This window comes from Deinococcus aquiradiocola, from assembly GCF_014646915.1.
Classification (GTDB): Bacteria; Deinococcota; Deinococci; order Deinococcales; family Deinococcaceae; genus Deinococcus; species Deinococcus aquiradiocola.
Window position 1 is genome coordinate 1 of sequence record NZ_BMOE01000004.1, and the last position, 113341, is coordinate 113341.

The following is a 113341-nucleotide window of genomic DNA, read 5'->3' on the forward strand; positions in this document are numbered from 1 at the left end:
GGCAGAGAGGTGGCCCGATAACCCGAGCGCCGGTGGCCCGATCAGCTCAGCACAGGTGGCCACGTCGACTGAGCGCGGGTGGCCCGAATGGGTGAGCATACGCAGACTCGGCAGGTCCGGGCCGACCTGAGTCGTCCCCTGAGCAACCTGACGCTGATCAGCCGTTCAGCCGCGTGACTTCCGCTGATTTCCCTGGGAGCCTGAAGCTCTCGATCGGCATGCGTGTCGAGTACCGCGAAAGAAGCTGGCAGGTCACGCACCTGGACGGTGTGGAGGTCAGGCTGACAGATGGGTCCGGCCAGGTGGAGACACTGCCATTCCATCGGTTCACCGAGCTTCCGTCGATCCGAAGGATGGTCGACCAGCATCGGATAGATCAGCCGAAAACCTTCAACGGACACCTAGATGCAATATTTGACTCGTTACCAGCAGAGCTGAAAGCCGAAGCCCTGGAACGCTTGGCGCAGTTACACGAGGCTCTGACAGGATTCCGTTCCGGGGACCCCACCCGTCCTGAGGCTAATGAGCCGCAGGCACAGTACGACCCGTCACGCCACACAGAAGCTGCACGTTTCAAAGCCAAAGCAGCAGAGTTAACTGCACAGAAGATGAAAGTGTCTGCCCGTACCCTCCGGTTCCAGCGCGACGAATACCAGCGCCGCGGCCTGCTCGCCCTGGTCGACGGCCGCAAACTCCGGAGCAGCCTGCCACTGGGTCGGCATCCCGTAGAGGTGATCCAGACTGCCAAGACTGTGATCAGCAATGCCACGAACGCCCCGACCGTTACCAGACAGAAGCACGTGGGCGACATTCAGCAGAAGCTGAAGGCCGACATGAAAGCAGGAAAAGTACAACTGCAGAAAGGGATTCCTTCATACTCGGGCATCGTCCGGCTGCTCGACCGGCTGAGCGTCAAACAGTACACCTACGGCTCAGCCAAACTTCGAATGTCCATGGCAGGTCGTCCACAGCGGATGTACCAGATGCTGATGCCGACGCGTGTCGGAGAGTACGTCGTCATCGACGCAAGCACATACGATGTCTGGGGGTTCGACAGCATCACCGGTAAGAAAGTCAGGCATCGACTGGTGGTTGCCATCGATGTCTTCAGCCGCTGCATCCTCTCAGCAAGATTCTTCGAGAATGACCCGAAGGGAATTGACGTCACGTTCATGCTGTACGACATCATTGCGCCGAAGGTCGCACCATCCGACTGGCCGGAACAGGCGATGCTGCCGTACATTGGCATCCCCGAATCTTTGAGCCTGGAACTGCACGGGCTCAAGCCGGGCACCCGCCTGAAGGGAATCCCCTTCGCCCGCCCGGACAACCTGACAATCGACAACGGCAAGATCTTCGTCAGCAAGGTCTTCGAGAGCGCCTGCGAGCGGCTCGGCATCAGCCTGATCATCGCGCGGCCCTATACCGGTAATGACAAGGCGCACGTCGAACGCTTCTTCGAGACGGCACGCGACGGCTTCTGTATCCACCTCCCCGGATACACCGGCAACAATCCCATGAACCGCGGCGCCAATCCTGAGGCGGACGCGTACTACTTTCGACATGAACTGGAGGCTGAATTTCACCTGTGGCTTTCGAGGGTGTACCACGTACGGCAGCATGCGGGGTTGCGGGAGCACGAAGTCCCGGCAGTGGAGCACACGCCAATCGAGAAGTTCCGTGCAGGGATCAACGCTTCCGGATACCTGCACGTCCCCAACGATCAGAACCTGTACCAGCAGCTGCTCGAGACGGAATGGCGCAAGATCCACGCCTACGGCGTCGAATGCTACGGCATCTATTACGACGCGCCAGAGCTGACGCCGTATCGGAACACCTCCTGCACTTACAGCATCGGGAAAGGTGGCAGATGGCCGTTCAAGGTCGACCCGAGGGATCTGCGTTACATCCATTTTCAGCTTCCCGACACCGGGGCCTGGATCCGACTCACCCGGCGTGACGCGAAATTCGCCGACATACCGTTCACGGCCTTCAATCTCCAGCTCGCCCGGGAGAAGGTGATTGCTGAAGGCGGGAAGGTTCGCAGCCACAACGACGTCTCAGACGCACTTGAAGAACTGCTTTCCAATCAGCGCACACAGGTGGCGCAGAACAGGGCGCAGCGTCGGCGGGAAGTGAAGGCGCTCCATCAGTTTGAACGTGCTCTGGCTGATCAGGGCCAGCTCAGTCAGCAGGAGGCTGCCAGCCGTGCCATGGACGTGGCTGAAAGACTCCAGAACCCGGAGACGCCCGAGGTCATGCTCAGACCGGGTAAGGGCTTCGGCAATGTCGACGAGCTTGAGCGCAATGTCGCCAACGTCTTCGCCAGGGGTGCCACGTCCTTCTGGAACAGCGATGAGGAAGAAGAATGACCAGACGCGCAAGCAGCCGGACAGTCAAGCTGACGGAACCTGTCAAGCTGACAGGCCTGACCACCAGAGAACTGATCACGAACGTTCGGGGCTGGCGTAACTTCGTGAACCGCCCTGTCCCAGCACGTCCAGTCCTGCCGAACAGGCGAACCCGGAATGCCTGGAGCATGTCTGAGCTCAAGGCCTTCAACCGCTCGCGGCACCTGTACCACGCGACCTGTCCGCCCATCGCCACGCCAGACCTGCAGGACTTTCACAGCCAGATGCTGCTGCAGATCGAGCGGAATCTGGACGGCGATGACGGTGCCTGCCCGGGCGGACTGCTGGACGGCCTGGGCACCCTGGGAAAAACGACCATTCTCAAGCACCTCGGAAAACGGTTCGAGCAGCAGTTCATCGAGAATTACCCGGCTGAGGATGCAGAACAGCAGGACCTGGTCATTCCCGTCGCCATCGTCACGATGACCTCCGGAGCGTCTCCCAAGGACCTGAGCCTGAGCCTTGCCCGCTACTACGATCTGGTACTGCCTGACAACACCAAAAGTATCACCAGAACGGACATCACGGCAGCCGTGATCAGGGCAGCCCATCTGCACCAGACCAAGCTGATCCTGGTCGACGAGGCGCACTTCATCGACATGCGCACCGACGCAGGCCAGCTGGCGAACAACCACTTCAAGCAGCTGATGAACGATACCGGTGCCACCTTCGTCTTCGCCGGGATCGACTGCAAGGGCTCCGGGCTGCTGACCGAAGGGCTGAACAATCCCCGGAAAAGCCAGATCGGTGGGCGGCTGATGTACCGTGCCATCACCCCGATGACCCTGGACAGCGAGGCATGGACCGGGGTTCTCACGGACATTGAGAAATTGCTGGTGCTCGGGAACCTGCCGGCCGGCACGCTGCACGTCGGGCTCCGGGATTACCTGTATGCGCGGACCGGTGGTTCGATCGGCTCCCTGATGAACCTGATCCGCAAGGCTGCACGCGTGGCAGTGGACAGTGAGACTGAAACCATCACCGAAACGATGCTCAGCAACATCGCGCTTGACCACAATGCGGAGATGGGGAGGGAGGCGCGGACACCCAATGTTTCCCGCAACAGGACGACTTCTGGCCGCAAGGCCACCAGTGAGGAAACGACAGGTGGGGCAAAGTCATGATTCAGGAACTCGTGCCGATCCTCAGCAGAACCCGGCCGATTCCCGGTGAGGCGTTGAGCAGTTACCTCGACCGGTTGTCCGCGCATATGCCACTGGCCGTTCCGCTGACGGCCCTGTACTACCGGCTCGGCCTGCAGGAGTCTGAGCGCGCAGCGGACGTGCCGTCCGCGATCGGCATCACGCTGACCCCCAGACAGCTGAAGGACGCGGCGCACGTGTTGCGGCTGCCTGAGGTGGACATCCGGCGCATGCTGCTCTCCCACTACGACGGAGTGGCAGTGAACTTGACCGGGCTGGATCCTGAAGACTCGCAGAGCCTGCGGCGCACTGGCATGCGCGAATGGGCGTACATGGTCGGGTCGCACTACTGCCCGGCCTGTCTTGCGGAAGATCAGGCGTGGCGGGTTGCCTGGAAGCTGCCGTTCTCGTTCGCCTGTGAGCGTCATCAGGCCCTGCTGAACGATACCTGCCCGCTGTGCGCCCGCCGGTCCGGCAATGTCCGCGAGGACCTCGGAGGGGCGTCCAGCTACGCAACAAAGAAGCGCACGCCGGGCTTCTGCATGAACCCGCCGGCCACCGGTGTAGCCGACCAGGGAAGGAATGCTGAGCCGTGCGGCCAGAACCTCGGCGCGGTGCCGCAGCTTGACCTGGCGGACAGCCTGCGGCTGCTGGGCACGCAGAGGCACCTCAACGGGGTGATGGAGGCCGGAGTGGACGCCAGGTCAGGTCTGCCTGCGCTGGCGTATTTCCAGGCCTTACGGAGCCTGTGCGCCCTGATGCTGTACGTCGCGGAACCGGCAGATCTGGGAGAGCTTCCGGAAACGGTGCTGAAGGTGTTTGCCGACCGGGCCGAGGAGCGCAACCTGCGGCTTGACCAGCGCCGGGAGAAGCGGGCTGAGGGCAAGGTCTTCGGCGGACCGGCCATCCACACCTACGGTGCCGTGCCGACCAGCGCGGGACTGATGGCGGCCATGCTGCCACAGGCGGTTGAGATTCTGACCCCGTCCGTGTCGGGAAGTCTGGACGCCCAGGAACTGTCCGAGAAGCTGTTCCCATTCATCCAGCGACTGCGGGACCGGGAACAGAACAAGCTGCGGCTGGTCTCGAAAAATTTCAAATTCACTGGAGCACTGCTGCAGGGCTTCAACCGGACGCTTGATGACCAGTCGGGATTCAACCACCGTTTGGGCCTGAGGTCCCGCCACGCTCACAGCAAGGCCGGGTACGCCTTTACCGCTCATCACGTGCCGCAGCTGCTGTGGGAGAACGAGTACCGGACGAACTTCGCGCCGCTGTTTCAGGAGACCGACATGATGGAGTCCACGCTCCGCCGGGTCTGCAGCGCGGCTCTGGTGCGGCTCGGCGGTCAGACGGACTGGCAGGGGGCGTGCAGCGCCCTGGAATTTCCTACGACTTTCGCGACGGGGGCCTGCAACAAGGCGATGGGCGTCCTGAATAATCTGCAGAACGGCGAAGCGTTCGCCAGGGCGCTGCATGATCTGGCCGCCCGCCTGGGGGCACTGCCGAGCAAAGCCAACTTTCATGCCCGGCGCTTTGAGCTCAGGGAGTTCGTCACGATGAGAAGCGCTGACTGGGATGATCTGGTGTTCGAAACTTCGGCCAGGCCGACAAAGAACACCGGAAAACGGCGACACGCTGCGGTGTTCATCTGGGAGCAGGTGACGGGCGGAGATTTCAGACTCGCACCGGCTCTTCGGGGCATGAGCCCCGGTCCTGCCAGGGACATGTACATCCGGTTCCTTAAACAGGACCTCGGGACGCTGGGACCGGCGCTGATGGACCGCGCCCACCAGCTGGCAGCGTTTCTCGATGCCGGACACCCCGAACTGATGCTCGACTTCCCGAAGTAAAATGACAGGGCGCCGCAGATCAGGAGCGGAAGTTCCTGGCCTGCAGGCCCGGTAATGGTAACGGTCTGAATAGAAGTCTGGATCACTGCCATAACCGCCACTGCCAGTCGTGCAACATGCCGCTCGTGGTCGATCTTCAGACGGCATACCTCTGCCAGCCAATGTCTGAATTTCGTGTGGCCCGGTGAGTCCCTGCAGCATATCGGGGCTGTTAACGTCTGAGACCAGCCAGACGCGGTGCAAGTTTTCGTGCGATGGTTTCGCCGAGGCGCGTTAACTCTGTCCAGGCGTGGGTCCTGCGGGCAGGGTCCCGGGCCAACTCGATCAGCCTGACGAACTCGGCGGCGTCTCTGACGGCGATCCGTCCACCGATATGCCACTCAAGTCCGGTGCTTGCCCGGGTGTAGGCGAGTACCTGATTTTTTGGCATGTGTTCGAGCAGCAGCGCTGAGAGCACTTTCTGCAGCGCCGGATCCTTCATGGCATTCGGATAGGGCGTGATGCCGCGCTGCACGGTGGAAGAGTTCTTCGACCTGCCCGCTGACTTAGAGGACGCAGAGGCGTCTGAACTGGTCGAGGTGATCAGATGCACCTTGCCGTCTGGGCTGACGGAGATAAGCGTACAGAGCGGGAATGGGGGATGGCCCGGGAAGGCGCGAACCTCTCCTTCAGGCCAGCTCCGAAACAGCATGCCCTCTTTCGTGCGACCGGCGATGAAGCCCAGTGTGGGCTGCTTCAGGGGGGGCCAATGATGCACTTCATTCTCGCTCGCTTTCAGAGCCGTGAAAATATCGCGGCGGGACAGGGTGGCCGGCAGTGAAGAGAAACAGCTGTGCCGTGTCAGCACGCGGTCCCAGCTCTGCTGAAACACACCTACCCGGTCGTCCAGAATTCGAATCAGGATGGCCTGCCGACACTTTCTGCAGCGCGACGGCACGTGGAGACCGGCCGGCAGCTTCAATCGATTGCTCAGGGCCTTCAGCAGCTGGATGGTCAGGAATCGCTGTTCGTACGCGTCTGCCAGAACTTCAGCCGGGATCTCGAGTGTAGTCACGTAGTGCAGATGCCGTTCAGGGTCGGACAGCTCGTCGACGAGTGCATGGAACCAGCTGAACTGCTCGACCGGTATGTGACTCAGGAACCGCGCCGGCTGCAGACTGCTGCTGTCGCCCAGCCAGGCCGGTGCCTGCAGGCACTGATGCTTCGGCCAGGGGCGCCCCAGGTCGTCGAAAAGCACCACGCTGCCGTGCCGGTTGGCATAGATGTAGATCGGCTGACCACAGTACCAGCAGTCGACCGGGATGAGGAAGGTCTTTCCGTGCATCACCGCAAGAGAACTCAGCTGATGGTGGTAGAACGAAGCGCCGTATCCGCCAGACGAACCTTCACCGCCCCAGCCACAGGTGCATCCCGGAGGATGATTGTTGGCGTTACACATGAAGTGGCTCCTTTTTCGGGAACGGCGAACGATCAAGCAGTCGGGTGAGAAGCGCTGGTACGATCCTACACAGGTCGCAGCCGTTCGTGGGCCACAGGTGACACCGGTCCAGTCACTTTCGGGAGTGAGGCTAGAATCTGTGCATGATCGTTGAACTTGCGCAGCGGATCGCAGGGAGAGCCTACGAACTCGATCCAGGTGGGCTGCAGAAGACCATGACCCGCCTGGGGCTCGAAGGGTGGCCCGAGGCCATCCAGCACCTGCAGTTTCAGGAGATCGGAACCGGAGGCGGCTGTAGCCTGCTCTCAGCCTTCCTTCAGGATCCTGAAGAGCATCAGGTCATCATCACGGATGGTGAGGCAGGCATTCCGTCCAGCCCAGATCGGTTCTGGCTGGCAATCGTGGATGCAGAGGACACGGAAATCTTCAGCGTCTCAACCCTCTCTCCGTCCTGAACTTCTGTCCCGCCGCAGGTACGGTGGTCACATCACCTCCAGTTCGGTCTGCTGGTGGCAGAATTGGATGGTGTTTTCATTCCGTGCCGCCATTCACACCTTCGAGATGCACCCCCTCTCGGACCCGCCCCTGATCAGACGACTGCAGGACACGCATCTGTCGGTGTCCTGCAGGAAAACCTGTGCAAGGATGGCAGCGTGAGTGCTCCAGTCCGTGATGTGCCCCTGCCTCCTGCCGAACGTGCATGGAATCCTCTTCCTCAGATGGGCGGCCGTGGACTGCATGACGGTTACCGGGGGCAGGTACTCAGTGCGGCCGACCGACGCTGGCGTCAGACCATCGAGCGGTTCATGATCTCTGAGGGCTTTTCGGCTCCGGAAGCCCGCGAACGCCGTCACCGGATCGAGCAGGACGTGACGACGCTGACCTCTGCCCTTGAAGCCCTGTACGGTACCCGCAGCCTCGGCAACTTTGCTGACCCGGTGGCCGAGGTGATCTTCATGATCCTCTCGAGGCGCGGCAAGATCACAGCTGCCCTCCGGGTCATGGATGAACTGCTGGGGATGCCAGGCGGCCTTCGGTCGATCCTCAACATGGATCTCGCTGACCTGGAAGAACAGTTCCGTCCGCTTGGCTTCCAGACCCTGAGGGCCCACCAGACCCGGGATGCCATTCAGCACCTGGAGCAGCGGCATGGGCTCGATCAGGTAGCCACCACCCTGGGAGCCATGACTGACCCCGTGCTGCTGCAGGAGCTTGAACTCATTCCCGGAATCAGCCGCAAGACTGCACTGTGCGTGATGCTCTACTCCTTCGGGCGTGATGCCTTTCCCGTGGACGCTCACACGGCCCGCATCCTGCAGCGAACTGGGGTGCTCGATGCAGCGGGACTGAAGCTCGGCGGGCTGGACCAGAAGCAGATTCAGCTGCTGGTCGAAGAGACGCTTCCCCCATCGACCCGTGGCAGCTTCCATGTCAACGCCGTCCACCATGGTCAGACACTCTGCCTGGAGCGCGACCCCCGCTGTGGCACCTGCCCCCTTCAGCTGCTGTGCCAGACCGGGCGAGAACGTGCACGCGTCATGGCCGAGGAGAGGGAACACCTGTCGCTGGTGGACATGTTCTGTGGCGCGGGCGGGCTCTCCGAAGGCTTCCGACAGGCCGGATACCGCACCGTCCTCGCGGTGGATGCCGACGAGCACGCCATGCGCACCTACCGGCTGAACCATCCCGAGGTGGACGAGGCAGCCATGCTCTGCAGGGACATCCGTGGGTTCCGGGATGAGGCCGAGGAGATCAGGGCCATCGTCGGGGACCGACAGATTGACGTGCTGGTGGGCGGACCACCCTGCCAGGGCTTCTCCCGAGCCGGGCTCCGCGCGAAGGCTGCACACGGGGCGCCACAGGCCACCGACGACGACCGCAACCACCTGTACCAGGAACTTGTCGATCTCCTCGAGGTGCTGGAACCGCGCGCCATCGTGATGGAAAACGTCCCGGGCATGGCTGAGGTCCGGTATGCCGACGGCACCACCTTCGTGCAGGCCGCACAGTCGGCCATGCACGCGGCCGGGTACGAAACCTGCACCTGGCTGCTGAACGCCGCTGCTTACGGTGTGGCCCAGGACCGCATCCGCAGGATCATTGTCGGTGTCCGGGGTGGTCCTGCGCCCACCGAGCCCCCACCGCCGGTTCGCCGTGCCATGTCCACAAGTCACAGAGAAGACACCCGCAGCGACGACATGAATCTGCCTGAAGCCGTAACCCTGCTCGAATGCATCGGGGATCTGCCGACCCTCGGGGCAGCTCAGGGCGTCAACATTGCAGGGTTCCGTGGCGGCCTGCTGACCGGGCATGTCTCCCGTTACAACAATGCCGAGGACCTAGAACGCTTCCGTGAACTCCGGCCGGGTGAATCGTACCGGAAACTGGTCGAACGGTGCCCTTGGCTCGAGATCTACAGCACCGAAAGCTTCCCGGACAAGTTCTACAAGCTGCCCGGGGACCGTCCTTCACGCACCATCGTGGCTCACCTGCAACGCGATGGGAACGGATTCGTGCACCCGGCCCAGCTGAGATCAATCACCCCACGCGAGGCGGCGCGGCTGCAGAGCTTTCCGGACAGCTACCTGTTCACCGGTCCATTCACGAAGGTATACCGGCAGATCGGCAACGCCGTGCCGCCACTGATGGCAGAGGCCATTGGCAGGCATCTGAAACAGCACCTTCTCCAGCTGGACCTCGCTGAGGAACAGTGAGTCTGATCGAGGTTCTCCCGCATCCGGCGGGAACTCTGGTGGCACTGTCCGGCGGTGGATACACCCCGCACGCAGCGGTGGCTGACCTGATCGATAACGCCATCAGCGCCGGGGCAAAGGTCATTTCCCTGCACCTGGACATCTCCGGTGAAGGAGTACTGTCTGTTGAAGATGACGGGCGCGGCATGGATCAGGAAACCCTGACCGAGGCGATGCGCGTCTCGACGGGCTGGGGAACGGTGAGAGCCGATGACGACCTCGGACGCTTCGGCACCGGCATGAAGGCCGCGGCACTGCACCTCTCAGAAGTCGGTCGTTTTACAGTGTCGAGTGCCGCAGCTGACGGTACCGGAACTGCCATCACGATGGATCTACGGCAGATCGAGAAAGAAGACCGCTGGGTGGTTCACCGGGAAGATCGTATGAGCCTGAAACGGGGAACCCGTGTCGACATCATCGGCCCGCTGTTTCCCAGGCGGCAGGAGGAGGCGTCAGCGGGCCTGATGGCCCTCTCCGGGCACCTGCGGGTGACCTTCGCAGCACAGCTGCAGGGTGGTCTGAAGATCATGCTGCAGGGCAAGTCCCTCGAACCCTGGGCGCTCTGCACCTCTGACCTTCCCGGCATGACCTCCATGAGTTCCCGGCCTCTGAAGGGCAGGGTTCGGGTGACGCCATTCATCCTGCCGACCGATACCGAAGACCCGATGGTTGAAGGACCCCTGGGCCGGCAGGCACACGCAGGCTTCCACGTCCACCGCAATGGTCGCGCGATCGTGTCCGGCGGCTGGCTTGGGATGAGTGCCGGGAAACGCGGCAGCGGAGAGCGAAACCGGATCCGGCTGCTGGTGGAGATCGGTCCGGAGCATGACGACCTCTGGAAGGTCACGCTGCCGAAGTCAGGCTGCACCCTGCCACAGATGTACCGCAAGCCGCTGAAACTGCTGCTCGACGAGGTGCTGAGCCGGGCCGGTCGGCAGCGGGCGGTGAGGACGGATGTCGGAACACGCCGGCGGAACCGGGAGGCCTGGACGAACGACGGATTGATCCGCCGTGAACATCCGCTGGTCAAAAAGGTCTTTGAACTGTCGTCAGATGTCGCGGCCGTGGAACAGCTGCTGGCAGTGCTTGAAGGGGGACATCAGGATGGCTGAAGGGCAGGAACTGAAACAGATCGATCAGGCCGTGGCGGTCACCGTGAGCATGCTGGAGGCATTCCATAAGGCCAGTGGCCTGACTCCGGGAGCACCACAGGTTCGACAGCAGGCCGCAGCGGCACTCCAGATGCTCGGCCTGACGGACAACCTCCTCGAGGAGGTTGTCCGTCAGGTGGAACTCAGCCAGGACACCGCACTGGACGGCCTGTTCGTCGTGCCGGCCGTGGTGAGCACCGAGGGCGACGATCCACCGGTCTGGGAGCCCGCGACAGACACGCCACTGGCCCGCCGGTACCTGAAGCTCCTCGAGAAGGAGGGCTGGCCGGTCGACGCCCGCGTCAGGCTGGGCCGCACCACCCGCTCCATCCTTGGCCGCTGTGGAAATCCGGCAGTGACAGCGCCATGGGATCGCCGCGGCATGGTGGTCGGTGACGTCCAGTCCGGTAAAACCACCAGCTACGTGTCACTGATCTGTGCGGCCATCGACGCCGGGTACCGGAACATCGTGGTGCTGGGTGGCCGGACCAATGATCTGCGGCACCAGACGCAGGAGCGCGTGGACCTCGGGGTTACCGGACGGGAAAGCAGCCGTTCGCCCGGCACGAAGCCGAAGATCGGTGTGGGACTGATCGAGGCCATCCCGGGCCTGACCACTGTTTCACTCACCACCCAGGATCACGTGGGTGGAAAGGCCGGTGGAGACTTCAGCACAAAGAAGGCGAATATCGATTCTGTCTCCGGGGACAACATCTGCATCATCGCGGTGGTCAAGAAACATGCCGACATCCTCAACAAACTGACGGGCTGGTTCACCGGTACCGGAAAGGGTGAGGCCGGGCCACTCCTGCTGATCGACGACGAGGCAGACGACGCCTCGATCGACACCAACGAGCCGGGTGAATCCCCGACCGCAATCAACGCAGCCATCCGTCTGCTGCTGGAGAGCGTGAAACAGAGCAGCTACGTGGCGTACACCGCGACGCCCTATGCCAACGTGATGATCGACCCGGAGGACGGAGACAAGACACACGGTGACAACCTCTTCCCCCGGAACTTCATCGCACTGCTGACCGCACCACCATCCTATTTCGGTGCCCGGAGATTCCTCTCCAGGGTCGATGGCACCGAGCAGCTGGTTGAAATCGAAGACACCGGAGACTGGATCGGGAAGGACAAACTCGGAAACGTTCCCGACTCGCTCTGCGAGGCCATCCGGGAGTTCGTGCTGGTCAGCGCCGCGCGCCGCGTTCGCCGGGCCAGGGAGCAGCGTCCCCGGCAGCATGAGACGATGCTGGTGCACGCCACCGTGAACAACTCCACGCAGGTGCAGGTCGAAGAACAGATTCAGACCGAGGTCGACCGCCTTCGGGCCGGCTGGGACTTCCCGGTCGGCACCGCCGACGTGCGTCAGGAGTTCGAAACGACCTGGAAGGCTATGGAGAAAAATCAGGTACCGGCTCTGGCCGTCAGCTGGGAGGAACTGCAGAACGACATCAGTGGCGTGCTCGAGAAACTGACCGTCGAGCTGATCAACGGCGTGACCAAGAAGAACCTGGACTACCGACGGGCAACCGGCGGCGCCCTGACGGTCATCGCGGTGGGCGGGCTGAAGCTGTCGCGCGGGCTGACCCTCGAGGGCCTCACGACCAGCTATCACACCCGGACGACGAAACAGCACGACACGTTGATGCAGATGTGCCGCTGGTTCGGCTACCGGACTGGTTACGAGGACCTGTGCCGTCTGTACAGCACCGGCGACCTGCTGCGGGCCTTCAGGGAGGTGATGGAGTCCGACGAGGAGCTGCGTGAGGAACTTGAAGACATGGCGTCGCTGGGTGCCAGCCCGATGGAATTCGGCCTGCGGGTGCGCACCTCGCCGGGCATGACCATCACCGGCCGGAACAAGCTCAAGCACGCCGTGACCGTCCGGGACGCACTCGCCGGGAAGACGCTGGAAGTCACCCGGACTTCCCGGGCAGACAGCAGTTTCAACGACGAGCTACTGCAGAAGCTGGTCTCTTCCCTCGGAGATGGCCACCGTACAGACAGCCTTACCTGGGATGGTGTGCCCTGGACTGTCATCGAGGAAACACTCGAACAGTTCCGGGAACTGCCCAGCACCGTCGGCCTGAACGGGAAAATCGCCCGGGCGTTGTCGTACATCCGCTCCGCCCAGAGTGCTTCGCCGCCCCGACTGCTGACTTGGACGGTCGCCCTGGCCGGGCTGAGGGAAGGGAAATTTGACCCTTACGGCGGGCAGCAGGTCATTCGCGTCAGCCGGACACCACGAAAAGACGAGGACACAGTACTGAACTTCGGGGCGATCAGTGATCCGGCCGACGAACATCTCGCGCGGGGCGCTTCAGCTGAAGGAAAAACCCGCAAGCAGATCAAGCAGGGGCGGCCGAAGGACGAAGGCCTGCTGATCATCTATCCCATTGCCACCTCCGGGTCTGGGGAAACCATCACCACGAGCGGTCTGGCAATATCATTCCCGGAAGATAAAGACATGAAGAAACGGACGTACGTGTTAAACCCAATTGCGCAGTTGCAGGAAGCGGGGCACCTGTGAGGCCCGGCGATATCTGGCCGCTGATGAATTCGGCAGGGGGGCTGGTGATGCGGGCCTCCCTGCACCTGGGCGAGCAGGCCAGCCTGATGTGCCTGCTCGGCGGCGATGCCGGAAACGGGGAGATCGCGCTGCGCGTTCCTGCAGAGGTGGATCTGCGCACCCTGATGGCCGACTGGGAGGGTCTGAAGGTCACCCTGCTGGCAGACGGAGGACAGCCCGGACAGCACCTCCTGCGGATTGCCCCGGCAGACGAGGGGTACCGCGACCTTTACATCCACCTGGCGGATGACCTTCACGATCACCTCGAGCAGGTGACACAGCCTCAGGAGGCAGCGAAGGTGCTGCTCTCGCGGCTGAGGCTGTGGGCCGGCTTCCTGCGGCGCGGTGGACGCCCGCTGGATGCCCGGACCATCCGGGGCCTGTTCGCGGAACTGATGGCCCTCGAACAGCTGCTGATACCGGCGATCGGCTGGGAGGCTGCCCTGAATGCCTGGTCTGGACCGTCTGGAACAGCCCAGGACGTGATCACCGACCGGCTCGCAATGGACGTCAAGGCCAGCCGCCAGGACGACGCCATCGTGACGATCAGCAGCATTGAACAGCTCGACCCGCCAGGCAGCAGGACAGTCCGCCTGCTGGAGGGGGTGGTCAGTGAGGGCCATGGCGAAACCCTGGCAACCCTCGTCAGCCGACTGAACACTTCGGCCGGTGCGGCAGGCTGCGCACCGATGTTTCTGGCCCGCCTGCGGCAGATGCAGATCACTCCATACGGCCTTCAGGATACTGATGGACAGCCGATGACCCTGAACCAGTGGAGGGTCCACCGCGTGGATGATCCCGGTTTCCCCCGCCTGATGCGTTCAGATGTTCCGGCCGGCCTGGTGAGCGCCAGCTACCGCATCGACCTTGCACGGTCTACCGCGCCGCCAGGCAGCCTGGAGGAGATAACCGAAATGCTCAGCCCGTCCATGTCTACCCCACTCGCCGGAGGTGTGCAGTGACCCTCCAGACAGGACCGTCTCCGCTGCGCAATTTCGCCATAGAGATTGAGAAGCAACTCGAAAGCGACGCGATCAGAGACGGAAATTCTACCGACGAAGCCTTGATGCAGATGTACGTCCTCCAGCTCCAAGAAGTGGGTCAGTGCCCCGACCTCACCTGGGTCGACCTGAACGTGACCGGCAGCAAAGGGCAGCCGGGCATGACCGTTCACGGATGGGGCATCGACACGGACAGGCGCCTGCACCTCGCCGGTATCCTCTCCCCGAAGCAGGCGGTACAGGACGAGAACCTTCCATACGTCTTCGGCCGTAAAGAGGTCAGTGACACCTTCGGAAAACTGGTCAACACGGTGTCATACCTGAAGGACGGGAAATTTCTGGCTGACGAGAAACACCATCGGATCGCCGAGATGGCCACGCAATGTCGCGATCTGCTCGCCGAGCTTGACCCTGAAGTGGTGTTGCATCTGTTCACCACCGGCCATGTGAAAGGAGGATTTGCCAGCCACAACCTCAGCGGGGTGCTGCTTTCCAGCTACGTTCACGACATCGAGTGGCTGCAGAAGCAGCAGCAGGACGACCCCACAGATCAGCTCGACCTCCGCGATCAGCCAGGTGGCGGTCTCCCCTGCCTAGTGGCAACGCGCTTCCCCGACGGAGACCCACAGGTGATCCTGACGGTGCTTCCAGGTGAACTGCTGGCAGACCTGTACGACCGCAGACGGGATGAACTTTTGCGCCGCAACGTCCGGATCTATCTGCGCAGCAAGATGAAAGTCAACCGGGACATGGCAGCGTCAGTACGCGCAACACCGGGACTGTTCATTGCGTTGAACAACGGAATCTCTGCTGTGGCAAACAGTGCGAGCTTCAGCAGCGACTTCTCGCACATGGAAACGCTCAATGACCTGCAGATCGTGAACGGGGGACAGACAACCGCCACGATTCACGAGGTGTGGAAAGACCGCAACAAGAAGGCAGATATCAGCCAGTTGCGTGTGCAGGCGAAGATCACCATCATCCGCGGCGAGAACGGCGCGGAGGACGAGTTGGCCGAGCAGCTGGCAATCAGCGCCAACAGCCAGAGCAAAGTCACGGCCAGCGACCTGCTCTCCAGCGATCCTTACGAACGAAGCCTAGAGAGCATCTCACGCGCCCGCCGGTATCCCACAGGCTCTGTAGAAACTGGCTGGTTTTATGAACGGGTCCGTGGACAGCATGCCGGGGCTCTGGCCTTCGATGCCCGACAGGAGAAGGTTTATCCGCGTGATCAGGTCATCGACAAGTCCAAAGCCGCTCAGCTGCTGCTCGCGTGGAGGGGACTGCCCCACCTCGCATCTCTCGGAGGTGAAAAGGCGCTGAAAGCCTTCAAAGATGATCTGAAGAAGGATACACAGATCGAGGAAGCTGGAGGAAAAGTCAGCGAGCAATATTTCGATACCCTGGTAGGGCTGGCCGTCATCCGGCGCGAAGCAGAGGGGCCGATCGCCGCGGAGATCAGCATGAAGCCGCCGCTCGGGCATTACCTGCTGGCCTGGCTGGCCGAACACCGTGCCAGCTCCATCAACCTGCAGCAGGTCGCCCGGACGGGAGTGCTCTCCAATGAGCTTCTGCACACCATCCAGAAGGTCACGCCGTTGATCTCGAAGGTCATGCGAGCTCACCCTGAGAGCGTGCCCCACGAATCCGAGCGTCCGAAAAGAGCCGGCTGCTGGGAAGAGGTAAAGAAGATCGTCCTGCCGGAAGTTCAGCCTGTCCTCCCCGGCGCAACCAGAAGCTGGACACGGGATTACAGCCGACAGGACTGGCAGGCCGCAAAGCGCTGGGTGCAGGGAACCCGCAACGCCCAGCTGCGCGACCGCATCATCAACGCCTGTCGAATTGTGGAGACCGGAAAAGGGAAGGCGAAGAAAGCGCTGCTTGACGCTGTCATGAAAGACGCCATTGCGAAGGGTTTCAAACCCGATCTCGGAGCGGTGCAGATTGGAGACCCGGTTTCGGAGGTTTCCTGAACACAGCCAAAAGTCGCTGCCGGATGGCAGTTTGCATCTGCACACGTCCATCGCAAAACTGACCGCGACAGATCCCAGGTGGCCTGTTCATTGAGAATCCAGTTCTGCATCGCTGACAATCATCACCTGCAGTATCCGGCCCGGTGCTCTGGTTTTAAGCTGGTGCAGGGTGGCGATGTGGAGGCTACAACTCCGCTGGCTGCAGTCTATGCCTCAGTTCAGCTCGTTGCCCCTGCCATTCCGCCTCGTCCAGCGGTCCTTTCGGCTCCGCCGCCGCTGTAGACCTGTCAATCGGGCACGCCTCACGGGGCAGGATAAGGTTCAGGTTGGTCGTCAGCCAAGCGAGCCGTTCAGCGGAGTCTCCAGAATGGGACGCGAGAGGCGCGATTGCATAAGCTGAAGGCAAGTTATGCACTACGCTGTAAGTGGCAAACTATCTTGATTTTCTCGGCCGTTATGCATCTTTGCCAGTGCTCTCTCGACGCCGTGTTCATCAGGGGCAGCTGGCAAACTAGATTGACGTCCTACAGAAGGCATAAGCCTTCCAGGTCGTACCAGTCCGTAGGGGGATGCCACGCGCATCCCCTTTCTCATCGCCCGGTACCGACCGGGTGGGGCCAGAGGATTTCTCTCCATCCTATTCGTATGCCGGGCCGTTCGTGTCTGCCGGGTCATACGGTTTTGATCCGATTCCAGGGATGCCGGAAGCAGCACCGACATCCCTTCCATCTCCTCCAAACCGTATTTATCTGCACTCGCTTCGCTCGGCTGAACTCTACAAGTTCAGCTCAAAACCGTATCAGTTGATGTCGGTGCGGGTGAGGGGTTTGCCTTCCTGTTCGGCGGTGAGGTCGCGCAGGATGTGGCGGGCGAGGGCGGTGAGGGCGTCTTCGGCGATGTCGTGGAGGGTGAAGGTGCCGTGCGGGCCGTACTGGCCTGTGAAGGTGCCGTCGCCTCGGCGGACGCGGATGTACAGTTCGAGGAGGCCGAGGCGGTACCACGCGGCGTGCCAGCCGCCGAGGGGTGGGGGGCGGAGGCGGTTGTCGGGGTCTTCGGTGTGTTCGAGGGAGACGTTGTTGACGGGGAGGCCCGGGCCGTTGGCGTTGCGGAACGCGTGGTACAGGGCGTTGAGGAGTGCTTCGCAGGCGCGCGCTTCGGCCTGCCGGGCGCTCAGGGTGGTTTTCAGGGCGCGTTGCAGGGCGTCGAAGTCGCTGGACACGGGTTGATTAGTACCACGCCGGGCGTGGTATGGCGGGGGGCGTCACGCGAAGTACCCGAGGACGTCGATGAGGGTACGGACGTACTCGTCGGGCTTCAGGCCGCGTTTGCTGACCTTGACGCTGGGCGGGAACGGCGTGACCTCGGTCTTCTGCGGGAAGCGGCGGAGGGCGGCGGCGTCGTAGTCGAGGCCCTTGTAGCTGAAGGTGATCTGGAGGTCCGTCATGGTCTCGCCGACGCTGATGGCGCGGCGGGCGAGGGCACTGAGGCGGAGTTTGGCGAGGTCGATGAAGTTCTGCACGTCGGGGGTGGGCGGGCCGAATTTCTTGCGGAGGTCGCGTTCGACGCGGCTGATGGCCTGCAGGGTGCGCGCTTCGGAGAGGCGGCCGTACGTGGCGATGCGTTCTTCTTCGCCGGTCTTGCCTGCGAGGTGGTTGCCGTGTTCGGTGGCGAAGTATTCGGGGGTGAGGCGGGCGTTGACGGGCAGGTCGATGCTGACGGTGGGGGGCGTGCCGAGCGTCTCGCCTTTGAGTTTCGCGACGGCTTCGGCGAGCAGTTCGGTGTACACCTCGATGCTGACGGCCTGCACGTGGCCGTGTTGTTCCTCGCCGAGGATGTTGCCGACGCCGCGGATTTCCATGTCTTTCTCGGCGAGGAGGTGGCCGCTGCCGAGGTCCTGCAGGTCCGCGATGGCCCAGAGGCGGCGGGCGGCGTTCTCGGTCATGCGGGGCGGGTAGAAGAGGTAGGCGTAGGCGTCGCGGCTGCGGCGGCCGACGCGTCCGCGCAGCTGGTACAGCTGGGCGAGGCCGAGGCGGTCGGCGCGTTCGATGAGGATGGTGTTCGCTTCGGGGATGTCGAGGCCCGTTTCGACGATGGTGGTGCTGATGAGGACGTCGAAGGCGCCTTCCTCGAAGCCGAGCATTATCTCTTCGAGTTCGTCCTCGTTCATGCGGCCGTGCGCGACGCCGATGCGCGCTTCGGGCACGAGGTTGCGCAGGTACAGGCTGCGCGCGCCGATGCTGGCGATGCGGTCGTGGATGTAGAAGACCTTGCCGCCGCGTTCGATCTCGGAGAGGATGGCGCTGCGGACGGTGAGGGGATCGAAGGGCGCGAGGATCGTCTGGATGGGGCGGCGGCCCCTGGGGGGCGTCTGGATGCTGCTCATGTCGCGCAGGCCGACCATGCTCATGTAGAGGGTGCGGGGGATGGGCGTGGCGGACAGGCTGAGGACGTCCACGGCGCGCACGGCCTCGGGGACGTCCATCTTGCCGTCCTTGAGGGCGGGGAGGCCGCTGAGCGCGCGGAGTTTTTCTTTCTGGCCGACGCCGAAGCGGTGTTCCTCGTCGACGATCATCAGGCCGAGGTTCCCGAAGCGGATGTCGTCGCTGAGGAGCCGGTGCGTGCCGATGATGATGTCGACCTTGCCTGCGGCGAGGTCCGCGAGGATGGTGCGGGCCTGCCGGTCGCTCGTGAAGCGGGAGAGGCCTTCGACGCGGACGGGGAGGTCCTTGAAGCGTTCCATGAAGGTGGTGGCGTGCTGTTCGGCGAGCAGGGTGGTGGGGACGAGCACGGCGACCTGTCTGCCGTGCCCGACGACGCGGTGCGCGGCGCGCAGGGCGACTTCGGTCTTGCCGAAGCCGACGTCGCCGGACACGAGGCGGTCCATGGGGTGCGGGTTCTCGAGGTCCCTGAAGGTGTCCTTGAGGGCGCGTTTCTGGTCGGCGGTGAGGTCGAAGGCGAAGTTCTTCTCGACCTGTTCGTCCCAGTCCTGCACGGGCGGGAAGGCGTTGCCGGGCGTGACCTGCCGCGCGGCGTACTGCACGAGGAGGCGTCCGGCGACCTCTTCGGCGTTCTTGCGGGCGCGTTCCTTGGCGCGCGCCCAGTCTTTCTTGTCGAGGCTGCTGAGGGCGGGGGGGTCGTCGGTGGTGCCGGGGTGGCGGCGCAGGACGGGCAGCTGTTCGATGGGGAGGTACAGGCGCGCGCCGCCGCGGTACAGGATGTTGAGGTAGTCGCGGGACACGCCGAGCACGGTGCGGGTTTCGAGGCCTTCGAACTCGCCGACGCCGTGTTCCGGGTGGATGAGGTAGTCGCCGACGGCGAGGCCGAGCGCGTCCGTGACGGGCCGCCCGGTGAGTTTCTTGCCGCGCAGGGCGCTGCCGCCCTGGAAGCCGTAGACGAGGTCCTCGGTGATGACGACGACGCGTTCCTGTTCGAGCGCGAAGCCGCCCTCGCCGCCCGCGCGCAGGAAGCCGAGCTGGCCCTGCGGGAGTTGCGGGACGGTGAGCCACGGGACGCTGGCGTCCTCCCCGAGGAGTTTCTGCGCGAGGTACGTGGCGGTGCGTTCGTGCCGCACGAGCAATAGCACGCGGTAGTCGGCGTCCTGCCATTCGCGGATGTCGCGCTCCAGGTCCGAGAGGCGGGCGCGGTAGAAGCCGAGCGTCTTGAGGTCGGTGCTGGCGTCCGGCAGGTCGAGGGGGGAGCGGCCGAAGCTGGTGACGTCTCCCCCACCGGCGAGGCGGGCGCGCAGCTGCGTCCAGAGGGTGTCGGTGAGGACGCCGAGGCTGGACGCGTAGAATTCGGGCGCGTCGAGGAACACGCGGCCCGGCAGGAGTTGCAGGCGCGTGGCGTCCCAGCGGGTGGCGCTGAGGTATCCGTCGGCGGGCGCGAGGGTGTAGTTGGTCAGTTTGCGGCTCGGTTCGCCGGGCACGAGGCTGCGCAGGGTGTCGAGTTCGTCACCGAAGAACTCGGCGCGCAGGTGGTCGCCGTTCTGGGCGTGCAGGTCGAGGGTGTCGCCGCGCAGGCGGTAGCCGGGGCCGTCCTCGCCGTCCTGCAGGGGGTCGTACCCGAGCGTTTCGAGGCGTTCTTCGAGGGCGGCGCGCTCGTGGCTGCCGCCGACGCGCAGGGTGAGGGCGTGGTCTTCCGGGGTGGCGGGGAACAGGTCGAGGGCGGTGTTCACGTCGAGGATGACGTGCTCCTGCCGGTTTCCCCAGTCGTGCAGGCCGGGATTGACGGTGACGGGCGCGCCGAGGGCGGCGGTGGTGGCGTACGTGTCCAGCCGGTCGGGCGTGGTCAGGAGGATGCAGGGGCCCTGGTACGCGGCGAAGAGCGCCATCCGGGCCACCTGCGGCAGCAGTGTCAGGGTGCCCTGGGGCGCCTGTGGCATGAGCCGGGCCAGCGTGGGTACGGATGAGGGTTTCAGGGCGGTCACAGCCCGGATTGTACAGGGTGGGCCGGGCCGGTCATTGCGCGGACCGTGACGGTTTTCTTGAGGCAGCCGGGCGGGGTGCACGGTGGGCGGCGCAGGCACCCTGCCGCGCCACACTTCGCCATGAGTGAAAAACTCCACACGCCCTTCACTGGCGCACAACATGAAGAATGTTAGAATGAACGCATTGTGCCGCCCACTCCAACCAAACTGGCCCCCAGCATCCTCGCCTCCGACTTCACCCGGCTGGGCCGCGAGATCGAAGCGGTCCGCACGGCGGAGTACCTGCACGTCGACGTGATGGACGGTCTGTTCGTGCCGAACATCAGCTTCGGGTTCCCCGTTCTGGAGGCCGCCCGCCGCACCCGCGACGCGCTCGGCTCGGCGCAGGTCCTCGACGTGCACCTGATGATCCAGTCGCCGGAACGCTACCTGCAGGCCTTCGCGGACGCGGGCGCCGACAGCATCACCGTGCACGTGGAATCCACCGCGCACGTGCACCGCTGCGTACAGACCATCCGCGAACTCGGAAAACGGGCGGGCGTCGTCCTGAACCCCGGCACGCCGCTCGAAGCGGTGCGTCCCGTGCTGGACAGCGTGGACCTCGTGCTCGTGATGAGCGTCAACCCCGGCTTCGGCGGGCAGTCGTTCCTGCCGCAGACGTACGGGCGCGTGCAGGCCCTGCGCGCCCTGCTGGACGAGCTGGGCAGCAGGGCCGAACTGCAGGTGGACGGCGGCGTGACGGCCAGCAACGCCCGCGCGCTCGCGGACGCGGGCGCGAGTGTCCTCGTGGCCGGGTCGAGCGTGTACGGCGCGGACGGCGCCGAGGCGGGCCTGGAGCGCCTGCGCGCGGCGCTCGCGGGCGGCACGCGGTGAAGTTACGGGTGGACCTGCTGCCGCACGGCGGGTACCTCGACACGGTGCTGGTGGTGGACATCCTGCGCGCCACCACGACCGCCGTCGCGTACCTGGAGCGCGGCGCGGCGGCCCTGCTGCTCACCAGCAGCCCGGAGGCCGCGCTGGCCCTGCGGGACGTGACCGGCCCGGACGGCGAGATGACGCGCAACGAACGCTACCTGCTGGGCGGCGAGCGCGGCGGCCTGCCCATGCCGGGCTTCGACTTCGGGAACAGTCCGGTGGAGGCGTCCGGGCAGAACTTCACGGGCCGCGAGGTCGTCATGAACACCACCAACGGGACAGGCGCGGCACACGTCGCGGCGCAGAGCGGCAAGCACGTGCTGCTCGCCTCACTGGTGAACGCACACGCGGCCGCGAGGCGCGCGCGGGCGATGGCGGTCGAGGAGATCGCCATCGTGTGCTCCGGCACGGACGAGCGCGTGAGCCTGGAGGACGTGTACGCGGCGGGCGTGCTGGCCGAGTACCTGCTCGCGATGGGTGAGTTCACGGTGGACGACGGGGCACGCATCGCGCTCACCATCCGCCGCAACCTCGGGAACCCGCTGGAGGCCCTGTCGAGCAGCGGGCACGGCGTGCACCTGGAGCGCCTGGGGCTGGGCGCGGACGTGCGCTGGGCGGCCCGCATCTCGGAGAGTACGGTGGTGCCGACGCTGGACCGTTCGGTGGACGTGCCGGGCGCGCTGCGCTTCACGGGCAGCTGACCCCACGACTCAGGCGCCCCGCCCCACCCATCATCGGGCACGGCGGGGCGCTGTTCGTTGCCTGCGGCCCGGCTGACGGGGGCCTCACCTTCCAGTTGCTCTGTCCCTGTCCGGCCTGGGTGCGAAACAAAAAGCGAGTGCGCGGCGGGGGGAGCCACGCACTCTGGAGGGAAGGTGAGGGCGGGGGGGGCCGCCTCTCGAACCACATTGTACGACGAAAACCCTACAGGTATCTGACACGCACATGAAGGGACGTGAGCGTCCGGCCTCCCCAGTCACACCCACCGGCCCACCTCCGCTCACACGGGGAGGCCGCCCGGATGCTCTAGGCTGCAGCCGTGCCCACCCAGCGCCGAACGCCCGCCCGCCCGGCCCCCGCCGGGGCAACCGCACCAGAAGCCGCCACCGCGCGACCAGCCGCAGCGAAGGCCGCCGCACCCGCCAGGAGTCAGGCGGGCAAGGCCGCTCCTGCGCGGCCCCCGCTGAAGCTGCGTCGCCGCGCGGCCGACATTCTCGCGGCGCTGGAGGACGCGTACCCGGACGCGCGCACCGAACTGGAGTTCAGCACGCCCTTCGAACTGCTCGTCGCGACGGTATTGAGCGCGCAGGCGACGGACGTGAGCGTGAACGCCGCGACGCCCGCCCTGTTCCGCGCGTACCCGGACGCGCTCGCCCTGAGCCGCGCCACCCCGGAGGACGTGGAAGGGTACATCCGCACCATCGGACTGTACCGCGGCAAGGCCCGGAACCTCGTGGCGCTCGCCGGACTGCTGATTGAGCGGCACGCGGGCGAAGTCCCGAACGATTTCGGCGCGGTGGTGGCGCTGCCCGGCGCGGGACGCAAGACAGCGAACGTCGTGCTGAGCAACGCGTACGGCTACCCGGCCATCGCGGTGGACACGCACGTCGGGCGGCTCGCGCGGCGAATGGGCCTGAGCGCCCACACCAACCCCGACCGGGTGGAAGTGGACCTGCAGGCGCTCTTCCCGCGCGAACGCTGGGTGTTCCTGCACCACGCCCTGATCCTGCACGGGCGGCGCGTGTGCAACGCCCGGAGGCCGCTGTGCAGCGCCTGCACGCTGTCGCACCTGTGCCCGAAACTGGAAGTGGTGAACAGCGCCTGAAGCGGGCGCGTGTCATTCCGGGTTAGAGTGGGGACGATGAATGAGAGCGGACAGCTGGAACGCCTGTATCAGGTGCAGCAGCTCGACCTGGAACTCGACCTCCTGACCACTCAGGAAGCCGACATCTCGGTGGAGCTGAAAGACGCGCGGGCGCAGCAGGAGCGCATCAACAACGACCTTGAGGATGCAGAGATCGCGCTGGAGGGCGTGGAGAAGCAGGCGCGGCGGCTGGAACTGGATCTGGCCACCACGCAGGAGCAGATCGGGCGGAACAAGGCCGAGCAGGACAAGAACGCCACGAACGCCAAGATGCAGTCCCAGTACGAGAACGTGATCCAGCAGCTCGGGGAGCGCGTCGCGGACTACGAGGAGAGCCTCGCGCCGCTATACGAGCGTCAGACGGCGCTCAGCGCGCGGTCCACCGAACTGCGGGCCGAGCACCGCACGCTGCGCCCCCAGCTGGCCGCGCTGGAGGACGCCGACGAGGCGCGCGTGCAGGCGCTCCGCGAGACGGGCCAGGAGCGCCGCGAGCGCCGCGCGGCGATGGTGTCGGAGATCGAGGGGCGACTCGTGAAGGAGTACGAACTGATCCGCCGCTCCAAGAAGGGTCTGGGCATCGTGCCGTTCGAGGGCGGGCGCTGCAAGGGCTGCAACGTGCAGCTCCCCACGAACGTGCAGCAGCGGGCCGCGCTGGGCAAACTCCCGGCCGTGAAGTGCCCGAGCTGCGGCCGGTTCCTGATCAAACTGAACTGACACGGATTCCGGGAGTGGGCAGACGTCCGTTCCGCGCGGAACGGGGCGTCAGAACAATGACGTGCGGCCGTCCTGAGGATGGACTTACGGCACCCGTGTGAGGCACGCCGCCCTGGGTCCATACGGTTTTGATCCGAGTTCAGGACGACGGAAACAGCGCCGTCATCCCTTCTTGGGCAGAGCCGCGCCCATGACTGGCACAGCTCCGCAGAAGAGTACGCTTGCCCGCTTCCATCTCCTCCAAACCGTACGTGATTGGTGCTCGCGGCCGGACGGCGGCTTCGCGTTCCGCTCAGCTGAACTCCAGGAGTTCAGCTCTATTTGGGATCAGACGTCATGAGCCGGGCAGCGAGATGGTGCTGCTCGGCTCTGCTCATGCCGAACGCTTCCAGGTAAGCAGGGAGGCCACCCCACCGGGCGTTCAGGTGGTCCAGCGCGGCCAGGATGTCTTCGGGGCGGCTGATCAGGAACTTCGCCAGTTCGGCCCTCTTTTCGGGGGTCGGCTGGCGTTGCAGTTGGGCCGTAAAGAACGCTTCCAGGTGGCGGTCGGTCTCGGCGTAGTCGGCGGCGATCTGCTCGCGGGGCTGTCCGCACAGGTCGTGGGCCATGGCGGCCACCAGTCCGGTGCGGTCCTTGCCCGCGTGGCAGTGAATGAGCAGCGGTCCGGGGGGTGCGTCGTGCATGGCGCCGAAGATGGCTGCCAGCTGGTTGCCTGCACGGTCAAGGTGGGCGCGGTAGTGGTCGGCGTTGCTGCGGGCGTCGGCGCTGGCCTGGTTCAGGGCGCGGTCGCGGAACGGCAGGAGGGGCAGGTTCAGGTATTCCGGCCGTCCCGCGAACGGGGCGGGGTCGGTGTGTCTCTCGGCGCGGGTTCGCAGGTCGATGATCCGCGAGATGCCTGCGGCGAGCAGCTCGGCCCGGCCATGAGCGGTCAGGAAGGACAGGTCGGCGCTGCGGATCAGGCTGGGCAGGGCGTGGCGGGCGTTAAGTGCGCCCTGCCAGGTGATAGGCCAGGAGGTGGGGTCGGGCATGGCCCAGTGTGGCGGGTGTGGGCGGGCGTGTCACGCTGGACGGTGCCAGTTTTTCGGCGTGGGGCGCGCTAAAATGGGAAGCGTGAGGGGGCTGGCTGCCGGATGGCCGAAGCGGTCCGGTCTATTACGCCCCTGACAGAATATGCTATACTCAGGCATTGCCCGCCGGGCTTCCCGGTTGGCCACATGAGTTGTGTTTTAGCTGGACCGCACCCCACAGCGGCCCCAACCGGGCCTGCCGCCGGACTGCACTGGAGTCATCGTGACCGGAATTCTGCCTGTAGACATCACCTCGGAAGTCAAGACCAATTTCATCAACTACGCCATGAACGTCATCGTGGACCGGGCGCTGCCCGACGTCCGCGACGGCCTGAAGCCCGTGCAGCGCCGCATCATGTACGCCATGCTGCAGGAAGGCCTCGCCAGCAACACCAAGCACGCCAAGAGCGCCTCGGTGGTCGGCGAGGTCATGAAGAAGTACCACCCGCACGGCGACTCCTCCATCTACGACGCGATGGTGCGCCTCGGGCAGTGGTGGAATATCCGCTACAGCATGGTCGACCCGCAGGGGAACTTCGGCAGCATCGACGGCGACCCGCCCGCCGCCATGCGCTACACCGAAGCCCGCATGACGAAACTCGCCGAGGAACTCGTCGCGGACCTCGAAAAGGAAACGGTCGACCTCAAACCCAACTACGACGAGACGACCACCGAACCGACCGTCATGCCGTCCGCCGTGCCGAACCTGCTCATCAACGGCGCGGTCGGCATCGCCGTCGGCATGGCGACCAACATCCCGCCGCACAACCTCACCGAGATCTGCAACGGCCTGCTCGCCATGATCGAGAACCCGGACCTGACGCTCGACGACCTGATGGTGCACGTGCAGGGCCCGGACTTCCCGACCGGCGGGCGCATCTCGCGCACCGGCATCCGCGACGCGTACGCGACCGGCCACGCCAGCCTCAAGGTGCGCGGCAAGGCCCGCATCGAGGAGAAGAACGGCCGGAACGTCATCATCATTTCCGAGATCCCGTACCAGGTCAACAAGACCAACCTCATCCAGACGATCAGCGCCATGTACAAGGCCGGGAAGATTCCCGACATCAGCGCCCTGCGTGACGAGTCCGACCGCAAGGACCCCGTCCGGATCGTGGTGGAACTCAAGCGCGGCGCCATCCCGACCCTCGTGCTGAACCAGCTGTACAAGTACACGCAGCTGCAGACGACCTTCACGGTCATCAACCTCAGCATCGTCAAGGGCGAACCGCGCGTGCTGCCGCTCAAAGACACCATGCAGTACTTCCTCGACCACCGCCGCGACGTGGTCACGCGCCGCACGAAGTACGAGCTGAAGAAAGCCACCGAACGCGCCCACATCCTCGAGGGCCTCATCATCGCGCTCGACCACGTAGACGAGGTCATCCGTCTCATCCGCGCGGCACAGACGGGCGCCGAGGCGCGCGAATCACTGCAGGTGCGTTTCGGGCTGAGCGAGATCCAGTCGCAGGCGATCCTCGACATGCGCCTGCAGCGCCTCACCGGCCTGGAAGTCGAGAAGCTCCGCAACGAGCACGCCGAAGTCATGGCCCTCATCGAGCGCCTCAAGGCGATCCTCGGGGACGAGAAACTGCTGTGGCGCGAGATCCGCCGCGAGATCCGCGACGTGCGCGACCGGTACGGCGACGACCGGCGCAGCACCATCACCATGCTCGAAGAGGACATCGGCAAGGAAGACCTGATCGCGGTGGAGGACATGGTCATCACCATGACGCGCGCCGGGTACCTGAAGCGCAGCAACCTCGACGCGTACCGCGAGCAGAAGCGCGGCGGGCGCGGCTCGTCGGGCGGCAAGCTGCGCGACGAGGACGTGAACACCCGCGTGTTCGTCGGCAGCACGCACGACTTCCTGCTGTTCTTCACGGACCAGGGCCGCGTGTTCCACGAGAAGATCTACGACCTGCCCGAAGCGGGCCGCGACGCCAAAGGCACGCACATCAAGAACCTGCTGCCGGGCCTGCGCGAGAAGGAGAACATCGCGTCGGTGCTCAGCATCAAGAGCTTCGAGGAGCAGGGGTACTTCGTGTTCGCCACGCGGCGCGGCATCATCAAGAAGACCCTCATCACCGACTACGGCAACATCACGTCCGCGGGCCTGATCGCCATCAACCTGCAGGAAGGCGACGAGCTGATCGGGGTGGGCATCGTGTGCGACGGGGACCACGTGGTGCTCGCCACGCAGGACGGTCAGGCGATGCGCTTCGACAACGCCGAGGTGCGCGACACGGGCCGCGCCACGCAGGGCGTGATCGGCATCCGCCTGCGTGAGAACGACCAGGTGGTCAGCATGGCGCTCGTGCCGGGCGGCGACGAGGGCAGCGAACTGCTCGCCATCAGCGAGTGCGGCCTCGGCAAGCGCACGCCCGTCGGCGACTACCCCAGCAAGGGGCGCGGCGGTCTGGGCGTCATCACGCTCGACGTGACCGACAAGACCGGGCCGCTCGTGACGCTCACCCGCGTGGGCGGCAACGAGGAACTCATGGTGCTGACCGAGAAGGGCACCGTGATCCGCACGCGCGTGGACGACATCCGCGTGACGGGCCGCAACGCGCAGGGCGTCAAGGTCATCAACATTCAGGAGAAGGACCGCGTGATCTCCGCGTTCCCCGTCCGCAAGGAAGACGAACTGTAACCGTCCGGGCCACCCGCCCGGAACGCCGCGCCGGTCCCCAGTGGGGGCCGGCGTTTCCCTTGTGCCGGGGTACGATGGGCACGACAGGCGGAGGTGAGGGATGTCCGGAACGGACCGGTCGGCTCACGCAGCGCAGGACGAAGCACCGGGCACGCCGGGCGGGCCGCGCGTGGCGGGGGTGAGCGTGCTCGTGACCGGCATGTCCGGCACCGGGAAGTCCACGGTCCTGCGCCTCCTCGCGCGGCGCGGTCACCGGGTGGTGGATACCGACGACGACGGCTGGTGCACGTGGGTGACGCACCCCGGCGGGGAACGTGAGGAGGTGTGGCGCGAGGACCGCGTGCGCGCCCTGCTGGACGGCCACACGGACGGCCTGCTGTTCGTGGGCGGGTGCCGCTCCAACCAGGGTCGCCTGCGGGACGCATTCGCGGCGGTGGTGCTGCTGAGCGCCCCGGAGGACGTGATGCTGGCCCGCGTCGCGGAACGGTCCGGGAATCCCTTCGGGAAGAGCGAGGAGGACCGGGCGCGGATCCGGGCGGACCTGCGTGACGTGCAGCCGCTGCTGCGGCGCGCCGCGACGCTGGAGGTCGTGACGACGTGCGGCGAGGAGGAGGTCGCGGACCGGGTGGAGGCGGCGGGCCTCGCGCGGCTCGTCCGGGCGGCCGGACCGGGCGGCCACCCGTGAATGGAGTGCGGGGCTGCCCGCGCGGCGTGCTTGGCGCTAGAGTGGGCGGCAATGACCCCCGAAGTGCCCCACTCCGACTCCATTCCGGCCGTGAACGCGGCCGATCGACTGCTGGCCCCGAACTTCATCACCGAGATCGCCGAACGTGACCTGAACAGCGGCCGGTACGCGCAGATCGTGACGCGCTTCCCGCCCGAACCGAACGGGTACCTGCACCTGGGGCACGTGTTCGCGTCGTTCCTGGACTTCCAGACGGCGCTCGACCTGGGCGGACGCTACCACCTGCGCCTGGACGACACGAACCCCGAAGGCGAGAGCATGGAGTTCGCGCAGGCCATCCAGGACGACCTGCACTGGCTGGGCTGGGACTGGGGCGAGCACCTGTACTTCGCGTCGGATCACTTCGAGCGGTACTACCTGTACGCCGAGCAGCTCATCCGGCAGGGGGACGCGTACGTGGACAGCGTGACGGGCGACGAGATGGCCCGCCTGCGCGGCAGTGCCACCGAGGTCGGCACACCGAGCAGGTACCGGGACCGCACGCCGGACGAGAACCTCGACCTGTTCCGGCGCATGCGGGCCGGGGAGTTCCCGGACGGCGCGCACGTCCTGCGGGCCCGCATCGACCTGAGCAGCCCGAACATGAAGCTGCGCGACCCGGTGCTGTACCGCATCCTGCGCGGCACGCACTACCGGACGGGCGACGCGTGGTGCATCTACCCGATGTACGACTTCCAGCACCCACTGCAGGACGCGCTGGAGGGCGTGACGCACAGCATGTGCAGCCTGGAGTTCGTGGACAACCGCGCCATCTACGACTGGCTGATGGAGGCGCTGAAGTTCGACCCGCGCCCGCACCAGTACGAGTTCGGCCGCCGGAACCTGGAGTACACGGTCGTCAGCAAACGCAAGCTGCGGCGGCTGGTGCAGGAGGGGCACGTGGCGGGCTGGGACGATCCGCGCATGCCGACCCTGCGCGCGCAGCGCCGTCTGGGCGTGACGCCGGAAGCGGTGCGGACCTTCGCGGCGGGCATCGGCGTGAACCGCACCAACCGCACGGTGGACATCGCCGTGTACGAGAACGCGGTCCGCAACGACCTGAACCACCGCGCGCCGCGCGTGATGGCGGTGCTGGAACCGCTGCGGCTGGTCCTGGAGGACCTGGAGGGCGCGCGTGACCTGCAGGTGCCGTACTGGCCGCACGACGTGGTGGACGCCTCCCCGGACGGCCTGGTGGCGTTGCCTGGCGGGGCGCGCGTCGCGCCGGACGCGGCGGTGCGGGCCGTGCCGCTCGGGCGTGAACTGTACATCGAGCGCAGCGATTTCGAGGTGACGCCCCCGAAGGGCTTCAAGCGCCTCACGCCGGGCGGCCGCGTGCGCCTGCGCGGGGCGGGCATCGTGGAGGCCACACGGTACGACGTGGACGCCGACGGGCAGGTGGTCGCCGTGTACGCCACGCTGCAGCCGGAAACGGCGAAGGCGAGCGGCGTGATCCACTGGGTGGACGCGGGCACGGCCGTCCCGGCGGAATTCCGGCTGTACGACCGGCTGTTCAGCGTCGCGAACCCCGAGGGGCAGGACAACGTGCCGGACTTCGACCCGGAAGAGCCCGGGCATGAGGACACCGGCACGCCCGTCAGCACGGACTTCCTGCGGTTCCTGAACCCGGACAGCCTGCGCGTCACGCACGGCTTCGTGGAGCGGAGCGTGGCGGCCGACCCGAAGGACACCCGGTACCAGTTCGAACGGCAGGGGTACTTCTGGCAGGACCCGGTGGACAGCCGGGAAGGCGCGCTGGTGTTCGGGCGGATCATCACGCTGCGCGACGCGTGGGCGGACCGGGGCCGCGAGAAGGCGCAGCCGCGCGTCCCGAAAGCGGAACGTCCCGCCCGCACGGCAGGCGCGGACGCCGCGCGCCCGGCGGCGGTCAGCGAGGTGACGTTCACGCCGGAGCAGGACGCGCAGCTCGCGCGGCTCGCGGCACTGGGCGTCGGCACGAACGAGGGGACGGTCATCGTGCAGGACGCCCGCCTGAGCGCGTACCTGACGGGCCTGGAGGGACCGCACGCGGCGACGGTGGCGGGCTGGGCCGTGAACGACCTGGGCGGCCTGATCCGCGAGGACCGCAACGCGCTCCCGCTGCCCGCCCTGACGGAACTGGCGGAACTGCTGGCGGGCGGCAGCATCAGCACCCGGATCGCGCGCGAGGCGCTCGCGGAGGCCGCGGCGGGCGGGCAGGAGACGCCCGTGCAGCTCATCGAACGGCGCGGCTTGAAGGTCGTGACGGACACGGCGGCACTCGAGGGCCTCATCCGGGACGTGATGACCGCCAACCCCGGCAAGGTCAGCGAGTACCGTGCGGGCAAGAAGGGCCTGAGCGGCTTCTTCACGGGGCAGGTCATGCGTGCCAGCGGCGGTCAGGCGGACCCGCAGCGGGTCGCGCAGCTGCTCACGGCGCTCCTCGACAGCGCCGAATAACCCGACCAGAGGGGGGCGGCCCGGCACGGTGGACGTGCGGGCCGCCCCTCCCCCGTTGGCGTGACGGACGCAGGACCGGTTCGCGGGGTCAGCGGGGTGGGGGGAGGGTGGTGTCGGTCAGCGGTCCTCTGGGGAGGGGGGTGGTGCTGAACAGTTCGTTGCGGCGCTCGAAGGCCTCCATGAAGCGGCCGAGCAGGGCGGTCTGCGTGCGGTACAGGTTCACGGCGCGGCCCTTGGCGAGCACCTCGTCCGGCGTGAGGTCCTGGCGCGTCCAGGCGAGGTTCGGGGCGCGGCTGGGCAGGGTGAGCGGTTCGGTGCGGTGCAGGCCTTTCGGGAGGGGCCATTCCAGGCCGCCGTGCACCACCCAGTAGCGCAGCCGGGAGGTCTGGCCGCGCGCGGCCATGAGGCGCAGGGCCATGAAGCCGGTGGTGCGGTGGTCGGGGTGGGCGTCCTGCGGGGCGGGCACGAGGACGAGGTCGGGGTGGACGCGGTCGAGCAGGGTGCCGAGGTCGCGTTCGAGGTTCTGGCCGGTGTAGGCGCTGCCGGGGCTCTGCGTGCCGGGGTACGTGACGGCGCTCAGGCCGGTGGTGGGAGAACGGTAGGGGGAGGCGTAGTTTTCGAGGAAGAGGTGCAGCAGGCTGCCGTCGGGGTACCCGAGGAAGCTGAGGTGCGTGGCGGGCACGCCGAGGGACGCGGTCGCGGCGCGCGCTTCGTCCATGCGGCGCAGCGCGAGGCGCTGGAAGGCGCGGGCGGTGGGGCGCAGCTGCCTTCCTTCCAGGGCCGCGTCGAACTCGAAGCCGTCGCCGCTCGTCATGAAGGCCACGTACACTTCGGCGTGCGCGGCGTGGGCCTTCTGGATCAGGCCGCCGCAGCAGAGGGTCTCGTCGTCCGGGTGCGGGGAGAGGATCAGGATCTTCTGCCCTTCGTAGAGGGGGGTGGTGGCGGGGAGGCGGGCGACGCGGGCGGCCGCGTTCGGCTGCGTGATGCGCGTGAAGGGCGTCACGTTGATCCACAGAGCGAGGATGGCGGCCACGAGGAGCAGCGGGGCCAGCCAGCGCCGCCGGGAGCGTGCGGCGGGACGCCGGGCGAAGCCCTTCAAACGCCCGTCTCCAGAGGGGCGGGCTGCAGGAGGGCACGCAGGGCCGCGTGCAGGACGTGCAGGGCCGGACCGATCTGCCACGCGGCGCGGTCGCGCGGGCCGACCATGTTGGACACGCCGCGCACCTCGGTGCAGGGCACGCCGCTCAGGTGGGCGGCATGCGCGACGCCCGCGCCCTCCATGCCTTCCATCAGCGCGCCCTGCACGCGGCCCTGCAGCTCGCTCGCCTGCGCCTCGCTGCCGGTCACGCCGCTCATGGTGACGAACGGTCCGCACGGCACGCCGAGCCGCGCGGCGAAGGCGGGTGCGCCCTCCCAGGCGGCGAAGCGTCCCGCCTGCACCGGCGTGCCGGGTGCTTCCAGGGCGGGCAGGACGCTGAGGCCCAGGTCGGAGAGCGGCAGGAACGCGCGGTCGTCCCAGGCGCCCAGGTCGCCGTACAGCATCTCGTTCGCGACGGCCACGCCGCCCACCGCGAGGCCCGTGCCGGGGAATGCGCCGCCGATCCCGGCGCTGATCACGAGGTCCGGGGTCGGCCCGGCCAGCAGGGCGGCCTGCGTGGCGAGGGCCGCCGCGACCGGGCCGACGCCGCTCACCACGGTCCTCGCGGGGAGGTCCGTCAGGCGTGCGGCTTCGGCGGGCGTGGCGACCACGATCAGGACGTTCATGCCGCCAGTATGCCCGGCGCGGCTGGGGCGCGTGCCCCGGCCTGCCGGACGCGTGCGGTCGGGGCGTCCGGGCCGCTGATCCCCTGTGCGGGCGGTCTGGCCGGTAGCATGGGCGGCATGCCTGCCGCCGCGAGTCACCGAGGGCGCGCGTGGCGGCCCGCGTGGACGCCGCTCACGGCGCTGCTGCTGCTGGCGTCGCTGCTGTGGAGCGTGGCTTGGCTGGCCGCGCCGTCCGGCAACGACCTGCTGGTGTACGGCGGGACGCCGCAGGGCGTGATGGCGGCCGTCGCGGCGGCGCAGCAGGGGCAGCGGGTGGTGCTGGCCGTGCCGGGCGACCAGGTGGGCGGGGTACTGACGCGCGCGTGGCTGACGACGCTCGACATGAGCAGCGGCCCGGACGGGCAGCCGCTGTCGCGCGGGATGGTGCTGGGCCTGTACCGGGCGCTGCATCACGACAATTCCTTCGATGTGGGCGAGGCGCAGCGGTACTTCAACGCGCTGCTGCGCTCCCCGCGCGTGCGGGTCCTGACGCGCGTGCCCGTGCGGGCGGCGGCGGTGACGGGCGGGCGGCTGGGGTGCCCGCTGCTGGGCGGGCCGGGCCACGAGCGGGTGGTGTGCGCCGCGCGGTACGTGGACGCCAGCGACGGCGCGGACCTCGCGGCGGCGGCGGGCCTGCCGTTCACGCTGGGCCGCGCCGACACCGGGCAGGACGACACGCAGATGGCGGCCGGACTGGTGTTCCGGGTGGCGGGCGTCGACTGGGCGGGCCTGCAGGCGCGCCTCGCGCGGCCCCCCGGGACGGGCGGGCCGGGGGCGCTGCTGCCCGCGCTGGAGACGCTCACGGGGCGCAGCCTGGTGGGGCTCGCGGACGTGACGCGCCACTACGTGCCGAGCAACCAGGCGCGCTTCGTGCTGCGCGGCCTGAACGGTGCCCGTCAGGACGACGGGACGCTGCTCGTGAACGCGCTGCTGATGCTGAACGTGGACGGCACGTCGCCCGCCTCGGTGCGGGACGCGCACGCCTCCGCCGAGGGAGAGGCGCGGCGCGTGGTGGCGTTCCTGCGCGCCAGCGTCCCGGAGGCCTTCGGGCACGCGCGGTACGCCGGGGCCGCACCGGAACTGTACCTGCGGGAGACGCGGCACCTGGTGGGCACGTCCCGCCTGCATGCGGACGACGTGTTCTACGGGCGGCACTTCCCGGACCGGGTCGCGGTGGGCGCGTACCCGCTCGACGGGCAGCAGTACCGTCCGGCCGAGACGCCCTTCCTGATCGGTCACCCCGCGCCGTACGAGGTGCCGTACCGGACGCTGCTGCCGCGCCGGGTCGGGAACCTGCTGGTGGTGTCGCAGGCGGCGTCGTTCGACAGCGTGGCGGCCTTCTCGGCCAGGGTCGCGCCGCTGCAGATGACGCTGGGCGAGGCGGCGGGCCTCGCGTCGGCCGTCGCGTCCGTCACGCACCGGGACTACGCGGCGCTCTCGTCGGGGCCGCTGCTGGCGGTGCTGCAGGGTGGGCTGGCGCGGCGCGGGAACCTGCTGCACGCACCGGAGTCGCCGCAGGCGCTCGCGTGCCGGGACCGGTCGGCGGCCGGGTACGCGCAGGCGGTGGCGCTGCTCCGGCGCGGCCTGATGACCGCCCCGTACTACTACTTCGGGTGCCTGAACCTGCAGGACCGCGAGACGGGCACGGTGTTCCTCGCGGACCTGCAGCACGGCCTGACACGCACGCAGCTGGCCGTGCCGGAACGGCAGGCGACGCTCGGGTGGCTGCGCGGGTACTACCAGGACCTGCCGGACACGCCGGTCCGGGAGGCGGACGTGGACGCGCTCCTGACGCTGCTGCGCCTCCCGCTGCCCGGTTCGCCCGGCGGGGCAGGGCCGCTCACGCGGGCGCAGGCCGCGCAGCTGCGCGCACGGGTGCTGAGCGTCTCCGCGCCGCGCCTGCCGGGCCTGTGCCTGCCGAACACCGGGCGCTGCAGCGAGGGCAGGTGAGCCGGGGCACGTGCGCGGCGTTCAGGGGCGGCGGACGCGGCGGACGCGGGCGCGGAACTCGCGGAGCTGGGCGGGCGTGACGGGCATGGGGCCGTAGCGGAGCTTCAGGTACGTCTGCGTGACGTCGTTCAGGTCGTCGGAGCGGTGCGGGTACTGGCGTTCGGCGCGGCGCTGGTACTCCAGGGGCGTCTCGGCCGGGTCGTGCGGGAGACGCAGGCGCGCGCCGAGGTCGCGGTACGCGAGCAGCAGGGGGTCGCCGTGGCGGCGGGACCGGACCCACAGGACCGGCAGGACGGCCAGCACGAGCAGCAGGACGAGCATCACGGCGTAGCGCGCGCCGCCGACCGCGCCCAGCCCGAGCCGCGTGAGGAGGCTCTGCTGGCGGGTGGCGTCGTACCCGATCACCCACTCGTTCCAGGCGTTCTGGAGGGCGTCGAGGCGCAGGCGCAGGCCGGGCAGCACACCGCGTCCGCTTTCCAGACCGCCCGCCGCGTCAGGCAGGGCCGCCGCGAGGCCCCCCTGCAGGCGGGCGGGCGACACGGCGGCGGTCGGGTCGACGCGCACCCAGCCCTGCCCGGCCAGCCAGACTTCCACCCAGGCGTGCGCGTCGGCCTGCCGCACGATCAGGTACGGCCTGCCGCCCGTGCCGGCGTTCTCGGTGCCGCCCAGGTAGCCGGTCACGAGGCGGGCGGGCACGCCGCTGACGCGCATCAGGAACGCGAAGCTGCTCGCGAAGTGCTCGCAGAAGCCCTGCCGGGTGCTGTACAGCAACTCGTCGACCGGGTCGGCGCTCGTGAGGAGCGGCGGGCTGAGCGTGTACTGCAGCCTGTCCTGCTGGAAGAAGCGGTACGCGGCCTGCACGCGCTGCGCGGGCGGCAGGTTCGCCCAGCTGCGCGCGAGGGTGCGGGCGCGCGGGTTGCCGATCTGCGGGACGACGAGGTTCAGGTCGAGCTGTTCGCGGCTGGCGTCCTGCCCGTACGTGAAGCGCGTGACGGCCTGCAGGTCGATCTGGCGGCGGGTGTTCACGCCGCCCGGCACGACGAGCTGCAGGTTGCCGGTGATGTTCAGGCCGGCGGGGACGTTGGCGGGCACGTCGAGCGCGAGTGCCCACGGCTGGTTGCTCGGTTCGAGCGTGAGGCGGTACGTGTACACGGGGCCGTCGCCCTGGGCGCGCGGGAAGCCGAAGCGGGCGGGCCGCAGGCTCCAGCGGCGTCCGTCGTAGCCTTCGAGGACCGGGCCGCGCCAGTAGCGGTCCTGGACGGGCGGTACGCGGCCCTGGAAGGTCGCGCGGAACGCGACGGAGTTGTCCTGCGCGAGTGAGCTGACGGTGCCCGGCTCGACCGAGTCGCCCAGGCCGGTCCTGCTGCCGCTCTTGCTGGTGACGGGCATCTGCCACAGTGGGCCGTCGGGTCTGGGGAACAGCACGAACAGCACGACCGTGAGCGGCGCGGCCTGCAGCAGCAGGAGTGCGGAGCGGCGCAGGGCGCGGCCGGGCCGGACGGTGGCGGGCGGCCCGCCGGGGCGCGCCCAGAGGGTGAGGCAGGCGGTGAGGGCGGCGGCGCACAGCAGGGTGTACACGGCGACGCTGACGTTCTGGTCGAAGAAGAACACGCAGGCGGTCGTGAAGTACCCGAGCAGCACGAGCAGCAGCGCGTCGCGGCGGCGGGACGTTTCGAGGGTCTTGAGCGCCACGAGGAGCAGCAGCATGGCGGTCCCGCCGTCCCGGCCCGCGAGGGTGGTGTACACGCCGACGAGGGCGCGGCCCACGAGGAGCGCCACCACGATCAGCGTCCAGGCGGGCGGGGCCTTGCCGCCGCGCACGGCGAGGGCGGCGCGCGCGCCGAGCAGCACGAGCAGCAGGGCGTTCAGCCAGAGCGGCTGGTGCGGCCAGTACGGCAGCATGGTGAGGGCCAGCGTGAGGAGCGTCGCGAGGAGTGGCGCGGTGGGGAGCGGGCCTTCGGGGGCGGGCGTCCGGGCGCGCAGGGACAGGAAGGGCCGGGTGGGCGCGGTGCGTGCGGTGGTGGGCGGGACGGTCACGGGCGCTCCCACGGCCAGCGGCTCCTGGGGGCGGGCGGGAGGGTGCGGCCGTGCCGGGCGAGCAGCGTGAGGGCCTGCCGGACCTGCGTTTCGCCGTGGTCGAGCGCGAGGCGCGTGCCGGGCAGGTCGAGGGTGAAGGGCGCGCCGAGCCGTTCGGCGTGCAGCACCCAGGCGCACAGGCGCGAGAGGCGCGCCTCGGTGTCCCCGGCCTCCCTCGTGCTGTCCCAGCCGAGGGCGAGGGCGGCGGTGGCGGGCGCGTCGTACGTGCGGGTGAGGAGCGTGCCGGTGCGGGCCGCCTGCTTCCACGCGATGCGGCGGGGCGCGTCGCCGGGCCGGTACTCGCGCAGGCCGTGCACTTCCTCCTCTCCGGCGCTGCGGCGCTCGCTGACGCCGCTGCCCTGGACGGGCGCGGCGGGCGGCGGGGGCGCGTCCACTTCCGGGGCGGGCAGGACGAGCACCTCACGCAGGAGCGGCTGGCCGCCCCGGTCACGGGCGGGGTACGTGCTGGAGCGCCACAGGCCGAGCGGATCGTGCGCCTCGCAGCGCACGGTGGGCAGGTGCTGCGGGCCGCGCGGCAGGGCGGGCAGCGTCAGGGTGGCGCGCCCTGGGCCGTCCAGCCACTGCAGGTCCGGTCCGGCACGCACGCCCACCACGCCCCCTGCGGGTGGGGCGTCCAGCGTGACGTGCAGCTGGCCGGGCCGTCCGGCGAAGGTGCGGTCCGGGAGGGCGGCGTCGAGCGTCACGCCGTTCAGGGCGCGGGAGGCGTGCACGGCGCACACCACCCACACGCTCAGCAGCAGGAACGTGAGGGCGTACCCGAGGCTCAGCAGGTAGTTGATGCAGCCGATCAGGGTGAGGAGTGCCACGAGCACGAAGCCACCCCCGAAACGGGTGGGCAGCACGTACACCGGCGGGGGCCGCCCCGCCTCCTCTGCCGGGCGGGTCGCCGGGGCGCCGCTGGCCGTGGGGCTGCTCATGGGAGCGGCACGCCCGCCATCAGGCGCGCGACCGCGTCCGGGTCGGGCAGTCCGCTCGCGCGGTTCGGCAGGCGGTGCGTGGCGAGCGCCGGGAACACGGCCTTCACGTCGTCCGGCCAGACGCTCGCGCGGCCGTCCAGCCACGCCCATGCGCGGCTCGCGGCGACAAGGCCCAGCGCGGCGCGCGGGCTGAGTCCGGCACTGAAGTGCGTGGAGTCGCGCGTGGCTTTCACGAGCAGCTGCACGTAGTCGATCAGGGCGCCCGAGACGTGCACGGCGTTCACCTCGCGGCGGGCGGCGTCCAGTTCGTCGGGCGTGACGGCCGCCTGCAGGGCCTGCGCGGCGGCGCGGCGACCGCCGGACAGCAGCAGTTCACGTTCCGCGCGCGGGTCGGGGTAGCCGAGCGTGACGGTCAGCAGGAAGCGGTCCAGCTGCGCTTCGGGCAGCGGGAAGGTCCCGTGGTGCGCGGCGGGGTTCTGCGTGGCGATCACGAAGAACGGGGCGGGCAGGGGGCGCGTCTCGCCGTCCACGCTGACCTGACGTTCCTCCATCGCTTCGAGCAGGGCGGACTGCGTGCGGGGCGTGGCGCGGTTCAGTTCGTCGGCCAGCAGCAGCTGCGTGAAGACCGGGCCGGGATGGAAGCGGAAGGTGCCCGCGTCGCGCTCGAAGATGCTCACGCCGATCAGGTCGGCAGGCAGCAGGTCGCTCGTGAACTGCACCCGTCCGAAGTGCAGGCCGAGCGTCGCGGCGAGCGCGTACGCGAGCGTCGTCTTGCCGACGCCCGGCATGTCCTCGATGAGCAGGTGCCCGCCCGCCAGCAGGCACGTGAGCGCCAGCCGGACGGGCGTGGATTTGCCCAGGATCACGCCGTCGAGCTGCTGCAGGGCGCGGGCGAAGGTGGGCGCGGCGGTCGTGACGGTCATGCCGTGCAGCGTAGCGGGGCGCGTCTGTCAGGACTCTCGCAGAGCACACGGTCCGGGCCGCGCCGCCCGCAGTGGCGTTCTTCATGTGCGCCCGGTAGCCTGAGCGGCATGATGCGCCGTTCGGGGTGTGGGTGCGGGGGTTGCCTGGGCAGCCTGCTGCTGGGAGTGCTGGTCGTGGCGGGGCTCGCGTACTTTCTGGTGTACCGGCCGGTGCAGGGCTTCCTGACGGGGTTCGGGACGCCCGCCCCGGCGCAGCAGACGCAGGCGCAGCAGGCGGAAACGCAGGCGGCGCTGACGCGCGCGGACGTGCAGCGGTTCGTACGGGTGCGCCGCAGCGTCCGCACGGCGATGGGCGACAGTTTCAGCGGCGTGGAGAAGGTCTTCCGGGACATTCAGCTGGGGCAGTCGCCGAACGCCCTGACGGTGCTGGGCGTCCTGCGGGACGCGACCGGCTCGGTCGGCGTGGCGCGCAGAGCGCAGGCGGGCGCGCTCGCCCGGGAAGGCATGACCCTGAACCGGTACGCGTACGTGCGCGCCGAGGTCAACAGGGCGCTCGGCGTGCCGGACATCGACTTCCAGAAGGTCGCCTCGGCCGTGCGGAGCGGGCAGGTGCCGGACCTGAACACGTCGGTCCGCCCGCCGGACGCGCGCTCCGCGCCGCTCGTGCAGCCGTTCCGTTCGGAGCTGGAGGTGACCGCGCCGCTCGGTCTGCTGGGCCTGTAGTTCCGGCCCTGTGGCGCGCCGGGCAGTTTCATTCCCGGACGCTCCAGCACGACGTTCGCGCGCGCCGCCCGGTCGCCGGGGCATACGGCGGTGCGGGAGCGGATGGTCTAGAATCTGCGCCGTGAAGTCGTCTCCCCTTCCGTTCCCGGTCACGCCGGACGTGGCGCTGCGGCAGCTGGTGGCGCGCGGCGTGCCGGGCGTCGCGCTGCTGGAGTCGCTGGGCGAGGTGACGTTCCAGTCTCGGTTCACGCTGCTCAGCGCGGCGCCCGTGTCGGTGCGGCACACGCTGCCGCAGCGTCCGGCGGGCGAAGCGCTGTTCCCGGCGTGGCTGGGCGGCCTGAAGTACGAGGCGGCGCGCGCGTGGGGGTTACCGGCGCACCCGCCGGACGGCGAGGCGCAGACGTGGGGCGAGTACCCCTCGGGCATCGTGTGGGACCGCGCGGACGGGAGCGTGCAGGTGGTGGGCGAACCGCACCTCGACTGGGCCGACCTGCTCGGCGGCGACGTGCCGCCCGTGCCACCGCTGTCTGTGGGGGCGTTCTCGGCGGACGACCTCTCGTTCCCGGACGGGGTGCTGGCCGTGCAGCAGGGCATCCTGGCGGGCGAGGTGTACCAGGTGAACCTGTCGCGCGGCGTGACGGCCGCCGCGACCGGGCACCCGCTGGGCGCGTACCTGCGGCTGCGGGAGGACAACCCCAGTCCGTACATGGCGTTCCTGGACCTGGGGCGCGACGTGATCGTGTCGTGCAGCCCGGAGCGGCTGGTGCGCTGGGAGGGGGACGCGGTGAGTGCGCGGCCCATCGCGGGGACGCGGGCGCGCGGGGACACGCCGGAACGCGACGCGGCGCTGGAACTGGACCTGCGGACGGACGCCAAGGAGGCGGCCGAGCACCTGATGCTCACGGACCTGATCCGTCACGACCTGGGGTGGCTGTCCGTGCCGGGCACCGTGAACGTCCCCGAGTACCGGAGCGTGGAGCGTTACAGCCACGTCATGCATCTGGTGAGCGAGGTGCGCGGGCAGGCGCGGGCGGGCCTGGACGTGGAGGACGTGGTGCGCGCGACGTTTCCCGGTGGGACGATCACGGGCGCGCCGAAGGAGCGCGTGATGCAGGAGATCGCGGCGCTGGAGCCGGGACCGCGCGGGTGGTACACCGGCAGCGTGGGCGTGCTGAGCGGCGCGCGGGTGGAACTGAACATCCTGATCCGCACGGCGTCCTTCCGGCGCACGGACGGCGGGAGCGGGTGGCGGGTGGGCGTGCGGGCCGGGGCGGGCATCGTGATGGATTCGGACCCGGCCCGCGAGACGCGCGAGACGGTCATCAAGGCGCAGGCGCTGCTGGAGGTGCTGTCCGGCGCTGCGCCCGTGCGTGCGCCGCGCGCGCCGTCCGTGCAGCGCGGCGAGGCGTGGGCGCCGGCGGCCGTCACGTCGCGGCCCGGCGTGGGGGCGCGCGTGCTGCTGCTCGACAACCACGACTCGTTCACTCAGAACCTCGCGCACGACCTCGCGGCGCTGGGGGCCGAGGTGACGCTGCGCGACCATCACGCGCCGCTGGCGGACCTGCTGGCCCTGCGGCCGGACGCCGTGATGGTCGGGCCGGGCCCGGGCACGCCGCAGTCGTCGGGCGTGACGCTGCCGCTCACGCGCGCGTGCCTGGAGCTGGGGTGGCCGCTGCTGGGCGTGTGCCTGGGCCATCAGGCGCTCGGGGAGGCGGTGGGCGGGCGGGTGGCGCGGGCGGGCGCGGCGCTGCACGGCATGCCGGAACGCGTACGGCACGGCGGGACGGGCCTGTTCGCGGGCGTGCCGCAGGGCGCGGTGTTCACGCGGTACCACTCGCTGGTGGTGCGCGACCTGCCGCCGGGCATGGTGACGGCCACCTCGGCGGACGGGGAGGTCATGGCGATGCAGGTGCCGGGGCGGCCCGCGTGGGGCGTGCAGTTCCACCCGGAGAGCCTGCTGAGCGGTCATGGGCGGCACCTGCTGGGGAACTGGCTGACGCTGGTCCGGCCGGGCGTGCCGGGGGAGGCGAGTGCCGTCCCTGCCCGCTGAGTTCGGGAGCGCGTGGCTGCACGGCCTGAGTGCGTTCAGCACCGTCCGCACGCGGGCAGGCGCGCCGCTGCTGCTGGACGCGCACCTGGATCGGCTGGCGGGCACGTGCGCGCTGCTGGGCCTGCCCGCCCCGGACCCGCAGGTCCCGGCGCTGGACACCGCGCTGCCGTGGGGTCTGCTGCGGCTCACGGTGACGCCGGACGGCACGTACCACAGCCACCGGCCACTCCCCGCGCAGTCCGTGCCGCAGACGGGCGCGGCCGTCTGGTGGGGGGACGCGCAGGTGCACCCGCTGCTGGGCCTGCACAAGACCGGCAACTACGTGCCGTACCTGCTGGCGGCGCGGGACGCGGCCGGGAGGGGCGCGCTGGAGGGTCTGCTGTCGGACGCGGCGGGCTGCGCGGTGGACGGGTCGCGGTCGGGCCTGCTGCTGAGGTCCGGCCGTGAATTCCTCGTGCCGGACGGCGGGCTGCCCAGCGTCACGCGGGCCGCGTGGCTGGCCGAGCTGGGCGTGCAGGCGCGCCCGGTGCCGGTGACGCCTGGGGTGCTGCGCGGCGCGGACCGGGTGTGGCTGTGCGGGGCGGGGCTGGGCGTCGTCCCGGTCGGGCAGGTGAGCGCGTCCGGCTGGACGCGGGCGTTCACGGCACAGTGGCCGGTCACGCGTCACCCGGCGCTGGTGCCGCCCGCCTGAACAGGCGGCCACCGGGGGCAAGGAAAACCGCCCGGCGCGGTGGCCGGGCGGTCTGGTGGTGACCCCAACGGGACTTGAACCCGTGTCTGCGCCTTGAGAGGGCGCTGTCCTAACCGCTAGACGATGGGGCCGCCTGGTGGTGCTTGTGTCCCGCACGTTGCGAGCAACGGACGGCGTTAGGAGCGGCGATCAGACTAGCTGCCCGTCCCGCGTTTGTCAAGGTGAGGTGCGGCAGTCCCACCCTGCACGCGGTGGCGGGCCGTCCCATCACGGCCAGTCGGTTCCGCCGGCCCGTGTGGTGAGGTCACTCGATGTTGTCGTAGCGGTGCAGCAGCACGGCGTCCGGGTCCGGGCCGGGCGTGTGGTGCCGCCGCACGAGGTCCACGACCCGCGGGCGTGCCCCGGCGGCCCGCAGGAGGCGTGCGCCGAGGTCCGGGTGCTCGCCCCGCACCCACAGCGGCCCGAGCGGCAGGAGGCGGCACAGCGGACCCGGAATGAGGCCTGCGCCCACGCGTTCCCACACGCGGTACGGGCGGACCTGCTTGCCGCAGTCGTGCAGGAGTGCGGCGGCCAGCAGGTCCGGCGAGGCGCGGCCCTCGGCGTTCAGGATGGCCTGCGCGACGCGTACGGCGTGCTCGCGGTCGCGGGGGTCCATGCCCAGGTACACGCGCGTCTCGCCGGGCGTGAGGTGCCGCGCGGCCCAGGTGTCGTCCGGGCGGGCCTGCGAGACGCTCACCGAGCGGGCGAGGCGCGTGACCTTGGCCCCCACGTGCTGCAGGCGGGCGAGCGGGTGCCGGGGGGTGGCGTGGGCAGGCATGGCGCGCAGGATAGCGGAGAACGCCGTTCCCGGCCCGTTCGTGGCCGCGCGCGTGGCGTCCGGCAGGCGGGAAATGGACGGCGGGCGCCCGCCCGGTCAGGGGAGCGCCCGCACGCCGTCACCGGCCGTCCTCAGTCGGCGGCGGCCTCGGTCTCGACTTCCAGGGCGGCCAGCATGCGCTCGACGCTCATGGCGGCGCGCGTTCCGGCACCGACGCTGGTGGCGAGCTGGCGGTACACGAAGTCCGACACGTCACCGGCGGCGAACAGGCCGGGCACGCTGGTGTAGATCTCGTCCGTGACTTCCACGTAACCGTCCTCGCGGAGCTTGACGGTGCCTTCCACGAAGCCGGTGTTGGGGACGTGACCGATGAAGACGAACACGCCGTCGGTCTCGTGGATCTTCTCCTCGCCGGTCTTGAGGTTCCGGAGCTTCACGGCGCGGACGCTGTCCTCGCCGACGATCTCCTCGACGGCGGTGTCCCAGATGAAACGCATCTTGGGGTTGGAGAAGGCGCGGGCCTGGGCGACCTTGTTGGCGCGCAGGCTGTCGCGGCGGTGGATGACGGTCACGGTGTCCGCGAACTTGGTGAGGAACAGGCCCTCCTCGACGGCCGCGTCGCCGCCGCCGATCACGACGACGTGCTTGCCGCGGTAGAAGAAGCCGTCGCAGGTGGCGCAGGTGCTGACGCCCTTGCCCCAGAAGAGTTCCTCGCCGGGAATGCCGAGGCGTTTGGGGTTCGCGCCGGTCGCGAGGATCACGGCTTTCGCCTGGTAGCTGCCGTCGTAGCCGGTCACGGTGAAGGTGCCGCCCGCGTGCTCGATCTTCTGGACTTCTTCCATCTCGATGACCGCGCCGAACTTCTCGGCCTGTTTGACCATGCGTTCGGCGAGTTCCGGGCCGGGGATCGGTTCGGGGAAGCCGGGGTAGTTCTCGACTTCCTCGGTCTGCGCGATCTGCCCGCCGGGGAGTCCTTTCTCGAGGATCACGGTCTTCAGGTTGGCGCGTCCGGTGTAGATGGCGGCCGTGAGGCCTGCCGGTCCGCCTCCGATGATGATCACGTCGACCTGCCTGGCTTCGTTCGTCATGGTGTCAGGGTAGCAAAGCCCGGCGCGGCCCACCGTCACCTCGGCACGCTTTACTTTTTAAAGCACAGGCGGTTCGGCGTGCCGGAAGACAGAAAAAACCGCAGGCCCGGAGGTCTGCGGTTCATTTGGCTGGGGCACATGGATTCGAACCATGATCGACGCTTCCAGAGAGCGTTGTCCTGCCGTTAGACGATGCCCCAACGTTCTTCTTCGCTCTGGACGAACTGTTCCGGTGCCCGCCGGTGGCGGTCCTTTGCAGCGAGAGGGAGTATACCCAAGGCCCTGCATGCCGTCAAGAGCACACTTTGCAAATCCCGCGTTTTTTGCTTGCGGAGGCTTATTTAGAGGTGCTATACTGGGGCGTTGCCGCGCTCAAACGCTGGCGTACAGGAGGACAGGAGTTCATGGAAGACCAGACCCAGACCCCCGCAACTGAGAACACTCAGGACAGCGGGAACATTCAGCCCACCCAGGGCACCGACACCGCCCAGGCCAGCGCCCCGGCGGCCGCCCCCGTTCAGGCCAGCCCGAGCACGGCCAGCCAGAACATCGACGACCGTGAGTACCCGGCCATGACCATGGAGGACGTCCTCGCCAGCGAGAACCTCCCCGGCATGCGCGAGGTTTCCCGCGGCGACGTGATGACCGGCACCGTGGTCTTCGTCGGCAACGACGGCGTGGCCGTGGACATCGGCGCGAAGATCGAAGGCGTCATTCCCTTCAACCAGATCGGCGACGAGCCCGTGAGCCACGAAGAGGCCCAGGCCACCTTCAAGCCCGGCGATCAGGTCGAGGTGTACGTCGTGCGCAGCGACGTGCCCAACGGCCAGATCGTGCTCAGCAAGAAGCGCGCCGAGCAGGACAAGGGCTGGCGCGTGCTGGCCGACATGCAGGAGCGCGACGAGGCCTTCCAGGTGGAGATCATCGAGAAGGTTCGCGGCGGCCTCGTGGCGCAGATCGACGGCATCCGGGCCTTCCTGCCCGCCAGCCAGGTCGACACGCGCCGCGTGAACGACCTCGACCCCTACGTCGGCAAGCCGCTCGACGTGAAGCTCATCGAGCTGAACCGCAAGCGCAACCGCGTGATCATCTCGCACCGCGCCATCATGGAAGCCAGCAAGGCCCAGGCCCGCGAGGCCACCATCGGCCAGCTGGAGCCCGGCGCGACCTTCGAGGGCGAAGTCGTCGAGATCACCGATTTCGGCGTGTTCGTCAACCTGGGCGGCATTGACGGTCTGGTTCACCGCAGCGAGCTGACGTACGGCCGCTTCAACCACCCCCGCGAAGTCGTCAAGGTGGGTGACAAGGTCCAGGTGCAGGTCATCGACATCGACCCCACCAAGGAGCGCATCAACCTCTCGATGAAGGCCCTCACCACCGACCCGTGGGAAGGCGCCGTCGAGAAGTACACCGTCGGCCAGAAGGTCAACGGCAAGATCACCAACCTCACCAACTTCGGTGCGTTCGTGGAGATCGAGCCCGGCCTGGAAGGTCTGGTGCACGTCAGCGAGATGAGCTGGACCAAGCGCGTCCGTCACCCCAACGAGGTGCTGAAGGAAGGCGACGAGGTCGAGGCGCTCATCCTGCGCATAGACCAGAAAGACCGCCGCATCAGCCTCGGTCTTCGTCAGACCACGGATGATCCGTGGAGCAGCCTCCCCGACCGCTTCCCCCCCGGCACGCCGGTCAAGGGCAAGGTCACGGGCCTCACGGACTTCGGCGTGTTCATGGAGATCGAGGAAGGCATCGAGGGTCTGATTCACATCTCAGAACTCGACCTGAACCGCGTGAACAACCCCGCCGACCTGTTCAAGAAGGGCGACGACATCGAAGCCGTCATCCTGAACATCGACCCTGTCGAGCAGCGTGCCAGCCTCTCGCGCCGTCGTGCGCTGGGCGGCGGTCCCGCCGTCACCCCCGGTGGCGCCGGTGCGCGCGGTGGCGACTACGTTTCCCAGGGCGGCGGCGCGCGCAGCGACAGCCGCATGGGTGGCGGTCAGGGCGCGGCCCGTGGCGGCGGTCGCCGTCGTGGCGGTGGCGTGGACTACGACTACAGCTACGCCGCGAAGGACGCGTCGGCCGGCAAGATCAGCACCAAGCTCGGTGACGTGTACGCGGACCTGTTTGCTCAGTTCGGTCTGAGCAGCAGTGACGCCGACAAGAAGCCCGAGGAAGGCACCGAGGAAAAGAGCGGCGAGTAAGCTCCTCTGCCCGGGTGATCCCGGCGCGGTGAACTGAAGAGAGAGGCGGCCTGCGGGTCGCCTCTCCTCTGTTGTGCCTGGAGGGTGCTGCAGTCCGTCTGGCACGTGTCCGTGCAGTTCTTCACGTTGCTCGGTGGGCCGTGAAGATGACACGGCCAGGTTACGGGGCGGGGAGTAGGATCGGTGACGATGCTGCGCCTTCATGATCTTTCCGAGAGTGTCCTGTTCCGTGACGTGAGTCCAGAGGGCGTCAAGATGGCGCTGGAAGGCTCCATCGAACTCACCTACGCGCCCGAAGACACCATCGTCCGCCAGGACGCGCCCGGCGAGGCCCTGTACCTCCTGAAGAGCGGCGTGGCCCGCGTCACGCGCACCAGCCTGGGCGGACGCGTCCGGGTGCTGGGCGACCTGTACGCGCCTGCCGTACTCGGTGAGACGGCCGCGCTGGGCAGCAGCAGCCGCAGCGCGACCGTCACGGCCTTGGAGGAGGTGCGGGCGCAGGTGCTGTACCGCGATCACTTGGAGCGCGTCATGAGCCGCCACCCGCGCGTGCTGTGGAACCTCGCGCGGCTGCTGGCGGACCGCGTCACGCAGCTGAACGACGAGCTGATCGCGGCGGGCATCAGCACGGAGGCCAGCATGGCGCAGGTCCTCACGCAGATGTACGACCGGCGCGTGCAGGCGGCCCTGCCGGACCCGGAGGTACTGCCGCTCACCGTGACGGACCTCGCGCAGCGCCTCTCCAGCAGCCGTGAGACGGCACACCGCCTGCTGCGCCGCATGCAGGTGCGCGGGTTGGTCGGCGTGCAGGGCGGCAACGTGAAGGTCCTCGACCCGGAAGGGCTCGACAACCTGCTGTACCAGCTGGCCGAGGAGTAAAGCAGAGGCAGGATGGAAGAACTGAGGGAGGGGCGGGACGAGGAGCGCTGATGCTCACGTCCCGCCCCTCCCTCGCCGTGGTTCAGGCGGGCTGCAGGGCGCCCCGGTGGCGGGCGATCACGGCGCGGCTGATGATCATGCGCTGCACCTCGCTGGTGCCTTCCCCGATGCGGGTGAGGCGGTTGTCGCGCCAGTAGCGTTCGACGGGGTATTCCTTGATGTAGCCGTAACCGCCGAGCAGCTGGATGGCGTCGTCGCAGGCCCTGACGCCGACCTCGGTGGCGTACAGTTTGGCGCGCGCGGCGGCGAGCGTGAAGTCCTGCCCGGCGTCCCTCAGATCGGCGGCCTTGCGGATGAGGAGGCGGGCGGCCTCCAGCTGCACGTCCATGTCGGCGAGGCGGAACGCGACGCCCTGGTTGCTGCTGAGCGGCGCGCCGAACTGTTCGCGTTCGCTGGTGTAGCGGGCGCAGTAGTCGAAGGCGGCGCGGCCGAGCCCGAGGCCCATGCTGGCGATCCCGATGCGGCCGCCGTCCAGGACGCGCATGACGTCCTTGAAGGCCTGGCCGCGCGTGCCGAGGAGCGCCGTGGCGGGCAGCTGCAGGTCGTTGAAGAGCAGCTGGGCGGTGTCGCTGCTGCGCAGGCCGAGCTTGTCTTCCTTGCGGCCGACGCTGAAGCCCTGCACGTCGGCGCGGTTGAAGACGAAGGCGCTGATGCCGTCTGTCTTGGAGCGGCCGGGGCGGGCGGGATCGGTGCGGGCGAGGATGACGTACGTGCCGCCCACCGACCCCTGCGTGATGAAGTTCTTGGCGCCGTTGAGCGTCCAGCTGCCGTCGTCCTGCTGGACGGCGCGGGTCTGGAGGCCGCCACTGTCGCTGCCGGACTGCGGTTCGGTGAGGCCCCACGCGCCGAGGGTGCGGCCAGAGGCGAGGTCGGGCAGGAAGGTGCGTTTCTGTTCCTCGGTGCCCGCGATGAGGATGTGGCCCTGGCAGAGGCTGTTGTGGCTGGCGACGGTGAGGCACAGCGAGCCGTCGTAGGCGGCGATCTCCTCGACGATGAGGGCGAAGGTGGCGGTGTCGAGGGCGCTGCCGCCGTACTGTTCGGGCGTCTGGGCGCCCATGATGCCCATGTCCCCGAGTTCGCGGACGAGGTCGTGCGGGAATTCGCCGGTCTGGTCGCGTTCGGCTGCGCCTGGGGCGACCTTGTGTTTCAGGAAGGTCTGAAGGGTGCTGAGGATGGCGCGCTGGTCGTCGTTGAGGTCGTGGGGGGTGCGGGTGTGTGTCATGGGGCTCCTGGGGTGGTGAGGTGAGACGCCACCACTCTAACAAACGCTCGTTAGGATTGCATGGCCCTGGCACACCCGCACCGAAGACCGACCCGACTGACAGAAACCTGTCAGGAAACCCCACGTTCATGAAGCCGAGAACACCGCGCCAATCGTGGAATTCTTCACTCTGTCCAGACACAAGTGGGTACAATGAACGCTGTGAACACCGAGTCCCGTCCCACCACCCCCAACCCCCGCCGCCGCGTCCTGGCCCTCGGCATCGCCGGGAGTGCCGCCGTGCTGCTGCTCGGCGGAGCGCTGGCCCTGGGCATGAACACCACGCCGGGCACCATCGCCAGCGGCATCCGGGTCGGCGGCGTGGACCTCGGCGGCATGACGCGCGAGGCCGCCCTCGCCCGCCTCGGCCAGATCAGTGGCGACGCCCCCCAGATCACCGTGCAGGCAGGCACCGCCAGCTGGACCGTGCCCGCCACGCAGCTCGGCTGGAGCCTCGACCCGCAGGCGGAACTGAACGCCGCCATCGCCGCCAGCAGCGGCCGCAGCCTCGCCCAGAAGGTCGAGACGCTCATCGGACAGGCACCCACCCAGGACCTGCCGCTCGTGCAGAAGTACGACCCGGCCGTCGCCCGCAGCGCCCTGACGGCCCTGACCGCCGCGCAGAACACCGCGCCCCGCAACGCCAGCATCGTCTTCGACAAGACCCGCTACGCCGTGCGACCCGGCACGCCCGGCATTCAGGTCAAGGTGGACGACGGCGTGCAGACCCTCGTGCAGCACCCCGACACGCGCACCCTCACCCTGAACGTCGTGCAGGCCACCCCCATGTACAGCACGCAGTCCCTGCAGGCCCTCGTGGACCAGGGCAACGCCCTCGTGAGGCCCCTCACGGTGCGGCTCGGCGAGACCGGCCCCGTCTTCACGCTCACGCGCCTGCAGGTCGCGAACCTCTTCTGGGTCCGGCAGGCCGGACTGGAACTCGACAGGGACACCATCGCCGCCAAGGTCAAGCAGATCTCGGCTGCCGTGGACCAGCCCGCCCAGAACGCCCGCTATGCCCTCAAGGGCAGCACGCTCAGCAAGGTGCCCGAGAAGGCCGGACTCGTCAGCGACCCCGCCCAGACGCTCAAACTGCTGTCGCAGGCCGTGCTGGACCCCAAGGCCACCAGCATCGTCCTGACCCCCAAGGTCAGCGCGCCCACCCTGAAGCTCGCGGACCTGCCGGACGCCAGCAAACTCACGCTCATCGCGACGGGCCGCAGCACGTACTACCACTCCAGCCCGGCCCGCCGCGTGAACGTCGCGAACGCCGCCGCGAAGATCAACGGCGCGGTCGTCGCGCCCGGCGAGAACTTCTCGTTCCTCGACACGCTCGGCGGCATCAGCCCCGAGAACGGCTTCGTGACGGGCCTCATCATCAGCGCGGGCCGCACCGTGGACGGCCTGGGCGGCGGCGTGTGCCAGGTGTCCACCACCGTGTTCCGCGCCCTGTATCAGGCGGGCCTGCCGGTCGTGGAACGCAACCAGCACGCGTACCGCGTCGGGTACTACGAACCGCAGGTGGGCTTCGAGGCCGCCGTGTACGACCCGGGCAAGGACCTGAAACTCAAGAACGACACGGGCGGCCCGATCCTCGTCAAGACCCTCAACGACAACGCGCGCTCCACCCTGACCGTGCAGGTGTGGGGCCTGCCGCAGACGCGCAAGGTGAGCATCTCGCCCGCCGTCATCACGTCGCACACCGCGCACCCCGCCCCGAAGTACGTGCCGAGCGCCGACCTGCCGCGCGGCGCGATGAAGCAGATCGACTGGGCCGCCGACGGATACAACCTGTACATCACGCGCACCATTCAGGACAAGGGCGTGACGCGCAGCGACCGCACCGTCACCAGCTACAAGCCCTGGCAGGCCATCTACGAGGTCGGCCAGTAAGGACCAGTCCCACCTGAACCTCGTTCGTGCGCCTCGCGGCGCGCGCCCTCCCCCACCCGGGGGCTGGACGCGCGCCGCGCCTCACCGTTCAGGCGGATTCAGCCGGGGCGGCGGGCGAGGCTCTCGCGTTCGACGACGCCGCGCCCGGCACGCTTGCCGCGGTACAGCAGCTGGTCCGCGCGGTGCAGGGCGGGCAGCAGTTGCCCGTCCGGGCAGTTCACGACGCCCGCCGTGAACGACACGGTCAGGTTGACGGGCAGGCCATCCACCGTGAAGTGCGTCAGGGAGTGCCGGAGCGCGTCCAGCAGGGCGTGCGCCTCGTCCAGCAGCGTGCCGGGGAACAGTACCACGAACTCCTCCCCGCCGAAACGGGCGAGCAGGTCGGTGGGCCGCAGGCCGCGCTTCAGGAACTGCGCGAAGGCGCGCAGCACACGGTCACCGCCGTCGTGGCCGTACGTGTCGTTGACGCGCTTGAAGTGATCGATGTCCAGGATGGCGACCGCGACGTTCGCGGGCTGCGGCTGGCCTTCCAGCAGGCGCACGCCGGCCGTCATGAGGTGGTGGCGGTTGTGCACGCCGGTCAGTTCATCAGTGGCGCTCGCCTTCTCCAGCTGCAGGTGCAGCGCCTCCAGTTCGTTCAGCGCGGCCTGCAGTTCGGCGCTGCGCTGCCGGTGCGTGTGGGCCTCGCGTTCGGCGAGTTCGGTACGGTGCAGGACTTCCAGCGCCCGGACCTTGCGGGCCTGCTCGTCGGCGTTCTCCTGGCGGTACAGCGTCACGTGCCGGCGCAGGTGCGCGAGGGCCTCCAGGGGTGCGCCGAGCGCCTCGTGCACGTCGCACAGCAGGGCGTGCAGTTCGGACTGCACGGCGCGCATTCCGGCGTGCGTGGCGCCCTGCAGCTGCATTTCCAGCACCTCCCGGGCCTCCGCGAGCCGCCCGGTGTGGATCAGGAGGTGCACGAGCGGCGGGACGGTGATCCACAGGGGCCGCGCGGGGTCCTGAGACTGCCGGGCGAGCGCGTCGCGCAGCCAGCGTTCGCCCTGCTCGGCGTTCCCGGCCTGCAGGGCGCGCTCACCGAGGCGGGACAGGACGAGGACCTGCATGGCGCGGTGCCCGCAGCGGGTCGCGAGCTGCAGGGCCGTGCCGTACAGGTCCATGGCCTGCGGGGCGCGGCCCTGCCGTTCCCGCAGTTCCCCGAGGCTCCAGGCCGTGAACGCCTGACCGACCGTGTTCGCCGTGCGTTCGAAGATGCTGCGGGACGCGAGCAGGTACCCTTCGGCGTGGTCCGGGTCGAGGCGGGTGTGCATGACGCCCAGGTCGTGGAGGGCCGCGCCTTCCGTTTCGACGTCGCCGTTGTCGCGGCTGGCGCGCAGCTGTTCGCGCAGCGTGACGGTCGCGAGGCCGAACTCCGCGAGTTCCAGCTGCGCGCAGCTGCGGACGTTGAGGGCGCGGCTGTACCACAGCGATGCCCGCGCCAAACCGAGCAGCGCGAGCGCCTCCCCGGCCGCTTCGAGCGCCTCGGCGGGCCGCGCCTCCCGGAACGCCGTGTACCCCGTCAGCACGAGGACAGCCGCACGCTCCTCCGCATCCGGGTGGGGGACGAGAGAGGCGGGCTGTCCGTACGACGAGGCCGGGTCCGGTTCGGGCAATGTCGGGGTGAGGGCGCGGCAGCGGGCGACGTCCAGTTCACGCCAGCTCCACGCCTCTTGCAGCCGGGAGAGCGTAAGACTGGTCATGTGCCGAGAGTCTACCCGAAGCGCGTGAAGGTGAGTCCCCCCGTCCTGGGGGAGGACAGCCCGTACGGTTGGGGACACCGGAAACGGCGCCGACGTCCCTTCCCGGGCAACCCACTACACGTGGCTGGCAGAGCTCCCCAGAAGAGGACGCTTGCCGTCTTCCATCTCCTCCAGACCGTCCCCTTTGTGTTTGCTCCGCCCGGCCGGATTTCTGGAGTCCAGCTCGATTCAGAATCAGACGGGCAGGCTCAGACGAAGGCGCTCAGACCGCTGACGGCGCGGCCCACCACCAGCGTGTTGATCTCGTTGGTCCCCTCGTAACTGTAGATGGCCTCGGTGTCGCAGAAATGCTTGGCGACGCCGTACTCCAGCAGGATGCCGTTCCCGCCGAAGGTCTCGCGGGCGAGGGCGACGGTCTCGCGGCAGCGGGCGGCCGTGACGACTTTGGCGAGCGCGGCGTGCTCGTCCCGCATGATCCCGGCGTCCTCCATGCCGGACAGGCGCAGGCACAGCATCTGCATGGCGGTCAGGTTGCCGAGCATGTGCACGAGGTGGTTCTGGATGAGCTGGAATTCCCCGATCTTCTTGCCGAACTGCTCGCGGGTCTGCGCGTACTTCAGCGCGAGTTCGTACGCGCCCATCGCGCAGCCGACGCCCTGCCACGCGACGCCCGCACGCGTGAGGCGCAGCACGTCGGCCGTCGTGCGGAACGACGTGGCGCGCTGCAGGCGGTCCTGCTCGCTGACGCGGCACTCGCTCAGGCGGATGTGGCCGTTCTCGACCATCCGCAGCGCGATCTTGCCCTGGATCTTCTCGACCTCGAAGCCGGGCGTGCCCCTGCGGACGAGGAAGCCCTTAACCTGATCGTCGGCCTCGTCACGCGCCCAGATGACGGTCACGTCCGAGAAGGTGCTGTTCCCGATCCATTTCTTCTCGCCGTTCAGGACCCAGCTGTCCCCGTCGCGGCGCGCGGTGGTGCGCAGGCCACGGCTCACCTGCGAGCCGCCCTCAGGTTCGGTCAGGCCGAACGCGCCGACCATGTCGAGGTCCAGCAGGCGCGGCATGAATTCCTTCAGCTGGCGTTCGTCCCCGCCGAGTGCGACGCTGGCCAGTGCGAGGCCCGCGTGCACCCCGAAGAACACGGCGGTGCTGACGTCCACGCGGCACATCTCCATGATGATGATGCCTTCCGTGACGCTGGCGTCCGGCGTGCGGGTGCCGTCGTCGTTCCAGATCTCGCGCGTGAGGTTCAGGTCGCGCAGTTTGGGGATCAGGGACTGTGGGAACTCGTCGCGGGACCAGTACCCGTTCATGATGGGCGCGACTTCCGTCTCCATGAAGTGCCGCACGCGCGCGGCGATCTCGCGTTGACGGTCGCTGAGGGTGGACATCAGGTCGTAGAAGTCGCCGTTCGCGGCGGGCAGGGGGCGTTCCTTGCGCGGGGAGGCCTGCGTGGCGAGCATGCCGCCGAGCGCGTGGAGTTGCGTGTCGCTCATGGCAGAGGCGGCGTCCACGAGCGCGGCGAGGTCCAGGCGGCGCGACAGGGCTTCGACTTTGCGGGGGTCCAGGCCGCCCAGGGCCGCCCCCACCTTCTCGGTGCTCGGGTTTTGCATACCGGCAAGTTACACCCGGTCCAAATTGCGGAGTGCAAGGAAGCACCCAGGCGCCCTTGAGCAGATCTTCAGGCTCCGCACGCCCGAACACTCCGCCGCGCCCCGCAGTGCTTCAAACGGGCCGTCCCTGCTCAGGAGTGCAGTTCGTGGTCCATCAATCGCTCGTCGCTGACGCGCAGCAACTCCGGCACGCTGCGCGCGTCCACCGGGTAACGTGCCGTCCCCACCCGCGCGCCCGCCTGCGCGAACCCCGCCGCACGCAGGGCCAGCATGGCACGCCACACCCACTCCGCCGGGGTGCCCGGCACACCCGCCCCCACCCGCACGGGGCGGCACACGGCCACGAACTCGTCAATCCCGAGCCGGAACAGTTCGGCCCCGCCCGGCAGCGCCGCACGCAACTCGTCTTCGGCCCGCGCACTCAGGGCTGCGCGGCCCGCCTCGCTCTGCCGGGACCGGTAGCCGCGCAGGCCCTGCACGTCCACCGACACCACCAGCAGTTCCTCGTCCGCGTCCGCCGCGCCGCGCAGCGCGCCCTCCAGCGCCGCGTTCAGCGTGCGGCGATTCCAGCTGCCGAGGGACGGTTCCGACACGCGGTCCATCTCCAGCTCCCGCACGCGGTTCAGTCGCACCACCGCCGCACCGAACAGGCCCGCGACCGTCTCCAGCACCTCCCGTTCCGCCGGGTTCCACGGGCGGGACGCGTACGCCGTGAGGCCCACCTCGCAGCGCCCGTCCCGCACCAGCAGCGGCAGGGCCGCCAGGCCACGCACGCGCACCGCCAGCAGTTCCGCCGTCAGGTCCCGGTCCGACAGGTACGCGTTGCGGTTCGTGACGCCGATCAGACGGTCGTACAGCCGGAACGGCAGGCCCATCTCGTGCAGGGCGCGCAGTTCGGGCGGCACCGCTCCCCGCTGACTGAGCGGCACGTACGTCGTGCCGTGCAGCTCCCACAGCACCACCCACGGTTCGGGCGCGTCCGTCAGCACGCGCAGCAGCGCGTCCAGGGCGGGGGCCGCCTCGGTCGTCAGCACGTCGCCCTGCACGGCCTGCGCGAGCTGCAGCAGGGCCTCCGCCTGACGGTGCGCCCGCACGGCCTCCCGCTCGGCGTGCACGCGGCCCGTCACGTCGTACCCCAGGCCCAGCATCCCGCCGCTGCTCCCGTACGCGCCCCGGACCGGCATGTAATGCACGTCGTACGTGCGGCCACCGGTCTCGACCACGTCGTCGAACTCCTCCCCCGCGATGGCGCGCCCCACGTTCCGCACGACCTGAGGGACGCCCGCGAAGGCCTCCTGCACGCCCTGCCCCAGCACCTGCATCCACGGCTGCGTGCCGATCCCGCTGCCGCGCATGGTGCGGAACACCCCGCCTGCGTCCGTCCCGAACAGGATGATGGGCGCACTCCCGAGCGCGAGTTCCAGCTGCACGCGGCCCGCGTCGAGTTCCTCCTGCTGATGGATCTGCAGGGACAGGTCGCGCATCATGCGGGCCGCCGATCCGATCAGGTCCCGCTGATGCTGCCGCCACGGCAGGTCCTGATGCAGGCGGCTGAGGACCATCACGTACCGCACCTCGCCTCGCCGTCCGACCGGCACGTACGCCTGCGCGCGCACGCCGGCCTGCACCATGCCGATGTGGGCGCCCGGCGCATGCCCGTAATCGTTCACGAACAGCCCTTCCGGCAGCGACCGACCCGCCACGTCCCACAGCTGCGTGCACTCGTCGCGGCGCAGGCCCCGGCTCACCTGCCGCGCGAAGCCCTCCGCGCGCGGCGAGTGCCACACCGGAAACACGAAGGCCCGGTCGTCGTACACGGCCACCAGCGAACCCAGATCCACGTTCACGACTGAGGCGCACAGGGCCGCGCCCTGCTCCAGCAGCTCGCCCACCCCGAGCCCCAGGTCGCTGAGGGCCGAGATGGCCTGCAGGGTCTGCGCGCCGGACAGCGCCTCCCTCAGGCTCTGCGACAGCAGGTCGCCCGCGTTCCGCTGGCGTTCCAGCGCCACCTGCCCGGCCTGCAGGCGCTGCTGATCCGCGGCGAGGTCCGCCAGGGCCGACAGGTCGGCGAGCAGTCCCGCGTCCGGCACGCCCCCCGCGACCGTGCCGAACAGGCACAGCGCGCCCAGCAGTGCCCCGCCCGGCAGCCGGACCGGCAGCGTCACGAAGGCCCGCACGCCATGCTCCTTCACGAGCGAGTGCGCGGCCCAGTCGGCGTGACGCGCGGCGTCCGGCACCACCAGCACCTCACCGCCCGCCACGAGGTCCAGCGCGAACGCCAGCAGCTCCTCCGGCCCCACCGACCCGGACAGGCGCTCCACTCCGAGCGTCACGCCCCCCGACCACTCCCCGGGCAGGCCGGCCAGCGCCCCCGCCGGAAAGCCCGACAGCCGCACGGCGACGCCCAGCAGTCGCCGCAGGGACGCGTCCGGGTCCGGCAGCGCGTCTCCCGCCGCGACGTCCGGCACGTCGTCCAGCGGGCAGGGCAGCGCCTCGGTCTGCGGCGAACGTGACGATGCCTGTGGTTTACGCCCCCCCTTCGTCATGCCCCAGCATACGACGCGTCACCCCTCCCGCCCGTCCATTTCGGGACAGCGGACCGGGACACTCGGCACAGCACGCGCCTCCCCCCTCCCCTACAATGGGTCCCGTGACCGGACAACGCCGCACCAGCACGCAGACGCGCCCCAGCAGCGGCCACCAGGTCGCCTGGACCCGCATCGCGAAATTCGGGCTGGACGTGCTGTTCACGTTCGTGCTCCCCTACGCCCTCCTGAACCCCCGCCCCTTCCACCTTCCGGACCTCACGGCACTGCTCGGTGTGTACGGCGTGTACGTGCTGGCGGGCCTGCTGCCCACCATCTACATCGTGTGGGACACCGCCAGGCACCGCGTCCTGAACCCCTTCGCGGTGTTCATGCTGGCGGGCGCGCTGAGCGGCGCCGTCGTCAGCTTCCTGCGCCTGGACGGCGTGGCGTTCGCCCTGAAGGACGCGCTGCATTCTGGCCTGCTGGTGCTCGTGTGCCTCGTGTCGCTCGCCGTGCGGCGGCCCCTGTTCGAGTTCCTGTTCTTCGGGGTGGTCGCCCCCGAGACGCCCGAACGCTCCAGGCTGCTGAGTGCCGCGCTGTCCCAGCCCGCCGTGCGCCACGCGCTCGCCGGGGCGACGTGGCTGGTGGCCCTCAAAGCGCTGCTGCTGGGAATCGGCAGTTACGTGGTCGCCATCCATTACGTGACGCTGCCGTTCGGGACGCCCGCCTTCAACGCGCAGGTCGCGACCGCGCACGCCATCACCTTCCCGATGGCGATGGTGCTGGACGCGCTGTTCTACGCGTGGGCCGCGTACCTGACGGTGCAGGCCACCCGGCGGCTCACCGGCGGACGCGCGTGGCCGTGGCAGCAGGGCTTCTGGCACGAACTCGAAACGCTGTAACCTGCGACCACGCCGAACTCGAAACGCTGTAATCCCAGACCACGCCGAACCTGGAACCCCCGTGGCCCCGGCCACACGCGACCCCGCAGGACCGTGACTGCCGCCCGCGCCGACCGGGCGGCGACTGCTATACTTCCCAGGTTATCCCGCAGCCCACAGGTAGGGGGCGCGGAAGGGAGAATGCCATGCAGGAACTGCTAGAAAAACTGGCCTCACTCCGGGAGTACCTTTGACATTCCCGGCAAAACGCGCAGGCTGAACGAACTCGACCGCGACCTGTCCGACCCGGACCTGTGGAGCAACCCCGAACGGGCCCGCAAGGTCAACCAGGAGGCCGGCAGCCTCCGGCGCATCACCGACATCTACGGCCGCCTGCAGAGCGACGCGACCGGCCTGAACGAGATGCTGGAACTCGCGGACGACAGCGAACGCGAGATGCTCGCCGAGGAACAGACGAACCTCGAACAGCAGATCGACGACCTGTACCGCGAGACGCTCTTCACCATGAAGCACGCCGACGCGGCCGCCATCGTGCGCGTCAAGAGCGGCGCGGGCGGCACCGAGAGCATGGACTGGGCCGGGATGCTGGAACGCATGTTCATGCGCTGGGGTGAACGGCGCGGGTACAAGGTCGAGCTGATCGACCAGCAGGACGGCGATCAGGCGGGCATCACCAGCGCCGAATTCATCATCCGGGGCGAACGCGCGTACGGCATGCTCGCGCCGGAGCACGGCGTGCACCGCCTCGTGCGCGTGTCGCCCTTCGACAGCAACAACCGCCGTCACACGTCGTTCGCGTCGGTGGACGTGGTGCCGGAAGTGCCGCCGGAAGAGATCAACATTCACATTCCGGACAGCGACCTGCGCCGCGACGTGTTCCGCTCGCAGGGCGCGGGCGGTCAGGGCGTGAACACCACCGACTCCGCCGTGCGCCTCACGCACCTTCCGACCGGCATCGCCGTCGCCTCGCAGGTGACGCGAAGCCAGATCAAGAACCACGAGATCGCGCTGCAGATCCTCAAGCAGCGCCTGTACGACATCGAACTGAAGAAGCGCGAGGCCGAGGAGATGGCCGCGCGCGGCGAGCAGAAGAAGATCGAGTGGGGAAACCAGATCCGCAGTTACGTGCTCGACAAGCAGTACGTCAAGGACCACCGCACGGGCGTGATGCGTCACGACTCCGGCAACATCCTCGACGGTGACCTCGACGAGTTCATGTGGGCGGGCCTGGAATGGATGGCCGGGAAACGCAGCGCCGAGGAACTCGGAGACGACGAGTAAACCGACGTCGCGGGGCACTCGGCGAGCAGCGCGAGTGAAACGAGGGAGGGCCAGGAACGGAAACGTCCTGGCCCTCCCTCGTCTGCTCAGGCGACCGCTTCCGCGTGTGGCGCGGTCAGGTGAGGTTGCGGGTCGGGCCGGGGCCGGGGTGGGCGGTCTCGGTGTCGCTGAGCAGGTCGAGGCCCGCCAGTTCCCGCAGGGCGCTCAGGTCGAGGAGCGTGATGTGCCGGTAACCTGTCTCGACGAGGCCCGCGTCGCGCAGGTCCGTCACGACCTTGCTGACGCTCTCGCGGGTGCTGCCGCTGCCCTCGGCGAGCAGTTCGTGCGTGGCGCGCACGTACAGGCGGTTGTCGGCGTCTTCCGAGCCGAGCGGCGTGTCGGACAGTTCCAGCAGGTACCGGACCACGCGGTGCTTCAGGTCGCCGGACTGCAGGTGCACCTCGTGCAGCATCGCGCGGCGAAGCTGCTGCCCCATGCTGCGCGACAGGTCCAGCAGCTCGCGTTCCGACAGGGCGGCAGGGTCGTACACGTACAGGCTGGCGGACGTGAGCGCCTCGGCCGAGTAGCGGTGCGGGAGGGGCGTCTGTCCGGGCGCGACGAGGCTGTCTTCCCCGAAGTAATCGCCGGGCAGGACGTGCCGCAGGGTGACGGTACGGCCACGGGGCGTCACCTGATACAGGCGGATGAGGCCGGTGTCGGCGCGGTACAGGACGCGCGTCGTCTCGCCCTGCGCGTAGATGCGCTCACCGCGCGCCACGCGGATGCGTGCCGGGGTGGCCGCGTCCCGTTCGGCGCTCACGCGTCCATCCCTCCCGGCATGAGGGTGCTGTCCTGGGTGCCGGTGCCCGCGTCCTGCAGCCACTGCACGAGCAGGTCGGCCGCTTCCGTCGCGGACCGCCCGAGGGTGCGGCCCCCGAGGTCGCGGGCAGTGTCGGCGTGCATGTTGATCATCTGCCCGCCGTAGAAGACGGGCACGGTGAGGCCCACGAAGTCGGGAAGCTGTTCGCGCAGCGCCGCCAGCGATTCCTGCGTGTTCACGGTCATCAGGACGGCGCGCGCCCCGACCATCCGTGCGTACACCGCGATGTCCGCCAGGGGTGTGTTGCCGCCCAGGTAGTGCACGCGCACGCCCCGGCGGCGCAGCACGACGGCCAGCATCATCAGGCCGATCTCGTGGTGCTCGCCCGGCCCGCACGCGGCGACGACGGCCGGGCCGAGGTCGTTCAGGCCCGCCGCTTCCAGCAGCTGTGACAGTCGGACCTTCAGGAAGGCGGACGCCTGGTGCTCGTGCGCGACCGTGATCTCGCCGCGCTCCCACAGGATCCCGATGCGGGACAGGGCGGGCTGCATGAGTTCGATCATGACCTGCTCGGTGGAGTTGACGGCGTGCGCCTGACTCAGCAGACGGCTCGCCTCGGCGTGATCGGGACGCAGGAGGGCCGCGACGAGGTCGTCCACGAGGGGCGACGTTTCGGGCGGGGGCGCCGCGAAGTGCTCACGTGCGAGCTCCACTGCGCGGCTCACGGGGACGCCCTCGTCCTGCCGTGCCTGAATGAACGCGATGCAGCTCAGGTCGAGCGGGCTGTACATGCGGTACCCGCCCGCCGTGCGCGACGGGCTGGGAAAGCCGTAACGGCGCTCCCACTGGCGCAGGGTGGTGGCCGGGACGCCCGTACGGGTCTCGACTTCGCTGGCAGTGTACAGGGGGGTGGTGGCGAGGGCACTGGACATAGGTCTGAGGCCCATTAAGCCACGTCAGTACGCCGTCAACCGTACCAACGGGTGCAGTGCTGAGCGGTCGGAAGGGAGCGCACGCGGGACGCCCCCGGCCGCCCCTCCAAGCGGCGCTTCACTTGCTGCTGAAGCCCTTCTGCACGTCGTCCACGTACTGGTCGGCGAGGTCCGAGTCGGGGCCGGCCACCACGATGTACGCGAGGCCCTTGTCGGCCACGCAGCGGAACAGGACGCTGTAGTCCTCCTGATCCGCGAACACCGATTCGCCCGACACCTCGAAGTTGACGGTGAAGCCCGCCTTCTTGACGGCGGTCGTCGCCTGCTGGATGCAGCGGGCCTTGCTGCCCGTCATGTCGAGCCAGGTGTTCGACATGCCCACGCCCGTCGCCAGTCCCGTCCCGAGCAGTCCTGCAGCCACGCACGCCAGCACCCGCGTCCCGAAGTGTCGATTCATGGTGTTCACCTCAGGTCCAGTGTACGGTCCGGGCCTGCGGGCGTGCCAGCTCTGGTCATCCGGTGTTGATCCGATTTCAGAGGCGCCGGAAACGGCGCCGGCATTCCTTCCTGGGCGGACGCGCCCATGACCGGCACGACTCCGCAGGAGAGGACGCCTGCCCGCTGCCCTTTCCTGCGGAACGTACCCGTCGATGCTCGCTTCACTCGGCTGAACGCCGAGCGTTCAGCTCAGTATGGGATCAGTCACCGACGACGTGATGCACGCGGCAGCGCGCCTCGTACGATTCGGCCGCGCCGACCATCACGACCGGGTCGCCGCGCCGCGCGGGCTGACCGCCGATCAGTCGTTGCGTGCGCGTGGCGGGCGCGCCGCACACCACGCAGATCGCGGTGAGCTTCTCGACGCTCTCCGCGCGGGACAGCAGGTCCGGCATCACCCCGAACGGTTCCGCCCGGAAGTCCAGGTCCAGACCCGCCAGGATCACGCGCACGCCCTGGTCCGCGAGTTCCAGCGCGAGCGGCACGAGTCCCGCGTCGAAGAACTGCGCCTCGTCGAACCCCACCACGTCCGGCAGGCCAGGCTCGCCCAGGTCGAGCAGTTCGCCGTGACCGCGCAGCAGTTCACGTACCTGCGCGGTGCTGTGCGCGGCGATGGCAGGCGTGACGCGGCCCGCGTGACTGGCGACGTGCGTGCTGTGGTAGCGGTCGTCGATGGCGGGCTTGAAGACCGCGACGCGCTGGCGCGCGATCACCGCGCGGTTCAGGCGACGGATGAGTTCCTCGCTCTTGCCGCTGAACATGGGACCGACGATCACCTCCAGATGACCGCCGTGATAGGGAGACTTGAGCATGACGCCGGGGAGAATATCAGGCCCGGCGGCCTTCGCGCGCCCTGCCGTCCCGGCCTGCCGTATTTACGGGGCGTTTACGGGCTGCCCTCTACCCTGAAGGTGCCACTCTGGAGGGAGCACGGTATGAGCAACACCTCATCGGATCGGGAGACGAAGGGCGCGTACGTGAGACCCCAGGTCAAACACCTGGGCGTCTGGTCGGCGCTCACCCTGCAGTTCTCTCAAATCACCCACCTCCCGGGCGAGTCGGTCCTGTACGGCAGCATGTACGGAACCGTCCGTCCGGACGACACTTCGATCTGAAAGGAACGCGCGCTCCACCCGGGGGGGAACGGAGGCGCGGTGCTCGACCAGTCGAAACCCAGCTGCACGGCGGGCCTGAACGTCACTGTTCAGGCCCGCCGTCCTGCACCGCCCGCGGGGCAGCGAAGAGAAAGAAAGCGGGCCGCCCTGGGAGTTCCCGGGTGGCCCGCCGCGTCCGAAGAACGCTTACTTCTTCTTGGTGCGGTAGCTGTCGCCGAAGCGCTTGTTGAACTTGTCGACGCGGCCCTCGGTGTCGACGAAGCGGTTCTCGCCGGTCCAGAAGGGGTGCACGCCGCTCCAGACGTCCACGTGGATCTCGGGGCGGGTGCTCATGGTCTCCATGACGACCTTGCCCTGGTAGAAGATCTTGGTCGGCATGACTTTCGGGTGGATATCTTTCTTCATGGTGTCCTCCGCCGTCACGTCTGGCAGGCCTGAACGGCTGCGGGTGCGTAACGGGCAACCCTGGAAGTGTACCACACCTGCCCGGCCCGGAAGTGTGGCGGGCACCGGAACGGCGAACGGCGCGCGCCTCCCGCATGACGGGGACCACGCTTTCATGTCGCGCAGCTGAACTTCCCACCTTCATGATGTCATCCGCTCTGGACGGCAGCCGAAAATCGTGTTGTGCTGTAGGGAGTGACGCGCCCGACGACCCCCGACGCCTGCCTCGCCTGCCAGGGGTCCTCCCGCAAGGTGTTCGCCATCTCGACGGCCTTTCAGCCCATCGTGGACATCTCCACGCGTGAGATCTTCGCGTACGAGGCGCTCGTGCGCGGCCCGGAGGGACAGTCCGCGCCGTGGGTGCTCGCGCAGGTCGGCCCGGAGGACCTGTACGCCTTCGATCAGCAGTGCCGCGTCACGGCCATCCACGCGGCGGCCCGGCTGGGGATCGCCACGCGCCTCAGCATCAACTTCATGCCGAACGCCGTCTACACGCCCAGCACGTGCATTCAGGCGACGCTGCGCGCCGCGCGCGACACCGGCATGCCGCTCGACCGGCTGATGTTCGAGGTGACCGAGCACGAGAAGGTGGTGGATCAGGCGCACGTGCGGCACATCATCGACGCCTACCGCGCGCACGGCTTCATGACGGCGCTCGACGACTACGGCGTCGGTCACGCGACCGCGCAGCTGCTCGTCGCGATCCGGCCGGACATCCTGAAGCTCGACATGGCCCTCGTGCGCGGCGTGCAGGACGACCCGTGGCGGCAGGCCCTGATCCGCGCGCACTTCGCGTTCGCGCGCGAGACGGGAACCCTGGTGATCGCAGAAGGCATCGAGACGCTTCCCGAGGCGCGCGCCCTGGCGCAGCTCGGCGTGACGCTCATGCAGGGGTACTACTTTGCGCGGCCCGGCCTGGAGACGCTGCCCGTCGTGAGCGATCACCTGATCGACCAGATCAGCTGAGGGGAGCGCCTGCCGGGCCGTCCGGGCAGCCCGTGTCCGGGCCACCTGTATCTGGGAGGTAACGACCAAAGGCCCGGAGGGCGGCACGCTACCCTGGGGGCAATGCAGGCCACCGATGTCTCCCTCACCAAGCTGAAAGGCACCGGCCGGGGTCCCCTCCCGCCGATGCTGGAACAGTACGTCAGCATGCGGGACGCCGTTCAGGAAACGTACCCCGACACCCTCCTGCTGTTCCAGTGCGGCGACTTCTACGAGACGTTCGGGGAGGACGCCGAACGCGCCGCGCGCCTGATGGGCCTCACGCTGACGCACAAGTCCAGCAGGGACTTCTCCACCCCGATGGCGGGCCTGCCGGTCCGCGCGGCGGACGCGCACATCGAGCGGCTGCTGGCGATGGGCGTGCGCGTCGCGGTGGCCGACCAGATGGAGGAACCGGGCAGCGGCCTGGTGGACCGCAAGGTGACGCAGCTCCTCACGCCCGGCACCGTGACGGACGAACGCCTGCTGTCGGCCGACGAGAACTTCCTGGCGGCCGTGGCGACCGGCAACGGGTACGCTCTGGCGCTGCTGGACCTGTCCACCGGGGAGTTCCGCTGCGCGAGCTTCGGGACGCGGGCCGCGCTGTACGACGACCTGTCGCGCTGGCGGGCGCGCGAGGTGCTGCTCGCGCCGGAACTGAGCGGCAACGCGGCCCTGCTCGCGGACTTCCAGTCGCGCTTCCCGGTGATGCTGTCGCAGGGAAGCTTCGATGTGAGCGCGGCCCGTACGGAAGTCATCGCCGCGCTGGGCGAGGTTCCGGCGAGCGTGGGAACGGACGCGCTGCTGCGCGCGTGCGGCGCGGTACTCGGGTACGCGCGCGGCACGCAGCAGGGACGGCTGGAGATGGTGCGCCGACTGAGTCGCTACGAGCCGGGCGCGCAGCTGCGCCTGAACGACTGGGCGCTGCGGGCGCTGGAGGTGTTCGCCGCGCAGCACCCGGGCGTGGCGGGCCAGCCGGACGGGTCGCTGATCGGGACGCTCAGCGAGACGCGCAGCGCGGGCGGACGGCGGCGCCTGCGGGCGTGGCTGCGTTCGCCGCTGCGCGACGCGGTCAGCATCGCCGCGCGGCAGGAGGCGGTCGCGGCCCTGGTGGGCGCGCCGGACCTGCGGCACGGCGTGCGCGCCCTGCTGTACCGCGCGCACGACCTGGAGCGCCTGTCGGCCCGCGTCGCGACGCGCCGGGCCGGTCCCAGGGAAGTCGCCGCGCTCGCACGGACGCTGGACCTCCTGCCGGACGCGGCAGGCCTGCTGGACGGGCAGGACGGCCTGCTGGGCGCGCTGCGCGGACGGCTCGGCGGGCTGCCGGACGTGGTGGCGCTCATCCGGGCGGCCCTGGTGGACGACCCGCCCATCCGCAGCGGCGAGGGCGGCCTGATCCGCGAGGGCTTCCACGCGCAGCTGGACGCCATGCGCGGCGAGGCGCTCACGCACCGCGAGTGGATCGCCGCGCTGGAAGTCAGCGAGCGCGTCAGGAGCGGCATCCCGAACCTGAAAGTCGGCTTCAACAGCGTCTTCGGGTACTACCTGGAGGTCAGCAGCTCTCACCTCGCGAAGGTCCCCGCCGACTACCGGCAGGTCGCGACCCTCAAGGACCGCGCGCGCTTCACGCGGCCCGACCTGCGCGAGCACGAACGCGAGATCGCGCGGCTGGAAGGCGCGGCCGACCGGCTGGAAGCGGAAGTGTTCACGCAGCTGCGCGAGAGCCTGTCCGGGCACGCCGAGGCGCTCAGCGAGGCGGCGGGCGCCGTGAGCGAACTGGATGTGCTGGCGGCCCTGGCGGAGATCGCGGCGGAACGCGGCTGGGTGCGGCCCGTCACGACGGACGGCGAGGTGCGGCTCGTGCAGGCGCGTCACCCGGTGGTGGAACGCAGCGTGGGCGAACGCTTCGTGCCGAACGACGCGCACCTGAACGCGAACCGGCGCACGCTGATCATCACGGGGCCGAACATGGCGGGCAAGAGCACGTACCTGCGGACGGTGGCGCTGTGCGCGCTGCTGCACCAGATCGGGTCGTTCGTTCCGGCGGACACGGCCGAACTGCCGCTCTTCGACGCGGTGCACACGCGCATCGGGGCGTCCGACGACCTGGCGGGCGGACGCAGCACCTTCATGGTGGAGATGTCGGAACTGGCGGACATCCTGCACGGCGCGGGCGCGCGCAGCCTCGTGATTCTCGACGAGGTGGGGCGCGGCACGAGCAGCCTCGACGGGCAGGCGATCGCACAGGCGGCCCTGGAGGGCCTGCACGCCACGGGCGCCTACACGCTGTTCGCGACGCATTACTTCGAGCTGACGCGGCTGGAAGGCACCGTGCCGGGCCTCGTGAACCTGCACGTCGCCGCGCAGGAGGACCCGCAGGTGGCGGGCGGCCTGACCTTCTACCATCAGGTGATGCCGGGCGCCGCGCAGCAGAGTTACGGCGTGGAGGTGGCGCGGCTGGCCGGGCTGCCGCAGGGCGTCACGGCGCGGGCCGCGCAACTCCTGGCGGGCCTGAACGCGCGCGGGGACGACACGGCCCTGCGGCGCGAACTGGCGAGCCTGGACCTGACGCGCCTCACCCCGATGGGCGCACTCGAACTGCTGCAGACGTGGCAGCGGCTCGCGCGCGGCGAATCGTGAGCGGAGGGTCCGCACGGGGCAGCGGCACCCCGCCGGTGTCGTGGGCCTGCGTGCCGGGTGGTGCCGGGTGACGTCCATCCGCATCCTTCCCCCCGAGGTCGCCCGGCAGATCGCCGCTGGCGAGGTGGTGTCGCGCCCGCTGGACGTGGTGCGGGAGCTGCTGGACAACGCGCTGGACGCGGGCGCGTCGCGGGTGGACGTGGAGGTCGTGCGTGGCGGGCTGGAGCGGGTGACGGTGCGGGACAACGGGGCGGGCATTCCGGAGGGGGAGGTGCCGCTCGCGCCGCTGCGGCACGCGACGTCGAAGCTGGAGAGCGTGGAGCGCGTGACGACGCTCGGGTTCCGGGGGGAGGCGTTGTGGGCGATGGCGCAGGCGGGCCGCCTGACGGTCACGACGCGTCCGGCCGCGCAGCTGGGCGCGGTGCGGCTCGCGGCGTCCGGGGACGAGGTGAGCGTGTCGCGGGTGAGCGCGGCGGCGGGCACGACGGTGAGCGTGGAGGGATTGTTCGCGCACCTGCCCGCACGGCTCCGGACGCAGGGGTCGGCGGCGGCAGAGGTGCGGGAGGTGACGGCGCTGCTGAGCCGGTACGTGCTGCACCGTCCGGGGCTGCACTGGCGGCTCACGGTGGACGGTGAGGTACGCCTGCAGCACGCGCCGTCCGGGGCGCGGGGCGCGGTGGCGAGCGTGTACGGGCCGCTCAGCGCGAACCGGGTGCTGCCGATGGAGGTGCCGGGGGGCGTGCTGAGCGGTGTGCTGAGTCGCCCGGAGCTGATGCGGTCGCGGCGGGACCGGATGCATTTCTCGGTGAACGGGCGTCCGGTGCTGGCCCCGCCGGAGCTGGAGCAGGCGGTGGTGGACGGGTACGGGACGCTGCTGCCGTCGTCGCAGGCGCCGCTGTGCGTGCTGGACGTGCGCGTGCCGCCGGAGGACGTGAACCCGAACGTGCACCCGGCCAAGGCGGTGGTGGCGCTGGCGGACGTGGCCGTGCTGGCGGCGCGCGTGCGGGACGAGGTGCGCGCGGCCCTGTCGGGCCTGCCGCTGGCGGGGGCGGTGCCGGACCTGCACTTGCCGGAGGGGGTGTCGCCGGTGGCGTCCATGTCGGCCATCACGTCGGCCACGGGCTTCCCGGAGCTGCGGCCGGTGGGGGTGCATGCGGCGCTGTACCTGCTGGCGGAGGGGGACGGGGACCTGTGGATCGTGGACGTGCATGCCGCGCACGAGCGGGTGCTGTTCGAGCGCCTCTCGGAGCGGCTCGCCGGAGCGGAGGCGCTGGAGTTGCCGGTGCCGGAACTGCTGCAGCTGACGCCGGGGCAGCTGGCGCGGCTGCAGGAGCGGCAGGCGGACCTGCAGGGCATGGGGTTGACGCTGGAGCCGTTCGGGGCGGGCCTGGCGCGGCTGCGGTCACTGCCGGCGGCGTTCGCGGCGCTGCCGGTGCCGCGCCTGCACGAGCTGATCGTGGAGACGGTGCTGGGCGACCTGCCGGACCCGGTGCGGGAACTGGTGGGGCGGCTGGCGTGCGCCCCGGCCCTCAAGGCGGGGCACGTGACGCTGGAATCGGGCACGCGGGTGCTGGCGGACCTGTCGCGGTGCGGGCAGCCGTGGGCATGCCCGCACGGGCGGCCCACCACGCTGCGCCTGTCGGAACGGGACCTCGCGCACAGCTTCGGTCGGCGCGGCCCGCGTGACGTGGCGCGCGGGCGGGACGTGCGTGAGGAGCGCGTGCCGGTCCGGCCCTCATCAGATCTGACGGACGGGTGACGGGAGGGCCGCTATGCTGCCCGCATGACTGCGTCTCCCCTCCCGAAGCCCCTGCTGCTCGGTCACCGGGGCTCGCCCCGCCAGCACCGCGAGAACACCCTCCTCAGCTTTCAGGCGGCGCTGCAGTCGGGGCTGGACGGCGTGGAGCTGGACGTGCGGCGCCTCGCGGACGGGCTGCTGGTGGTGCACCACGATCTGGAACTGCCGGACGGGCGCGCCCTGAACACCCTGCTGAGCGCGGACCTGCCGGACGACGTGCCGACGCTGGAGTCGGTGCTGGGCTGGGCGGCCGACACGGGCGCGTACGTGAACGTGGAGATCAAGTTCGAGGGAGCGCGCATCGACGACCGCGTGTCCGGCACGCTGCGCGCGGTGCGGGCGCACGGGCTGGCGGAGCGGGTGATCGTGAGCAGCTTCAGTCCCTTCGTGCTGCGTGCCGCGCGGGACCTGGACGCCGGGATCGAGCGGGGCTTCCTGGTGCACCGCCCGTACCGGTTCGGGGTGGACCTGATGCCGCTGGTGGCACGCAAGCTGGCCGTGCGGGCACTGCACCCGCGCTTTCACCTGATCGACGAGGCGCTGATGACGCTGGCACGCGCGGAAGGGTGGCGGGTGAACGCGTGGACGGTGAACGACCCGGCAGAGGTGGCGCGACTGACGGCGCTGGGCGTGGACGGCCTGATCGGGGACCTGCCGGACGTGCTGCTCGGCGCCCGCCCCTGAACGGCCCGACGCTCAGGGGAGCGGGGTGCTGATGTGCGCGTTCTCGACGATTTCCAGGCGGTTGCCGAAGGGGTCGTGCAGGAAGGCGCGGCGGACGGGGTGGCAGCGGGTGTCGGTCTCGGTGGGGTGGCCGTGCGCGGCGGCGTGCGCGAGGAACGCGTCGAGGTCGCTGCAGCGCAGGCAGGGGTGGCCCTTGTCGCGCGGGTGGAAGGGGTCGGTGGTGCCGGTGTGCAGCTGTCGTCCGTCGGGCAGCGCGAACCACAGGCCCTCGCTGCTGCGGATGCCTTCGGGCCGCTGGAGTTCCGGCAGGCCGAGGAAGGTGCCGTAGAAGTCGCGGGCCTGCGCCGCGTGCCCGGCGGGCGCTTCGATCTGGACGTGGTCGAGTCCGGTGATGAATGTCGGCATACCTTCAGCGTACGGGAAGACCTGCCCGAGCCCCCGATACCTCTCCAGAGACAACACGTATGGCGGCGCAGGCAGAGCGGCTCCCCTTCCCGCCCGCACTGCGCACGTCACCTTTCAGCCGGGCGGCTGGCCTTTTCAGGCGCGTTCCGTTCCATTCCCGGACCGTCGGGACTGCACCGCCCGTCCATCGTCCTGGGCAGAACGGGAGGAGTGGCGTGGCCAGCCGCGCCCGTTCACGACGACACGCCCTGCAGGACGCCTGCCCGCTCCCGGAACGCGTCTCTGTCCTTCTCGTTCCGCCCGGATCGACCCCGCACACGCCGCGGGATTCGATCGGAATCCGGATCAGGCGTGGACGGGCTCTTCCGCCGAGCGGTCCTGCCGCGCCGCGAGTTCCACGTACCCTTCGATCAGGTGCACGATGACCGGGTTGTGCGTGTGCACGCCGTGCGCGTCGCGGGCGTGCGGCACCACGACCTCCGCGCCCGGCAGCGGCGGGGCGGGCGGCGTCACGAAGTGCGCGATCACGGCCGCCTCGCCGTCCCGCGCGAGCAGGAAGGCGCGCTCGCCGTCCATGGCGATGGCGGGCAGGTTCGCGAGCGGCGTCGTGACGACCCGCACACCGCGCGGCGTGAGCTTTTCGAGCGTCTCGGCGAGGTCCGGTTCGCCCGCCATGAAGAGCGTGCGCCGGGCGTTCAGGGTGAGGTCCTCGCACATGCTGCGCAGCGCGGCCTCACCGTGCAGGTGGTACACGGCTTCCGGCGCGGGGTCCGGTGCGAGGCGCGACAGGTCACGGTCGAGCGCGCCGAGCCGGTCGTCGAAGGCGCGGCGGGACCGCGCGAGGTACTCGCGGGCCGACAGCGGCGCGTACTCCAGCGGGCTCTGCCCCACCCGCGCCGCCAGGCCGCGCCCCTCCAGGCGCTCCAGCGTCTCGTAGATCTTGGGGCGGGGAATGCCCGCCTGCCGCGCCACGCGGGCCGGAACGGCGCGGCCCAGCGCCAGCAGCGCGGTGTACGCGCGGGCCTCGTATTCGGTCAGACCCAGCGCCTGAAGATGGATGACAGCACTCATGCAGTTACAGGATACGTGATTCGAGGCTGATCGTTCGCGGGTGGCATAGCCAGACCGTGCCGGGCCGACGCTGCATCCGGTGTCGATCCGGTTCCAGGACTGCCGGAAAGTGCACCGACGTCCCTTCCCGGGTCAGGGCAGCACCCGCGAGGACGCCTGCCCGCGTCTTGGGCCAATCAGCGCCCTGCAGGACGCCTGCCCGCTTCCATCTCCTCCAGACCGCACCTGCCGGGGCTCGCGGCCAGGCGGCGGCTTCGCGGTCCGCGCGGCTGAACTCCAGGCGTTCAGCTCGGTCGGGTGTCAGGTGCCGCGCCGCAGCAGTGGGTACGGGTTCGTGGCCTGCCACGCCGGCGTGTACACCCCGTAATGCAGGTGCGGCGGCGTGCCGGCCGCGTTGCCGCTCGTGCCGACGTAGCCCAGCACCGTGCCGACCGTCACCCACTCGCCCACCGTCACGTCCGCGTACCGGTCGAGGTGCGCGTAGTAGTGGTGGTACCCTCCTGGCCCGGTGACGGTCACGACGCGGCCGCCCAGGCGGTCGAGGCCGACCTTGCCGATCACGCCGGTGGTGGTGGAGCGCACGGGCGTCCCGCGCGGCGCGAAGATGTCCACGCCCTCGTGACTGCGTCCCTCGCTGCGCGCGCCGCCCCACGTGTCCGCGAACCGCACGCCCGGCAGCGGGTCCGGCAGGCTGCGGACGGTGGGCGCGGGCTGGCGCAGCAGGTCCGCGTACCGCATGGCCTGCTGCACCTGCGGCCACAGCCACGTCAGCAGGCCGAGCAGCGCGGCGAGCAGCAGCGCGAGCCACGCGAGGCGCATCAGGACGGGGGTGGTGGGGGGGCGTGAAGTGGTCATGTCTCGCCTCTCATTGCAGCACCCGTGCATGAGACGCGCCCAAATCCCGCCTGCGTTCCGGCCCGGTCCGGGCGGCCCCCCTACAATGACCGCATGACTGCCCCGCACGATGAGCAAGACGAGACGCTGAACGACGAGACCGGCACCGACCGGGCGCCCTCCGACTGGACCGGCGACGGCCTCACGGACGAGACGCCGCACTACGAGCACCTGAACGGCGCGGACCTGTACTTCGAGGTGGTCGGCCCGGAGGACGCGCCCGTCGTGGTGTTCCTGCACGGCGGTCCCGGCTACAACAGCTACTCCTTCCGGGCGCTGGTCGGGGACCGCCTGGACCGCTACCGGATGGTGTACCTCGACATGCGCGGCGCGGGCCGCAGCGGCCCGCTCGCCGACACGCAGCAGGGCGGCGACACGCTCGACATCGACACGCTCGTCGGTGATCTGGAGGCGCTGCGGGACTACCTGGGCGTGGAGCGGTTCACGCCGCTCGGGCACGGTTTCGGGGCACTGGTGGCGCTGGAGTACGGGCGCCGCCACCCGCTGCAGACGGCGCGCGTCGTGACCGTGAACCCCTGGGTGCACTTCCCGGACCTCGCGCTGACGCTGCTGGCCGAGGCGAGCGCGCAGCGCGGCGTGAAGCTCGACGATCCCGCCGAGCGCCTCCGCGCGGACGCCGCCGAGGGGGAGCACGTCGCGGTGGGCGAGGCGCGGCTGGAGGCGGCGTTCGCGCTCGTGAACGGCCGCGACCTGCTGAACAGCGTGCAGTTCATGGACCGCGCGAGCCGCATGCGGCTGGAGTACGCGGACGTGGAGGGGCAGCTGCTGGGCGGCGGCGAGGTGCAGCAGGCGCTCGTGAACCAGGGCCTGTGGAGCTTCGAGTACCCGCCGTTCCTGATGGAGCAGAAGCGTCCCGTGTACGTCATCGCGGGCGTCGAGGACCGCACGAGCTACCCGCAGCAGGTCGGGTGGCTGGAGGACCTCGCGAACGCCGACGTGAACCTCCTGCAGACCGGGCACTACCCGTGGCTGGACGACGAGGACGCCTTCGTGGAGGCGCTCGAACGGGCCGTGGAAGGCTGACGCGCGGGCCGCGCGGGGGCGGCCGGACTGGAAAGTAAATCAACTTGCTCAGCAAAGCATCCGCCCCTGCTACACTCCCAGGCGTGACCTGGCTCAAGCCCGTAGATATTGACCCGCACGCGCAGTCCAGCTACGCGGCCTTCTTCGCCGACCTCGAGGCCCGCCTGCGGGACCCCGCCACCGACCGCCCGGCCCTGGTGCGCGACACGCTCGCGCAGGCGATGTACGCCCGGACCTACGAGGCGCTCCTCGCGGACGCGCCGATTGCGGCCCTGAACCTCGACTCGCGCAACGTGACCTTCGAGGCCGAGTACTACATGGCGACCGACCAGGAGCGCTTCCAGCAGGTCAAGCCGCTGCTGTGGCTGTGGAAGAACATCGACCTGACGCCGCTCGGGCACAACCCCGTGTTCGGGATTCCGCTCAGGCGCGTGCTGGCCGGGCACGTGTTCCGGTCGGTGGGCCAGGACTTCAAGTGCTGGCAGAACGTGGAGTTCAGCGTCGGGTACAACATGGAGGTCGGGAACGACGTGGTCGTGCACCGCAACGTGCTGCTCGACGACATCGGCGGCATCGAACTGCACGACGGGGCGAGCGTGTCCGACTACGTCAACATCTACAGCCACACGCACAGCGTGCTGGACGGCCCGGACGTGACGCTCCGCAGGACCGTGATCGGGCGCGGCGCGCGCCTCACGTACCACAGCACCATCCTGGCGGGCAGCGTCGTGAGCGACGACGCGATGCTCGCCACGCACGCCCTGCTGCGCGGCGACATTCCGCCGCAGGGCATCGCGATGGGCCTCCCGGCCCGCGTGACGCGCCAGAAGATCCGCTCGCCGCAGGAGGTGCTGGCGCTCGGCGGGGGCGTGGATTCGGCCACGTACCCGCACGACGCAGGCCGCAAGGCCAACCCGGAATTCCCGCAGCCCACCCCGAACCAGACGCGCCTGCCGGACGGCGACCCGGCCCTCGCGCCGCGCGCCGTGCAGGCCGTGGCCGAACCGGTGGCCGGCGAGGGCTGACCGCAATTCAGGTGAACGGCGTGGCGACCGGCCCCGGTGATGAGCCGGAACGCACGGACCCACGGGGCACGCGCGGGCCGACCATGACGGCGGGCGCCACCCGTGACGCCCTGTGGTCGGCGCTGCTGCGGGACCGCGTGGCGACGTACCCGCTGCCGCCTCACGGGCACCACCCGAACTTCGTGGGCGCGCGTGAGGCGGCTGCCGCACTGCTCGCGCATCCGGCCGTGCAGCGTCACGCGTGCCTGATCGTGGGCGCGGAGCGTGCCCTGTACCCGCTGCGTCGGCAGGCGCTCGCGGCGGGCGTGACGCTGTACGTGCCGGACCAGAAGCGCGACGGGTGGTACTTCCGGGTGCGGGACGCGCGCGGCGCGGACCTGAAAGCCCTGCGTGAGCACGGCGAGCCGCACCTGCAGCCGGTCGGGGCGACGGCGGCCGTGCTGGCCTGCGTGGCCGTGGACCGCGCGGGCGGGCGGCTCTCGAAGGGCTTCGGGTGGGGGGCGCGCGGTGTGCCGCGCCTGCCGGACCTGCCGGTGTTCACGGTCGCTCACCCGGCCATGCTGCAGGACGCCCTCCCCTGCCCGCCCGACTCGCGGGTGCAGGTGATCGGCCTGCCCGGCGAGGCCCTGCACGTTCAGGGCCCGGACGCGCAGACACCCTCACCTCCCACCTGACCCTCAGGTGTGGAAAGGGCAGCGCGGCGCGCCCGCCGCCACCGTGTCCCTGTCCGGCACGCCCGCGGGCCACGCCGTCGCCTGCGGAAAGAAGTTCGGGGTGATCTCCACGTCCCGGTAACTGCGGTGCCAGACGGGCGTGAGCGCGCCGGACACGGGCGGCACGAGCCACGACCAGCGGCCGTACACCGCGCGGCCCGCCCGCGCCTCCCGCTCCTCGAACCGCACGAAGCGCCGCGTGACCGTGTGGTGATCGTCGATCTTCACGCCCGCCGCGTCGAAGCTGTGCAGCACCGCCACGTTCAGCTCCAGCTGCGCCCGGTCGCGCCACAGGGTCCGCTCGCGGCGCGTGTCCAGCCCCAGCGCGCGCGCCAGGGCGGGCAGCACGTCGTACCGGTCGCGGTCCGCCAAGTTCCGCGCGGCGATCTCCGTCTGCAGGTACCACCCCGAGAACGGCGCGCACAGGAAACTCACGCCGCCCACCTCCAGCCGCATGTCCGAGATGACCGGCAGCGCGTGCCACCGGAGCCCCAGGTCAGCCACGCCCGGCAGGGTCGGGTGCGTGACGCTCACCTCGCGCACCGCGTCCGGCGGCAGCGTGAAGAGCCGCACCGTGCCGCCCGACTGCACGGCGACCGGCAGCACGTCGAACGGCGTGCGCGGCCCGCCCGGCCAGCCGAGCGCCATGAGGTGGTGCGTCAACTCCAGGTTCGCGGGATCGCCGATCACCGACCCGTCCGGCAGGCGGTACGCGGCGTACCGGATGAGCTGCGGGTTCAGGACGCGCACGCCCGGCCCGAACACCGTCATGACGGCCCGCAGTGCCCCGCCGTTCCACGCGTACCGCAGGTGCTCCAGCAGTTCCGCGAACACCTCGTCCGGCCGGGTCACGTGCCGCCGGTCCCGCACCTCCAGCGCAGGCCAGTACCCCCGCCCGACGCAGCGGGTGCTGTTGCGCCACGCGAGCCGCGCCCCGAACGCCAGCTCCGGCGACGTGAACTGCGGCCCGCCCTCCGCCGCCTGCCGCCGCACCTCCAGCAGCCGCTCCGAGAGGTCCGCGCGCACCTCACCGGGCCGTGCGGGGCACTCGCGGTAAAACTGCCGCACGAAACGCTCCGCCTCCCGCAGGGCCGCCGTGCCCTCCGCCACCGACGTCACGCGCCGCCCCGGACGGCGAGAGACGAAAGGCGGGCACGGGCGCAGGTCACGCCCTCCATCCTGCCGCCTCCCGGGCACGGCGAATGTCCTGCAAGTCACCCGCCCCCACACGCGCCCTTGATGCTCCGGGGGAACTCCGCACGGCAGATGACACGGGCCGGTCAGGCCGCACCCGCTATGCTTGCCACGCATGCCCGAAGCGACCACCCCCCCCACGGAGCAGCCGCCCGGCCACCAACCGCGCCTGCACCCCCGGCACGGCCACGCGGCCTGCCGCGGCGGTGCAGGCGCGTCACGTGACGGTCCTCGCCCGTGACCAGGAGGTGCTGGAGCTGGACGCGTGGGAGGCGCGGCCCGGCGAGGTGTGGCACGTGCAGGGACCGAACGGGGCCGGCAAGACGACGCTGCTGCGTGCCCTCAGCGGCGACACGTCCGTCCGTGGCGACCTGCGCGTGTGCGGCGCGGTGCCCGGCACGCTCGCTGCCCGGCAGGCGTGCCTGCTCGTCCCGACCGACGCGGACCTGCTGACGGACCTGACGGCGCACGAGTACCTGCACTTCATGACGGCCGCGTGGGGCCGCGCCCCGCACGCCGCGCTGGACCTGGCCGGGCGGCTGGGCGTGACGGCGTTCCTGCCGCGCTTCCCGGAGGAACTGTCGCGCGGCACGCGGCAGAAGGTGGCGCTCGCCGCCGCGCTCGGGCTGGCGCTGCCGCTCACGCTGCTCGACGAGCCGTACGCGACGCTCGACGCGGCGTCCCGCGAGGTGCTCACGCTCGCCGTCCGGGAGCGCGCCTCGTCGGGCGGCACGGTCATCGTCACGACACACGGGGACGAACTGCGGGACCTGCACCCCAGCGTGCTGACGCTCACCCCGCCGCCCGCGTGACGCGCAGCGTCTGGACAGCCCGCCTGCTGAGCGCGCGGCGACAGGCCGGACTCGCGGCAGGACGCTGGCGGCGAGGAGGCGGGTGGGTGATCACGCTGTACGGCGTGCCGGTCCTCGCGTTCTGCGCGCTCGTCCTGCTGGACGCCGTGCGCGCCTCGCACCTCGCGCCGCCCGCGTGGGTGACGCCCGCGCTGCTCGTGGCGGCGCACGCGAGCGGCTGGCTGACGGGTCGCCACCCCGTCGGGCTGCTGGAGGACGACCTGCTGCTCCTGCGGACGCCGGAACGGGCGCGGGCCGTGCTGCTGTGGCCGCTGCTGCGGGCCGCCGCGTCACGCGTGGCCGTGGGCGCGGCGCTGGCCCTGCTGCTGACCGTCACCACGCCCCTCGGGGCGGGCGTGTGGGGGCTGCCGGTCGCGGGCGCGTCGTCGGTGCTGCTGGTGTCCCGCTTCCGTGAGGCGGAGCGTGCCGGGGACCGCGCGTGGCCGGTGATCCTGGCGGGCCTGCCGCTGCTGGGGCTGCTGCACGCGGCCCTGCTGCCCGCCGCGGTCCTCGTGGCGTTCGTGGCCGGGGCGCGCGGCTGGTGGCGGGGCGCGCTGGACACGCCCGGCCCGCGCGCCGTGCAGGACATGCATCACAGCGGCCTGTGCGCCCGCGCGTCCGCCCTGCGCCTCCCGGCCCCCGCCCGGCCTGCCGGGCGCAGACGCGCCCGCCCACGCCCCGCGTTCACTCCTCCCGTTCCCGGCGCGGCGTCCGCCCTGCTGTGGCGCGCCGCGCGCCACCTGCACGCTCACGGCTGGCGCGCCGGGCGGAGCGCCCTGCCCGGCTGGCGTGCCCTCCCGGCCCTGGCGCTTGGCGCGGCCCTCCCGCTCCTGACGCTTCAGCTGCCGGGAGGAGCGCACCTCGTCCTGCCGCTCCTCCCGGCGGGACTGCTGCTGTCCCTGCTGGCCGCCGTGCCGCCCGCACCCCCGGCCACCCTGCCGGTCCCGCCCGCCACGGCCCGCGCCGCCCGCCTCGCGCCCGCCGCCCTGCTGCTCGGCCCGCTCAGCGCGGCAGGTGCCTTCGCCGCCACCCTCATCCTCGGCCTGCCCGCCGCGGCCACCGTCACGGCCGCCCTCCTCCTGCCGGGCGCGGCCCTCACGCTGACCGGCTGGACGGACCCCGCCCCGCACGCCACGCGCGGCAGCGCCCTCCTGGCCCGCCTCGCCCTGTGCACCGCACCCGTCCTGATCGTGTGGGCGGCCCTCGCCGCGCACGCCGCCTGGGCCGCCCCGCTCCTCCTGCTGGCCCTGAGCGCGCCCGACACGAGCGGGTGGCGTGACCTGTGGAACCACGCCCGGACAGCTCGGCGCGGCACAGCTGAAACGGGCGGGACCGGTGCCTGAGTGGCCGGTCCCGCCCGTCTGTGGTGCGTGTCGTTACTCGACGGTGACGCTCTTGGCGAGGTTGCGGGGCTTGTCGACGTCCTTGCCGAGGGCCGTGGCCGTGAAGTACGCGAGGAGCTGCATGGCGACGGCGTTCACGACGGGGCTGACCATTTCGTGGGCGCGGGGGACGTAGATGACGTCGTCGGCGTGGCGGGCGTTTTCGGTGTCGCCGTCCGACAGGAACAGGATGACCTTGCCGGCGCGGGCGCGGACTTCCTGCACGTTGCTGATGGTCTTCTCGAGGAGGCGGCTCTCGGTGGCGATGACGGCGACGGGGAGATCCTTGTCGATGAGGGCGATGGGACCGTGCTTCATCTCGCCGGCCGCGTACGCTTCGGCGTGGATGTAGCTGACCTCCTTGAGTTTCAGGGCGCCCTCGTAGGCGGTGGGGCTGTTCACGCCGCGCCCGAGGAACAGGTAGTCGCGCGCCGTGGCGTACTTCTCGGCGACTTCCTTGATGCGCGCGACGCGTTCGGGGGCCAGGGCTTCCTCGACGAGGCGGGGGAGTTCGCGGGCGGCCCGCAGGAGTTCGGCGCCCTGCTCTTCGCTCAGCGTCCCCCGGGCACGGCCGAGCCACAGGGCGAGCATCAGGAAGGCGCTGACCATGCTGGTGTAGGCCTTGGTGCTGGCGACGCCGATCTCGGGTCCGGCGTGGATGTAGAGGGTGTCGTCGAGTTCGCGGGTCATGCTGCTGCCCTTGGCGTTGATGACGCCGAGGGTCTTCGCGCCGCCCTTCTTGGCTTCGCGGAGCGCTTCGAGGGTGTCGATGGTCTCGCCGCTCTGGCTCACGACGATGGCCAGGGTGTGCTCGGAGACCAGGGGGTCGCGGTAGCGGTACTCGCTGGCGACGTCCACCTCGACGGGGATGCGGGCGAGCTGTTCGATGAGGTACTCGCCGACCTGTCCGGCGTAGAAGGCGGTGCCGCACGCGATGATGCTGATGCGTTTGAAGCTGCCGGGGTCGAGGTTGATGTCGAGGTTCACTTCGCCGGTGTCGTCGTGGAGGCGGCCGATGAGGGTGTTGGTGAGGGCCTGCGGCTGCTCGTAGATTTCCTTGAGCATGTACGTGTCGAAGCCGCCCTTCTCGGCCGCCTCGGCGTCCCACTCGATGTGCTCGATCTCGCGGGTCTGGGGGTTCCCGGCGAGATCCGTCACGCGGAAGCCGTCGTCGGTGAGGACGACCATATCGCCGTCGTGCAGGAAGACCATGTCGCGGGTGTATGCGAGGAGGGCGGGCACGTCGCTGGCGAGGAACATCTCGCCCGCGCCGACGCCCATGACGAGGGGGCTGACGGTGCGCGCGGCGACGATCTCGCGGTGGTCGGCGTGCGTGACGACGATGCCGTACGCGCCGCGCACCTGTGCCAGGGCGTCCCGCACCGCCTGTTCCAGGTCACCGGTGTACGCCTCCTCGATCAGGTGGGCGAGCACTTCGCTGTCGGTCTCGCTCTTGAACTCGTGGCCGCGCGCCTGGAGTTCCTCTTTGAGCTTCAGGTAGTTCTCGATGATGCCGTTGTGGATGATGACGATGCGGCCGTCCTCGGTGGCGTGCGGGTGGGCGTTGGTGTCGTTGGGGAGGCCGTGCGTGGCCCAGCGGGTGTGGCCGATGCCGAGCGTGCCCGCGAGCGGGTGCCCGTCGAGTTCGCCGCTGAGGTTGGCGAGCTTCCCGGCCTTCTTCATGACGGTGATGTGCGTGCCGTCACGCACGGCGACGCCCGCGCTGTCGTAGCCGCGGTACTCGAGTTTGGCGAGTCCGGAGATGAGAACGTCCTGCGCCTGCCTGCTGCCGATGTAACCGACGATTCCGCACATGGGTACTCCTGTGGGACGGCAGCCGGTCACCGCCCCCGCGCGGCCCGATGGGGGCGTGGTGGGCGGCGGTCCGGCGTGGGCCGTCCGCTGTGGGTCGCGCGTTGCCTTGTCTGCGGGTCGCTCCGCTCTTTCGGCGCTGCTTGAACGTGCCGCCGGTGTCCGGCGGGCGTTTCGGGAGGGTCCGACCTGACCCTGGAGGCATCCGCAGAATCTCCGATGACCTCCACCTCGTTTCCCGCCCGCCGTGCGGCTGGGTGGGCCTTGCGCTTCCCTGGACCGGTGTGGGTGTCTGTTGGACACCAAGTCCTGCGGGCAGTGTAGCAAGTTCAGGCGCAGGGGATGTGTGTAACAGCCTCAGGTGAGTACGCAGGGCCGGGCGGGCCGTTCAGCCGTCCCGACCGCCCCGCCCGGACGTGCCCCCCTGCGGCGCGGGCCGCCACGCCGGTTCGCGCTTCTCCAAGAAGGCCGCCACGCCCTCCTGCAGGTCCGAGGTGGTGCGCGTCCAGGCGTTCGTGAGCACCGCGTACCGCAGGCCCTCCTGCAGGCCCATGCCGGGCAGCAGGCTGAGCATCTCGCGGGTGGTGGCGAGGGCCACGCGGCTCCCCAGCGCGATCTCCTGCGCGACCTGCGTGGCCCGCAGCAGCGCCTCGCCGTCCGGCACGACCTCGTTCACGAGACCCATGCGGCAGGCCGTGTCGGCAGGCACGAGCCGTCCCGTGAGCAGCAGTTCGCGCGCGTGCTTCTCGCCCACCGCGCGCAGCAGGAACACCATCACGATGGCCGCCACGAACCCCAGCCGCACCTCGGTGTACCCGAACCGCGCCCCGGCGCCCGACACGACCACGTCGCACACGCACGCGAGGCCCGCGCCGCCCGCCACGGCCGCGCCCTCCACCGCCGCCACGACCGGCGTGGGTCCCGTGTAGATGAGGTTCAGGAGGTCCGCGAGGCGCGCCGAGTCCGCGCGGTTCTCCTCGCTGCTCGCCGACCCGAGCGCCTGCAGGGCCTTCAGGTCCGCGCCCGCACTGAAGGCCCGCCCCTCGCCGCTCAGGACCACGCAGCGCACCGCCGGGTCCGCCTGCGCCGCCAGCAGTTCGCGGTGCAGGGCGGCGACCAGTTCGGCGTTCAGGGCGTTACGGACGGCCGGACGGTTCAAGCGCAGGTGCAGGACCGGCCCGTCGCGGCTCACCAGCACGGGCGGCACGTCACCGGACAGTGAGGACTCGGGCAGTGCGGACTCGGGCGGCGTCATGCCCGATGCTAGCAGCGCCGCCCGCACGTCCCGCACGCGCCGTTCACGTCAGCCGGACGCTCCTGCCCCGCCCGGCCCGCGCGTCCGGGGTGTGCTCCGGCGGCTGGGCGTGAAGGAAGTCGTGCATCTGCGGTTCACACCCGTCATGACGGCTCTGGTACAGTCTGTATCTGGAGCCGATTGGCGCTCCACGGAGTTACGGACATGCCCACCTACGAATACAAGAACATCGAAACCGGCGAGATCTACGAAATCAAGCAGAGCATGCGCGACGCGCCCCTGACCGTCCACCCGGACACGGGAGCCGCCATCAAGCGCGTCCTGTCGCGTCCCGGCATCGCCTTCAAGGGCAGCGGCTTCTACGCGAACGACTCGCGCAGCAAGAGCGGCGACAAGAGCGGCTCCGGATCGAGCGGCGAGTGACCCACACGCCCCCCCGCCCGTCCCGGTCCGGCCGGTGGCTCCTGCTCGGCTCGCTGCTCGTCGCCGGGCTGGGGGGCGCGTACCTCACGGGCCGCGTCACGGCACAGCGCGCCCTCGTGACGAACGAGGAGATCAACACCGTGCAGGTCAGCCAGAAGGCCCTCCCGGCCCTGGTGCGCGTGGACGTCCGCATCCGCAAGGACCAGTTGCAGCCCGGCGAGGACCCCACCGACGTCGGCAGCGGCTTCTTCTACCGCCCGAACCTGATCGTCACGAACTACCACGTCGTGCAGTACCAGGAGTCCCTCAGCATCGTGATGTACGACGGTAAACGCGTGAACGCCAGCGTGGAGGGCGTCGATCCCGGCATCGACATCGCGATCCTGAAGGTGACGGGCGTGACCGCGCCGCGCACCCTGTCGTTCGGGGACAGCGCGCGACTCATCCCGGGCCAGAAGATGATCGCGCTCGGCACGCCCCTGAAGTACAACAACTTCGTGTCGACCGGCGTGTTCAGCACCACCACCCGCGACCTCGGGCAGCGCGCCGACGGGCTGGGGCAGGAGATCGGGCAGTACGGCCTCACGACCGCCACCATTCAGGGCGGCTCCAGCGGCGGGCCGGTCCTCGACTCGCGCGGCGCGGTGGTCGGCGTGGCCGACGCGAACGCCAGCAGCAACACCCTGCTGCCCGGCGTGATCGGCGCGTTCATTCCCAGCGAACTCGTGTCGCAGTCCCTGTCGGACCTCGAGAAGATCGGGGTGCCGCAGCGCGGGACACTCGGCGTGACGCTGGTGGACCTCGACGACCTCGACCCGGCCCTGCGTCAGCTGGCGGGCCTCACCAGCAACCAGGGCGCGCTGGTGGACGAGGTGCCCGCCGGGACGGCCGGGGCGCGCGCGGGCCTGCGCGGCTCGCTGCGCAACAACAAGGGCCAGCTGCTCTCCCCGCTCGGGGACGTCGTGGTGGCCGTGGACGGCCGCCGCATCGCGAACTCCTACGACCTGATCCGCGCCGTGGCACTCAAACGCCCCGGGCAGGTCGTGGCCCTCAAGGTGTGGCGCAACAAGAAGGAAGTGACCGTGAACGTCACCCTGCTGAAACGCACCCTGAACTGATACGGTTTTGATCCGATTCCAGGGATGCCGGGAACTGCGCCGACATCCCTTCTTGGGCAAAACAGCGCCCTGCAGGACGCTTGCCCGCTTCCACCTCCTCCAAACCGTACTTGTTGATACTCGCGGCCGGGCGGCAGCTTCGCGTTCCGCTCGGCTGAACTCTAAAAGTTCAGCTCAAAATCGTATGAGCCGGAACCCGGACGCCCTAGGAACGGCAGGAGGCCCGCACCGAGATCAGGGGCGGGCCTCCTCTCTGCGCTGCGGTGGTCAGCGCTGCGGGACGATCAGGACGGGAATGCCGCTCTGACGGAGGACCTGTTCGGCGACGGAGCCCATGAAGAAGTGCGCGAGGGCGCCCTGCGGGTGCGTGCCGACCACGATGAGGTCCGCGCCCCACTGCTGCGCGGCCTGCACGAGCGTCTGTGCGGGTTCGCCCATCAGCACTTCCTCCTCCTCGCCGTCGCGGGCCAGCGTGTCGAGTTGCCGCTGGTCGCCCTGCGAGAGGGCCGTGAGCACCTCGGCACTCTGCATGACGGGCGCGACGCCGCCGGTCGTGAGGTCCGGCACCGTTCCGGCGCGGGCGTCCACCACGTGAATGAGGCGCAGCTGCGCGCCGGGGAAGCGGGTGCGGGCGACGTCCAGGGCCGCCTGGGCACTGTGGGAGAAGTCGATGCCGACCGCGATCTTCTGAAAGGCGTTCATGCGCCGAGCCTACCCCGATCCGTCCTGCTGCGGGCGGCCACCTGAAGGTTTCCCCAACACGGCAAGGGGAACGCCGGACTCCGACAGGGCGTGTCCGGCGTTCGCGCTCGTGGCGGGCGGGTCAGTCGCGTTCGCGTTCGCGTTCGGCGTTCAGCTGCGCCTGCAGCTGCGCCTGACGCTGACGCATGTAGTCCTGCGTGAAGCGTTCCTCGTCCATGAGGTTCTGGCCGATGCGGAGCTTGCCGGTCGCGAGTTCGCGCATGGACTGCGTGACGAGGTTGCGGGTCTTGGCCTTCACGTCGGTGGGCAGCGTGCTGGGCGCGCCGCTGCGCAGCTGGACGGCGCGCTTGGCGACGACCACCGAGAGGCGGTACTTGCTGTCGGTCATGGAAAGCAGCTTGTCGATATCTTTTTCGGCCATGTGTGTGTCTCCCCGGTATTGCGGTGCAGGTGCAGCGAATGCCGTGCTCTGGTGGTGCTGTTCTGGGCGGGTGTGCTCCGGTCGCGCGGCGGGAGGCCGGGGCTTCCCGCAGGCGCACTCAGCCTCCCAGTATAGCAGCTGAGCGGGCGGGTCAGGCTTCCCAGTCGAGGATGACCTTGCCGCTCTGTCCGCTGCGCATGGCGTCGAAGCCCTGCTGGTACTCGCGGATGCCGTAGTGGTGCGTGATGATGGGCGTGAGGTCCAGGCCGGACTGCACGAGGGCCGCCATCTTGTACCACGTCTCGAACATCTCGCGGCCGTAGATGCCCTTGATGACGAGGCCCTTGAAGATCACGTCGTTCCAGTCGATGGTGACGCCTGCCGCCGGGATGCCGAGCAGCGCGACCTTGCCGCCGTGGTTCATGGCGCGCAGCATCTGGTTGAGGGCCGCGCCGGACCCGCTCATTTCCAGGCCCACGTCGAAGCCCTCCGTCATGCCGAGTTCGCTCTGCGCGACGCTCCACAGGTCCTCGCGGGCGACGTTGACGGCGCGGGTGGCGCCCATCTTGAGGGCGAGGTCGAGGCGGTAGTCGTTGATGTCGGTGATGACGACGTTGCGCGCCCCGGCGTGCCGGGCGACGGCGCACGCCATCGCGCCGATCGGACCGGCACCCGTGATGAGCACGTCCTCGGCGACGAGCTCGAAGCTGAGCGCGGTGTGCACGGCATTCCCGAACGGGTCGAAGATGGCGGCCACGTCGTCCGGAATGCTGTCCGGAATGCGGAAAGCGTTGAAGGCGGGCAGCACGAGGTACTCGGCGAAGCTGCCGGGGCGGTTCACGCCGACGCCCTGCGTGTTGCGGCACAGGTGACGGCGGCCCGCGCGGCAGTTGCGGCAGTGCCCGCAGGTGATGTGGCCCTCGCCGCTCACGCGGTCCCCGACCGAGAAGCCGCGCACCTCGCTGCCGACCTCCTCGACCACGCCGACGTACTCGTGCCCGACCACCATGCCCTCGGGAATGGTGCGGGACGCCCAGTCGTCCCAGTTGTAGATGTGCACGTCCGTGCCGCAGATGCTGCTCTTGCGGACGCGGATGAGGAGGTCGTTCGGGCCGGGCGTGGGGCGCGGCACCGTCTGCATCCAGATGCCCTCGCGGGGGAACTGCTTGGTGAGGGCCGTCATGGTGGGCGCGTCGGAAGAAGCCTGCATAGGCATGGTTCTACCGCATCCGGACGGCGGCACCTCAACGGGCGGCAAGGTGAGCCGGGAAGGACGGCACCGGAACGGGCAGGGCCGCGCCCCCTGTCCGGACAAACCGCAACCCGCGCTGAAGGCCCGCTCAGCCCCGGCGGCGGGCGGACCTGATACCCTGCACGCATGATCAGCTACAAGCGCAGCAACGCCCTGCAGCCCGAGAAGGAATCGGTGGTGCAGTTCGACCTGATGCCCATTCTGGTGTTCGCCCTGGGCTTCGTGCTCGTGCGGTCCCTGCTGCACTCGGTGCGCGAGGAACTGAAGTGACGACGCCCGCCGGTCCCGCCCAGACGCTGTACCGCAGTCAGGGCAGCGACCGGGCCGTGGTGCCCGGCTGGATGAACGTGCTGCCCGGCGTGCAGGACGCCATCGAGCTGCAGATCGACCTGAGCGACGCCGACCGCAGCCGCGAGCAGGCGATGCTGCTGGTGGAGTTCTGGGCGACGCCCGCCGACCTGACGCTGCAGTCCCTGCTGCCGGTCCGGGCCTTCCAGGGCGAACCGAAAGGCTGGTGCGTGTTCCTGCCCGCGCAGGGCCGCGTCTTCATCCGCGCCATCGACCCGCAGCCGAACCCGCCGCTGCTGGCCGCGCACGCCATCAACCTCGACCCGGCCACCCCTCCGGGGACGCTCGTGAACGTGAAGGTCGCCTTCCCCGGCTCCGGCGGCAACTGACATCACGTCCCGCACGGGACCTGCCCACCCGGAGAGCGCCGACGCTGCAGTGCCAGCGTCGGCGCTGCCCTTGACTGCCCGGCCCGGCGTGGCCGGAGGGTGCAGGGCGGAGGTCGGGGGTGCGCGGCACGGGCGAACTGTGAAGTCCGGCGGGAGCGGAACGCGCGCCTGCACGTACACTGGCGGTATGAGTGACCACAGCGAGCGAGACCTGCTGCGTGAACTGTTTCCCGACACGGCCCGCGAACTGTTCGGGTCCCTGCCCGGAACGCCCGTCCCCACCCTCGGCCTGTACCCCGTCGCGGACGGCCGCATGGCGCTCGTGTCGGGCGGCCGACTCGCGGAACTGGAACCCATCGAGCAGAAGGGCACGCGCGCCGCGCACTGCGACCTGTGCCACGTCACGCGCAGCCGCAGCGAGGCGGGCATCTTCCGGGTGCGGGCCACGGAGCGCACCACCCTGTACCTGACGCTGTGTCTGAACACCGAGCACTGCCAGCGCCGCGCGGGCCGTCAGGGGCTGGAGGCGCTGGCGGAGCGCGTGCTGCAACGCTCGGCGGTCGGCCAGGAAGACTGAGCGGGCTTCCTGCGGTGCGGCCGGGCAACATTCCGACCGCGCTCTTGTGTCACCGCTCATGGCTGTATACAATATCCAGCAATGTTCACCCGCCCGACGCTCATCCGTGAAAGTGTCTACGATCACCTGCGCGACGCCATCCTGAACGGCGAATTCCAGCCTGCCGAACGGCTCGGCGAGGTGGAGCTCACCGAACGGCTCGGCGTGAGCCGCACCCCCATCCGCGAAGCCATCCAGCGCCTCACGCAGGACGGCCTGCTGGAAAGCACGCCCGGACGCGGCGTCCGCATCCGCGTCGTCAGCGCCGCCGAAGCGCGCGACACGTACCTCGTGCGCGAAACGCTCGACGGGCTCGCCGCCGCCCTCGCCGCGCAGCACCACACGCCCGCCCAGGCCACCACCCTCGAACGCACCCTGCGCGACCTCGAAGCCGCCAGCAGCGACGACTACCGCGAACAGACCCGCCTCGACCTGGCCTTCCACCGGCACATCGCGCAGGCCGCGCACAACGTCCCCCTCCTCGACCTCGCCCGCGACCTCGAACAACGCGTGGCGCTCGTCAAGCACCAGACCCGCGTGTACAACAGCCACCCACAGACCGCCGCGCAGCACCGGGCCATCCTCCGCGCCGTCCTCGACCGCGACGAGACCGCCGCACGCGAGGCCGCCGCGCTGCACGTCCGGACCTTCGCGGCCCTCGTCATGGACAACCTCGGCGAGACGCCCCACCCCACCCCCACCTGACCCCCACCCCACCAAGGAGACCGTGATGTTCGACCGCCTGTACCGTTCCGCCGTCCTCGGCGTCGCCAGCCGCAAACCCGTCGAGGACCTCGTCCGTGCCCGCGCATGGAGCGTCGCGCAGCGCTTCGTGGCGGGCGAACAGTCCACCACCGCCATCCAGGCCGTGCAGGACCTCGCCCGTGACGGCATCCTCGGCAACCTCGACCTGCTCGGCGAGTTCGTGAACAGCCCCGAAACCGCCAACATCTTCGCCGAACAGGTCCTCGCCCTGCAGACGCAGGCCGCCGCCGCAGGCGTCGCCCCCTACGTCAGCGTCAAACTCAGCAGCGTCGGGCAGGGCCTCACCGTGAACGGCGAGGACCTCGGCCTGCACAACGCCCGCCGCATCGTCGCGCAGGCCCGCGAGTACGGCGGCTTCGTGTGCCTCGACATGGAAGACCACCCGCGCGTGGACGTCACCCTCGCGCAACTCCGCACCCTGATCGGCGAGTTCGGACGCGAGCACGTCGGCAGCGTCCTGCAGAGCTACCTGTACCGCAGCGAGGCGGACCGCGCCGCGCTCGACGACCTGCGCCCCAACCTCCGCATCGTGAAGGGCGCGTACCTGGAACCCGAAACGGTCGCCATGCCCGTCAAGGCCGACGTGGACGCCGCGTACCGCCGCCTCGTGTACAGCCACCTCAAGGCCGGCAACTACACCAACATCGCCACGCACGACCCGGAAATCATCAGCGACGTCAAGATGTTCGTCCTCAGCCACGGCATTCCCCGCACGCAGTTCGAGTTCCAGATGCTGTACGGCATCCGCCGCGACCTGCAGAAGAAACTCGCCGCCGAAGGCTTCACCGTCCGCGCGTACATCCCGTACGGCCGCGACTGGTACGCGTACTTCAGCCGCCGCATCGCCGAACGCCCCGCGAACGTCATGTTCGTGCTGCGCGGCATGCTCAAGGGCTGAGAGCGGCTGACGGCTGTACAACAGCCTCTCCGCTTCCACACAGTTCACCACCTGCAGCCCAGAATTCGCACTCATCCGTCAAGGAGCCCTACCATGCTGAAAGTTCAGGAGTACCGTCCGCAGGCCTTTACCGATTTCACGAAGGAAGAGAACGTTCAGGCGTATCAGGCTGCCCTCAAGAAGGTGCGGGCCGAACTGGTCGGGAAGCACTACCCGCTGGTGATTGACGGCGAGCGCGTGGACACGGCCGAGAAGCTGACCTCGCTGAACCCGTGCGACACCTCGGAAGTGGTGGGCACGACGGCGAAGGCCACTGTCGAGGACGCCGAGCGTGCCCTGCAGGGCGCGTGGAAGGCGTTCGAGTCGTGGAAGAAGTGGGACGTGGATGCCCGCGCCCGCATCCTGCTGAAGGCGTCCGCGATCCTGAAGGCCCGCCGCCTGGAGGCGTGCGCGCTGATGAGCGTCGAGGTCGGCAAAAACTACGCGGAGGCGGACGTGGAGGTGGCGGAGGCCATCGATTTCCTGGAGTACTACGCGCGGAGCGCCATGAAGTACGCGGGGTTCGGCGCAGCGGAGACGACGTGGTTCGAGGGCGAGGAGAACGGCCTGATGTTCATGCCGGTGGGCGTGGGCGTGAGCATCAGCCCGTGGAACTTCCCGTGCGCGATCTTCCTGGGCATGCTGGCCGCGCCGATCGTGGCCGGGAACTGCGTGATCGCGAAGCCCGCCGAGGACAGCGGCCTGATCGCGGGCATGATGGTGGACATCCTGCTGGAGGCCGGGATGCCTGCGGGGGTGCTGCAGTTCCTGCCGGGCGTGGGCAAGGAAGTGGGTGAGTACCTGACGACGCACGCGCGGACGCGGTTCATCACGTTCACGGGGAGCCGCGCGGTGGGCCTGCACATCAACGAGGTGGCCGCGAAGACGCAGCCGGGCCAGAAGTGGATCAAGAAGGTCATTCTGGAGCTGGGCGGCAAGGACGGCCTGATCGTGGACGAGACGGCGGACCTGGACGTGGCGGTGACGGCGGCGGTGCAGGGCGCGTTCGGTTTCAACGGTCAGAAGTGCAGCGCCATGAGTCGCCTGATCGTGGTGGACAGCGTGTACGACGCCGTGGTCAGTGGCTTCGTGGAGCGCACGAAGGCCCTGAAGGTCGGCACGGGTGAGGAGAACGCGAACGTCACGGCGGTCGTGAACCAGATGAGCTTCGACAAGATCAAAGGCTACCTGGAACTCGCGCCCAGTGAGGGCAAAGTGCTGCTGGGCGGCGAGGCGACGGGCGAAGCGAACGGCAAGATGGGGTACTACGTGCAGCCGACCATCGTGGGCGACGTGAAGCGGGACGCGCGGCTGGCGCAGGAGGAGATCTTCGGGCCGGTCGTGTCGGTGATCCGCGCGCGGGACTGGCAGGACGCGCTGGAGATCGCGAACAGCACCGAGTACGGCCTGACGGGCGGCGTGTGCAGCCGGGACCGGGCGCGGCTGGAGCAGGCCCGGCACGAGTTCGAGGCGGGGAACCTGTACTTCAACCGCAAGATCACGGGCGCGATCGTGGGCGTGCAGCCGTTCGGCGGGTACAACATGAGCGGTACGGACAGCAAGGCGGGCGGCCCGGACTACCTGGCGAACTTCATGCAGCTGAAGACGGTGACGGAACGCTGGTGACGGCGCGCCGCTGACCCCTGTCATTCTCGCCCCCTGGCGCGCCATGCGCCGGGGGGTTCTGTCTGCATGGTGGCGCGTGCGGACCTGTCGTTCGTGTTCGGTTCACGACTCTGGACTTACAATCGGCAGTTTTTGACCCGGTTCAACGGAAAAAACTGGCCTATCTTATGCATTTTTGATGCATATGATCAGAATGGGCAGCCTGAGCATATTGGGTCGTGAACGCACACCCATCCCCCGAAGGATGAAGGCAGGTATGCCCCCGCCAGGACGGGTTTTCCACGGCTTCACAGCCGGTGTCGCAGCAGCATTGGTGTATCGCCCCCGGCCCGCCGACCTGTCTAGCCGACCTTGTGAAGGTGCATATGTCCTGCATTAACATCCCTCAATCAATCCAGTCCGGTTGAGACCGGGGCGTCACGGTGACGCCCACGGAGTACCCGTAACAGCTGTCGGAGGTCCTATGAAGAACGCCCGTCCTGTCCCGTCTCCCCTGCTCTCCAGAGGCCTGCTCGCCGCGTCGCTCGCCCTTGCCCTCGCCGCCTGCGGGCAGCAGAGCGTCACCGCGCCAGCACCCACCGCCAGCACCCCGGACACCACCATCACCGCCGGACAGGACCCCGCCGTGAGCGGCGCGTACCTCGTCGGCTTCCGCGAGACGCCCGCCACCATCGGCACGCAGAGCGTCGGCACCCTCAGCGTGCAGGCGCAGGCGCTCGCCATCCAGGCCGCCGGAGGCACCCTCACCTCCCAGTACGCCGACCTGAACGCCGCCGCCGTGAACCTCACGCCCGCCGCGCTCGCCGCCCTGAAAGCCAACCCGAACGTCGAGTACGTCGAGCCCGACTACCTGCGCCACGCCTACGGCACCCGCAGCGGTCAGACCGACGCGCCCGGCGAGAAGGCCACCCGCACCATCGGCACGCAGGCCGTGAGCGCCCAGGCCGTCCGCTGGACCGCCAGCGGCGAAACCACCTGGGGCGACACCGCCCTGCGCGTCCCCACCCTCCGCACCAACAACTACACCGGGTCCGGCGTGGCTGTCTGCGTGGGCGACACCGGCATCGACGGCAACCACCCCGAGTTCGCACGGAAACTCAAGGGCTACCAGAACTTCACCTCCGACGCCAACCGCACCAGCGCCTACAACCTCAACGACGTGTCGCACCACGGCACGCACGTCTCCGGCACCATCTACGCGCAGTACGGCGCGGGCACCGGCGCGGCCGGACTGCAGCCCGGCGAGAACACGAACGGCGTGGGCGGCGTCGCCACCGGCGCGAACCTCTACATGGCCCGCGTCCTCGGTGACAGCGGCTCCGGCAGCAGCAGCGGCATCATCAACGGCGTGAACTGGTGTGCGTCGCAGCTCAAGAGCAAGGGCGGCACCGAAGCGCACGTCGTCATCAGCCTGTCCCTGGGCGGCGGCAGCGCCAGCCAGACCGAGCAGCGCGCGTACACCGCCGCGTACAACGCGGGCGCCCTCGTGGTCGCCGCGACCGGCAACGACGGCGCGGCCGTCAGCTACCCCGCCGCGTACACCAACGTCCTCGCGGTCGGCGCCATCGACGACAACGGCGTGGTCGCGTCGTTCAGCAACTTCGGCAGCAAGGTCGCGCTCGTCGGCCCCGGCGTGCACGTCCTCAGCAGCGTCCCGCTCGGCCAGGGCAGCGCCGCCAGCGCCAGCGCCGTGAACGTCCCCGCCTTCACCGACGTGAGCGGCGCCGACAAGAGCGGCAAGGGCACCTTCACCGGCAGCATCGTCAAGGCGGGCGACGGGACCGGTACCGCAGGCGCGAACCAGTTCTGCGGCACCAGCACCCGCAACGCGGCCCTGAGCGGCAACATCGCCCTCATCGCGCGCGGCACCTGCTCCTTCGAGGAGAAGGTCGCGAACGCCGTCGCCAGCGGCGCCAAGGGCGTCATGGTGTACAACAACGCGGCCGGTCCGCTCGGCATGAGCCTCACCAACACCTACACCGTCCCCGTCGTGGGCCTCACGCAGACGGACGGTCAGGCGACCCTCGCGAAACTCCCCACCACCGGCACGGTCGCCATCACCAGCGCCGACTACGAATACTTCGACGGGACCAGCATGGCCACCCCGCACGTCAGCGCCGCCGCCGCCGTCGTCTGGGCCGCCAAGCCCACCCTGACGCCCGCCACCCTCACCACCCTGCTGCAGAACACCGCCACCGACCTCGGCACGGCCGGCAAGGACAACTCCTACGGCTACGGCCTCGTCGACCCGTACAAGGCCATCACCGGCAACTGAGAAACACTCACTCCACGCGTTGATCGAGCAGAGCGGGCGGCCCACACCGGGACCGCCCGCTCTGCTGTCTTCGCGGTTCAGGGACGGGTCAGTAGAACTGTCCCAGGTCGAAGTTTACGGCGTACGCGCAGCCGCTGTCGGCCTCGGTCCTCACGAGCAGGTCCACCTTGTCGTTGGCGTTGACGCCGACCTTCGTCGGCTCGAAGTAGTACACGAGCGTCCCGCCGAACCGGCCCGCGCTGTCGGCCTTCCAGTCGTTCACGTAGCTGGCCTTCACGGGCGCGCTCAGCTTGCCGTCCGGTCCCCGGAGGCGCACGGTGTACGCGGCCCGCTGCTTGAGGTCCGCGAGGCCCGCCACGACGAGGTCGAGGCGCAGCTGACCGTCCGGCATGCGGGACGCGCTGTCCTTGAGGGCGTCGTCGGGCGTGAGGTTCTTGAAGTTGTCGTTCGCGGCGGCCGCCTGGAAGGACAGCTGATCGGCCTGGCCGCTGAGGGTGAGGGTGACGGGGCGGCTGCCGCTCCTGTCGTAGGCGGTGGGCGCGGCGAGCCAGTCGCTGACGCAGGTGTCGCCGCCGTCGAAGGCTTTGAGCCCGCCGTCCGTGCGGAACTTGCCGTCCTGCACCGTGAGGTCCACGGTGAGGTAGGTGGGGACGGGGTCGCGGCGGCGGTACGCGGCGTCGATGACGTTCTTGGCGGTGCTCGCGTCGAGTTTGGGAATCCACGCGAGGGCGGGCGCGGCGGTCAGGACGGCGAACGTGGCGGGCAGGAGGAGTCGGGCGGTACGCATGGGGGACCTCTCTGGGGGGGTGGGGTGGGCGGGTGGACGGGCCCTGGATAGCGTGCGGGCGTGACGTGAGCCTGACGCTCGGCGGTGGGCGTACGGGGTCAGCGGTCCTTGAGGTACACGACGCGGCAGGCGCTTCCGGCGGACCGGAACTGCGCGGCGGCCGCACTCCCGAGGACGGCGTCGGTGATGAGGGTGGAGTTCGGGGCGAACTTGGTGGCCCTGACGGCGCTGGCGCGGACGCGCGTGAGGTTCGGCAGGCGGCTCAGGTCCGCCTCGCTGGTGGCGTAGGACTGCAGGCTGCCTTCGTTCACGAGGCGGGAACTGACGCCCTTGACGAGTTCCGCGTCGGGCCACAGCTGGCGTCCGGCCTCGTCGAACACGAAGCTGGTCTCGGCGCGCGAGAAGCGGCGGTCGAGGCCGCGCACGTCGATGGCGACGGTGCAGAGCGCGCCGCGCGATTCGTTCCCGGCGGCGGTACCGGTCCCGCTGGCGGCGCGGCCGGACGTGCCGGTTGCGTCGCCGCTGGCCGTGCCGCTGCCCGTGCCGGTTGCGGTGCCGGGAGCGGCGCGGCCCGCCTCGGCCGGAGCAGTACCGCTGCCCTGCGTGCCTCCAGCCGGGGCGCTGCCGGTCTGGGCGCGGCCCTGCTCCGGGGAGGTGCCTGGGGTGGTGGCGGTGCTGGCGCGCCCGGCGGGCGCCTCGGCGTCCGGTGCGGGCGTGCCGGTCGTGGGGGTGCTGGCGGCGGGTGTACGGCCACCGGCCGGGGTGTCCAGCATTGCAGGGGCGGACGCCGCCCCGGTGCTGCGGCCCGCTTCCGGCGTGGCCGTGCCGGGGGCGGGGCTGGCGGTGGTCGTCCCGCGTCCCCGGTCCGGCGTGGCAGCGTCCGTGCCGGAGGTGTCCGGGGCGCTCGCGGCGGGCGTCCGGGTCGGGGCGGCCTGTTCGGGCGCCGCGCTGCCCGTGGGCGTGCCGGTCCGGGGTCGGTCGGCGGTCACGGCGGGGTCCGGCATCGCCTGCGCCGTGGCGGGCGCGGTGCGGGTGGGAGCGCCCGCTTCCTCACGGTCCGGGGTGGGCGTGCGGGTGCGGCCAGTCTCGGCGGTCGTGCTGGCGGCCGCGTCACCGGTCGTCCCGGAGCGTGCGGGCGCGCGGGACGCTTCCGGCGTGACGGGAATCCCGTTCACGCCCTGGCCCCGCGCGACCTCGGGCGCGGCCTGCTCGGGGGCCGCCGTGCCCTGCGGCGCGCCGCGCGGCGCTTCCGCCTGCGGGTCCGCACTGCCCGCCGCCGCCGTGCGGGACGGGACGGGCGCGTCCGTGGGGGCGGGCACCTGCGCGTCCTCGCGGCGCGGGAGGGCCGTCACCTCCTCGCTCGGCGCGTCCGGCGGCGTCCGGTCCACCTGGGCGGCCGCGTCCGGGGTGGTGTCCGGCTGGGGCGCGTCCGCCGGGCTGGCGGGACGGGCCGCTTCCGGCACCGGGTCCGTGACGGCGGCGGGCGGGGCGGCCTCGCTGGACCGTGCGGGTGCGGGGGTGACCGTGACGGCCGTGTCGGGCGCGGAAGTCCGGGCGGGCGCGGCAGGGGACGCCGCTGCCGGAGCCGCTACGGCCGGAGCGGCGCTCGATCCGCCTGAGCGCGCGGCGGGAGCGGGCGTGGCAGGAGGTTGGGCCGTGGGCTGCGGTACAGCGGGCTTCGCGGCGGCGGGCGTCTGGGTGGCAGGCGGCTGGGTCGCGGGTTGACGGGCGGCAGGCTTCGCTGCGGCGGGCGTGCGGGTCGCCTGCGGCCTGACGGTGGGTTTCGGCGCGGCGGAGGGCCGGAGTGTCACTGTGGGCGTGGCGGCCTGCGGCGTCTCCGGGGCGAGCGTCACGACCTCCATCGGCGCGCGGTTCGCCTGCGGAGGCGCGGACCGGGTGGGTGCGTCCAGGCGCGAGGCGAGCAGCCCGAGCAGCAGCGCGCCGTGCACCACGACTGCCAGGCCCAGCGCGCGCCTCCGGTCCTGCGGGCCCTCCCCGGACGGGCGGACGCTAGCGGGTGCGAGTGCCGAGCGCAAGCCGCTCCCCTCCCGCGCGCTTGATGACGTCCATCACCTGCACCACCGACCCGTAATTGCCGCTCTCGTCGGCCCGCAGGCCCACCAGACCGCCGGACGTTCTGATCAGCGGTTTCAGCTGCTCGCCCAGCCGCGAGAGGGTCGTGGCCGTGCCGTTCAGGTACACCTTGCCGTCCCGCGTGACGCTCACGAGCGGCAGGTCCGGCGTTTCCTTGACGGTGGTGCTGGCGCGCGGCAGGTCCAGCGGGAGCGCGTTCTGCCGCGCGGCGAGGTTGCTGGTCAGCAGGAAGAAGATCAGCAGGAGCAGCACCACGTCCACCATCGGCGCGAAATCGAAGGTGACGTGCGTCTCCTCCCGGAAGCGGCGTCTCACCGGCGCGCTCCGACCTGTGCCGCGCCGGGCGCGAACTCGAAGTCCAGGCCGCGGGGTTCCGGGGTGCGGGCGGCCGGGCGGGCGAGCCAGCCGGGCAGTTCCTCACGGACGCGCTCCATGCTGACGGCCACGCGGTCCGCGCGGGCCTTGAGGGCGCCGCGCGCCACGTACGCGACGATGGCCACGATCAGGCCCGCGCCGGTGTTCACGAGCGCCTCGCTGATGCCCGTCGCGAGCTGCGCGGTGGTGGGCGCGCTCGTCTGACTGAACACCAGGAAGGAGCGCACCATGCCGATCACGGTGCCGAGCAGGCCCAGCAGCGGCCCGATCTGCGCGGCGGTGCCGAGCGCCTGGATGCCCGCGTACAGGCGCGCGTCCTCGGCGAGCACGGCGGCGTTCATGGCGCCGATGGCGGCGTCCTGGCCCCGGTCGGCGCGGGCCAGACCGGCGCGCATGACGTTCGCGGCGGGCGCGGCGGTGGGCGTGCGGTCCAGTTCCGCCAGGGCCGCCTGTGGGCCGCTCTCGGCGGTGGTGGCACGCAGGCGTTCGATGAGGGCGTCCACGTTCACGCCGAGGCGCCCGAGGACCTGCACGCGCAGCAGCGTCAGGTACACCACGTACAGGGACAGCAGCAGCAGCACCCACAGCAGCGGGCCAGCGGACGCCAGCAGTTGGAGCAGATTCAGGTTCACCCGTCAGGGCTACCATGTGGCCGCGTGGCAAGCGTGAAGTGAGCGTGTGGAGCGCAGTTCATGAAGGTGCGCGGGGCCGTGTGGTCCGGGCGGCCCTGCCGTGAGGGCGCGCCCCGCGAAAGTTGAGTGAGTCACTAGTCTTTCTGCCCCCCAACCCCTAAAATAAAGCGGTAAGTAGGAACCATTCGCAAGAAGCCGTCTGAGATGCAGCGGCCCACCCCCAGGAGCACCCATGAGCGAACACCAGATCGAGATCCGCAACCTCCACGCCAGCGTCGGCGACCTGCCCATCCTCAAGGGCATCAACCTCACCATCCCGCGCGGCGAACTGCACGCCGTCATGGGACCCAACGGCAACGGCAAGAGCACCCTCGCCAAGGTCATCGTCGGCGACCCCGAATACACCGTCACCGAAGGCGAGATCCTCGTGGACGGACAGAACATCCTCGAGATGGAACCCGACGAACGCGCCCGCCTCGGCGTCTTCCTCGCCTTCCAGTACCCCGTCGAGATTCCCGGCGTCACCATCGCCAACTTCCTGCGCCTCGCCATGCAGGCCCGCAAGGCCGAAGGCGAAGAGGTGTCCTTCACCGAGTTCTACGGCAAACTCCAGGCGGCCCTCAAGGTCCTCGAATGGGACGAGAGCATCGTGGAACGCTACCTCAACGAGGGCTTCAGCGGCGGCGAGAAGAAACGCAACGAGATCCTCCAGATGCTGATGCTCGACCCCAGCTACATCATCATGGACGAAACCGACAGCGGCCTCGACGTGGACGCCCTGCGCATCGTCGCGCGCGGCGTGAACAGCCTGCGCGGCCCCAAACTCGGCGGCCTGATCATCACGCACTACCAGCGCCTCCTCGACTACATCGTGCCGGACAAGGTCCACATCATCGTGCAGGGCAAAGTCGTCCAGACGGGCGGCCCCGAACTCGCCAAGAAACTCGACACCGAAGGCTACGACTGGGTCAAGGAACTGGCGACCGCCTGACCGCGGCGTCCAGAGGTCAGGGGTCGAACAGTCCAGAACCCTCAGGCAGCACGCCCCCCGGACACGGCCTTCCCTCGACCCTCTGACCCCCAGACCCTCAGACCCTCCCAAGGAGTCACCATGACCGTTAATCCCGAAGCGTCCAACATCAACACCGAGTACGAGTACGGCTGGAGCAACCCCGAACGCTACGCCATCAAGGCCCCCAAGGGCCTGAGCCGCGAAGTGGTCGAGATGATCAGCAAGGCCAAGGACGAGCCGCAGTGGATGCTCGACTTCCGCCTCAAGGCGCTCGACATCTTCTACAGCAAACCCATCCCCGAATGGGGCGCGGACCTGTCCGGCCTGAACCTCGACGAGATCTACTACTACATCAAACCCGAAGGCCACAACGCCCGCAGCTGGGACGACGTGCCCGACGACGTCAAACAGACCTTCGAACGCCTCGGCATCCCCGAAGCGGAACGCGCCGCGCTCGCCGGTGTCGGCGCGCAGTACGAGTCCGAGATGGTCTACCACAACCTCAAGGACGAGTGGGAGAAGCTCGGCGTGGTGTTCCTCAGCATCGAGGACGGCCTGAGGGAATACCCCGACCTGTTCCGCGAGCACTTCGCCACCATCATCCCTCCCGAAGACAACAAGTTCGCGGCCGTGAACAGCGCCGTGTGGTCCGGCGGGTCCTTCGTGTACGTCCCCAAGGGCGTCAAGGTGGACATCCCCCTCCAGACGTACTTCCGCATCAACGCCGAGAGCAGCGGCCAGTTCGAACGCACCCTCATCATCATCGACGAGGGCGCCCAGGCGCACTACATCGAAGGCTGCACCGCGCCCGCCTACAACAGCGACAGCTTCCACAGCGGCGTCATCGAGATCGTCGTCAAGGAAGGCGCCCGCTTCCGGTACAGCACCATCCAGAACTGGAGCCACAACGTCTACAACCTCGTCACGCAGCGCGCCGCCGTGTACAAGAACGGCGTCATGGAATGGGTGGACGGCAACCTCGGCAGCAAGGTCACCATGAAGTACCCCGCCTGCTACCTCCTCGAAGAAGGCGCGCGCGGCGAAGTGCTCAGCATCGCCATGGCCGGACGCGGCCAGCACCAGGACGCCGGCGCCAAGATCGTGCACTTCGCGCCGCACACCTCGGGCAGCATCGTCAGCAAGAGCATCAGCAAGGACAGCGGGCGCAGCAGCTACCGCGGCCTCGTCAAGATCTACGAGGGGGCCACCGGCGCCAAAACCAACGTCGAATGCGACGCGCTCCTCCTCGACGAGGAAGCCCGCACCGACACCTACCCCTACATCGAGATCGAAGAGAAGACTGCCCGCGTCGGCCACGAGGCCACGGTCAGCAAGATCAACGACGAGCAGATCCTGTACCTGCAGAGCCGCGGCCTGAGCGAAGACCAGGCGGCCGGACTCATCGTGCGCGGCTTCATCGAACCCATCGCCAAGGAACTCCCCCTGGAGTACGCCGTCGAACTGAACCGCCTCATCGAACTGGAGATGGAAGGCAGCGTCGGCTGAGGGATGCCTGCATCGGCACCCGCCATCCTGGGCGCAGTCCTTCTGGGAGTGACTGTGACAGGCTGGCCGGTGCTGACCCTCACGTTTGACCCAAATATTTTCAAGCGTGCTTCGTACCGGTTCACCCATAAGGTCTACGACATGCAGGATGTCGGTACGAGCTACCCGAAGCGCGAAGTGGCCGTGCAGCTCAGGAATGCCGACTCCCCTGCCGCAGATGCCAACGCCTGCATTCGGGCGTTCGAGATCCTCTCCGTGAACGAAGACCAGACGGCCACCTGCAGGGTCTTCGCGAACAGAGCGTCCTACGAGCGGTAAGGGCAGGCGACCTGAGCTGCGAACTGGTACGGGCCATGCAGATGCCGTACGGCACCGCCGGTAGCGCCGTGACCACCCTCCATACCGGACCGCGCTGTCCCTGAGCACCTGCCGAGGAGTCCACTTGAAACTCAATCACATCAACTTAGGCGTGACGGACGTGCCTGCCGCCGTGGACATCTTCGAGCGGTTTTTCGGGTTGCGTCAGGCGGAGGGCATGCCCCGCGACGACGCCATGACCTTCCTGCGTGACGACGACGACGCCCTGATCTCGGTGTTCAGGGCGAAGGACGTGACGTACCCGAAGGTCTTTCATATCGGCTTTCTGCAGGATTCGCCGGAGCAGGTGCGGGCCATTCACGCGCAGCTCACGTCAGGCGGCTTCCAGATTCCCGCTCCGACCGAGAACCACGGTCGCCTGACGTTCTACTTCAACACCCCGGTCGGCTTCGTCATCGAGGTCGAATCGTTCATCGGCTGAGCAGTGCCCGGCGTGGCCTGCCTCGTTTCACTGGAGTACACATGACTCAACCCTTTACTGAGGACCTCATCATCACGACCGGCCCGGAGTGGCTGACCGCCAAGCGCCGGGAGTCCCTGGCGCTGTTCAACGGCCTGGAGCTGCCCAGCGAGAGCGTCGAGGCGTGGAAGTACACGCAGGTGGGCAGCATCGATTTCGCGGCCCTGCATCCGCACGCGAAGCGTGACGCGGTGACGGATATCGCGCAGCTTCCGGCGAGCGTGCAGAAGCGCCTGACGGGCACGGACGTGGGCGCGTACATCGTGCTGGACGGGCCAGACGTGGTGTACGCGACGCCTCTCCCGGCGGAGCTGACGGCGAAGGGCGTGATCTTCACGGACCTGCGTTCGGCGGTGGAGCAGCACGCGGACATCGTGCAGAAGTACCTGTACTCGGTGGTTCCGGCGGAAGTGCCGGACGACACGACCATCGCGGCGCCCGGCACGACGCCCAGCAAGAGCCCGGACCCCAGCGAAGGGAAGTTCAGTGCGCTGGCGGCGGCCCTGTGGACGAACGGTGCGTTCGTGTACGTGCCGCGCGGCGTGGAGGTGGAGTTGCCGCTGGGTGCCTTCCGCGTGATGAGTGACGCGGGGAGCTTCACGGCGACGCGCACGCTGGTCGTGACGGAGGAGAACGCGCAGGTCACGTTCATCGACGAGCAGGACTCGGAGGCGCTGCCGGGCACGTACGCGTTCGGGGCAGTGGAGCTGGTCGTGAAGGACGGCGCGCGCCTGCGGTACGTGTCGGTGCAGAACTGGGGTGAGGGCGTGACGCACATTCAGCGGCAGCGTGGCGACGTGGGCCGCGACGCGACCCTGAACAGCCTCGTCGTCACGATGGGCGGCACGCTGTCCCGCACGGAGATGCAGTCGTACCTGCGCGGTCAGGGAAGCGACAGTGAGATGCTGGCCCTGTACTTCGCGAACAAGGACCAGCACTTCGATCATTACACGCTGCAGCATCACGCGGCCGCGAACGCGCACAGCGACCTGCTGTACAAGGGCGTGGGTGACGATCAGTCGGTGGGCGTGTTCAGCGGCATGATCAAGGTGGATCTGAACGCGCAGAAGACGGACGCGTACCAGAAGCACCGCACGCTGATGCTCAGCAACGAGGCGCGGAACTACAGCGTGCCGCAGCTGGAGATCAATGCGAACGACGTGCGCTGCAGTCACGGGAGCACGACGGGCCCGGTGGATCAGGAGCAGCTGTTCTTCCTGAAGTCGCGCGGCATCCGTGAGGAGCAGGCGGAGAAGATGCTGGTGACGGCGTTCCTGGAGGACGTGCTGACGCGCGTGCCGCTGAAGAGCGTCGTGGCGTACATCGAGGGCATCATTGCCGAGAAGGTCGGCGCGGCCTGAGCCTGAACTGAACGGCGCAGCGAACGAGCGGTCAGTCCTGTCTGGGCTGGCCGCTTTCGCGTGCGTGGTCCGGTATGGTGGGAGCATGCGCGTGGTCTTCCCTGCCGATTATTTCGCCGTGCGTGAGCCGGACGCGGCGTTCGCGGAGCAGGCGGCGTTGTTCGCTGGGCTGGGGTGGCCGGTGTCGACGTTCGCGTTTGGCGGGGACCGGCGGTTCCGGCCTGCGCTGGAGGCGGGGGAGGCCGTGCTGTACCGGGGGTGGATGCTGAACGTGGACGCGTACCGCGCGTTCGGGGACGCGGTGGTGGGGGCGGGCGCGCGGCTGTGGACGCCGCTGGACGCGTACCTGTCGGCGCATCATCTGCCCAGGTGGGCGCCGCTGCTGGCGGACGTGACGGCCGAGACGGTGTGCTTCCCGGACCCGGGTGAGGTGCGGGCGGGCCTGGAGCGGCTGGGCTGGGAGCGGTACTTCGTGAAGGATTTCGTGAAGTCCCTGAAGACCGGGGCGGGCAGCGTCATCACGCGGCCGGAGCAGGCGGAGGAGCTGATGGCGCGCATGACGCAGTTCCGTGGCGAGATCGAGGGCGGGGTGTGCGTGCGGCGCTTCGAGGCGTTCGTGGACGGCACGGAGTCCCGGTTCTTCGTGCGGGACGGGCAGGCGTTCGCGGCGGGCGGCGGGCCGGTGCCGGAACTGGTGCGGGCGGTGGCGGGGCGCGTCCCGTCGCGGTTCTTCTCGGTGGATGTCGCGCTCCGGTCGGACGGTGCCTGGCGCGTGGTGGAGGTGGGGGACGGTCAGGTGTCGGACCTGGTCGGCTGGACGGTCCCGCAGTTCGCGGCGGTGTGGGAGGGCGTGACGTAACGCGCAACCCAGGCCGTTCAGGCCGGGGAGCGTGGGGAGGGGGTCGGCATGATGACGAAGGGTCGGCTGGAGGCGTTCAGTGACGGGGTGCTCGCCATCATCATCACGATCATGGTGCTGGAATTGCGGCCCCCGGCGGGCGAGGGGTGGGAGGCGCTGCGGCCCCTGTGGCCGAAGGGGCTGGCGTACCTGATCAGCTTCGTGTACATCGGCATCTACTGGAGCAATCACCATCACCTGTTCCAGACGGTGCGGCGCGTGCGGGGCGGGGTGCTGTGGGCGAACCTGCACCTGCTGTTCTGGCTGTCGCTGTTTCCGTTCGTATCGGCGTGGGCGGGCGAGACGCATTTCGCGGCGGAACCGATGACGCTGTACGGCGTGGTCACGCTGATGAGCGCCGTGGCGTACACGGTGCTGGTGCGCGTGATCATCCGCACGGACGCCGGGAATCACCTGCTGTCGGACGCAGTGGGCAGTGACGTGAAGGGGAACGTGTCGCTCGCGAGTTACGTGGGCGTGATCGGCCTGCCGTTCCTGGGCGCGTGGGGCGTGTGGGCGGCAGGGGCGCTGCTGGTGGGCGTGGCCCTGATGTGGCTGGTACCGGACCGGCGGATCGAGCGGGTGCTGGAGCGTGAGGACACGGCCCGCCCCCGGTGACTGAAGGCGGGCCGTCGTCATGGCCGGAGCCGTGTTCGCGTCAGGGGGTGCGGGCGTGCGTGGCGGCGGCCTGCACCTGTTCGGGCGTGGGGCGGATGCCGGTGTACAGCACGAACTGTTCGAGGGCCTGCAGGACCGCGACCTCGTCGCCGCGGATGACGGTGCGTCCGGCGGCGCGGGCGGCCTGCACGAGAGGCGTCTCGGCGGGCAGGGCGACCACGTCGAACACGACCTGCGCGGCCTGCACCAGCGGGAGCGGGAAGGCGAGGTCGTGCGCTTCGGGGCCGCCGCTCATGCCGATGGGCGTGATGTTGACGAGAACGTCGGCCTGCATGGGTTCCGGCGCCCAGGTGTAGCCGGTGTCGTGCGCGAGGGCGCGTCCGGCGGGCTCGTTGCGGGCGATGAGGGTGCCGTGCCGGAATCCGGCGTCACGGAAGGCGGACGCGACGGCGCGGCCCATGCCGCCGCTGCCGCGCAGCGCGACGCTCTGCCCGGGGTGCAGGCCGTAACGTTCGATGAGCAGCTGAACGGCGATGTAGTCGGTGTTGTACGCCTTGAGGTGGCCGTCCGTGTTGACGATGGTGTTCACGGAGCCGATGGCGGCGGCGGACGGGTCGAGTTCGTCCACGAGGGGAATGGCGGCTTCCTTGAACGGCATGGAGACGGCGCTGCCGCGGATGCCGAGCGCGCGGATGCCGGTGATGGCGCCGGGCAGGTCGTGGGTGGTGAAGGCCTTGTACACGTAGTTCAGGTCGAGAGCGGCGTACAGGTGGTTGTGGAAGCGCGTGCCGAAGTTGCTGGGGCGGCCGGACAGTGACATGCACAGGCGGGTGTCCTTGTCGATGGTGTGAGGCATAGGTGCGTTCACCTTACCTCGGGGAACAGCGGGCCGCACCTGCCGGGCCGGGCGCGGATGAGGGCGGGCGTTCATGCGTGACCGGCGGCCGTCTGCTACGGGGAGGGCCGGACGGGCGAGCGGGCGTGATGATGGCTGGGGCGGGCGTGTGTGGGCGCTGACGGGCGCGTGAGGGGCGTGAGGCGCGCGTGCGTCCGGCGTGGGAATTCCGCCGCCGCCCGCTTCAGGCTTTCCCGGGGCTTTACATGGGGGCGCGCCTTAAGGTTCTGGTCAGGAACGGCTCCGACCGTTCACGGCCCCGCACGGTGCGGGGTTCGCCCCTCAGGAGGATGATGATGAACCTTGAACTTCGCACACTGACCCTGGGCCTGCTGCTGCTGGCCTCGCCCGCGCTCGCCCAGTCGGGCACCGACGGTTCGGCCCCCGTCACGCCCCCTGCCCAGACCACGCCCGATCCGACCACCCCTGCTCAGACGGCGCCGGACCAGACGGCACCCGTCCAGACTGCACCCGCCCCGGTCACTCCGGCGCCCGCTCCTGCCGACGCGGCTCCGGCCGCACCTGCACAGGCGGCTCCCACCGCGCAACCGGGCCAGTCCGTGCTGACAGCGGACCTGAAGCTGCCCGCCGTGGACGGCCTGACGCCGCTTCGGACGGTGGATACTGTGCTGGGTCAGGCGGCCATCTACCGGGGCAGCGTGAAGGACGCCCTACCGCGCACCGTGACGGCCCTTGAGGCCGAGGGCTTCACGGTCAGGGACGGCAACGCGAGTGGCGGGAGCGTCACGCTGGACCGTCAGGGGCAGGCGGTGAGCGTCACCGCGCACGAGGAACTCGGCCTGACGGTGGTGTCGCTGTCCGCCGACCTGCAGGGCGCGGGCACGGTCCCCGCCACGACCGGCACGGCCACCCCGCCCCCGGCAGCCCCCACGGACGCGGCGCCCGTGAGTGCGCCCACCGATGCCGTCCCGGCCCCCGTGACCCCGGCGGTTCCGGCTGATCCGTCCGCCCCAGTGGCCCCGGCAGCCCCGACCGACCCGGCGGCGCCCGCGACGCCCGGCGATCCGCTGACGCCCGTGCCCGCCCCGCCCAGCATGCCCTGAAGCCCACGCACGCTGCAGTGTTGACAGGGACGCCCCCGACCGATGATGGTCGGGGGCGTCTTCTGCCCGGACGGGCCGGGAATCTGTGAGTTCGTGGAAGATTCCTGAGTGGCCGACTGGGTATACTCCGTGCATGAACGCCTCAGCTGCCCCCTCCTCTCCGGTGTCCCCGGACCCGGCTGCGGCTGGCGGTCAGGGCACCCAGGCTCCCATCGCGCTGTCCGCGCTGCTGTGCTTCGACGTGTACGCCACGTCCCGCGCCGTCACGCGCGCGTACCGGCCGCTGCTGGAACCGCTGGGTCTCACGTACCCGCAGTTCCTGGTGATGCTGTCCCTGTGGGAGGCCGACGCGGACGACGCGGTGACGCGGCCGCTGACGGTCGGGGCGCTGGGTGAGCGGCTGGCGCTCGACTCGGGCACGCTGTCTCCCCTGCTGAAGAGGCTGGAGGCGTCCGGACTGCTGCGGCGCGAGCGGAGCACGCATGACGAGCGGGAAGTGCAGGTCGCGCTGAGCGACGAGGGCCGAGCCCTGCAGGCGAAAGCGGCGGACGTCCCCACGCAGATGACGGGCCTGATGGGCCTGAACCCGAGAGACGTGCAGAGACTGCAGGTGAGTCTGCGCCTGCTGCGCAGCCACCTGGACCAGCACGACGACGACTGATCCCGAAGTGAGCTGAACTCCGGAAGTTCAGCTCACTCTGAGATGCCGCCCGGTACCCACCGAAGGTACGTTCGCTGACAGCGTGCGGCACGCACGGCGGGTACGGTGGTCGTATGAAAGCCATCTGGAACGGACAGGTCATCGCGGAGTCGTCGGACACGGTGGTCGTGGAAGGGAACCATTACTTCCCACGGGACAGCGTGCGTCCCGAGTACCTGCAGGACAGCGCGACGCACACCACCTGCCCCTGGAAGGGCGAGGCGAGCTACTTCAGCCTGAAGGTGGACGGGCAGGAGAACCGGGACGCCGCGTGGTACTACCCGGCCCCGAAGGACGCGGCACGGCAGATCGCGGGCCGCGTCGCGTTCTGGAAGGGCGTGAAGGTCAGCGACTGACCGCAGCGCGCAGCGGCACAGGGAGAGCGGGAGGCGAATGGCCGGACATTCCGGCCATTCGCCTCCCGCTCTCCCTGTAAAGTGTTCCAGCGCCGGGGCGGAAACCCCAACCTCCCTTCAGCACCGGAGGGCGAAGGGTGGACAGGGCGTCTTTCAGGGTCTCGCTCCAGCTGCGCGAGGTTCGGGAAGCTCGGCGAATCCCCTTCCATCTCCGCCGAACCGGACGTATCGCCACTCGCTTCGCCCGGCTGTGCCCCAGCACCTCAGCACAATCTGGGCTTACTTCTTGAGGTCGCTCTTGACGTTCTGCGCGGCGTTCTTCACGTCCGCGGCGGCCTGTTTCGCGCCGTCGCTGGCGCTCCGGGCAGCGTCCTGGGCCTTGTCCTTGGCATCTTCGGCCTTGTTCTGGCCTTCCTGCACGGCGTCCTTCGCCTGGGCTTTCAGGTCGCTCGCGGCACCCTGGGCCTTGTCCTTCAGGTCACCGGCCTTGTCCTGAACGGCTTTGCTGGCGTCGCGGGCGGCGTCTTTCACGTCGCTGGCCTTGTCGTTCGCCCGGTCCTTGAGGCCGGCGGTGGCGTCCGCGACCTTGTCCTTGGCGCCTTCGGCCTTGTCTTTCAGGTCACCGGCCACGTCCTGCGCTTTGTCTTTCAGGTCGCTGGCGGCGCCCGCCACCTTGTCTTTCAGCTCACCGGCCTGGTCGGCGACGGTCCCCGCGGCGTCCTTGGCCTTGTCCTTGAGGGTGTCGGCGGCGTCGTGGGCGGCCTCGCGGGTCTTCTGCCAGCTGTCCTGGGCGGCGCTGCCGACGGTGACGGCGGCGTCCTTGATGCCCAGTTCCTCCAGCTTGCGGTCGAGGGCGCGGCGGTTCTGCTCGCGGCTGAAGTAGTACACCGCGGCCCCGATCAGGCTCCCCAGCAGGATGAAGCGCTTGACGGGGAAGCGGCGGTCAGTGTCTCGTTCGAACATTCTCATACGCTACGGCCTGCACTCTCATGGAAGATGAGGGCAGGCTCAGGGGGACTTCAGTCGGCGTGGTCCGCGAGGCGCAGGCGCGTGCTGAGACCCTCGGAGAAGATCCATTCCTCGCGGTCGTCGGCGCTCACGCCGTCCCCGATGCGGACGAGCACGCCGCCGCGCTCCAGGTAGAAGTCCCGGATGAGGGCCCAGCCGCTCTCCTCGTCCGCCGCTTCCAGATCGAGGTCCGAGAGCGTCTCCCACACGTCCGGGTCGATGTCCTGGCTGTAGAGGGCCTCGGCGTGCGCGCTGAGCACCCAGACGTCCACGCGTTCGTCGCGGGCGTACGTGCCGCCCGGTTCGCGCAGGTCCAGGCGGTCGCCGCGTTCGTACAGGCTCTCCTGAAAGCGGTCCCAGGCGTCGAAGGTCAGGTGAAGTTCCATGCCGCCGACTATACCTGCCGTCCGGCGTGCGGGACTGCCGGGGCGGGCCGTGCCGGGCTGCTCTACACTGACACCCATGCGCCAACCCCCATTCCGGTTCAGGTCAGGGTCCTTCCGTCCGCACGGCGCGGGCGTGCTGCGCTTGCTGCTGGCCGCCCTGCTCATGACGTTCTCGGTCCTCGGGACGGTGCACGCGCAGTCGGGCGGCGGGTTCGGCGGGCGGAGCAGCGGGTCCGGGTCGTCCTCTTCGGGGCGGTCGGGCGGCAGTTACGGCGGGTCGTCCGGCGGCGGGTACTCGCCGCGCGGAGGCAGTTACGGCGGCGGGTACGGGGGCGGCTACAGCGGTCCCGTCATCATCAACAACGGTGGCGGGTACGGCGGCGGCTACGGGTACGGCGGGGGCGGGCTGGGCTTCGGCGGGATCATCGTGATCGTGCTGATTGTGGGCGGCGTGGTGCTGTTCATGCGGCGCGGCATGAGCGGCGGGCGTGGCCTGCTTGCGGGCAGCGGCACGACCGGGCAGGCCGTCAGCGTACAGGTGCTCCTGACAGAAGGTGACGAGGTGAAGCGCGCGCTGCAGCAGGTCGCGCAGAACGGCGACCCGGACAGCAACGAGGGCCTGACCCGCATGATGACCGAGGCGGCCCTCGTGCTGCTGCGCCACCCGGACCGGTGGACGTACGCGGACGTGCAGCGCGCCCAGGGGTCCGCCGAGGCGGCGGACAGTCAGGTGGGCGCGTGGGCCACGCAGGCGCGCGCGGCCTTCACCGAGCAGACGACCAGCAACTACCAGAACAGGGACGTGAACACCGGCTTCACGCACCGGGGCGACTACACCTTCCAGAAGGAGACGGGCGACCTGTACCTCGCCGTCACGCTGGCCGTCGCGGCGACCACGCTGTCCGGCATGCCGCCCGCCGGGACGACGAATGCCACCGAGGTGCGCGCGGCACTCGCGGCGATCAGCAGCGTCGCGCCCGGCGACCTGCTGCGCGCGGAAGTCGTGTGGAGTCCGGACGCCGAGGGCGAGTTCCTGAGCGAGGACGAAGCTATCCAGAAGTACCCGGCCCTCACCAAGATCTGACCGGGTGAGCACAGCAGGCGGGCCGGTGGAATCTCTCACCGGCCCGCCTGCCGTGCTGTCCCCGTGCGGTCAGGGACGGTCGCTGCTGTCGAGGAGGATGGTGACGGGGCCGTCGTTGCTGAGCGTGACGCGCATGTCCGCGCCGAACACGCCCTCCCCCACCGTGACGCCCAGTTCGCGCAGGGCGGCGTTGTACTCGGCGTACAGGGTGCGGGCCACGTCCGGCGCGGCCGCGCCCGTGAAGCCGGGGCGGTTGCCGTGGCGGGTGTCGGCGTACAGCGTGAACTGACTGATGCTGAGGACCTCGCCGTGCACGTCGAGCAGCGAGCGGTTCATGCGTCCGGCGTCGTCCGCGAAGATCCGCAGTTTCGCAGTGCGGGCCGCGAGGGCGCGGGCCGTGGCAGGCGTGTCGCCGTGCCCCACGCCGAGCAGCACGGTGAGGCCCGCGCCGATCTCGCCGGTGGTGCGGCCGTCCACGACGCAGTCGGCGCGCGTGACGCGCTGCAGGACGGCCTTCAATTCGCGAGCCGTTCGCGCAGTTGCGTGACGGCCTGGCTGAGCAGGTCGGCTTCCGTCATGTCGAGGTTGCCGCGGGTCTTCTCAGCCAGCATGGTGAGGAGGCGCAGGCTGCGGGTGGCGGTCTGGCGGGCGCGGTCGGGCGTGGCGGTCAGGCCGTCCTGGCGGGCGAGGGCGCTGCTGGCGTTCAGTTCGCCGAGGGCGGCCTCGGCGGTCGCCTGGAGGCTGTTCACGAGTCCTACGAAGTCCTGGTTGGGCATGCCGTGTAGCGTAGCCCGCGCGCCGGGGGCGGGGGTGTGAGACGTATTCCGTTCAATTCCCGGACGGTCAGGACTGTACTGCCCGTCCGTCCTCCCGGGCGGAACAGCGCGGCGGGGGCCGGAATGATCTGCATCCGGACCTCACTGTGCGGCGGGCGGGGGCAGTGGGTGCGAGCGGGAGTCAGAAGAGGCTGCCCTGCCCTTCGGGGGGGCCGCCGGGGCCTTCCGGGCGGTCGGGTGGGGCGCCGTCCAGCACGCGTCTCACCTCGCGGATGTCGCGCCACGTGAGGCTCTTGGGGCCGCCGACGGCGCGGGTGTCGTTGCGCAGCAGGTACGCGGGGTGGAACATCGGCATCAGGAGCGCGTCCCACAGGCCGCCCTTCTGGCGGTACTCGTGCCACGTGCCGCGCAGCCGCGTGATGCCCTGGCGCGTGCCGAGCATGTACTGGGTGGGGGTGTTGCCGAGCGTGAGGATCAGTTCGGGCCGCAGCAGGGCGAGTTGCGGTTCGAGCCACAGGGCGGTGCAGGTGGCGCTCTCGTCGGGTTCGGGGGTGCGGTTGGCGGGCGGGCGGCACTTGACGATGTTGGTGATGTACACGTCGTCCCGCGTGAGGCGCACCGCTTCGAGGATGCGGTCGAGGAGCTGCCCGCCGCGTCCGACGAAGGGCCGCCCGACGCGGTCCTCGTCTCCGCCGGGCCCTTCGCCCACGATGAGGATGCGGGCGTGCGGGTTGCCGTCCGACACGACGACCTGGGTGCAGCCGGGCCGGAGGCGACAGGCGCGGCACGCGAGGTTGCTGGCCGTGAGGGCGGCGAGGGCGGTGTCGTCGGTGGGACCGCCGTCCGGGGCGGGTGGGGGCGAGGTCACGCGTTCATGCTAGTGCAGCGGCCTGAACTGCGGGTGGGAGGCCGCTGCGGGGGTCAGGGGGTGGGCTGGTCCGCGCTTCCTTCGGCCGGGACGGTCGGGGCGGGGGCGGTGCCGAGTTTGGGGCGGGCGCTGCGGGCTTCGCGGCGGGTCTTGGGGTCGAGGCCGATCATCAGGAAGAAGTTCTCGAGGCCGTTCTCGCGGCCCTTGAGTTCCGGGTGTTCGTGTTCGGCGGTGCCGGTCGTGAAGGGCAGGGTACGGTACTCGGCGATGGCGTGGTCCACGGCGTCCTGCGGGCCGTGTTCGCTGGCGTGCTGTTCGAGCAGGGCGTACAGGGCGCGCCGGGCTTCGGCGTGCTGGCGGAAGGCGTCGGGGTGGGGGGTTTCGGGTGCGCGCAGCAGGTCCTGGCGGGCGATGCGGCGGTAGTGTTTGAGGCCCTGGAGCAGCTGGTCGGTGGTCATCAGTTCTTTCATGCGTTCCTCCGGTCCCGGCGGGGTGTGGGTGGTGCGGTCGGTTTTCTGGCTCACTGTATACCCCGTTGCCGGGGGTGCGGTCTTTGCGGGGGTGGCGTGCGGGAGGGCGGGTCGGCAGACCAGTCGGTGCAGCACATATGAGAATGATGAATGTCGAATAGTTCACGCAGGGGCAAATGCCCTGGAGGCCCGCCGATGCCCCGCCCGGAATTGTGCGTGCAGCACACTCCTGCCGTCCCTTCCCCCGAACGGGGGCACGGCAGAGGGGAAGCACCGGTCATGAAATCAGAAATGAGTCAGTTGGTGAGAAGCCTAAGACGAAACCGCAGCAGCACGCGAAATCACCCCCACGCCAACCCGCATAGACGCCGTATAGGTGCATAAAAGTGAGCACTTGCGCCCTGAATGAAGGCGGGATAAATAAAGCTCTGATAAACTCACGGTGTCAATGAATGCTCTCCGCGCACTGATCCTGACCGCCGCCTCCCTCCTCGGAAGCAGCGCCCTCGCCGCCACGTACACCGTGAAGCCAGGCGATACCCTGTACAGCATCTCCCAGAAGGCCAATCTCGACCCGGCCCAACTGCTGAAGCTGAACAGACTCCAGAGCAGCACCATCCAGGTGGGCCAGAAGCTGGAGATCGGCGGAAGCGCCAGCGCCAGCAGCGCCCGCCCGAGCACCCCCACCGCCAGCCGCAGCGGCAACGGCAACACCATCCGCGCCGCCGCCGCCCGCTTCCTGAACATCCGCTACGTCCTCGGCGGCAACGGGGCGGGCGGCATCGACTGCAGCGCCTACACCCGCGCGGTCTTCCAGCAGCTCGGCGTGAGCCTCCCCCGCACCGCCCGCGCGCAGTTCGGCGTCGGCACCTCCATCTCGCGCGGCAACCTGCAGACCGGTGACCTCGTGTTCTTCAGCACCATGGGCGGCGGCGTGTCCCACGTCGGCATCTACCTCGGCAACGGTCAGTTCGCGAACGCCAACAGCTACAACGGCCGCACCATGATCGAGAGCATGACCACCTCCTACTGGGCCCCCCGCTACGTCGGCGCCCGCCGCGTCCTGTAACCGCACCCCCGCCCGGAGAGCATCGCCGGTACAGGAACAGCACCACCAGAAAGCGCCCCCCGACCAGTCCGGCCGGGGGGCGCTTGCGTCCACGCTTACTGCCGGATGATCTCGGCGTCCCTGGGGAGCGTGGTGAGCTTCGCGGCGCTCAGGCCGCTGTTCTGCTTGTAGTTCGTGACGTTCAGGTCCGCGCGGACCTTGCCTGCGCCGTCCAGCAGCTGCAGGCGCGTGGGTCGCCAGCCGGCCTCGGTCACGTACACGCGGGCGCGGCCCTCGTCGGTGCCGTTCGCGCGGGGCGTGCCTTCCAGCGTGAAGAGGCGGTTCCCGGCGCTGCCGCTCGTCCCGACGACCTTCACGTCGTAGTTCTTCAGCAGGGCCGAGAAGTTGCTGATCTGGCTGAAGTCCAGGCCCGTCATGCCCGCCTGACCGGCGGCCTTGGCGGCGCTCGTCACGGTGATCTGGTTGGTGAGGTACAGGTAGTTGCGGACCTCGGTCTTGTTGACGACCACAATGTTGTCCGCGAGCGCGTCGGGCGCGGCGAACACGACGCGCGCCAGGGAAGCGGCCGGAATGCTCTGCACGGTCAGGTCGATCTTCTGGGCGCTGCCGTCCAGGCTGCCGGTGCCGCTCAGGCGGAAGCTGAGGTCCTTGGCGGTCTTCTGGGTGGCGTCCAGCCGTCCGAGGATGTCGGCGGCCGTCATGGTCTGCGCGGACGCGGCCCCGAGCAGGGAAATCATCAGGGCGGAGCTGAGGGCGGGGAGGGCGGTACGGGCGCGGTTCTTCATGCCCACAGTATCCGGCGCGCTCTCATGAGAAGGCGTCCGGACGGCTGATGCGAGGTTAACGGCCCCGCCCCCCGGTGCTGGTCAGGGAGCGGGCGGGGCGTCCGTGGGGGCCGCGTCGCCCGGGGCACCGTCCGGCGTGCCGCTGCCCGTGGGCGCGTCACCGCCGTCTGCGGGCGGGTCGAGCGGGAGCGAGAAGCCGACCTTTACGCCGTACCCCAGGCCCGTCAGGCTGCCGCGCGAACCGCCGTACGCCTCGACGTTCAGGGTGCCCGGCCCGACCGGCAGGCCCGCCTGCGCCCCGATCCGCAGGACTTCCGAGGTGGTGCGCCACGGCTCGTACGCGGCGTACACGCGCACGCTGCTCCCGTCGCCCAGCACGCCGTCCAGACCCACGTGCCCCGTCAGGCCCAGCGTGTCCGGCCCGACCAGCGCGTCCAGCGCCGCGTTCAGGCCGCTGTCGGGGTCGGCGTACGTGACGCCGCCCGTGACGCCCAGCACGTCCTGCCCGGCCCGCACGCCCGCCCGGTAACTCAGGAGGTCCTGCCGCCACTCGGCCTGCGCGAGCACGCTGCTCTGCGCGCTCACGGTTCCGTTCACGTTCAGGACCACCTCGCGGTTCAGGCGGTAGCGGGCCGTGACGCCGAAACTCCCGCCGGAATCGCGCAGGTCCGGCGCGACCTCCGCCCAGCGGGCCAGGGGGTCGAAGCGCGCCGCGCCCGCGTTCCAGACGCTGCCGCTCAGCGTGAGCGCGACCGGCCCGGCCGTGCCGCCCAGCGTGAGGCCGCCGCGCAGGCCGCCCCCGTACAGGAAGGCGCCGTCCGCGCGGACGCGCGCCACGCCCAGGCCCGGCAGGACCAGGCTGCGGCCCAGGGACGCGTCCAGCGAACGGCTGCCCGCACCGGCCATCAGCGAGAACCCGGCGAACGGCAGGTCGGTGACGCCCACGCGCAGCAGGCCGTCCTGGCCGAGCGTGCCGCCCGCCGGGGCGTACGACACCCCGAAGTCGAGGCTGGTGGCTCCGGCCACGCTGCAGGTCAGGGCGAGGGCCAACGCGGTACGGTGCAGGCGCATGCGCCGAACATAACACCAACCGCGTCCCGTGGTCCTGACCGCGCGTTCACGTTCAGGGGGCGGAACCGGTCAGCAGCGTCGCCAGCACGGACGCCAGTGGCCCCCCGGCCAGCAGCAGCGCGGCGAACAGCACGGCCAGTGCATTCCGCGCGGCGCGGGACGCCCGCCACGCACGCCAGCCCAGCAGCGCGCATACGGTGGCCGCCACGCGTCCCGGCAGCACAGCCCCGGACAGCGTGACGCCCGTGCCCGTGAACGAGGCGCGGTATCCGGATCCGGGCACGGTCTCCCCCGCCTGCGGCGTCAGGAGGGCCGCCAGGGCGACGGCGGCCTCGTGGACCTCCCACGCGAGCGCCAGGGCCAGCAGCGAGAAGGCCAGCAGCCACCACTTCACGGCAATCACGCGTCCAGTCTGACGGACGGGGCGGGTGAGCGGAGCGGCACCTGCCGCCCTCCCGATCAGGAAGCGGGCGGCCGGGGGCGCTATGCTCCGGGCATGACCCTGCCTTCCGTTTCCGTGCCGCGCAGGTGGACGCTGCCGGTGCTGGCCGCGCTGCTCGCGGCCGGGCTGGCCGCCTGCACGCCGAACCAGCCGATCATCGCCGTGCCGACCTTCGCGGTGCAGAGCGTGCGCCTGACGGGCCTGACCCTGCCGTCGGCCGGGCGTCCCGCGACCGCGTACCTGACCCTGATGCTGCGCGTCAGCAACCCCAATCCGCTGCCGCTGCGCCTCGCGAACATCGCGGGGAACTTCGTGCTGGACGGGTCGCCCGTCGCGGCCGTGAACCTGCCGGACGTGGCCCTGCCCGCGCGGGGCGACACGCTGCAGCAGGCGGACCTGGCGCTCCCCCTGACGCTCGACAGCCTGGGGAGTGCCCTGCGGGTCGCGCGGGGCCAGCAGGTCAGCTACCGGGTGGACGGGACGTTCACGGCGGACCTGGGCCTGCTGGGCCGCCCCAGCTTCGGACCGTACACGCTGGTGCAGGGTGTGCTGCAGCAGCCCGCGATCCTCCCGTGAAGGTCCGGCCGGACGTGGCGGCGCCCGCGCAGCGCGGCGTGTGGGCGTACCTGCCGGACGCGCCGCTGGAGGGCGCCGGGGGCGGGCCGCTGTCGGGCCTGACCTTCAATGTGAAGGACCTGTTCGGGGTGGAGGGATGGCCGCTGCACGCCAGCACGCGCGCGCCCCTGCCGCCCGTGCCGCAGGGGCCGCTCGTGACGCGCCTGCTGGCGCTCGGTGCGGCGCTCGTCGGCAAGACGCACCTGCACGAGATCGCGCTCGGCATCAGCGGCGCGAACGCGTTCGGCGGGACGCCCAACCCGCTGGACGCGGCGCGCGTGACGGGCGGCAGCAGTTCCGGCGCGGCCGCCAGCGTCGCGCTCGGCCTGACCGACTTCGCGCTCGGGACCGACACGGGCGGCAGCATCCGCGTGCCCGCCGCGTGGTGCGGCGTGGTCGGCTTCAAGCCCGGCAAGGGCGACCCCGCGTGGTCCACGGACAGCGTGCTGCCGCTGTCCGTCACCTGCGATCACGCCGGACCGCTCGCGCGGGACCTGGGGACCGTGCTGCGCGTGCAGGAGGCACTGACGGGGCAGGCGGCGGCGCCCCGCTCCTGGGAGGGCGTGCGGGTCGGCGTGTGGCACGCGGACGGCTGGCTGGACGATCAGGCGCGCGGCGCGCTGCTCGCCGCCGCCGCCACCCTGGAGAGCCTGGGGGCCGTCCTGACGCCCGTGCAGCTGCCGGACATGCTGGACGCGTACAGCGACATCGTGCAGAGCGAGGCGGCGGCCGTGCACCGGGGCGCACTCGCGCGGCCGGAGCCCGGCTTC

Annotated in this window: 100 protein-coding genes, 2 tRNA genes and 1 pseudogene (1 of these 103 cut by a window edge); 58 read left to right on the forward strand and 45 right to left on the reverse strand. The window is 69.7% G+C overall.

Annotation, left to right across the window (positions count from 1 at the left end):
• The first annotated feature begins 173 nt into the window (after window positions 1–173).
• From IEY33_RS07270 to IEY33_RS07280, 3 genes are all read left to right on the forward strand, one after another.
• Entirely contained in the window at window positions 174–2372 is a 2199-nt protein-coding gene (locus tag IEY33_RS07270) for a TnsB C-terminal domain-containing protein (protein WP_188961743.1), read from the forward strand.
• Window positions 2373–2539: 167 nt separating this feature from the next.
• Entirely contained in the window at window positions 2540–3535 is a 996-nt protein-coding gene (locus IEY33_RS07275; protein ID WP_188961746.1) for an AAA family ATPase, read from the forward strand.
• Complete coding sequence (locus IEY33_RS07280; protein WP_188961748.1) at window positions 3532–5406, forward strand: TniQ family protein; 1875 nt, start codon at window positions 3532–3534, stop codon at window positions 5404–5406. Before IEY33_RS07275 ends, IEY33_RS07280 begins: the two co-directional genes overlap by 4 nt.
• Window positions 5407–5617: 211 nt before the next feature.
• Here IEY33_RS07280 and IEY33_RS07285 read toward each other — a convergent pair whose 3' ends face one another.
• A complete protein-coding gene (locus IEY33_RS07285; protein ID WP_188961751.1) occupies window positions 5618–6844 on the reverse strand; it encodes a hypothetical protein in 1227 nt (408 codons plus the stop codon).
• A 143-nt stretch (window positions 6845–6987) separates the two neighbouring features.
• Here IEY33_RS07285 and IEY33_RS07290 point away from each other — a divergent pair, with 143 nt between their 5' ends.
• The 6 genes from IEY33_RS07290 (at window position 6988) to IEY33_RS07315 (ending at window position 16297) form a co-directional block, all read left to right on the forward strand.
• Window positions 6988–7299 carry a hypothetical protein gene (locus IEY33_RS07290; protein ID WP_188961754.1) on the forward strand — a complete coding sequence of 104 codons (312 nt, stop codon included), beginning with the start codon at window positions 6988–6990 and terminating at the stop codon, window positions 7297–7299.
• A gap of 198 nt (window positions 7300–7497) precedes the next feature.
• Window positions 7498–9558, forward strand: a complete 2061-nt coding sequence (gene dcm / locus IEY33_RS07295) for a DNA (cytosine-5-)-methyltransferase (RefSeq protein WP_188961756.1) — start codon at window positions 7498–7500, stop codon at window positions 9556–9558.
• A complete protein-coding gene (locus IEY33_RS07300; protein ID WP_188961759.1) occupies window positions 9555–10709 on the forward strand; it encodes an ATP-binding protein in 1155 nt (384 codons plus the stop codon). The genes dcm and IEY33_RS07300 overlap by 4 nt, the downstream gene beginning before the upstream one ends.
• Entirely contained in the window at window positions 10702–13284 is a 2583-nt protein-coding gene (locus tag IEY33_RS07305; RefSeq protein ID WP_188961762.1) for a Z1 domain-containing protein, read from the forward strand. The genes IEY33_RS07300 and IEY33_RS07305 overlap by 8 nt, the downstream gene beginning before the upstream one ends.
• 47 nt (window positions 13285–13331) lie before the next feature.
• A complete protein-coding gene (locus tag IEY33_RS07310) occupies window positions 13332–14285 on the forward strand; it encodes a PD-(D/E)XK motif protein (protein ID WP_188961765.1) in 954 nt (317 codons plus the stop codon).
• Window positions 14282–16297 carry an AIPR family protein gene (locus tag IEY33_RS07315; RefSeq protein ID WP_188961768.1) on the forward strand — a complete coding sequence of 672 codons (2016 nt, stop codon included), beginning with the start codon at window positions 14282–14284 and terminating at the stop codon, window positions 16295–16297. Before IEY33_RS07310 ends, IEY33_RS07315 begins: the two co-directional genes overlap by 4 nt.
• Window positions 16298–17096: 799 nt before the next feature.
• On the opposite strand, the gene IEY33_RS07320 is transcribed toward IEY33_RS07315, so the two are convergent.
• Window positions 17097–17516 (reverse strand): hypothetical protein, encoded by a 420-nt coding sequence (locus tag IEY33_RS07320; RefSeq protein WP_188961770.1) that lies wholly within the window; start codon window positions 17514–17516, stop codon window positions 17097–17099.
• A 42-nt stretch (window positions 17517–17558) separates the two neighbouring features.
• Complete coding sequence (locus IEY33_RS07325; protein ID WP_188962357.1) at window positions 17559–20678, reverse strand: DEAD/DEAH box helicase; 3120 nt, start codon at window positions 20676–20678, stop codon at window positions 17559–17561.
• A gap of 231 nt (window positions 20679–20909) precedes the next feature.
• On the opposite strand from IEY33_RS07325, the gene rpe reads away from it, so the two are divergent.
• The 4 genes from rpe (at window position 20910) to IEY33_RS07345 (ending at window position 24216) form a co-directional block, all read left to right on the forward strand.
• Window positions 20910–21596 carry a ribulose-phosphate 3-epimerase gene (rpe, locus tag IEY33_RS07330; RefSeq protein WP_188961772.1) on the forward strand — a complete coding sequence of 229 codons (687 nt, stop codon included), beginning with the start codon at window positions 20910–20912 and terminating at the stop codon, window positions 21594–21596.
• Window positions 21593–22339, forward strand: coding sequence for a 2-phosphosulfolactate phosphatase (locus IEY33_RS07335; RefSeq protein WP_188961774.1), 747 nt, complete (start codon window positions 21593–21595; stop codon window positions 22337–22339). Before rpe ends, IEY33_RS07335 begins: the two co-directional genes overlap by 4 nt.
• Window positions 22340–22821: 482 nt before the next feature.
• The gene (gene nth, locus IEY33_RS07340; RefSeq protein ID WP_188962360.1) at window positions 22822–23463 is read left to right on the forward strand and encodes an endonuclease III; all 642 of its coding nucleotides are present in this window, start codon (window positions 22822–22824) and stop codon (window positions 23461–23463) included.
• A gap of 36 nt (window positions 23464–23499) precedes the next feature.
• A complete protein-coding gene (locus tag IEY33_RS07345) occupies window positions 23500–24216 on the forward strand; it encodes a zinc ribbon domain-containing protein (RefSeq protein ID WP_188961777.1) in 717 nt (238 codons plus the stop codon).
• Between the two features lie 317 nt (window positions 24217–24533).
• On the opposite strand, the gene IEY33_RS07350 is transcribed toward IEY33_RS07345, so the two are convergent.
• Window positions 24534–25244 carry a tyrosine-protein phosphatase gene (locus IEY33_RS07350; protein ID WP_188961778.1) on the reverse strand — a complete coding sequence of 237 codons (711 nt, stop codon included), beginning with the start codon at window positions 25242–25244 and terminating at the stop codon, window positions 24534–24536.
• Between the two features lie 262 nt (window positions 25245–25506).
• On the opposite strand from IEY33_RS07350, the pseudogene gyrA reads away from it, so the two are divergent.
• From gyrA to IEY33_RS07365, 3 genes and pseudogenes are all read left to right on the forward strand, one after another.
• A pseudogene (gene gyrA, locus IEY33_RS07355) lies at window positions 25507–27855 on the forward strand (DNA gyrase subunit A); the annotation flags it as partial.
• 181 nt (window positions 27856–28036) lie between these two features.
• On the forward strand, window positions 28037–28621 hold the full coding sequence (locus IEY33_RS07360) for an ATP-binding protein (protein ID WP_229670858.1): 585 nt from the start codon (window positions 28037–28039) through the stop codon (window positions 28619–28621).
• Between the two features lie 51 nt (window positions 28622–28672).
• A complete protein-coding gene (locus IEY33_RS07365) occupies window positions 28673–31099 on the forward strand; it encodes a glutamine--tRNA ligase/YqeY domain fusion protein (protein ID WP_188961783.1) in 2427 nt (808 codons plus the stop codon).
• Between the two features lie 88 nt (window positions 31100–31187).
• Here the strand turns inward: IEY33_RS07365 and IEY33_RS07370 are convergent, their stop codons facing one another.
• Entirely contained in the window at window positions 31188–32198 is a 1011-nt protein-coding gene (locus IEY33_RS07370; RefSeq protein WP_229670859.1) for a PIG-L deacetylase family protein, read from the reverse strand.
• Window positions 32195–32863 (reverse strand): futalosine hydrolase, encoded by a 669-nt coding sequence (mqnB, locus tag IEY33_RS07375; RefSeq protein ID WP_188961785.1) that lies wholly within the window; start codon window positions 32861–32863, stop codon window positions 32195–32197. Before mqnB ends, IEY33_RS07370 begins: the two co-directional genes overlap by 4 nt.
• A gap of 117 nt (window positions 32864–32980) precedes the next feature.
• Between mqnB and IEY33_RS07380 the strand changes: the two genes are divergently transcribed.
• On the forward strand, window positions 32981–34852 hold the full coding sequence (locus IEY33_RS07380; RefSeq protein WP_188961788.1) for an FAD-dependent oxidoreductase: 1872 nt from the start codon (window positions 32981–32983) through the stop codon (window positions 34850–34852).
• Between the two features lie 21 nt (window positions 34853–34873).
• Here the strand turns inward: IEY33_RS07380 and IEY33_RS07385 are convergent, their stop codons facing one another.
• From IEY33_RS07385 to IEY33_RS07395, 3 genes are read right to left on the reverse strand one after another with little or no spacing between them, the layout of a single operon-like run.
• The gene (locus IEY33_RS07385; RefSeq protein WP_188961790.1) at window positions 34874–36889 is read right to left on the reverse strand and encodes a transglutaminase TgpA family protein; all 2016 of its coding nucleotides are present in this window, start codon (window positions 36887–36889) and stop codon (window positions 34874–34876) included.
• Window positions 36886–37866, reverse strand: a complete 981-nt coding sequence (locus tag IEY33_RS07390) for a DUF58 domain-containing protein (RefSeq protein ID WP_188961793.1) — start codon at window positions 37864–37866, stop codon at window positions 36886–36888. Before IEY33_RS07390 ends, IEY33_RS07385 begins: the two co-directional genes overlap by 4 nt.
• Complete coding sequence (locus tag IEY33_RS07395; protein ID WP_188961795.1) at window positions 37863–38789, reverse strand: AAA family ATPase; 927 nt, start codon at window positions 38787–38789, stop codon at window positions 37863–37865. The genes IEY33_RS07390 and IEY33_RS07395 overlap by 4 nt, the downstream gene beginning before the upstream one ends.
• A gap of 108 nt (window positions 38790–38897) precedes the next feature.
• On the opposite strand from IEY33_RS07395, the gene IEY33_RS07400 reads away from it, so the two are divergent.
• From IEY33_RS07400 to IEY33_RS07410, 3 genes are all read left to right on the forward strand, one after another.
• Complete coding sequence (locus IEY33_RS07400; RefSeq protein WP_188961797.1) at window positions 38898–39512, forward strand: hypothetical protein; 615 nt, start codon at window positions 38898–38900, stop codon at window positions 39510–39512.
• A gap of 121 nt (window positions 39513–39633) precedes the next feature.
• Window positions 39634–41562 (forward strand): chorismate-binding protein, encoded by a 1929-nt coding sequence (locus IEY33_RS07405; RefSeq protein WP_188961800.1) that lies wholly within the window; start codon window positions 39634–39636, stop codon window positions 41560–41562.
• Window positions 41543–42253, forward strand: a complete 711-nt coding sequence (locus IEY33_RS07410) for an aminotransferase class IV (protein ID WP_188961803.1) — start codon at window positions 41543–41545, stop codon at window positions 42251–42253. Before IEY33_RS07405 ends, IEY33_RS07410 begins: the two co-directional genes overlap by 20 nt.
• 56 nt (window positions 42254–42309) lie before the next feature.
• Here IEY33_RS07410 and IEY33_RS07415 read toward each other — a convergent pair.
• The 4 genes from IEY33_RS07415 to IEY33_RS07430 form a co-directional block, all read right to left on the reverse strand.
• A tRNA-Glu gene (locus IEY33_RS07415) sits at window positions 42310–42384 on the reverse strand.
• A 173-nt stretch (window positions 42385–42557) separates the two neighbouring features.
• A complete protein-coding gene (locus IEY33_RS07420) occupies window positions 42558–43070 on the reverse strand; it encodes an HD domain-containing protein (protein WP_188961805.1) in 513 nt (170 codons plus the stop codon).
• A gap of 131 nt (window positions 43071–43201) precedes the next feature.
• Window positions 43202–44158, reverse strand: coding sequence for a thioredoxin-disulfide reductase (gene trxB / locus IEY33_RS07425; RefSeq protein ID WP_188961807.1), 957 nt, complete (start codon window positions 44156–44158; stop codon window positions 43202–43204).
• A 126-nt stretch (window positions 44159–44284) separates the two neighbouring features.
• Window positions 44285–44358, reverse strand: a tRNA-Gln gene (locus IEY33_RS07430).
• A gap of 204 nt (window positions 44359–44562) precedes the next feature.
• On the opposite strand from IEY33_RS07430, the gene IEY33_RS07435 reads away from it, so the two are divergent.
• Window positions 44563–46359 (forward strand): 30S ribosomal protein S1, encoded by a 1797-nt coding sequence (locus tag IEY33_RS07435; RefSeq protein ID WP_188961809.1) that lies wholly within the window; start codon window positions 44563–44565, stop codon window positions 46357–46359.
• 189 nt (window positions 46360–46548) lie between these two features.
• On the forward strand, window positions 46549–47238 hold the full coding sequence (locus IEY33_RS07440) for a Crp/Fnr family transcriptional regulator (RefSeq protein ID WP_188961811.1): 690 nt from the start codon (window positions 46549–46551) through the stop codon (window positions 47236–47238).
• Window positions 47239–47320: 82 nt separating this feature from the next.
• Here the strand turns inward: IEY33_RS07440 and IEY33_RS07445 are convergent, their stop codons facing one another.
• Window positions 47321–48520 (reverse strand): acyl-CoA dehydrogenase family protein, encoded by a 1200-nt coding sequence (locus tag IEY33_RS07445; protein WP_188961813.1) that lies wholly within the window; start codon window positions 48518–48520, stop codon window positions 47321–47323.
• A gap of 201 nt (window positions 48521–48721) precedes the next feature.
• On the opposite strand from IEY33_RS07445, the gene IEY33_RS07450 reads away from it, so the two are divergent.
• Window positions 48722–50452 carry a VanW family protein gene (locus IEY33_RS07450; RefSeq protein ID WP_306415601.1) on the forward strand — a complete coding sequence of 577 codons (1731 nt, stop codon included), beginning with the start codon at window positions 48722–48724 and terminating at the stop codon, window positions 50450–50452.
• 98 nt (window positions 50453–50550) lie between these two features.
• Here IEY33_RS07450 and IEY33_RS07455 read toward each other — a convergent pair whose 3' ends face one another.
• The 3 genes from IEY33_RS07455 to IEY33_RS07465 form a co-directional block, all read right to left on the reverse strand.
• Window positions 50551–52185 (reverse strand): diguanylate cyclase, encoded by a 1635-nt coding sequence (locus IEY33_RS07455; RefSeq protein ID WP_188961819.1) that lies wholly within the window; start codon window positions 52183–52185, stop codon window positions 50551–50553.
• 248 nt (window positions 52186–52433) lie between these two features.
• Window positions 52434–53798, reverse strand: a complete 1365-nt coding sequence (locus IEY33_RS07460; protein WP_229670860.1) for an acyl-CoA dehydrogenase family protein — start codon at window positions 53796–53798, stop codon at window positions 52434–52436.
• A gap of 131 nt (window positions 53799–53929) precedes the next feature.
• The gene (locus tag IEY33_RS07465; protein ID WP_188961821.1) at window positions 53930–56344 is read right to left on the reverse strand and encodes a GAF domain-containing protein; all 2415 of its coding nucleotides are present in this window, start codon (window positions 56342–56344) and stop codon (window positions 53930–53932) included.
• Between the two features lie 104 nt (window positions 56345–56448).
• On the opposite strand from IEY33_RS07465, the gene IEY33_RS07470 reads away from it, so the two are divergent.
• On the forward strand, window positions 56449–57228 hold the full coding sequence (locus IEY33_RS07470) for a VC0807 family protein (protein WP_188961823.1): 780 nt from the start codon (window positions 56449–56451) through the stop codon (window positions 57226–57228).
• Window positions 57229–57413: 185 nt separating this feature from the next.
• Window positions 57414–58509 (forward strand): peptide chain release factor 2 gene (gene prfB, locus IEY33_RS07475; RefSeq protein ID WP_188961826.1). Its coding sequence is split into 2 segments (ribosomal slippage): window positions 57414–57458 and window positions 57460–58509, totalling 1095 coding nucleotides; the frame shifts between segments, so codons are not numbered across the junction.
• Between the two features lie 115 nt (window positions 58510–58624).
• Here prfB and IEY33_RS07480 read toward each other — a convergent pair.
• The 4 genes from IEY33_RS07480 to IEY33_RS07495 form a co-directional block, all read right to left on the reverse strand.
• Window positions 58625–59308: a Crp/Fnr family transcriptional regulator gene (locus tag IEY33_RS07480; RefSeq protein WP_188961828.1), complete on the reverse strand. Its 684-nt coding sequence runs from the start codon at window positions 59306–59308 to the stop codon at window positions 58625–58627.
• Window positions 59305–60240 (reverse strand): MerR family transcriptional regulator, encoded by a 936-nt coding sequence (locus tag IEY33_RS07485; protein WP_188961831.1) that lies wholly within the window; start codon window positions 60238–60240, stop codon window positions 59305–59307. The genes IEY33_RS07480 and IEY33_RS07485 overlap by 4 nt, the downstream gene beginning before the upstream one ends.
• A gap of 118 nt (window positions 60241–60358) precedes the next feature.
• Complete coding sequence (locus tag IEY33_RS07490; RefSeq protein WP_194517273.1) at window positions 60359–60697, reverse strand: hypothetical protein; 339 nt, start codon at window positions 60695–60697, stop codon at window positions 60359–60361.
• Window positions 60698–60938: 241 nt separating this feature from the next.
• Complete coding sequence (locus IEY33_RS07495) at window positions 60939–61550, reverse strand: thymidine kinase (protein WP_188961835.1); 612 nt, start codon at window positions 61548–61550, stop codon at window positions 60939–60941.
• Window positions 61551–61673: 123 nt separating this feature from the next.
• Between IEY33_RS07495 and IEY33_RS07500 the strand changes: the two genes are divergently transcribed.
• Entirely contained in the window at window positions 61674–61853 is a 180-nt protein-coding gene (locus IEY33_RS07500; protein ID WP_188961838.1) for a hypothetical protein, read from the forward strand.
• A 186-nt stretch (window positions 61854–62039) separates the two neighbouring features.
• On the opposite strand, the gene rpmE is transcribed toward IEY33_RS07500, so the two are convergent.
• Window positions 62040–62258 carry a 50S ribosomal protein L31 gene (rpmE, locus tag IEY33_RS07505; protein ID WP_188961840.1) on the reverse strand — a complete coding sequence of 73 codons (219 nt, stop codon included), beginning with the start codon at window positions 62256–62258 and terminating at the stop codon, window positions 62040–62042.
• Between the two features lie 234 nt (window positions 62259–62492).
• Here rpmE and IEY33_RS07510 point away from each other — a divergent pair, with 234 nt between their 5' ends.
• The 4 genes from IEY33_RS07510 to IEY33_RS07525 all read left to right on the forward strand — a co-directional run bounded on the left by IEY33_RS07510 (window position 62493) and on the right by IEY33_RS07525 (window position 68403).
• Complete coding sequence (locus IEY33_RS07510) at window positions 62493–63263, forward strand: EAL domain-containing protein (protein ID WP_229670861.1); 771 nt, start codon at window positions 62493–62495, stop codon at window positions 63261–63263.
• Between the two features lie 102 nt (window positions 63264–63365).
• The gene (mutS, locus tag IEY33_RS07515) at window positions 63366–65921 is read left to right on the forward strand and encodes a DNA mismatch repair protein MutS (protein ID WP_229670862.1); all 2556 of its coding nucleotides are present in this window, start codon (window positions 63366–63368) and stop codon (window positions 65919–65921) included.
• Between the two features lie 67 nt (window positions 65922–65988).
• The gene (mutL, locus tag IEY33_RS07520) at window positions 65989–67680 is read left to right on the forward strand and encodes a DNA mismatch repair endonuclease MutL (protein WP_229670863.1); all 1692 of its coding nucleotides are present in this window, start codon (window positions 65989–65991) and stop codon (window positions 67678–67680) included.
• Window positions 67681–67704: 24 nt separating this feature from the next.
• Window positions 67705–68403, forward strand: coding sequence for a glycerophosphodiester phosphodiesterase (locus IEY33_RS07525; RefSeq protein ID WP_188961843.1), 699 nt, complete (start codon window positions 67705–67707; stop codon window positions 68401–68403).
• 12 nt (window positions 68404–68415) lie between these two features.
• On the opposite strand, the gene IEY33_RS07530 is transcribed toward IEY33_RS07525, so the two are convergent.
• The 3 genes from IEY33_RS07530 to IEY33_RS07540 form a co-directional block, all read right to left on the reverse strand.
• A complete protein-coding gene (locus tag IEY33_RS07530) occupies window positions 68416–68808 on the reverse strand; it encodes a VOC family protein (protein WP_188961845.1) in 393 nt (130 codons plus the stop codon).
• A gap of 345 nt (window positions 68809–69153) precedes the next feature.
• Window positions 69154–69879 (reverse strand): TrmB family transcriptional regulator, encoded by a 726-nt coding sequence (locus tag IEY33_RS07535; RefSeq protein WP_188961847.1) that lies wholly within the window; start codon window positions 69877–69879, stop codon window positions 69154–69156.
• A 300-nt stretch (window positions 69880–70179) separates the two neighbouring features.
• On the reverse strand, window positions 70180–70734 hold the full coding sequence (locus IEY33_RS07540; protein ID WP_229670864.1) for a M23 family metallopeptidase: 555 nt from the start codon (window positions 70732–70734) through the stop codon (window positions 70180–70182).
• 93 nt (window positions 70735–70827) lie between these two features.
• Here IEY33_RS07540 and IEY33_RS07545 point away from each other — a divergent pair, with 93 nt between their 5' ends.
• The 3 genes from IEY33_RS07545 (at window position 70828) to IEY33_RS07555 (ending at window position 73516) form a co-directional block, all read left to right on the forward strand.
• Window positions 70828–71817 carry an alpha/beta fold hydrolase gene (locus IEY33_RS07545; RefSeq protein WP_188961850.1) on the forward strand — a complete coding sequence of 330 codons (990 nt, stop codon included), beginning with the start codon at window positions 70828–70830 and terminating at the stop codon, window positions 71815–71817.
• An 83-nt stretch (window positions 71818–71900) separates the two neighbouring features.
• On the forward strand, window positions 71901–72842 hold the full coding sequence (locus IEY33_RS07550; RefSeq protein ID WP_188961852.1) for an acyltransferase: 942 nt from the start codon (window positions 71901–71903) through the stop codon (window positions 72840–72842).
• Between the two features lie 20 nt (window positions 72843–72862).
• Entirely contained in the window at window positions 72863–73516 is a 654-nt protein-coding gene (locus IEY33_RS07555) for a 5-formyltetrahydrofolate cyclo-ligase family protein (protein ID WP_229670865.1), read from the forward strand.
• A 3-nt stretch (window positions 73517–73519) separates the two neighbouring features.
• On the opposite strand, the gene IEY33_RS07560 is transcribed toward IEY33_RS07555, so the two are convergent.
• Window positions 73520–74674 (reverse strand): nitric oxide synthase oxygenase, encoded by a 1155-nt coding sequence (locus IEY33_RS07560; protein ID WP_306415602.1) that lies wholly within the window; start codon window positions 74672–74674, stop codon window positions 73520–73522.
• A gap of 296 nt (window positions 74675–74970) precedes the next feature.
• Between IEY33_RS07560 and IEY33_RS07565 the strand changes: the two genes are divergently transcribed.
• Together IEY33_RS07565 and IEY33_RS07570 are read left to right on the forward strand one after the other, a co-directional pair.
• Entirely contained in the window at window positions 74971–75561 is a 591-nt protein-coding gene (locus IEY33_RS07565; protein WP_188961858.1) for an ABC transporter ATP-binding protein, read from the forward strand.
• Window positions 75558–76943, forward strand: coding sequence for a hypothetical protein (locus tag IEY33_RS07570; protein WP_188961861.1), 1386 nt, complete (start codon window positions 75558–75560; stop codon window positions 76941–76943). Before IEY33_RS07565 ends, IEY33_RS07570 begins: the two co-directional genes overlap by 4 nt.
• Before the next feature lie 33 nt (window positions 76944–76976).
• Here IEY33_RS07570 and glmS read toward each other — a convergent pair whose 3' ends face one another.
• Entirely contained in the window at window positions 76977–78797 is a 1821-nt protein-coding gene (gene glmS / locus IEY33_RS07575; RefSeq protein ID WP_188961864.1) for a glutamine--fructose-6-phosphate transaminase (isomerizing), read from the reverse strand.
• Between the two features lie 385 nt (window positions 78798–79182).
• Window positions 79183–80049 carry an enoyl-CoA hydratase/isomerase family protein gene (locus IEY33_RS07580; protein WP_188961866.1) on the reverse strand — a complete coding sequence of 289 codons (867 nt, stop codon included), beginning with the start codon at window positions 80047–80049 and terminating at the stop codon, window positions 79183–79185.
• 204 nt (window positions 80050–80253) lie between these two features.
• Between IEY33_RS07580 and IEY33_RS07585 the strand changes: the two genes are divergently transcribed.
• The gene (locus IEY33_RS07585) at window positions 80254–80472 is read left to right on the forward strand and encodes an FmdB family zinc ribbon protein (RefSeq protein ID WP_188961869.1); all 219 of its coding nucleotides are present in this window, start codon (window positions 80254–80256) and stop codon (window positions 80470–80472) included.
• A complete protein-coding gene (locus IEY33_RS07590; RefSeq protein ID WP_188961871.1) occupies window positions 80469–81590 on the forward strand; it encodes a S1C family serine protease in 1122 nt (373 codons plus the stop codon). The genes IEY33_RS07585 and IEY33_RS07590 overlap by 4 nt, the downstream gene beginning before the upstream one ends.
• 267 nt (window positions 81591–81857) lie before the next feature.
• Here the strand turns inward: IEY33_RS07590 and IEY33_RS07595 are convergent, their stop codons facing one another.
• The 3 genes from IEY33_RS07595 to tdh all read right to left on the reverse strand — a co-directional run bounded on the left by IEY33_RS07595 (window position 81858) and on the right by tdh (window position 83896).
• A complete protein-coding gene (locus IEY33_RS07595; RefSeq protein ID WP_188961874.1) occupies window positions 81858–82292 on the reverse strand; it encodes a universal stress protein in 435 nt (144 codons plus the stop codon).
• A gap of 121 nt (window positions 82293–82413) precedes the next feature.
• Window positions 82414–82713 (reverse strand): DNA-directed RNA polymerase subunit omega, encoded by a 300-nt coding sequence (locus IEY33_RS07600; protein ID WP_188961876.1) that lies wholly within the window; start codon window positions 82711–82713, stop codon window positions 82414–82416.
• Between the two features lie 151 nt (window positions 82714–82864).
• Entirely contained in the window at window positions 82865–83896 is a 1032-nt protein-coding gene (gene tdh / locus IEY33_RS07605) for an L-threonine 3-dehydrogenase (protein ID WP_188962382.1), read from the reverse strand.
• Between the two features lie 195 nt (window positions 83897–84091).
• Here tdh and IEY33_RS07610 point away from each other — a divergent pair, with 195 nt between their 5' ends.
• The 7 genes from IEY33_RS07610 to IEY33_RS07640 all read left to right on the forward strand — a co-directional run bounded on the left by IEY33_RS07610 (window position 84092) and on the right by IEY33_RS07640 (window position 90861).
• Window positions 84092–84235 carry a hypothetical protein gene (locus IEY33_RS07610; RefSeq protein WP_188961879.1) on the forward strand — a complete coding sequence of 48 codons (144 nt, stop codon included), beginning with the start codon at window positions 84092–84094 and terminating at the stop codon, window positions 84233–84235.
• Window positions 84232–84642: a uracil-DNA glycosylase gene (locus tag IEY33_RS07615; protein ID WP_188961882.1), complete on the forward strand. Its 411-nt coding sequence runs from the start codon at window positions 84232–84234 to the stop codon at window positions 84640–84642. The genes IEY33_RS07610 and IEY33_RS07615 overlap by 4 nt, the downstream gene beginning before the upstream one ends.
• A 187-nt stretch (window positions 84643–84829) precedes the next feature.
• Window positions 84830–85219 carry a hypothetical protein gene (locus IEY33_RS07620; RefSeq protein ID WP_188961885.1) on the forward strand — a complete coding sequence of 130 codons (390 nt, stop codon included), beginning with the start codon at window positions 84830–84832 and terminating at the stop codon, window positions 85217–85219.
• Between the two features lie 81 nt (window positions 85220–85300).
• Window positions 85301–85963: a GntR family transcriptional regulator gene (locus IEY33_RS07625; RefSeq protein WP_188961887.1), complete on the forward strand. Its 663-nt coding sequence runs from the start codon at window positions 85301–85303 to the stop codon at window positions 85961–85963.
• A gap of 25 nt (window positions 85964–85988) precedes the next feature.
• Window positions 85989–86921 carry a proline dehydrogenase family protein gene (locus tag IEY33_RS07630; protein ID WP_188961891.1) on the forward strand — a complete coding sequence of 311 codons (933 nt, stop codon included), beginning with the start codon at window positions 85989–85991 and terminating at the stop codon, window positions 86919–86921.
• A 93-nt stretch (window positions 86922–87014) separates the two neighbouring features.
• The gene (gene pruA / locus IEY33_RS07635) at window positions 87015–88586 is read left to right on the forward strand and encodes an L-glutamate gamma-semialdehyde dehydrogenase (protein WP_188961894.1); all 1572 of its coding nucleotides are present in this window, start codon (window positions 87015–87017) and stop codon (window positions 88584–88586) included.
• A gap of 463 nt (window positions 88587–89049) precedes the next feature.
• Complete coding sequence (locus IEY33_RS07640; protein ID WP_188961896.1) at window positions 89050–90861, forward strand: S8 family serine peptidase; 1812 nt, start codon at window positions 89050–89052, stop codon at window positions 90859–90861.
• An 88-nt stretch (window positions 90862–90949) separates the two neighbouring features.
• Here the strand turns inward: IEY33_RS07640 and IEY33_RS07645 are convergent, their stop codons facing one another.
• The 4 genes from IEY33_RS07645 to IEY33_RS07660 all read right to left on the reverse strand — a co-directional run bounded on the left by IEY33_RS07645 (window position 90950) and on the right by IEY33_RS07660 (window position 94743).
• Entirely contained in the window at window positions 90950–91648 is a 699-nt protein-coding gene (locus tag IEY33_RS07645) for a hypothetical protein (protein ID WP_188961898.1), read from the reverse strand.
• A 98-nt stretch (window positions 91649–91746) separates the two neighbouring features.
• Complete coding sequence (locus tag IEY33_RS07650) at window positions 91747–93684, reverse strand: hypothetical protein (protein ID WP_188961900.1); 1938 nt, start codon at window positions 93682–93684, stop codon at window positions 91747–91749.
• The gene (locus tag IEY33_RS07655; RefSeq protein ID WP_188961903.1) at window positions 93659–94057 is read right to left on the reverse strand and encodes an ExbD/TolR family protein; all 399 of its coding nucleotides are present in this window, start codon (window positions 94055–94057) and stop codon (window positions 93659–93661) included. Before IEY33_RS07655 ends, IEY33_RS07650 begins: the two co-directional genes overlap by 26 nt.
• Complete coding sequence (locus tag IEY33_RS07660) at window positions 94054–94743, reverse strand: MotA/TolQ/ExbB proton channel family protein (RefSeq protein ID WP_188962385.1); 690 nt, start codon at window positions 94741–94743, stop codon at window positions 94054–94056. Before IEY33_RS07660 ends, IEY33_RS07655 begins: the two co-directional genes overlap by 4 nt.
• A gap of 238 nt (window positions 94744–94981) precedes the next feature.
• On the opposite strand from IEY33_RS07660, the gene sufC reads away from it, so the two are divergent.
• From sufC to IEY33_RS07695, 7 genes are all read left to right on the forward strand, one after another.
• The gene (sufC, locus tag IEY33_RS07665; RefSeq protein ID WP_188961906.1) at window positions 94982–95740 is read left to right on the forward strand and encodes a Fe-S cluster assembly ATPase SufC; all 759 of its coding nucleotides are present in this window, start codon (window positions 94982–94984) and stop codon (window positions 95738–95740) included.
• Window positions 95741–95860: 120 nt separating this feature from the next.
• Complete coding sequence (gene sufB / locus IEY33_RS07670) at window positions 95861–97267, forward strand: Fe-S cluster assembly protein SufB (protein WP_188961908.1); 1407 nt, start codon at window positions 95861–95863, stop codon at window positions 97265–97267.
• Window positions 97268–97336: 69 nt separating this feature from the next.
• Entirely contained in the window at window positions 97337–97585 is a 249-nt protein-coding gene (locus IEY33_RS07675; RefSeq protein WP_188961910.1) for a hypothetical protein, read from the forward strand.
• Window positions 97586–97709: 124 nt separating this feature from the next.
• Window positions 97710–98066 (forward strand): VOC family protein, encoded by a 357-nt coding sequence (locus tag IEY33_RS07680; RefSeq protein WP_188961912.1) that lies wholly within the window; start codon window positions 97710–97712, stop codon window positions 98064–98066.
• Between the two features lie 41 nt (window positions 98067–98107).
• Window positions 98108–99466, forward strand: coding sequence for a Fe-S cluster assembly protein SufD (sufD, locus tag IEY33_RS07685; RefSeq protein ID WP_188961915.1), 1359 nt, complete (start codon window positions 98108–98110; stop codon window positions 99464–99466).
• Between the two features lie 85 nt (window positions 99467–99551).
• Complete coding sequence (locus tag IEY33_RS07690; RefSeq protein WP_188961917.1) at window positions 99552–100325, forward strand: ATP-grasp domain-containing protein; 774 nt, start codon at window positions 99552–99554, stop codon at window positions 100323–100325.
• A gap of 48 nt (window positions 100326–100373) precedes the next feature.
• Window positions 100374–100982, forward strand: a complete 609-nt coding sequence (locus IEY33_RS07695) for a TMEM175 family protein (protein ID WP_229670866.1) — start codon at window positions 100374–100376, stop codon at window positions 100980–100982.
• A gap of 40 nt (window positions 100983–101022) precedes the next feature.
• Here the strand turns inward: IEY33_RS07695 and IEY33_RS07700 are convergent, their stop codons facing one another.
• The gene (locus IEY33_RS07700; protein WP_188961919.1) at window positions 101023–101838 is read right to left on the reverse strand and encodes a shikimate 5-dehydrogenase; all 816 of its coding nucleotides are present in this window, start codon (window positions 101836–101838) and stop codon (window positions 101023–101025) included.
• Window positions 101839–102173: 335 nt separating this feature from the next.
• Here IEY33_RS07700 and IEY33_RS07705 point away from each other — a divergent pair, with 335 nt between their 5' ends.
• The 3 genes from IEY33_RS07705 to IEY33_RS07715 all read left to right on the forward strand — a co-directional run bounded on the left by IEY33_RS07705 (window position 102174) and on the right by IEY33_RS07715 (window position 103997).
• The gene (locus IEY33_RS07705; protein ID WP_188961922.1) at window positions 102174–102941 is read left to right on the forward strand and encodes a hypothetical protein; all 768 of its coding nucleotides are present in this window, start codon (window positions 102174–102176) and stop codon (window positions 102939–102941) included.
• Between the two features lie 133 nt (window positions 102942–103074).
• The gene (locus IEY33_RS19530) at window positions 103075–103602 is read left to right on the forward strand and encodes a MarR family winged helix-turn-helix transcriptional regulator (RefSeq protein WP_188961925.1); all 528 of its coding nucleotides are present in this window, start codon (window positions 103075–103077) and stop codon (window positions 103600–103602) included.
• A gap of 113 nt (window positions 103603–103715) precedes the next feature.
• Entirely contained in the window at window positions 103716–103997 is a 282-nt protein-coding gene (locus IEY33_RS07715; RefSeq protein WP_188961927.1) for a DUF427 domain-containing protein, read from the forward strand.
• A gap of 279 nt (window positions 103998–104276) precedes the next feature.
• Here the strand turns inward: IEY33_RS07715 and IEY33_RS07720 are convergent, their stop codons facing one another.
• Both IEY33_RS07720 and IEY33_RS07725 read right to left on the reverse strand, forming a co-directional pair.
• Window positions 104277–104960 carry a hypothetical protein gene (locus IEY33_RS07720; protein WP_188961930.1) on the reverse strand — a complete coding sequence of 228 codons (684 nt, stop codon included), beginning with the start codon at window positions 104958–104960 and terminating at the stop codon, window positions 104277–104279.
• A gap of 56 nt (window positions 104961–105016) precedes the next feature.
• Window positions 105017–105391, reverse strand: coding sequence for a hypothetical protein (locus IEY33_RS07725; RefSeq protein WP_188961932.1), 375 nt, complete (start codon window positions 105389–105391; stop codon window positions 105017–105019).
• A gap of 76 nt (window positions 105392–105467) precedes the next feature.
• Here IEY33_RS07725 and IEY33_RS07730 point away from each other — a divergent pair, with 76 nt between their 5' ends.
• Window positions 105468–106475 (forward strand): DUF1517 domain-containing protein, encoded by a 1008-nt coding sequence (locus IEY33_RS07730; RefSeq protein ID WP_188961935.1) that lies wholly within the window; start codon window positions 105468–105470, stop codon window positions 106473–106475.
• Window positions 106476–106544: 69 nt separating this feature from the next.
• On the opposite strand, the gene dtd is transcribed toward IEY33_RS07730, so the two are convergent.
• The 4 genes from dtd to IEY33_RS07750 all read right to left on the reverse strand — a co-directional run bounded on the left by dtd (window position 106545) and on the right by IEY33_RS07750 (window position 108589).
• Window positions 106545–106994, reverse strand: a complete 450-nt coding sequence (dtd, locus tag IEY33_RS07735) for a D-aminoacyl-tRNA deacylase (protein ID WP_188961937.1) — start codon at window positions 106992–106994, stop codon at window positions 106545–106547.
• A complete protein-coding gene (locus tag IEY33_RS07740) occupies window positions 106991–107251 on the reverse strand; it encodes a DUF1844 domain-containing protein (protein ID WP_188961940.1) in 261 nt (86 codons plus the stop codon). Before IEY33_RS07740 ends, dtd begins: the two co-directional genes overlap by 4 nt.
• A 181-nt stretch (window positions 107252–107432) precedes the next feature.
• Window positions 107433–108119 carry a uracil-DNA glycosylase gene (locus IEY33_RS07745; RefSeq protein WP_188961943.1) on the reverse strand — a complete coding sequence of 229 codons (687 nt, stop codon included), beginning with the start codon at window positions 108117–108119 and terminating at the stop codon, window positions 107433–107435.
• Window positions 108120–108172: 53 nt separating this feature from the next.
• On the reverse strand, window positions 108173–108589 hold the full coding sequence (locus IEY33_RS07750) for a hypothetical protein (RefSeq protein WP_188961945.1): 417 nt from the start codon (window positions 108587–108589) through the stop codon (window positions 108173–108175).
• 448 nt (window positions 108590–109037) lie between these two features.
• Between IEY33_RS07750 and IEY33_RS07755 the strand changes: the two genes are divergently transcribed.
• Window positions 109038–109658: a C40 family peptidase gene (locus IEY33_RS07755; protein WP_188961949.1), complete on the forward strand. Its 621-nt coding sequence runs from the start codon at window positions 109038–109040 to the stop codon at window positions 109656–109658.
• A gap of 95 nt (window positions 109659–109753) precedes the next feature.
• Here IEY33_RS07755 and IEY33_RS07760 read toward each other — a convergent pair whose 3' ends face one another.
• From IEY33_RS07760 to IEY33_RS07770, 3 genes are all read right to left on the reverse strand, one after another.
• Window positions 109754–110443: an outer membrane lipoprotein carrier protein LolA gene (locus IEY33_RS07760; protein ID WP_188961952.1), complete on the reverse strand. Its 690-nt coding sequence runs from the start codon at window positions 110441–110443 to the stop codon at window positions 109754–109756.
• Between the two features lie 81 nt (window positions 110444–110524).
• Entirely contained in the window at window positions 110525–111514 is a 990-nt protein-coding gene (locus IEY33_RS07765) for a hypothetical protein (RefSeq protein ID WP_188961954.1), read from the reverse strand.
• A 52-nt stretch (window positions 111515–111566) separates the two neighbouring features.
• Window positions 111567–111917 carry a hypothetical protein gene (locus IEY33_RS07770; RefSeq protein WP_188961957.1) on the reverse strand — a complete coding sequence of 117 codons (351 nt, stop codon included), beginning with the start codon at window positions 111915–111917 and terminating at the stop codon, window positions 111567–111569.
• Between the two features lie 93 nt (window positions 111918–112010).
• On the opposite strand from IEY33_RS07770, the gene IEY33_RS07775 reads away from it, so the two are divergent.
• Both IEY33_RS07775 and IEY33_RS07780 read left to right on the forward strand, forming a co-directional pair.
• Window positions 112011–112532 carry an LEA/WHy family protein gene (locus tag IEY33_RS07775; RefSeq protein WP_188961960.1) on the forward strand — a complete coding sequence of 174 codons (522 nt, stop codon included), beginning with the start codon at window positions 112011–112013 and terminating at the stop codon, window positions 112530–112532.
• Window positions 112529–113341: the 5' portion of an amidase gene (locus IEY33_RS07780; RefSeq protein ID WP_229670867.1), read on the forward strand. It continues 372 nt past the right edge of the window; 813 of the gene's 1185 nt are visible here — the first part of the coding sequence; its start codon is at window positions 112529–112531; its stop codon lies beyond the right edge, outside the window. The genes IEY33_RS07775 and IEY33_RS07780 overlap by 4 nt, the downstream gene beginning before the upstream one ends.

Excerpts from the sequence above, each read along its gene's own strand:
- IEY33_RS07700 (WP_188961919.1), bottom strand. The coding sequence starts at position 101,838 with ATGCCTCACACCATCGACAAGGACACCCGCCTGTGCATGTCACTGTCC.
- IEY33_RS07360 (WP_229670858.1), top strand. The coding sequence starts at position 28,037 with ATGTCCGGAACGGACCGGTCGGCTCACGCAGCGCAGGACGAAGCACCG.
- IEY33_RS07380 (WP_188961788.1), top strand. The coding sequence starts at position 32,981 with ATGCCTGCCGCCGCGAGTCACCGAGGGCGCGCGTGGCGGCCCGCGTGG.
- IEY33_RS07730 (WP_188961935.1), top strand. The coding sequence starts at position 105,468 with ATGCGCCAACCCCCATTCCGGTTCAGGTCAGGGTCCTTCCGTCCGCAC.
- IEY33_RS19530 (WP_188961925.1), top strand. The coding sequence starts at position 103,075 with ATGAACGCCTCAGCTGCCCCCTCCTCTCCGGTGTCCCCGGACCCGGCT.
- IEY33_RS07580 (WP_188961866.1), bottom strand. The coding sequence starts at position 80,049 with ATGACGCCGCCCGAGTCCGCACTGCCCGAGTCCTCACTGTCCGGTGAC.
- IEY33_RS07535 (WP_188961847.1), bottom strand. The coding sequence starts at position 69,879 with ATGAGTGCTGTCATCCATCTTCAGGCGCTGGGTCTGACCGAATACGAG.
- IEY33_RS07625 (WP_188961887.1), top strand. The coding sequence starts at position 85,301 with ATGTTCACCCGCCCGACGCTCATCCGTGAAAGTGTCTACGATCACCTG.
- sufB (WP_188961908.1), top strand. The coding sequence starts at position 95,861 with ATGACCGTTAATCCCGAAGCGTCCAACATCAACACCGAGTACGAGTAC.
- IEY33_RS07435 (WP_188961809.1), top strand. The coding sequence starts at position 44,563 with ATGGAAGACCAGACCCAGACCCCCGCAACTGAGAACACTCAGGACAGC.
- IEY33_RS07720 (WP_188961930.1), bottom strand. The coding sequence starts at position 104,960 with ATGTTCGAACGAGACACTGACCGCCGCTTCCCCGTCAAGCGCTTCATC.
- IEY33_RS07365 (WP_188961783.1), top strand. The coding sequence starts at position 28,673 with ATGACCCCCGAAGTGCCCCACTCCGACTCCATTCCGGCCGTGAACGCG.
- IEY33_RS07455 (WP_188961819.1), bottom strand. The coding sequence starts at position 52,185 with ATGACCAGTCTTACGCTCTCCCGGCTGCAAGAGGCGTGGAGCTGGCGT.
- IEY33_RS07630 (WP_188961891.1), top strand. The coding sequence starts at position 85,989 with ATGTTCGACCGCCTGTACCGTTCCGCCGTCCTCGGCGTCGCCAGCCGC.
- IEY33_RS07460 (WP_229670860.1), bottom strand. The coding sequence starts at position 53,798 with ATGCAAAACCCGAGCACCGAGAAGGTGGGGGCGGCCCTGGGCGGCCTG.
- IEY33_RS07640 (WP_188961896.1), top strand. The coding sequence starts at position 89,050 with ATGAAGAACGCCCGTCCTGTCCCGTCTCCCCTGCTCTCCAGAGGCCTG.
- IEY33_RS07465 (WP_188961821.1), bottom strand. The coding sequence starts at position 56,344 with ATGACGAAGGGGGGGCGTAAACCACAGGCATCGTCACGTTCGCCGCAG.
- IEY33_RS07740 (WP_188961940.1), bottom strand. The coding sequence starts at position 107,251 with ATGCCCAACCAGGACTTCGTAGGACTCGTGAACAGCCTCCAGGCGACC.
- IEY33_RS07610 (WP_188961879.1), top strand. The coding sequence starts at position 84,092 with ATGATCAGCTACAAGCGCAGCAACGCCCTGCAGCCCGAGAAGGAATCG.
- IEY33_RS07705 (WP_188961922.1), top strand. The coding sequence starts at position 102,174 with ATGAACCTTGAACTTCGCACACTGACCCTGGGCCTGCTGCTGCTGGCC.
- IEY33_RS07690 (WP_188961917.1), top strand. The coding sequence starts at position 99,552 with ATGCGCGTGGTCTTCCCTGCCGATTATTTCGCCGTGCGTGAGCCGGAC.
- IEY33_RS07275 (WP_188961746.1), top strand. The coding sequence starts at position 2,540 with ATGTCTGAGCTCAAGGCCTTCAACCGCTCGCGGCACCTGTACCACGCG.
- IEY33_RS07445 (WP_188961813.1), bottom strand. The coding sequence starts at position 48,520 with ATGACACACACCCGCACCCCCCACGACCTCAACGACGACCAGCGCGCC.
- rpmE (WP_188961840.1), bottom strand. The coding sequence starts at position 62,258 with ATGAAGAAAGATATCCACCCGAAAGTCATGCCGACCAAGATCTTCTAC.
- IEY33_RS07325 (WP_188962357.1), bottom strand. The coding sequence starts at position 20,678 with ATGCCACAGGCGCCCCAGGGCACCCTGACACTGCTGCCGCAGGTGGCC.
- IEY33_RS07500 (WP_188961838.1), top strand. The coding sequence starts at position 61,674 with ATGAGCAACACCTCATCGGATCGGGAGACGAAGGGCGCGTACGTGAGA.
- IEY33_RS07600 (WP_188961876.1), bottom strand. The coding sequence starts at position 82,713 with ATGGCCGAAAAAGATATCGACAAGCTGCTTTCCATGACCGACAGCAAG.
- sufC (WP_188961906.1), top strand. The coding sequence starts at position 94,982 with ATGAGCGAACACCAGATCGAGATCCGCAACCTCCACGCCAGCGTCGGC.
- IEY33_RS07485 (WP_188961831.1), bottom strand. The coding sequence starts at position 60,240 with ATGTCCAGTGCCCTCGCCACCACCCCCCTGTACACTGCCAGCGAAGTC.
- IEY33_RS07695 (WP_229670866.1), top strand. The coding sequence starts at position 100,374 with ATGATGACGAAGGGTCGGCTGGAGGCGTTCAGTGACGGGGTGCTCGCC.
- IEY33_RS07645 (WP_188961898.1), bottom strand. The coding sequence starts at position 91,648 with ATGCGTACCGCCCGACTCCTCCTGCCCGCCACGTTCGCCGTCCTGACC.
- sufD (WP_188961915.1), top strand. The coding sequence starts at position 98,108 with ATGACTCAACCCTTTACTGAGGACCTCATCATCACGACCGGCCCGGAG.
- IEY33_RS07395 (WP_188961795.1), bottom strand. The coding sequence starts at position 38,789 with ATGACCGTCACGACCGCCGCGCCCACCTTCGCCCGCGCCCTGCAGCAG.
- IEY33_RS07400 (WP_188961797.1), top strand. The coding sequence starts at position 38,898 with ATGATGCGCCGTTCGGGGTGTGGGTGCGGGGGTTGCCTGGGCAGCCTG.
- pruA (WP_188961894.1), top strand. The coding sequence starts at position 87,015 with ATGCTGAAAGTTCAGGAGTACCGTCCGCAGGCCTTTACCGATTTCACG.
- IEY33_RS07305 (WP_188961762.1), top strand. The coding sequence starts at position 10,702 with ATGGCTGAAGGGCAGGAACTGAAACAGATCGATCAGGCCGTGGCGGTC.
- tdh (WP_188962382.1), bottom strand. The coding sequence starts at position 83,896 with ATGACGGCCCTCACCAAGCAGTTCCCCCGCGAGGGCATCTGGATGCAG.
- mqnB (WP_188961785.1), bottom strand. The coding sequence starts at position 32,863 with ATGAACGTCCTGATCGTGGTCGCCACGCCCGCCGAAGCCGCACGCCTG.
- glmS (WP_188961864.1), bottom strand. The coding sequence starts at position 78,797 with ATGTGCGGAATCGTCGGTTACATCGGCAGCAGGCAGGCGCAGGACGTT.
- IEY33_RS07530 (WP_188961845.1), bottom strand. The coding sequence starts at position 68,808 with ATGCCGACATTCATCACCGGACTCGACCACGTCCAGATCGAAGCGCCC.
- IEY33_RS07525 (WP_188961843.1), top strand. The coding sequence starts at position 67,705 with ATGACTGCGTCTCCCCTCCCGAAGCCCCTGCTGCTCGGTCACCGGGGC.
- IEY33_RS07495 (WP_188961835.1), bottom strand. The coding sequence starts at position 61,550 with ATGCTCAAGTCTCCCTATCACGGCGGTCATCTGGAGGTGATCGTCGGT.
- IEY33_RS07420 (WP_188961805.1), bottom strand. The coding sequence starts at position 43,070 with ATGCCTGCCCACGCCACCCCCCGGCACCCGCTCGCCCGCCTGCAGCAC.
- IEY33_RS07390 (WP_188961793.1), bottom strand. The coding sequence starts at position 37,866 with ATGAGCAGCCCCACGGCCAGCGGCGCCCCGGCGACCCGCCCGGCAGAG.
- IEY33_RS07715 (WP_188961927.1), top strand. The coding sequence starts at position 103,716 with ATGAAAGCCATCTGGAACGGACAGGTCATCGCGGAGTCGTCGGACACG.
- IEY33_RS07545 (WP_188961850.1), top strand. The coding sequence starts at position 70,828 with ATGACTGCCCCGCACGATGAGCAAGACGAGACGCTGAACGACGAGACC.
- IEY33_RS07750 (WP_188961945.1), bottom strand. The coding sequence starts at position 108,589 with ATGAAAGAACTGATGACCACCGACCAGCTGCTCCAGGGCCTCAAACAC.
- IEY33_RS07755 (WP_188961949.1), top strand. The coding sequence starts at position 109,038 with ATGAATGCTCTCCGCGCACTGATCCTGACCGCCGCCTCCCTCCTCGGA.
- IEY33_RS07345 (WP_188961777.1), top strand. The coding sequence starts at position 23,500 with ATGAATGAGAGCGGACAGCTGGAACGCCTGTATCAGGTGCAGCAGCTC.
- IEY33_RS07595 (WP_188961874.1), bottom strand. The coding sequence starts at position 82,292 with ATGAACGCCTTTCAGAAGATCGCGGTCGGCATCGACTTCTCCCACAGT.
- IEY33_RS07725 (WP_188961932.1), bottom strand. The coding sequence starts at position 105,391 with ATGGAACTTCACCTGACCTTCGACGCCTGGGACCGCTTTCAGGAGAGC.
- IEY33_RS07540 (WP_229670864.1), bottom strand. The coding sequence starts at position 70,734 with ATGACCACTTCACGCCCCCCCACCACCCCCGTCCTGATGCGCCTCGCG.
- IEY33_RS07285 (WP_188961751.1), bottom strand. The coding sequence starts at position 6,844 with ATGTGTAACGCCAACAATCATCCTCCGGGATGCACCTGTGGCTGGGGC.
- IEY33_RS07280 (WP_188961748.1), top strand. The coding sequence starts at position 3,532 with ATGATTCAGGAACTCGTGCCGATCCTCAGCAGAACCCGGCCGATTCCC.
- IEY33_RS07620 (WP_188961885.1), top strand. The coding sequence starts at position 84,830 with ATGAGTGACCACAGCGAGCGAGACCTGCTGCGTGAACTGTTTCCCGAC.
- mutS (WP_229670862.1), top strand. The coding sequence starts at position 63,366 with ATGCAGGCCACCGATGTCTCCCTCACCAAGCTGAAAGGCACCGGCCGG.
- IEY33_RS07765 (WP_188961954.1), bottom strand. The coding sequence starts at position 111,514 with ATGCGCCTGCACCGTACCGCGTTGGCCCTCGCCCTGACCTGCAGCGTG.
- IEY33_RS07490 (WP_194517273.1), bottom strand. The coding sequence starts at position 60,697 with ATGAATCGACACTTCGGGACGCGGGTGCTGGCGTGCGTGGCTGCAGGA.
- IEY33_RS07440 (WP_188961811.1), top strand. The coding sequence starts at position 46,549 with ATGCTGCGCCTTCATGATCTTTCCGAGAGTGTCCTGTTCCGTGACGTG.
- trxB (WP_188961807.1), bottom strand. The coding sequence starts at position 44,158 with ATGACGAACGAAGCCAGGCAGGTCGACGTGATCATCATCGGAGGCGGA.
- IEY33_RS07585 (WP_188961869.1), top strand. The coding sequence starts at position 80,254 with ATGCCCACCTACGAATACAAGAACATCGAAACCGGCGAGATCTACGAA.
- IEY33_RS07775 (WP_188961960.1), top strand. The coding sequence starts at position 112,011 with ATGACCCTGCCTTCCGTTTCCGTGCCGCGCAGGTGGACGCTGCCGGTG.
- IEY33_RS07290 (WP_188961754.1), top strand. The coding sequence starts at position 6,988 with ATGATCGTTGAACTTGCGCAGCGGATCGCAGGGAGAGCCTACGAACTC.
- IEY33_RS07760 (WP_188961952.1), bottom strand. The coding sequence starts at position 110,443 with ATGAAGAACCGCGCCCGTACCGCCCTCCCCGCCCTCAGCTCCGCCCTG.
- IEY33_RS07350 (WP_188961778.1), bottom strand. The coding sequence starts at position 25,244 with ATGCCCGACCCCACCTCCTGGCCTATCACCTGGCAGGGCGCACTTAAC.
- IEY33_RS07310 (WP_188961765.1), top strand. The coding sequence starts at position 13,332 with ATGCGGGCCTCCCTGCACCTGGGCGAGCAGGCCAGCCTGATGTGCCTG.